The organism is Pseudobutyrivibrio sp. UC1225 (assembly GCF_900115215.1).
GTDB lineage: Bacteria > Bacillota > Clostridia > Lachnospirales > Lachnospiraceae > Pseudobutyrivibrio.
The window spans coordinates 288,358-403,700 of sequence record NZ_FOVQ01000002.1; the positions used below are offsets into that span (position 1 = coordinate 288,358).

Sequence of the window (115,343 nt, forward strand, 5' to 3'; positions counted from 1 at the left end):
TTGATAATACAGAGATTCTTAAGGGGATTTCTTTTTCCATGGAAAAGGGTGAGACTCTGTCCATTCTTGGTAGCTCTGGCTCAGGAAAGACTACCTTGCTTCGCTGCCTGAATTTCCTTGAGACTCCTAACGAGGGTACCATCACTGTAAATGGTAACTGTCTATTTGATGCTAAAAATGGACCACTTAGGGATGGAGATTTAAGAGAGAAGAGACTTCACTTTGGAATGGTTTTTCAGCAGTTTAATCTGTTTCCACAGTATACAGCCTTAGAGAATGTTACTCTGGCTCCAAAGCTCGAGGGCAGGGGAAAGTCTCAGGAGGAGATTATAGAAAACGGCAAACGTCTTCTTGAAAAGATGGGGCTTGGGGATAGAATGAACAATTACCCACACCAACTTTCAGGCGGACAGCAGCAGCGTGTGGCTATTGCAAGAGCACTGGCACTTCGCCCAGATATTCTTTGCTTTGACGAGCCTACAAGTGCTCTTGACCCAGAGCTTACAGGTGAGGTACTCAAGGTTATTAAGGAGCTTGCAGAGCAGCACACAACAATGATTATTGTTACCCATGAAATCGGATTTGCCAGGGATGTTTCTGACAAAATCATCTTTATGGATGATGGCGTTATCGCTGATGAAGGCACCCCTGATCAGGTCATAGATAATCCTTCGAATGAAAGGACGAGACAGTTTTTGGCTAATTATTTAAAGTAGTTTAAGAAGGGAGAATTGTATGGCAACATTAGGTATCGTAATTGCGATAGTGATTTATCTGGCAGCGCTTTTGATTATGGGAGCTACATTTGCAAAGGAAAATCACACAGTCGGAGATTATTATTTAGGCGGACGTAAGCTTGGCCCCTTTGTAACAGCCATGAGTGCGGAGGCATCGGACATGTCTTCATGGCTTCTGATGGGACTTCCAGGTGTAGCCTATGCCACTGGTATCTGCGATGTTTTCTGGACAGCACTTGGACTCGGAATTGGAACCTACGTAAACTGGCTGCTTGTGGCTAAGAGACTTCGTAAGTATTCTGAGAAGAATAATTCAGTTACAATACCGGATTTCTTTGAGAATCGTTTCAGAGATAAGAGTCATACACTGATGCTTATTTCTTCTTTAATCATAGTTGTTTTCTTCGTGCCATATGTAGGCTCAGGCTTTGCAGCATGTGGAAAGCTTTTCTCATCATTGTTTGGTCTTGATTATACAATCGCCATGATAGCATCAGCAGCTGTAATCATTGGCTACACAGCTACAGGCGGATTTATGGCTGCATCTGTAACAGATTTCATCCAGTCAATCATCATGACAATAGCTCTTATCGCAGTTGTCTGCTTTGGTCTTTCAACAGTTGATGGAATCGGAACAGTAAGCACATATTCAAACTCTTTAGACGGATATATCAGCCTTACAGCAATGCATGATTTTACAGCTGGAAGTCGAGTTTCCTACGGTGGTATCATCACAATCATTTCCACAATGGCATGGGGGCTTGGATATTTTGGAATGCCTCACATCTTACTTAGATTCATGGCTATCGAAGATCCAGAGAAGATTAAGCTCAGCCGTCGCATTTCTACCGTTTGGGTATTCATCGCCATGGGAGTAGCTATCTTCATCGGTGTAATGACAAGAACAATGGTGCATGAGGGAGCAATCGGAGACCTTGCTGATTCTGAGAGAGCTATTGTTATTATTGCACAGACGCTGGCGGAGCATAGCTTTATAGCATCTCTTTTAGCTGGTGTTATCTTAGCTGGAATCCTTGCATGTACAATGTCTACCTGCGATTCACAGATGCTTGCAGCCTCATCATCTGTATCTGAGAACATTCTTCACGAGACATTTGGAATTAACCTTTCTGAGCATATGCAGATGGTTATGGCCAGGGTGGTATTGGTTATTATTGCAACCATAGGCGTGATTATAGCAAGAGATCCAAACAGTTCAGTATTTGGTATTGTATCCTTTGCCTGGGCAGGCTTTGGTGCAGCCTTTGGACCAATTATGCTTCTTGCGTTGTTCTGGAAGAGGGCAAATAAATACGGTGCTATTGCAGGTATGATTGGCGGTGGTGTAATGATATTTGTATGGAAGTTTGGTATAAAGCCAATGGGTGGAATCTTTGGTATTTACGAGCTTTTGCCAGCATTCATCATAGCTTTAATCCTTTGCGTGGTAGTAAGCCTTCTTACACCAGCTCCAGAAAAGGAGATAGTAGAAGAGTTCGAATCAATCAAGTAAAAAGGCATAATAAAAGAGCCAGTTAAGTATCTTTTAAAATGATACTCAGCTGGCTCTTATTTTTGTTCATTTACGTATTTTATAAAATCATCAAATGGTATAGGCTTTGAGTAATAGAAGCCTTGCAGATAATCACAGCCTATATCACGCATTTTTATGGCCATCTCTGCATTTTCGATTCCCTCCGCTGTGATTTCAAATCCACTCTTTTTAAAGGCTGTTATTTCATTTGGAAGAATTTCGCCAGGCTTTTTGCAGTAATCCCACACAAGAGTTTTATCCAGCTTAATATTTATAAATGGTGTTTTGCGTAGGCGATACATGTTTGAATAGCCTGTGCCATAATCATCTAAAACAAATCTAAAACCGCCTTTATTAAGTAAGGCAATTTGTTTTTCAATCATGTATTCATCTACAAATGCCTCCTCTGTGATTTCTAGATGAATGAATTCAGCATCCAGATTATGATCTCTGACAATTGTGGAAAGACTTTGCTCCAAATCATTTTTCATTAGTTGTATAGGTGACAGATTTACATTTATAAATGAAAGACCAAGTGTCCTGAATTCTGGAAGGTTTGCGTATTCACAGCACATTCTGAATACCTGCCTTCCAAGCTGATTGATTTTACCGTTTCTTTCAGCGATAGGAATGAATTCTCCAGGATAAAGTAAATCACCTGATGAATTTCTGATTCTAGAAAGAGCTTCAGCGCCTACCACCTTACCTGTTTTGCTGTTTACGATTGGCTGGAGGAATACTTCCACTTCATTGTTATCAATAGCAAATTCCAAAGAATGCTTCATGTCGTTTTGGGCAACGATATTATTGACATCAGCATTTTCTATAGTTATAAGCTCGTTATCAATAATTTTGTTTGGATTAGAATATGCGATGTTAAAAATACGAAGCAGGATATCCACAGGTAAGTTCTTTTCGGTCAGAGTAATGGCAGTTCCACCTATATCCCAGTATATTTCTGTATTCATGGAAATCCATGGCTGCTGGAATCTGTATAGTAGCTTTGAGTAAATCTGTGGCCATTCAGAAGGCTTGGAGCCAAAGATTATAAAACTACCTGCATCATTGTAGAATATCAGATTAGAAGGAAATTCCTTCCTGAGGTAGTTTTGTATCAAATACAGACCCTGATTTGTTTGGGCAAGACCATAGAGCTCCAGCTTATCTGTAAAATTTTTAATACCAAACACTAATGCATTAATAGATTTTTTATTATAAAGCTCTGTTATGTAATCCCTTAAGCCAACCCTGTTGAAAATAAATGTTCTTTCAATTAGGTATAAATCAGGATTTTCAAATCCTAAAAAGAGTACTATAAACGATGTAAGGGTAAAGATATTCATCAAAAGCAGGCTTGGGAAAGCATATCTGACAAAAAGCCCAATAGAAAGCATCGTATTACAGCCAACAAGAATTTCCCATTCCCTGCGCCTAATTAGTAGATGTCGCTGCTTGATAATAAGAAGGAACGACAAGAGGATATATATAGCATAGATAAAATAAAGAACATTGTATAATACACTGGAGTGATAGCCCTCATCATCTATGTAATAAAACCAATGTGTCCAGAAACTGGTCACTACAATGATATCACCAAAAATCATTGGCAATGTAATCAGGTAGCGTTTAAATCCGTGTTCATATAAAGTTACATTTAAAACATTGGCTGTAAATATATGAAAAAGGAAGGCACATGCAAAGAAGGCAACAAAATAGGCACTATTCAAGACATAAAGAAAAGCATCATGATAGAACTCATCATGCATATCTGCCCAGGAAGAAATAATGTCTAAGGACATACATAGACATATTGCAGATGTAAGGTATACAAATATGAGATTTTTCTTTACTGGCAATCTTGGTAGTGAAACGTAATGACCGATTAATACTGCCATTATCATTAAGCTAGGGATTGCATAACTAAAAGTCCAAACCATAGGGGGTCCTTCCAAATACTAAGCATACTATCAGCCACTATCACCACTAATCTGATGATACACTTTATTTGTGAACAAAACGTAGTATTATTATGCCCATATAAAGAAAAGAATCGTAAGAGTTTTACATAATTATCAAAAATTGAACACGATTAAATCAAATATTAAATAGATTTATTTTGTACCATCTAATAATATGTTCAAAGATAAAGAAGAGAAGGATGATATAAGGTATGAAGAGTTCTACAATTTCAAAGAGTAAGACCATTGATTTCACTGATGGAAAGCCAGCAGGCTTGATTTTACGGTTTTTCTGGCCATTGCTTATGACCAGTATGTGTCAGCAGCTTTACAACTTCGTGGATTCTATGATTGTAGGAAGGGGTATAAGTGATAATGCTCTTGCAGCAGTTGGTAATATGGGTTCGTTGTTTTTCCTAATAGTTGGTTTTTCCTTTGGCTTGGCAAACGGCTTTGGTATTATGATAGCTCAGAGCTTTGGCGCAAAGGATTTTGATGAGCTACATCACAGATTAGCAGGCACTATTCAATTGGGAGTGATTTTGGCAGTAGGTCTTACAATATTCAGTGTATTGTTTTTGCCTAATGCATTAACTTATTTACGTACTGATCCTATTATTTTTCAGGACAGTCTCAAGTATGGATATATACTGTTTGGTGGTTTGTTTGTAGGTATTACCTACAATATTTCAGCAGCTGTGCTTCGTTCCCTTGGAGACAGTCAGACACCACTACATTCCATTATTGTTTCATCAGTCACAAACCTTTGTCTGGACAGCTTATTCATTTTTGTATTCAAGATGGGGGTTGAGGGGGCAGCAATCGCTACTATTATTGCTCAGATTGTTTCGGTATGTATTTGTCTTAGAAAGCTGTTTTCTATTGAGATGATTAGGTTATCAAGAGCAGATTTTGCAAACAACCAGAGAGTATGGTTACTGCTTATCTCAAACGGTCTTCCAATGGCACTTATGAACTCCATTACAGCTATTGGATGCATGGTTGTTCAGTATTTTGTAAATGGATACGGAGTAGTGTACACTGCAGCGTATGCGGCTTGTAGTAAATACCTGAATCTCTTTATGAATCCAGCAGGTACAATGGCAAATGCTATCAGCGCTTATACAAGCCAGAACTATGGTGCAAAGAAATATGAGCGAATAGTCGATGGTATCAAGTTTGGCCTAAAGATTGTAACAGTATTCTATGTGGTTTTAGGCGGTGTAATGATATTATTCCCAGCCAATTTGGCCAGAGTGCTTCTTTCAGGTAAGGAACAGATTGACCTTGTGTGTATCTTCCTTCCAACCTGTGGAATAATGCTTATTTTCCTGAATTTTTTGTTTATAGTAAGAGCAGCAGTTCAGGGAATGGGAAAACCAATGCTTCCTATGGTTTCTGGAATTATGGAGATGGTTTTAAGAACTGCAGTGATTTCATTACTTATGAGCCGTATCGGTTTCAGAGCTACCGCTTATGCGGAAATCAGTGCATGGATAGGCGCACTTGTTATTAACGCATATGCGATGTTTAAATATTTGTTACCATCAATAAAAATGAAAAGAGTTTTGGAGGTTTCATAACCTCCAAAACTCTTTTTTTTATGCATATACTAAAAGATCTTTGTCACTGTAATCTGCAAATGGTCCTGGAACTGGTGGGATAATACGGTGATTTCCGAAGTAATCCTTGCCAAATGTGATTGGTGTTCCATCAGGTCTTTCAAATGCCTGCTCTGGCTCAAATGCAAGTCCAAGAGACTGTGTAGTGATGATGTTTACACTGAAATCCTCAAGCACATTTGCAAGCTCACTCTTTAAATACCATTTTCCATCCTTTTCTGTTAAAAGAATCTTAGGATTATAAGACTGCTTTTCTAAGCGATGAATTTCGTTCTTATAAATGTTGGCACCGTTAAGATATACATTTCCGTCAATCCATACTGGAAGATGTCCGAAGTGTGCCTCGGCAAGACCACCCATATCAGGATCTGTATCTGGAGCAAATGGCTCATACCAGTCATCATATGTAGGGAAAATATCAAATGGTGCAGTGCCTACTGCCTGATAATCTGCATCAGCTGCAGTCTTTGTGCTATCTGTAATAGGATAATGCTGTACAAAAATATTATTGTATATACGGTCATCTCCGTGAAGAATTGTCATGAAGCCTGCAACCTCTGTCCTGTGTTGGATGTGGTATGGAGTGTAGCGAGGCTCACGCTGTCCGTTTATAATGCTATCTACTCCTGAGTTGATTAAGCTAAAGCTTCCAAGAATAAGGTTGTGTACACATGCAATACCCTCACTAGGGATTGTGATAGCTACAGGAGAGAGAAGCAGGTTGTTGTCGATAAGTGTAGGACCATGACCTACCTCTACGAACACATCAGTGTTGAACATGGCACCATCTGCCTGCTTGATTCCATCAGGACGGCAGTTGTCGTGCATAAGGTTTCTTGTGACTCTTGCACCCTGTGCCTCCCAATCAAGCCAAACACCCATGATGTTGTTGTGTATGTGGTTTCTTCTAATAGTTACGTCGATGGCAGCGTGTAATTTGATACCAGCTGTCTCTGCGCCACCAAGCTGCTGTGAGTTGCAGATGTGGTGGATGTGACAGTCCTCAATTGTAGAGAATACTCCACCCATTCTACCAACGATACCCGTCTGCTCGCAGTGGTGAATGTGACATCTTCTGATGATATGATGTCCAATATTTTCCTTGAGCCAGCCATGATACTGACCACGGCAAACAGCGTCGCGCTCCATCTGTGTAGGGCTCTTTACCTTTTTAACAGTAAAGTACATGTCGTTTTCTGGGTCGAGATATTTACCCAAAGAAATACCGCAGCAACGGCTTCCGTAAATCTCACAGTCCTCGATAATCCATCCCTTGCTCCAGTGTGGTCCAATCATACCATCCTGATATGCAGCAGGTGGAGCCCATGTGGTAGCAGCCTTATTGATGTTAAAGCCACTGACTGTGATGTAGTTTATGCCGTTTTCGTCTGGCATGAAGCAGTTACGGCGGACAAGAATTTCAACATTTTCTTTATTAGGATCAAGACCCTGAAAGTTAGCATAAAGGATAGTCTCGTCTTTTTCAGAATCCTGCTCTGTGAACCAAAGATAAGATGCTTCCTCTTTGTTCCATGCAAATGGATTTGCCTCTCCCTTTTTGCAGTCATCAAGGGAATCGCACTCGTACATCATTTTGTCGTTGAGGAAAACTGCACCAGTGTGTCTGATGGCAGGAGAGAAGTACCAGTCTCCGTATACACGTGTGGTATATGGATTGTAATCAGCGAACACACCGTTATTTACGCGTACTGTCCATACATTTCCTTCCAATTTATTCCAGCCTGAAAGCTCCTCAGCGCCTGTGATAACAGCGCCCAGCTTTTCCTCTGAGCGGTATACGATAGGCGCATCCTCTGTACCGGCATTTCTTGGAGTAACCTTTTCGCGGTAAACACCGCTGGCAACAATAATCTCGTCACCTGCTACAGCGATATTTGCAGCATCTCCAATATTCTTAAAAGGTCTTTCCTTGGAGCAGTCTCCATCGCGGAAAGCCTTGGCATCAACATAGTATTTCATAATCTAGTAAAGCTCCTTTCGGTCAATTCGATAATATAATTATCAACTATATTGATGCCTGAAAATACCTAGAAAGTTTTGATTTTTAGGGGGTAAACTAAATTAATTCCTCGAAATCTATGACACTCATTGGTTTGTGGAAGTAGTAGCCCTGCATTTCAAGACAATCCTTGCTCTTAAGGAACATGGCCTGATCCAGAGTTTCCACACCTTCAGCCAAAAGGTCCATGCCAAGCAACTGGATCATCTGAATCAGATAGGTCAAAATAATCTGTCCTTTTTCTTCAAATCCTTCTGATGACAGGAAACGTAAATCCAGTTTTACACGGTCAACTGGAAGCTCCTTTAACATGTTTAGAGAAGAATAACCGCTGCCAAAATCATCCATTTCAACAAGGAATCCGTTTGAGCGAAGATTTTCCGTTGTTAGGATGAGTAGTTTTGAGTCTTTTACATAGGCGGATTCTGTAATTTCTATATGTAGCTGGTCAGGAGTTAATTCGTATTTGCGAATCAAATCCATGAACAGTAGATGGATATCTGGATTCTCTGAAATATCACTTCGTGATACGTTCACAGAAACAGTCATGCGCTTTCCTAAATTGTTCCAGCGATGAAGATCTTTGCATACTTTTTCCCATACATAGCAGTCCAGCTCATAGATTTTTCCGGAGTTTTCCAGAGCAGGGATAAATTCTCCAGGACTAATCCAACCCAGATTGCCGTGAGCCCAGCGACAAAGTGCTTCAGCACCAATGATGGTGTTGCTTTCGAAATTTACCTGTGGCTGGTACCAAACCTGAATTTCTTCTGCTTCAATTGCAGAGGATAGATGGCCAACAATATCTACCGTACGCTTTTTGGTTTCCCATTGATTCAGGTTGTAGAATTCAAATCCCGTTTTACCTGATTCACGAAGTTTGCGCTCAGCTATTCTTGCAAAATCTATCATGTGGTCGACATCTATATTTTGGAGGTCATCTGGAGTAAGTACATAAATACCACTGCAGAGTTGTACCTTGAAATTTTTACCCTGACTAATAAGGAAATTGTTTACTGGCTCTACTACATCCTGTTCATCCTCATAAATCTTTTCATTACCTTCGATTCTGCGAAGAACTACAAACTGGTCAGCAGTAACTCGTCCAATTGCCTCATCCTCAGATAATATATTCTTTGAAATCTTAACCCAGTATTTCAGTAGCTTATCGCCCGTTTCTTTTCCAAAGCTGTCGTTTATAAATTTAAAATCTACTATATTGTTGTAGGAAATAAAGTATGGAACAGAAGGATTTTCTCTCAGAATTTCCTCTACACGTTTTCTGAATCCATTCATACTGTAAGCACCTGTAAGCTCATCGTGATCTATCAGAAGGCGTAGTCTTTCCTCCTGCATAAGAGTGATAGAACGTTGTCTGAAAACCATGGTTCCTATTACTGCCGCAAAAAGAAGGATGCCAAGAATAATAAAGGCACCATATTGGTACATATAATCCCAAAGATCATAATGATATAGGCGACGTGTGGTGTAATCTAAGATAATGGCTTCAGTCTTGGTTTCCTCCAAACGAGATATTCCCATATTCAGTCTGTCTATTATTTCTTGTCCTCTAGGAGTATCCAAAGTGCCTGCCTTAAATCCCATAGAAAACATAGCAGAAGGCTGAACGTGTAAATTGACATAAGATGGCTTCTGAAGAACATAGCTCCATACGTAGGAGTTGTTAAGAAGAGCATCCACCTCACCCTTTTGAAGACCTTTAACACCGCCCCTTATATCATCATAAAATACAATCTTCATTCCGGGATAAAGCTCATGAACAGTTTCAGCTACACCCTTTAGAGATGCTGGCATACCTACTCTTACAGTATTCAGAGTAGGAAGAGAAGAGTTCTTAGTAGTTACAAGAGTAAACGGAATTTCCATCAGATTTTCAGTAACGATGGCGTTCATTCCGGAAGTGCTGGTAATAGCACTGCCAAAAGGCATAATAACATCGTATTCAGCGCTATCAAGAGCGTCTTTCATGTTACCTTCGGTGATATTCTTTATGATTATGTCATAGCCAGCTTCTTTGGCTACTTCTCGAATTAAATCTACACCTATACCTACAGTTTCCTCGGATACATTATCTATATAGAACATAGGACAGCGGTCTGTAGGCACACCTACAATTAGCGTATCCTTTGAAGATGCAGCCTCAGAGCTGACAAAGAGCACAGCAAAACAAAGCACAGTTACTGTGCTTAAAATAGCTTTTTGTATTACTTTTCTAAACTTTAGCCCACCCAAGGAAGCTCCTCCATTTGTTTGTAATACACAGTCTTACAATATTCCAAATCTAATATAACAAACGATTGAGAAAAATCTGTGATTGCAAGAAAAGTTATATCTTGCTATAATACTTCCTACGAGTTTTTAGCAGTTTAAAGTGCTAAGCAGATAAAGATGTGGAGGTAATATTTTGGAACAGGAAAATCGCGGTAGCTTTTCAGGAAAAATAGGTTTTGTGCTCTCGGCCGCGGGAGCGTCAGTAGGTTTAGGAAATATTTGGAGATTTCCTTATTTATGTGCTAAGTATGGTGGAGGAATTTTCCTTATTGTATATGTGCTTTTGGCTCTTACATTTGGTTATACAATGATAGTTGCTGAGACAGCTATTGGTAGAGCTACAAATAAAAGTCCCGTTGGTGCATTCAACGGATTGAGTCACAATAATAGGCTTATGAAGATTGGTGGCTGGATTAATGCCATCATCCCAATCTTAATCGTGCCTTATTATTCAGTTATTGGTGGATGGGTTTGCAAATACCTTTTTGAGTATATTCGCGGAGATGTGAATGCTATTGCAGGGGACAATTTCTTTGTAAACTTCATCACAGATGGTAAAGAGACTGAGATTTGGTTTATCGTATTTACGTTTTTAGTTTTACTTGTAATATATCTTGGCGTTGAAAATGGTATTGAGAGAGTATCCAAGATTGTAATGCCAATTCTTGTAGTGCTTGCAGTGGTTATCTGTATTTACTCAGTTACAAGACCAGGTGCTTTAAGTGGTGTGAAGTATCTTTTCATTCCTAACTTTGAGCATTTTTCAATTATGACCGTCGTTACTGCCATGGGCCAGATGTTTTATTCCCTTTCGATTGCTATGGGTATTCTTATTACATTTGGCTCTTATGTTAAAAAAGAAGTCAGCATCGAGGAATCAACAAAGCAGGTAGAGATTTTTGATACAGCAATCGCTGTTATTGCCAGCCTTATGATTATCCCAGCTGTTTTTGCATTCTCACATGGAGATGAGAGCATGCTTAAGGCAGGCCCATCACTTATGTTCATCACTATGCCTAAGATTTTCGCAAGCATGGGATTTGGAAGAGTAATCGGAATCGCATTCTTCGCATTGGTACTTTTTGCAGCAGTAACAAGTGCCATCGCTCTTACAGAGAGTGCTGTTTCTACATTTGCAGATGAGTTTAAGTGGGACAGACACCGTGGTGTTAATATTATGGCTGTTATCATGTTTGTACTTGGCAGCCTTTCATCACTTGGCTATGGACCACTTGCTGATGTTACAATCATTGGAATGCAGTTTTTGGATTTCTTTGATTTCCTTACAAACTCAGTAATGATGCCAATCGCAGCTCTTGCTACATGTGTTCTTATCACTAGATTCATGACAGTAGAGAAGCTGGAGGCAGAGGTGGAGCAGGAGAATCATCCATTTAAGAGAAAAGGTATTTTCAGATTTATGATTAAGTGCCTTTGCCCAATTTTTGTATTGATTATCCTTGTAAGTGCCGTGTTAAATGTTTTTGGAATCATTAGCATGTAATTTATTTGATAGTTTAGTCGTCGATGTTTTAGTCATCGGCGACTTTTTCACTTTATTAGGCTCCATTTAATTGTTGCCAATTTATTTTATTTCGCTATACTTAGAGGAAAAGAAATATATTTAGAGGTATGATTAAATGGTTTTATTAGATAAATATGAAGCATTAAAGAACTACTTCAAAAAGCTGGGGTCAGTGGCAGTTGCCTTTTCCAGTGGAGTAGATTCTACATTTTTGCTTTTTACAGCTCGCGAGGCACTTGGAGATAACGTAATTGCGGTAACAGCTTCATCATGCTCATTTCCAAAGCGTGAATTGAATGAGGCCAAGGATTACTGCAAGGCTATTGGTGTGAGACATTTTATTGTTGAATCAGAGGAGCTTGAGATAGAAGGCTTTTCTCAAAATCCGCCAAATAGATGTTATCTGTGCAAACGCGAGCTTTTTTCGAAGATTTTTGATTTAGCTAAGGCTGAGGGCATAGCTTATGTAGTGGAAGGTTCCAATCTTGATGATGATGGAGACTACAGACCAGGCCTTCAGGCAGTGGCAGAGCTTGGTGCAAAGAGCCCACTGAGAGAAATCGGATTTACGAAGCAGGAAATCAGAGAGCTTTCAGCACATTTTGGACTTCCAACAGCAAATAAGCAGTCTTTTGCATGTCTTTCCAGCCGATTCCCTTATGGTGAGGCTATTACAGAAAAGAAGCTTGGTATGGTTGATAAGGCGGAGCAGCTACTTTTGGATATGGGATTCAATCAGTTCAGAGTTCGTATTCACGGAGAGAACGTTGCCCGCATTGAGTTGCAGCCTGCGGACTTTGGCAGAATGCTTGATGAGGACTTGAGATTACGTATTTACGATGCATTCAAGGAATACGGATTTGCCTATGTTGCACTTGATTTACGTGGCTATCGTACTGGTAGTATGAACGAAACGCTTGATTTATGATATTTACAGGTAGGTATATACATAGGAGGGTTTATGGATTACAGTCAGTACGTTAAAAAAGACTTTGAAAGTATAAGTGCATTTAATTTATCTATGGGTACAAAGGGGCGAAGCTACAAACAACATTGGCATTCTCATGGAGAAATAATACTTGTTGCGCCAGGGGAAAGTAATGTATTTAAGGTAAATCAGGATACATATCATCTGGCTCCGGGGGATTTTGTACTGGTGTGGCCTCGAGAAATGCACGAAGTGATTGATGCTGATTTGGAAAATACATTGATTATCAGATTCAGTAATGCCTTTGTAAATTCATTGTTTGATCTTCAGAGAATCATGCACTTTTATAGGAATTTGCATGTAATTTGTATCAATACACATCGTGAACTGGTGGCAAATCTTACAGCTATAGCTTATAGAATGAAGGAGTATTTCATGTCAGATGTTCCCGATAAGGAGCTTAGATGCTGCATGCTTCTAATGCAGTTTATGCTTACCCTCGACGAGCACAAGAATGAGTTTGTCCCAGAATTAAAGCAATTAGATGAAATCAGTGGCTATGGCGATATATATCGCAGGATGGTATTAGTTACAGATTATATAAAGAATAATCTTACTGCTGATGATTTGTCACAAGCTAATATGGCTAAGATGGCTGGAATTAGTAAAGATTATTTTTCAAGAGTTTTTAAAGATGCTACGGGAATGAATTACAGTAAATGGCTAAATATGATAAGGCTTGAGAAGGCCACGGAACTTTTGGCTACAGAGGACAAACCTCTAACTGAGATTGCCATGCTTTCGGGCTTTCAGAGTATCCCTAGTTTTAACAGGGTATTCAGGGCAGAGAAGGGAATGTCCCCAGGGGAGTATCGAACTCTGTTCGAAAAAAGTAATCCATATTTAGCAAAATATGATAATTTACATGTCAAAAATCGATAAGTATATTTTTATATTTCGCTATATACTTTAGTAGACGACATAAAGATTGCATGTAATCTTTATTCTGAATATTTATCACCACATTACGCGGAAGAAGCTTGGTTCAGCCCCGAGCTTCTTCTGTATTTATAGGACAATAAATGAGAGGTTTGGGTTAGCCCCAAACCTCTTCTGCTATTTCTTTGACTAATTTCAGCTTAGCCCACTGTTCATCTTCAGTAAGCTTGTTTCCGATTTCACATGAAGCGAAGCCACACTGAGGGCTTAAGTATAATCTATCAAGCGGGATATATTTTGCTGCTTCGTGAATACGTTTTATGATTGTTTCCTTGTCCTCTAGCTTTGGTGTCTTAGTGGTAATAAGACCAAGAACTACCTTCTTGTCAGGTGAAACCTTTGCAAGTGGAGCAAATCCACCTGAGCGGGCATCATCATACTCCAAGAAAAGAGCATCTACATTTTCCTTCGCAAATACGTAGTCGGCAACTGAATCATAAGGACCACTGGTGAAGAAAGTAGAGTGGTAGTTGCCTCGGCAAATATGAGATGTGATTATCATATCAGCTGGCTTGTTTTCAAGAGCAAGATTATTTACCTGGAGGAGTTGTTTCTTAACTTCCTCAATATCAATTCCAAGAGATGCATAGCGCTGCTTTGCCGCATCACCTACGATGGCGCCCCATGTACAGTCATCAAACTGAAGATTTCTGCAGCCTGCCTCATAGAACTGCTTGATAACATCCTGGTAAGCAACACCAATATCCTGAATAAGCTCTTCATTTGTTGGATAAAACTTTCTTGTGGTCTCGTAGTTTGCTGGAATAATCATCTGCTGGAATGTCTGAGCAGGTGCTGGGATTGTGTATTTTGCAACTGTGTTCTCATCCTCAAACTGCTTTAGGAACTTGAAATATTCCACGAAAGGATGAGCTTTCGCTTTGATTTTGCCCACAAGATAAGTATCATCCAAAAGTGCAAGCTCGCCGTTAAAGCTAACTCCGCCACCAGTATTTTCATGGGCAACTCCATCAAGTCCCCACATGAAATCAAGGTGCCAGAATGTTCTTCTGAATTCACCATCTGTGATGATATGATATCCAAGCTCTTTCTGCTTGGCTACAACCTTTTCAATTTCTCTGTTCACTACATGATCATAGGCTGATTCAGCAATTTTTCCAGCAAGGAAATTTGCCTTTGCCTCCTTTAATGCCTGTGGTCTTAAGAAGCTTCCTACGAAGTCATATCTGTAAGGTGTCTGTATTGTACTCATTATTATGTCTCCCTTCGCTGTAATTGTCGCGTGTTTGTTGAAATGGATTATATGCCTAGTGAGTATATAGGTAAAATATTAAAAATGAGTGGATAACCATAGATAAAATCTATGATAATGGCTATAATTAAAAAAAATCTATGTTATCAGGAGAATGATAATGACTCTAAAGCAGCTTAGATATGCGGTTACTGTGGCAGATACAGGGAATATTACCGAAGCGGCAAAGAAGCTTTTTATAGCTCAGCCCAGTCTTACATCTGCCATCAGAGAACTGGAAAGTGAATATAATATTACGATTTTCAACCGTTCTAATAAGGGAATAGAAGTGACTCCCGAGGGGGATGAGTTCTTAGGATATGCCCGCCAGGTATTGGAGCAGACTAATCTTATAGATGAAAGATACACTGGGAAAAGTACAGGTAAACAGCGTTTTTGTGTTTCAGCCCAGCATTATTCCTTTGCAGTGGAAGCCTTTGTTGAACTTTTGAAAAGATATGGTGGGGATAAGTACGAATTTCACATGAGAGAGACACAGACCTACGACATTATAGATGACGTGGCTCACCTCAGAAGTGAGATAGGAATCCTGTATCTGAATAAGTTTAACGAGACGGTAATCAGAAAGACTCTTAGGGATAATGGTCTCACCTTCCACAGCCTCTTTAAGGCAAAGCCCCATGTGTTTATTGGAAAAGACAGCCCGCTGGCTAAGAAGAAGTCACTTACACTTGATGATTTGAAGGAATACCCACGACTTTCCTATGAGCAGGGCAGCCACAATTCCTTTTATTTTTCCGAGGAGATTCTCAGTACTGTGGATTGCGACAAGGAGATTATTGTAAGGGACCGTGCTACACTTTTCAACATGCTAATTGGTCTCAATGGATATACAATCTGTAGCGGTGTTATCAGTGAGGAACTGAATGGGCCAAGCATTATAGCAAAGCCTTTGAAGGTGGATGATTATATGGAAATCGGGTATATTCTGCCTTCTGGAATAACTCATTCAAAGCTGACAGGAAATTATATTGAGATGCTGAAGGCCAGCTGTAGGTGATGTTATTTGACAAAAGGAAGGAAAGCAAATATTATATAGCTACCTAGTTAGTCGATAGGAGAATAAAGCAGATGCTAGCCATCTGCTTTTGCTATGTATAAGAGGAACGTTTAATGAAAGAAATAACATATAAAGAATTAACAGAGCTTCAGGAAGGTAGCTACATTCTAGTAGATATCCGCAATGAAGGTAGTCTAAAATATGGCATGATTCCTGGTGCTGTAAGCATTACACATGAGTTATTTGATACTGATTTGGATGGTGTTGTGTCTCGCCTAGATAAATCAAAGCAGATTGTTTTATATTGCACCAGAGGACAGGTTTCAATAGAGGATGCGGAGCTTCTTTGCGACAATGGTTTTGATGCAGTAAGTCTCAAGGGTGGCTATAACAGCTATCTTTCCGCACTTATGGAGCAGCAGGATGCAGAAGGCGAAGCTGAGCTTCACGCTCAGACTGCTGAAATAGAGAAGAGTATTAGAAAGAAATTTCATAAGACATTGTTTTCTCCTTTTGCCAGAGCTTGTAAGGAATACGAACTTATCAAAGAGGGAGATCACATCTGTGTTTGTATTTCCGGTGGTAAGGATTCCATGCTTATGGCAAAGCTGTTTCAGGAAATACAGCGTCATCAGAAGGTAAACTTCGAGCTTACATTCCTTGTTATGGATCCTGGCTACAGCGCTGTAAACCGCCAGCTTATTGAGAGCAACGCAAAGCTTATGGGAATTCCTATTGTGATTTACGAGAGTGATATCTTTGATGCTGTTGATACAGTGGATAAGAATCCTTGCTATCTCTGTGCAAGAATGAGACGTGGTCATTTGTATTCAAAGGCAAAGGAGCTTGGATGTAACAAGATTGCATTGGGACACCACTATGATGATGTTATAGAGACTATCCTCATGGGCATGCTTTATGGTGCACAGGTTCAGACTATGATGCCGAAACTTCATTCAACAAACTTCGAAGGTATGGAATTGATTCGTCCTCTTTATCTGGTTCGACAGGATGATATTATTGCATGGCAGCGTTACAATGGACTTCACTTCTTACAGTGTGCATGTCACTTTACAGAGACCTGTGACAGCTGTTCGGTGGATGGCACCAGCGCTTCAAAGCGTCTTGAGACAAGAAATCTCATTGCTGAGCTTAAAAAGACTAATCCTTATGTGGAGTCAAATATCTTCCGCAGCGTGGAAAATGTAAATCTGGCTACAGTAATAGCATACAAGCAGGATGGCGTGAAGCATCATTTCCTTGATACCTATGATGAGTAAAAAAATAAATATCTAAGAAAAAGATTAATTAAGGTCTGGCTTTTTGGCTAGGCCTTTATTTTTTCATAACCTTTTGAAAAAGAATAGAGCAAAATAGATAAAAATTAGCAATAAAAATTAAAATATTTTAACAAATATCATATAACAAGGCATATTTTTAACAAGCAATGTTGAAAAATTGTATAAAATGGGTTATAAAATTGACTTAGGAAATATAATATTGAAATAGTTTAGTAAATGCTAAACTAAAAGGAGAAGGGGGAACAAATGAAGAAAATGAAAAAAGCCGTGGCATTGGGATTATCCATTGTTATGGCTACTTCAGGCGCGCAGCTAACTGGCCTAGGGGCAATGAAGGCAGAGGCTGCTTCAAACATTTCAAGAGTGTCAGTACATGATCCATCTATTTTTGCAGAAGATGGCAAATACTATGTATTTGGCTCACATATTGCCACAGCGTCTTCGGATGATTTAGTCAACTGGACACAGGTTTCGAGAGATTATCAGGATGTTAGCGGCAATGTAATTTATGGAAATTTAAGAGAAAATCTTGCAGAGTCATTTAAGTGGGCAGGATATGACGACGGCGACTGTGCCGGTGGAAATTATGCAGTTTGGGCTCCAGATGTAATCTACAATCCAGATTATGTTTGGGAAGATGGAAGCAAGGGAGCGTACATGCTTTATTACAGTGCTTCATCTACATGGCGCCGTTCTTGCATTGGCTATATGGTATCGAAGAGCTATGATGGTGGATACCAGTATGGTGGAACAGTAGTATATTCAGGCTTCACAAACACAGGAAGCGTAAATTACGATGGCAATAGCAAGAGAGATACAACCTATACTAATGACTATTTACCTTTTAATGATTTAATTGCAGATGGTGTAATTGATGGGGATGTATCCACATGGAAATGCTTTAATAAGGACGGTAGCTGGAACAATAATTATGCTCCAAATGCTATTGACCCAACTCTTTTCTTTGATGCCACAGGTGAGCATTTATATATGGTATATGGCTCATGGTCAGGTGGATTATTTATTTTAGAGCTTGATAAGACAACAGGTGAAGCAATCTATCCTGGAACAGATGGAGTAGAGGAAACAAGTGGTAATTATGTGGATAGATATTTTGGTGTTCATATTGCAGGTGGAAATCACCAGTCTGGCGAGGGTCCATACATTGAATATGATAAGAATACCGGTTATTACTACATGTACGAAACATATGGTGGACTTACAACAACTGGCGGATATAACATGCGTCTCTTCCGCTCAAAAAATGTCTATGGTCCATATGTTGATCCAGCTGGAAATGAGGCCGGTGGAAGTGGTGTAAATTGCTATAAATATGGCGTAAAGCTGATTGGTAATTATCAGTTCTATGGACAGCCTGGATATAGAGCAGCTGGTCATAACTCAGCAATGATTACCGACGATGGAAAGTATTATCTTTTCTATCATCAGAGATTTTTGGATTCTTCTCGTGGTGAAGGCCATGAGGTTAGAGTTAGACAGCAGTTTTTAAATGAAGATGACTGGCTTGTAACAGCAGTATACGAAAATCGTAATGAGCAGATTCAGAAGTATACAAAGGACGATGTAGTTGGAAGCTATGAGTTTGTAAATCATGGAAATGCTGAAAAGGATGGCAGCATGATTTCTACTGAATCAGTTACTTTGAATGAAGATGGTACTATTTCAGGTGACAAAACAGGCTCTTGGACAATGGCAGATGCTGCTGATTATACATATGTAACATTAAATATAGGTGATGCTACTTATAAGGGCGTTTTCTTTGAGCAGTCAAATGATAATGATGAAAAGACAATGACCTTTACAGCTATTGGAAATAACAATCTGGCCGTGTGGGGAAGTAAATTTGAAGAGTCAGAAGATCTTGTGGTTGGAAAGGTTATCGATCAGCTGGCAGGGATGCTTCCAGATACAACAAGAGAGAACATTTCTCTTCCAAAGACTCTTTCAGGTGCAACTATCACCTGGAGCTCAGATACACCAGCTGTACTATCAAACGAGGGTGTAGTATCAGTTCCATCAGTAGATACAAAGGTAAAGCTTACAGCAACAATTACTTGCGGTGCCGAGTCTAGGACTGCAGAGTATGAGATAATGGTATACGATGGCCCACATATTATTGCAGGATATGATTTTGAAAATGTAGATGGGACAAGTGTTTCAGCTACTGGTGCCTCAGTAGTAGGTGGAAATGCAACATTAATGGGAACAGCTTCTGTAATCAATGATGAGACTAGAGGGGAGGTCCTGAAAGTTGAGAATAGTGAAGGGAATAAGCAGGTTAATTATTTATCTTTGCCAAACGAACTATTCAAGGATATTGATAAGTCTGGCTACACTGTAAGCATGTGGGTAAATATTGATGCTTCTACCTGGGAGCACAGTGCTCTTTTTGAAGCAGATATGGTTTCAGGTGGTGCAGTTACAGGCAATTATCCTATGACAAGAATCGGTGCTAATCTGATAGGAAGAATCAATGCAAATGATTATTCTGACGCGGTTCCAGGAATTGCCTATGGAGAATTAACAGGTAAATGGCAGCTGGTAACATATACAGTGGATACAAAGGGTATCAAGGTTTATTTAAATGGTAACCAGATTGTATACGACAAGAAGGATATCTCTAATTGCTTCAGTGGCAAAAATGCAGCAATTCAGAATGCTAATCATATAATGGTTGGTGCAGGTGATATTTGGTCAGATGAGGATTGTAGAAATGCTTTATTTGATGATGTTCGTATATACGATACTGCACTGACAGCATCTGAGATAAGTAGTCTTTATGATGCAACATATATGGATAATAAAGAAGATGAGCCAAAAGAGCCAGAGCATAAGGTTAAGCCTATAGCAGAGGAGGAGCCTGATGCAGAGGGAATGACAAAGGTTTACATTAGACTAGAGGACGATGAGTTCTATGAGGAAGCAAATGTTTATGCTGTAGATGCTGATGGAAATCCAGTAGGTTTTGGTGAGGAACCAGGAAAAGCAATGGTTCACATAGGAAACGGCTGGTATTCAGTAAACGTTCCAAATGAGCTTTTAGCCTCAGAGGCTGATGAAGAAAAAATAGAGCAAATCGAAATTTCGGAAACTGAAGAAGATTTAGAGGAAGAAATCAAAGAAGAAAACAAGGAAGATTCTGAAGATGCTGAGCAGGAAATATTAGATGCTGAGAGTGAGGAAACAAAGTCTGAGGAAATTCCAACAGAGGAAACACTTCTTGATAAAGTGGAAGAGGTTATTGAGGAATTAGTAGATGAAATAAAATCAGCATTTTCTCCAATGGAGGTAAAAGCAGCTGAGTCTAATATTTTTGCAGATGGAGTGACATTAAGTGTCAATAATGGTAAGGGCTACAGTATAGCAGGTGCAAATTCATTATTTACTATGGTAAGACCAAGTGCTGAAGAGCTTATGCAGGAGGAGTCAGAGGAACCTGCAGAAGTACCAGTGGAGGAACCTGCACATTCTGAGCCAGCTCCAACACCACAGCCAGCGCCATCTAATCAGAGCAGCTCATCTAATCAGAGCAGCTCATCAAGCTCAAATAGCGCATCTACCGCAGTGTCAGCTCAGCCTGCAGCTAATAATACAGTTACAACAGTTGCAGAAGCTCAGGTGCCATTAGCAGGTGACACTAAGATTGCTAGTAACAAGGCAAACAAGGTAACTAAGACTAAAGCAACAAAGTCAACAACAGATACAACCGAAGAAAAACTCTCAGAAGAAGCAAACACAGAAGAGACAGAAGAAAATGATACTGCTGAAAACACAGAGGAAGCTTCAGTGGCTTCCGGGGAGTCAGAAAAGTCAGTAACAGAGGAAGCTATTGAGGATGAGGAGGTAGCAAAAGCTGCCCTTGAAGAGGAGATAAACTCAAATGGTTTTGGAATTGTCCCTATAGTAATAATAATCTTAATAGCCTTCGGTGGTGCTACAACAGCTTACTTACTTAGAAAAAATAAATAATCCCTCATGGAATAAGGCACAGGTCGTTTGACCTGTGCCATTCCTGCTTTATTTCACTAATTCTCTAATAGTTTTCCAGTCTATACATCTGTGATAGTTATCATTTGGAAGTTCTGCATTGTGATTCCATGGGCGGTCAAATACCATTACCTTTAAAGCTGGTAAATGATCAAAAAATTTGAAGGCGAGTGGAGAATCCTCTATAGCATAATCAAAGTGCATCTTATAATACTCTTCCAGCTTTAAGCTAAATTCACTGTCTTTAATAAAGCTGTCACGTCCATATTTATCGAGACAGTAGAGCTTTACTCGTTGAAGGTTATGTTCGTCAAGCCACTGACGTGAAGCCTCATAGGCGCTGTATGGCCTGCCTGTGATTATAGATACATTATGGCCTTCATCCAGCCACCTATTAATTGTTTCAGAAGCACCAGGTGTCTCCTCATAAGTTAATAGTACTTCAGGAGTATGAGCCTTTATCATCATTTCCTGATACTGCTCCTCAGTCAATGAAAAGGACTTCTGTAAGTTGAAAAACTGTATATTCTCGTAAGGTACATCCTTATCAAACATTTCCTTCACAAGCCCTGAAAAGTGAAGGGCTGTTTCGCAAAGACAATCGTCAAAATCTACGTAAATATTCATGTGCGTTCTCCATTTGTCAGTTTAATAGCATCACAATGATACCATAACAGGCCTTAGCTATAAACTCATTTTATAGCCGGCTCTAATTTTCTTTAGTAACCAGGAGTATTGACTTATATAGGGGGTGTCGCATATAATCCTATCAACCTAGTAAGTGAGTAGGAAATAAAAATACTTACAAAAATAATTTGAAAGGAACAGACTAAATGAGAACAACAATTTCTACAGCTATGATGAATACTTGTATGTGTAAGGCCTGCTGTCAGACTTCTATTTGTTGTACTTGTATAACAGTCTGTATGAATAAAACTAAAAAAAGATATAGGCAAAAGCAATAGGTTTTAAAATATCGTATATACGAATTGATTCTTTTAAGAAGACTTAAGACCAAAGCTTTTAGCTAAGGACCTTAAGTCTTTTTTGGTGTCATAGCCGCTGGAAAGGCATAGGCGAGGCATCGCTGAAGTTGGTGGTTCGAATCCATCTGGCACCAGTGAGGGTGAAAGGAGAGAAAATGGCAGAAGTAAAAGAAGTAACTGAAAATCAACTGGCAAAAATCAAAGATTACATCGAGTCCATAAAATATGGCTCCGTAAACATCATCATTCAGGATGGCAAAATCATCCAGATAGACAAAAGTGAAAAAATAAGGCTATAAAGAAAAGATTTAGAACTGACTAGACAACTAGAGGTTCAGGAACACGGTTTCATTCGCTGTGCTCTTGAGCCTCTTTTTTTCTATAAAAAACAAAAAAGAAACAAAAGGAGAAAAAAAGAACATGGGAAAGTTATTCACATCAGAATCAGTAACAGAGGGACATCCAGACAAAATTGCAGACCAAATTTCTGATGCAATCCTTGATGAGCTACTTGCTCAGGATCCATATTCTAGAGTCGCTGCTGAGACAACAGTGGCAACAGGACTAGCTCTTGTTGTAGGAGAGATTACAACAAAGGCTTACGTGGACATTGCAAAGGTTGCTAAGGAAACAATCAGAGAGATTGGTTATGTAAATAACGTTGATGGATATAATGCAGATTCAATTGCAGTACTTACATCAATTGATGAGCAGTCAGCAGATATTGCACTTGGAGTTGATAAGGCATTTGAATCAAAACAGGAAGGAGTGACGGAAGATTTTGGAACAGGAGCAGGTGACCAGGGAATCATTTTTGGATACGCAACAAACGAAACACCAGAGTATTTACCACCAGCTATTTCGTTTGCTCATCGTCTTACTAGACAGCTTACAAAGGTTCGAAAGGATGGAACACTTCCATACCTTAGACCAGATGGAAAATCTCAGGTAACAGTAGAGTTTGCAGAAGATGGACAGACTGTAAAGAGAGTACATACCATTGTTATTTCAACACAGCATTCTGAGGATGTAACTCTTGAGCAGATTCGTAAAGACGTAATTGAATACGTCATAAAGCCGGTAATTCCAGAAGAACTCCTAGACGAAAACACCATATATTATGTAAATCCAACTGGAAGATTTGTTATCGGCGGTCCACAGGGAGATGCAGGACTGACAGGACGCAAGATTATCGTGGATACCTATGGTGGCACAGGTCGTCACGGCGGCGGTGCTTTCTCAGGAAAGGATCCAACAAAGGTTGATCGTTCTGCAGCCTACGCAGCTCGCTGGGTAGCAAAGAATCTTGTTGCTGCAGGAGTCGCAAAGAGACTCGAAGTTGAGCTTGCATACGCAATCGGCGTAGCTAAGCCAGTATCAATTGCAGTAGACACATTTGGAACAGGAGTGATTGATGATGAACAGATTGTTGAAATTATTGAAAGAGTATTTGATCTCAGACCAGCAGCAATCATCGATGCCCTTAATCTTCGTAGGCCAATCTACAAGCAGACTGCTGCTTATGGACATTTTGGCAGGACCGATGTGGATTTACCTTGGGAGCATTTAGACAAGGTGGATGAGATTAAGAAGATTTTTGAAGATATAAGAGTTGACCTGGCTGTTCAGCATATTTCTGAAGCCAGAGATGCAGTAGCAGTATAGGTAGAAAGGTAAAAAGAACAATGGCAGAGAAAATTGGTAAGCACATAGCAATATATGGAAAAGGCGGAATTGGAAAATCAACAACTACATCAAATATTAGCGCAGCCCTTGCAGAAGCAGGATATCGAGTAATTCAGATTGGATGTGATCCAAAGAGTGATTCAACAAACACACTTCGAGGAAATAATTATCTTCCAACAGTTCTTGATAGCTTAAGAGAAGGTAACAAGATTCATTTGGATGATATTTCCGTAAAAGGATTCGGTGGAGTTCTTTGTATTGAATCTGGTGGTCCAGTTCCTGGGGTAGGATGTGCAGGACGAGGAATCAACGCAGCAGTAAATCTTCTTCAGGAACTAAATCTTTTCGAAGAATTTAAGCCTGATTATGTTCTTTATGACGTACTTGGAGATGTAGTTTGTGGTGGCTTTGCAGTTCCTATCAGAGATGGAATTACAGACAGGGCATACGTTGTAAGTTCATCAGATTTTATGGCTTTATATGCTGCCAATAACCTTTTCAAGGCGATTAACAAATATGCTCCTACAGGTGGTGCAAAGCTTGGTGGTGTTATTGCCAACAGCATGAAGCCAGGTTATCACAGAGAAATCGTAGAGGACTTTGTGGCAAAGACTGGTACAAGCATTGCAGGATACGTAAATCGTTCAATTGATGTTCAGCAGAGCGAGCTTTATGGAAAGACTGTTATTGAGGCTAAGCCTAATAGTGCACAGGCTGATATTTATAGAAATCTTGCCAAGTACATTGCGGAAAATGAGAATCTTGTGGTTCCTAATCCGCTTGGTTCTGCAGAGCTTAGAGATTGGGCTAGAAACTGGGGAGACCGTATTTACGATATTGAAAGCGGAGTAGTTGGAGTAGCGGAGGCGATTTAAATGAGTTTTTTAGATGATAGAAAAGCATTAACAAGAGAAAAACGACTCAGTGCTCTTAGTCACTTTCATGGGACTCTAGAAGGCCTTATTGATGAATCCGCTGGAGCGGAAATCAGACAGCGAATCAGAACTTTTTCGCAGGTTCATGTCGACGAGACAATCTATGCTTTTGATGTCCTATCAAAGATAAAAGATGCGGTGATTATTGTGAATGGTTCTATCGGATGCTCGGCTCTTGGAATTGCACAGGATGAAGAAGAAGGCTTCACATGGTTTTCTACAAATCTTGTGGAAAGGGACACCATCCTCGGTGGAGATGACAAGCTTCGTGAGGCAATCCTCAGAGCAAATGAAGAGAAGCATCCAAAGGCAATCTTCATTCTTGGAACTCCAGTAGTCGCCATTAATAATGATGATATAAATTCAGTAATTCTCGAGCTGGAGGACGAGATTGGTATTCCAATTATCAGTATCTATACAGACGGATTTAAATCAAAAACACCAGTAACTGGGTACGATATTGTGACACACAGTTTGTTGAAGTATCTGGTAGATAAAAATGTAGATCTGAAGGAAGACTTCATAAATGTAATCTCCTTCTCGGAGAACATTGAGGATGTAGCTTCAATAGCAGGCATACTTCATGAGCTAAACATTAAGTTCCAGGTGCTTCCAAGATTTTCAAGCATTGAGGAAATCAGAAAAGCATCAAAGGCCAGGGCCACTGTCGTTTTAAATCCAGAAGAGGGAGATTATCTGGCGAAGGAACTTGAGGAGGTATTTGGGGTTCCTTACATAGAAAGCGAAGCCCCTATAGGTTTCAGGGGAACAAAGAATTTCCTGTTGAAGCTTGGAAGCTTCTTGAATATTGAAGAGCAGGTAGTAGCTTACATTGACGAGGCGGAGGCAAAAATCTCTGAGCAGTTTGTAGGTAACATTCTGGAAGACAAGCGAGTATTTGTAGATGCATCCCTAAGTAAGGTATATGGCTATGGAAGATTGCTGACAAACCTTGGTGGACAAGTGCTAGGTTTCTCTTCACCATTTGTGGATTTGGATAACAGAAAGCAGCTTAAGAGATTTGATTTCTTACAGAAGAATGCTATAGCCATAATTGGAAATGGACAGCAGTTTGAAAAAGCAAACGAGCTGGAGAAAAACCATATCGATATTTTCTTTAGCGAGAATGTGGGTAATTCATACGTGACAGATGAGGGAGCAGTAGTTGTTTCCACAAAGAACAGAGTTACATACGGATTTGAAGGTGTAGATGTAATCATTGCTTCAATTCGAAGAGCGTTGAGACTTCAGGGAAAGAACGGAAACGTCAGCAGCTATAAAGATAGTTTTAAACGTCGCAGTGGAAACTGGTATGTAAAGCAGGAGGTAAGCTAATGTCAAACGTAATTAAAAATCCAAGAAATGGATGCGCACTCCACGGTGCTTTACAGACAGTACATGAAATCGAAGGAGTGGTACCAGTTGTTCATGCAAATGCAGGTTGTGGAGTTATAAACTACCTTGCAAATAAATCGGTGGGAAACGGAGTAGGCAGATACAGCGGATTTGCTACTCCAGGCACCGCCGCACAGGAGAGACACGTTATTTTTGGTGGAGCATCAAGACTTCGTGAACAGATTAAAAACACAATCAAGGTTGTAAACGGAGATTTATATGTCATCTTAAACAGCTGCGAATCGGCGATGGTAGGCGACGATGTAGATGCCATGACAAGGGAGATTGTAGAGCAGGGAGAGCCTGTTGTAGACACTCTTATAGCAGGCTTTAATGGCGGTAGTCACTATGGTTATGAGCATGTTTTAAATGACATATTAAAGACTATTGATGGAGTTAAAAAGAATGAGAAAAATACAGATTCAAAGCTTATCAATATATTTGGAATAGTTCCACAGAAGGACCCATATTGGCAGGGCAATCTGGAGGAGATTAGAAGAATTTTTACAGGGGTAGGTTTAAAGGTGAATCTTTTCTTTGGAGTATATGGCGGTGTAGATGATTTGGTAAATGCTAAAAATGCTGCAGCTTCAATTGTTTTTAGCAGATGGGGTGAGCTTCCAGCAAAGCTTTTAAAGGAGAGATTTGATATTCCATATATAAATCAAAGCGCATTGCCTGCTAATGTAAGTGATGAGCAGGAACTTTTAGATAAGGTTTCGGAGTATGTAGAGATTGATCAGGAGGTTAGGGAGAGCTTCCTGAACAGTGAAGAAAAATACGAGAAGAATTATCTTTCAAGAATCAGGGATGACATCTTTGAATATGATTTGGGAAAGAGAACTCTTATCGTAGGTGATGAGGAACAGGTAATCCGCTATGGAAAACTCTTTCGGGAAGTCCTTGGAGCAAGAGTGGTAGGAGCAGTTCTTACAGACGCATTAAAGAAGGATGAAGAACACGATAGAGATAACACAGAGCTGCTTGAATCCATTGCGGAAAACATCTACATCACATCAGATGCAAAAGATATTGAGGATATTATTAAGCGAAGCAGAGCAGAAGTTGTAATCGGAAGCTCACTTGAGAAAAAGATTGCCGAGAAAAACAATGTTTCATTGCTTGAGTTTAGCTATCCAATTTATCATAGAGCAATTTTAAACCAGACTACAGCGGGAGTCAGAGGACAGATTGAATTGCTACAGAGCTACATTTCAATTGTTAAAGAAAAGCAGTTGGAGAAAAAGGAAGAGCTTATAAGATTCGTACAGAGTGTAAAAGGAGGAGAATCATGGCACGAGCTATCACATGGGAAGTCTGTTGTTAGAAACTCTGAAAGAACAGCAAAATTAGTTAATTACGGAGGATGACAACATGAAGAAAAAGAATCAGTTATTGGCATTTGGAGTTATGGCAGCTTTATTGGCGGGGGTATTTACTGGATGCGGAAGCACAGCAAGTGAAAATATTAAAACAGAGGAAGAAAACATCACTGCATCCAATGGAGAATTAAAAGAGATAAATATTGGTTTTGTAGATACATCAGGAGCAAATATTCTTTTAGGAACAGAAGGTGTTGCAAGAGATCAGGGATACTTTGAGGAGGAGTTTGCAAAAATAGGTTTTAAAGCGAATCTGGTACCAATGGCGGGAGCAGGACCAGCTATTAATGAAGCATTGGCTGCTGGAAGTTTGGATATTGGAATCCTAGGAGATGTTCCGGCAGTAAATGGAAAGTCAAATGGAATTGAAACTACTGTAATTTCCTTCAGCGGTCTGAATAATACAGTAGTAGTACTTGGCAATCCAGATTCAAATATCAAAACAGTTGCAGATTTAAAAGGGAAAAAGGTAGCAACACAAAAGGGTGCTTTTATGCACAGAATATTAACATACATCCTTGAATCAGAAGGTTTAACAATTGATGATATCGAGTTTGTAAATCTTCCAGCGCAAGATGCACTGGCAGCTCTTGAAACGGGAAGTGTCGATGCTACAGTTACGCAGCCAAGTGATGTTACTTACAGATTAGTTCAGGAAAATGGATATGATGAGGTTATCTTTAGTAGAGACCATGAAGGCTGGTCATCAGGGGGAATGTCAGAAATCAGAAATGATTTTCTTGAACAGTATCCTGAAACAGCAGTGGCGTTCCTAACAGCCTTTGTGAGAGCTAATGAATATATCGAAAATAATCCAGATGCTTTAAAGGAACAATGGGTTGCTGCAGGTTATAAGGCTGAAAGCTATGATTACTCTTATCCTAATCATGATAATTACGCAACAATTGAGGCTACAGAAGATGTTGTGGAAAATGCGAAAAACACACTGAAATTCTTACAGGAAAACGACCTTACAGATGGAGATTTCGATGTAGATGAATGGTATGACCTTTCATATTATGAGAGAGCAAAAGCGGAATATAAAGGAGAATAAAAATGAGTGATATCAAGACAGAATTATTAAATGAATTAAAGTTTAAAGCTAAGGTTAACGTAGATGGAATAAAAGTGGATCCAAAGATTTTCAAGAATTTGGATTTAGGTGGAGAATATCAGGAACAGATTCATGCATTGTTTGAAATGGATCATGTAATTCATCCAGAGGTATTGTTCCCTTGCAATTTCACATCGCCAAGTGGAATCAGATATTCATTCTCCTGGGATCCAAGATCAAGTGTAGAGATTAAGTATATCGATGGAGAATTTTACTTGTACGACAATGGTCAGGAAAAATTCCGTATCGAATTTGATAAGAGACCAGCCTATTACAATAAAAAGACTTCTGACGGCACTTATATGTCACATGTAGGAACATTCTCAAATGGAGTGGTAGGTATTGCATACAGTAATGAATGCTCACTAAAGGAAAAAGGTTTGGATTGCTTATTCTGCAATGCTAATGCCACAAAGGATACATATGCTGAAAAGGAAAATATTCAGTGGAAGAATCCTCGTCAGATAGGTGAGACAGTTGCGGAAGCTTTCCGTACCAGTGGGGCAAGACACGTAAATCTTACAGGTGGATTCGTACCTGAAAGACGCGAGGTAGATTACTATATCGATGTTGCTGAGGCCATTCAGGATGAGACTGGTTTAGAAGATTTCAATGGTACTGCAGTAATTGGTGCACCTGCTGATTTGGATGTTATCGAAAAATATAAGGAGGCAGGATTTAGAACAATTGCTATTCAGCTTGAAGTATGGGATGAAAACTTCTTTAAGGTTATATGCCCAGGAAAAGATAAGGAGTGCGGTGGACGTCAGCATTGGCTTGATTCTCTTGAAAAGGCTGTCAGTGTATTTGGTCCAGGAAGAGTTCGTACTGGTTTCGTAGCAGGTATTGAACCAAAAGAGAGAACTCTTGAAGGTGTTGAGTATCTAACAAAGAAAGGTATTATCTGCCTTACAAATGCATGGTGCCCAAATCCAGGCTCAAAACTTGAAGGACATAGAACACCTACTCCAGAGTGGCATTTTGACTTAGCACAGAAGACATATCTACTCCATAAGCAGGCTGGTATCACATACGAGCAGTACCTCGATGTGGCACCATCACCGGATTTCCTTGTACTTGATTTCTATAGAATTGAAGAGGGCAGATTACCAATTCTATCAAGTGATGAAGTGGAGCATGAGGAGGCTCTTGCCAGTTAGTGGAATCTGGAGGAAGTAATATGGTTAGAACAAAAGATTTTCTAGTAAGTATTATATTTCCTTTGACTATTGTGGTGGCATGGTTTTATGCCACCACTGTGAAAGGAATTTCAGGAGCAATACTTCCTGAGATATCTGAGGTAATAGCTACTTTTAAAAGCTTGGCGGAAAAGGGAAGTATTCAACAGGATGTTATTGCAAGTTTGATTAGAGTTTTAAAAGGATATTTTCTTGCTGTAAGTATCGGAGTTATTGTTGGGGCTTTATCAGGAATGAACAAATTCGTAAAGACGTTAATTATTCCTGTAGCAACTGCAATTAGACAGGTGCCAATCATAGCTTGGATTCCACTTATTATTTTATGGTGTGGTATTGGAGAAGAATCAAAAGTGGTGGTAATAGTAGTTGCTGCTACATTTCCAATAATGGTAAATACCATGAGTGGTGTTGCTTCTACACCTGACTCTTTGCTAGAGGTAGCTCATTTATACAAGCTCAGCAAATGGGAAGCATTTTTAAAGGTATATATGCCAAACGCACTTCCAAATATTCTAGTAGGATTAAAGCTTGGAATGGGTGCTTCATGGATGGCAGTTGTGGCAGCTGAAATGTTAGGAGCTACTTCAGGAATTGGCTATAGATTAAATGATGCGAGAAGCATGTTAAAGTCAGATCAGGTTATTCTTTGTATCATCATAATTGGAGCAATAGGCATACTTAGTGATTTGATTTTATCTTATATATTTAAAAAGATTACACCTTGGGAGAATAAACGATGAAGAAGGTTGCAATAGTAAGTGCAATGGATGAGGAAACAGAGTATATACATCAATATATTACAGATAGACCAGGTTGGAATAAAACTGAGGAAAATACTTATACAAATGACGAAAAGCAGTTGCAGTTATTTGTAAAGGTACTTGGAGTAGGAAAGGTTAACGCAGCATTTCAAACAGCTGATGTTGTTAATCAGTATCATCCGGATTTGCTTGTAAACATTGGAGTGTCAGGTGGATTGGCCCAAAATGTAAAAAGAGGAACAGTCGCTATAGGTAAGAGCTATGTTCAAACAGATTTTAAACCATTTATCAAGGATAATTTACCGGTTATTAAAGATACTTCTGAATGGATTGTAAGTGGTCTTGAAAAGGCAGCACAGGAAAAGAACTATGATTATCTGACGGGGAAGCTGGCTACTGGTGATTTCTTTTTGCATGATGAAAATGAGCGTGCGAGCATAATAAAAGATTTTAATCCAATTTCATTTGATATGGAAACAGCTGCAATTGCCCAAGTGGCTACAGCAAAGGATACGGAGTTTGCGGCTATTAGAATATTCTCTGATCTTGCAAATGAAGATGCGACAATCATAGCTAAGCATGAGATTGATACTGAAGAAGAAAAAGAAATACGACATAAGTTAAACACAAAGCCTACAGAATTATTGGTTTCATTTCTGGAGGCAATATAGAAGTAAGTGTGACAACTAAGTGATTTGGAGAAAAATTATGGCAGAACTGGATAACACAATTATTAAGGTAGAACATTTAAACAAAGAATTCTTCATAGATAAAAAGCCGATGAAGGTTCTCAACGATATTAATCTAAACATACAAAAAGGAGAATTTATTACAATAGTAGGTCATTCAGGTTGTGGTAAAAGCACTTTGCTGAAGATGATGTGTGGTCTGGTTTCCTATGAGGATGGTACGGTAGAGAGAAATGGACATGCTGTTGTGGGACCAGGTCCAAACTGCGGAATGGTTTTTCAGGATCACAGGTTGTTGCCTTGGCTTAAGATTAAAAGTAATGTAGGTTTTGGATTGAAAAATCTCAGCAAGGAAGAGAAGAATGAGAAGGTTCAAAAATATATAGATTTAGTAGGTCTTCACGGGTTTGAAAACAGTTATCCAAGCCAATTATCAGGAGGTATGAGCCAGAGAGCAGCCATAGCCAGAGGACTTGTAAACAATCCCACCATTTTGCTTTTAGATGAACCATTTGGGGCGCTTGACGCGCTTACACGTATTCAGATGCAAAAGGAGATTCTTAGAATTCAAAAGGAAGAAGGCACTACAATGGTTATGGTAACCCATGACATAGAAGAAGCTATTGTTTTGGGGAACAGAATTGTTGTTATGAGTGCCCGTCCAGGTGAGGTAAAGGATGTAATCAAGGTGGATTTGGCAGCCAGAAAGAGAAATAGTCCAGATTTCAACCTGGTTAAAAAGAAGATTTATGATTATCTATTTGAGGATTCGGATGAAGAAACTTTGGATGTTGAATATGTAATTTGATTATGAAAAAGTAGAAAAGTATATACAGAGCAAATAGAGAGAGCCAGCTATAAAACTATTTTATAGCTGGCTCTCATTTTCTTTAGGAGCTAGAAGTATTGATTTTACAAGGGTTTATAGCATATAATCCTACCAACCTAGTAGTTGAGTAGTTAATAATAATTTAGACGGAGGTAATGACTATGAAAAAGAAACTTTTATCGTTGATTGTAATTGCAACACTTGGAGCTTCGGTTGTAGGTTGTGGAAGCACAAGTAGTGCTTCAGGCATAGATAGTGAAGAAGTTCCAAAGAGTGCTGGGGAGACAATCGAGCTTACAAACGTTTCTTATGATCCAACAAGAGAGCTTTACGCAGCTTACAACGAGCTTTTTGCAAAGCACTATGAAGAAGAGTTTGGTCAGAAGGTTGAAATCACACAGTCACACGGTGGTTCTGGTAAGCAGGCACTTGAGGTTGCCAACGGACTTGAGGCAGATGTGGTAACACTTGCACTTGAGGGTGATGTGCAGGTTGTTGCAGATGCAGGTCTTATTGATGATGGATTTACATCAGAGTACGAATTAGATAGCTCACCATACACATCAACAATCGTATTTTTAGTTCGTTCAGGAAATCCAAAAAAGATTTATGACTGGAACGATTTAATCAGAGAAGATGTGGGAGTAATCACACCAAACCCTAAGACATCAGGTGGTGCTATGTGGAACTATCTTGCAGCTTGGTATTACTTCGAGCAGCAGGGACAGAATGATTCAGAAATTCTTGATTCAATCAAGCAGCTTTATGCAAACGTAGTTGTACTTGATTCTGGTGCAAGAGGAGCTACAACATCATTTGTTGAAAACAAGCAGGGTGATGTACTTATTGCTTGGGAGAATGAAGCATTCCTTTCACTTAAGGAATACCCAGGAGAGTATGAAATTGTAGTTCCTTCAGTATCAATTCTTTGCCAGCCAACAGTAGCTGTAGTAGATGAGGTTGCTAAAAAGCACGGTACAGCAGATGTAGCTAAGGAATACTTAGGATATTTGTATTCAGATGAAGCTCAGGAAATAGAGGCACAGAACTTCTATAGACCTAGCACAAAGTCAATCTATGACAAGTATGTATTTACAGCTGATTCAAACACAATCACAGAGATTCCAGCTGATGGAAAGTGGATTAACGATAATATCAATTTAACAGATATCAATCATTTCGGTGGCTGGGCACAGGCCAGAGCAGATCACTTCGCTGATGGTGCAAACTTTGACAGTATTTACGAGCAATAAGATTATTTCTTGGAATGGGGCAACCCATTCCAAGGTTTTTCAGAGAGGATTATGACTATGAATAAAAGAAGAAGTATAATACCAGGCTTTGGAATTTCAATGGGAATAACAATTACGATACTAAGTATCATTGTGTTGATTCCCCTTTGTTCTCTTGTAGTCTTTTCTGCAAAATTAAGTTTTTCAGAATTCGTATATACGGTGACTAGACCAAGAATTCTTTCAGGATATTTTGTATCTATCTCCACAGCCTTTGTTGCTTCACTTATCAATGTGGTAATGGGTCTTATCCTGGCTTGGATATTAGTAAGATATGACTTCAAAGGAAAGAGATTTATAGATGGAATCATAGAGCTTCCATTTGCTCTGCCAACAGCAGTTGCAGGTATTTCACTTACACATCTGACCACTACAAACGGATGGGTGGGACAGATTTTCTACAATCTTTTTGGAATCAGAATCGCTTACACAAGAATTGGTATTACAGTAGCCCTTGTCTTTATTGGCATCCCATTCGTAGTACGAAGCGTGCAGCCAGTTTTGGAAAAAATAGATATTCAGTACGAGGAGGCTGCTTTTATTTTAGGCGCTGATGCCAAGACTACATTTAGAAAAGTAATCTTTCCGGAAATATTACCGGCGATTATTTCAGGTTTTACTTTAGCATTTGCCAGATCAATCGGTGAGTATGGAAGCGTAGTTTTCATCGCCGGAAATACTCCATATGAAACAGAGATTGCACCACTACTTATCATGTCAGAGCTTCAGGAATACGATTACTCAGCGGCAACCTCCATCGCTCTTGTAATGCTTGGTATAGCCATTGTGATTTTGTCAGTAAATGCACTGGCACAAAGCATTGTTTCAAAGAGAGTTAATGGAAAGGCATAGGAGAAGAGATTATGAATCTAAGAAGAGAGAATAAGGTTTTAAAATATGTTCTAATCACAATCAGTTTTATTTTCCTGGGAGTGTTTCTTATACTTCCTCTCATTTATATCGTAATTACGGCATTAAAAGATGGTATTTCCGGATATATAAATGCAGTTACAGATGAATATGCTATCAAGGCAGCTCTTTTGACAATTGAGGCAACCGTATTTGCGGTTATTGTAAATACGATATTTGGAATTGCTGCAGCATGGCTAATTACAAAGTATGCATTTAAGGGCAAGAAGCTATTATCTACTTTTATAGATTTGCCAGTTACAGTTTCACCAATTATAGCAGGTCTTATATATGTACTTACCTTTGGACGACAGAGCAGTCTATATCCAATTTTAGATTCCTATGGAATTCAAATTATATTTGCTGTTCCGGGAATCGTTTTAGCTACAATCTTTGTCACATTTCCATTTATTTCAAGAGAGCTTATACCAGTGCTTACAGCTCAGGGAACGGATGAAGAAGAGGCAGCAGCCATCATGGGAGCAGGTACAGCCACTATTTTTAGAAAGGTAACCTTTCCACATATCAAATGGGCTTTGCTTTATGGAATAGTGCTTTGTACAGCAAGAGCCATGGGAGAATTTGGCGCAGTATCAGTTTTATCAGGACATCTTAGAGGCAAGACAAACACATTGCCACTTTATATAGAGCTTTTGTATCAGGGCTATGATTTCACTGGGGCATTTGCAGCATCTTCTATTTTGGTAGTGCTGGCAATTGTTGTTTTGATACTGAGACTGGTAATTGAAAAACGCGGACAAAAGGAACTTGATTTAAATAAGTAAAAGGGGTGAATAATATGGCTTACGTTGAGCTTCATGATATTAATAAGCATTTCAAAAAATTCCACGCATCAAAGGACATCAATATTTCTATTGAGAAGGGCAAACTGGTGGCTCTTCTTGGACCATCGGGAAGTGGAAAGACCACTATTCTTCGAATGATTGCAGGCTTAGAGCAGCCTGATTCCGGAGAGATTATTATCGATGGAAAGGTGGTTAACAATATCCCGGGAAGTGAGCGAGGAATAGGATTCGTATTTCAGAATTATGCATTATTTAGATACATGACTGTGTACGACAATATTGCATTTGGTCTTCGTGTGAAGAAGGTGCCAGAGGACAAGATTAAGGCACGTGTTACAGAGCTGCTTTCACTTATCAACTGCGAGGGACTAGAGAAGAGATATCCGAGCCAGTTGTCAGGAGGACAAAGGCAAAGAGTAGCCTTTGCAAGAGCTCTTGCTCCAAATCCACAGATTCTTCTTTTGGATGAGCCTTTTGCGGCTATCGATGCAAAGGTGCGCTTAGAGCTTAGAACCTGGCTTAGACAGATGATTACAAAGCTAAATATCACAAGTATCTTTGTAACTCACGATCAGGATGAGGCCATCGAGGTGGCAGACGAAATCATTGTCACTAATCAGGGAAAGGTGGAGCAGTCCGGCACTCCTCAGGAGCTTTATAAGAACCCGGCCACACCATTTGTGGCACAGTTTATTGGAAATTCTGTAGCTGTAGAAAACTATCAGGAGTTTAGATATTTCAACAGAAAGGGAGAGGGTACAAAGGCATATATTCGTCCTGAGTTTGTAAGCGTATTTAAGAAGGGCGAAAGCGTTCAGTTTGCAAATTCTGCTGAGGAAGCTGTTGTTGAAGACATTATCTTTAGAGGCAGCAGTCTTGAAATAAAGGCGAGACTTCACGGAAATCTTATCTCTGCAAGCAGAAGTATAAACGAGCCTGAAATCAAGGTTGGAGAGACTGTTGATTTGTTTATTTACCGACTTTATATCGTGTCAGAGGATGAAGTATTCCTGGCAACTAACAGCTCACTTGCAGAAGAAGATGTTGTAATTTAAGGATGTTTGAATGAAAAAATTGATACAGGTAGAAAAATTAAATACAGATATTTTGATAATTGGCGGCGGTACAGCAGGCTGTTACGCTGCATATACATTTGGTCAAAGCGGAAAGCACAAGGTCCTTGTGGCTGAAAAGGCAAACATTAAAAGAAGCGGATGCCTTGCTGCCGGTGTAAACGCCATAAATGCATATATTACAGAGGGCAGAGTTCCTCAGGATTATGTGGATTATTGCAAGAAGGATGCAAAGGGAATCGTAAGAGAGGATTTGCTTTTATCCATATCTGAAAATCTAAATGAGGTAACACATAAGCTTGAAGAAAACGGGCTGGTTATCTTAAAGGATGAAAATGGTAAATATGTTACCAGAGGAAACAGAAATATAAAGATAAATGGAGAAAACATAAAGCCTATTTTAGCGAAGATGGCAGAGGCTCAGGACAATGTTTCAATCATTAATCATATTAATATTACAGATCTTATGGTGAAGGAAAACAAAGTTTTCGGAGCTGTAGGATTTGATGTAAATAGTCAAAAGGCCTACGTGATAATAGCAAAGGCGGTGCTTATTGCAACAGGCGGAGCAGCAGGTCTATATCGACCAAATAACCCGGGTTTTTCCAGACATAAAATGTGGTATCCACCTTTTAATACCGGAGCAGGCTATGCTATGGGAATCAACGCGGGAGCAGAGATGACCACTTTTGAAATGCGATTTATCGCCCTTAGATGTAAGGATACAATTGCTCCTACAGGAACCATAGCTCAGGGTGTGAGAGCAAAGCAGATGAATGGCAAAGGGGAAATTTATGAGACAAAGTACGGCGTTGCCACCTGCGAAAGAGTTTATGGCACTACTGAGGAAAACAGACTAGGAAATGGGCCTTGTTATCTAAAGACAGATGAGATTTCAAAGGAGCAGGAGGACGAGCTTTACAAAGCCTATCTGAACATGGCACCATCCCAGACACTAAAGTGGCTAGAGGGCGGTCAGGGACCAGCTAAACAGAATGTGGAGATAGAAGGCACAGAGCCATATATAGTAGGCGGTCACACAGCTAGTGGATTCTGGGTGGACAACAACAGAGCCACTACAGTAAAAGGCTTGTATGCTGCCGGAGATGTGGCAGGAGGTGCCCCACAGAAATACGTAACGGGAGCTCTAGTAGAGGGAAAGCTTGCCGCACTTGGAATTGAAGAATTTTTGGCAGAAGGTCAGGAGGCATATTCTGATGATAGCTGGGAAATCATAGTTTCTCAGTATGAAAAATTCTTAAATAATGAGGAAGGAAATATCACCATAGAGCAGCTTGAAGAGAGCATGCAAAAAATAATGGATGAGTATGCCGGTGGAATCAGCAAGGCTTATCAGTTTAATGAGACAGGACTAAAGCTTGCAAAAGAAAAAATCTCTGGCTTGTTTGACGTTCTTGAGACCTTGAAGGCTTCCGACACAGATGAGCTATTACAAATCTACGAAATCAAAGAAAGATTAACAGTGTGCCTTTCTCTTATAGAGCATTTAAAGGCCAGAAAAGAAACACGTTGGCACAGCTTTGCAGAAAACAAAAATTATCCGGACGAGGATAAGGATTTTGAGGTCTATATTAATTCAATCAAAGAGGACAACCAGATAAAAATAATAAAAAGACCACTTGTTGTGAATGATTACAAACCAGTGATTTTTGCCTTTGATGGCAATAAACTGGTAGATGCAGGAGGTGAGGTTTAATGAGTATTAGAATTAACGCCTTGTCCTGCATAGGTTGTAAAAGATGCGCAGAGGTATGTCCAGGAAATCTTATAAAGATAGTAAATACGAAAGCTGTAATCAAAAGAGAAAAGGACTGCTGGGGATGTACTTCCTGTCTAAAGGAATGCAAGACTGGTGCTATCGAGTTTTTCCTAGGAGCTGATATAGGAGGAAAGGGTTCCATTCTTTCTGTTGAAGAAAAAGGAGATTTGAGAACCTGGACTGTTAAACGATTAGATGGCAGCAGTGAAACAATTACCGTAAATACGAAGGAATCTAACAAATACTAGAGAGGAATGTTATGAGCAAATTGACACATCTTGATGAGCTGGAGGCTGAGGCAATATACATAATCCGTGAGGTTGCCGCAGAGTGCGAAAAGCCGGTAATGCTTTATTCTATTGGAAAGGATAGCTCGGTAATGCTTCACCTTGCATTAAAGGCATTTTACCCTGAAAAGCCACCATTTCCATTTTTACATGTAAATACCACATGGAAGTTTAGAGAAATGATTGAGTTTCGTGACGCAGTTGCAGAAAAGTATGGTCTTACCATGCTTGAATACATTAATGAAGAAGGTGTTGCTCAGGGAATCAATCCATTTGATCACGGCAGTGCCTATACAGATATTATGAAGACTCAGGCACTAAAGCAGGCACTTGATAAGTACGGTTTTACAGCTGCCTTTGGTGGAGGCCGACGAGATGAGGAAAAATCCAGAGCAAAAGAGAGAATCTTTTCATTTAGAAATTCTGCCCATGCCTGGGATCCAAAGAATCAGCGCCCAGAGATGTGGAAGCTCTTTAACACAAAGCTTTTCAAGGGTGAGGAGGTGCGTGTATTTCCTCTTTCAAACTGGACTGAAAAGGATATCTGGCAGTACATCAAAAGAGAAAATATCGAAATTCCATCTCTTTATTTTGCAAAGGAAAGACCTGTTGTTTACAGGGATGGAAATATCATCATGGTGGATGATGAAAGAATGGAAAAGAGACTTCTTCCGGGAGAAGAGGTTGTAAATAAAAAGGTGCGTTTTAGAACTCTGGGCTGCTATCCACTTACAGGTGGCGTTGAGTCGGATGCTGACACTTTGGATGAAATCATAGAGGAGACACTAAGTGCCGTTTCCAGCGAGCGAACAACACGAGTTATCGATAATGAGGCAGCAGGCTCGATGGAACGTAGAAAAAGGGAGGGATATTTCTAATGCAGTTACTTAAATTTATTACATGCGGAAGTGTGGACGACGGAAAATCTACTCTCATTGGACACATCCTTTATGATTCAAAGCTTCTTTATGCAGATCAGGAAAAGGCACTGGAGCTTGATTCAAAGGTAGGTAGTAGAGGCGGTGCTATTGATTATTCCTTACTTTTAGATGGACTTATGGCAGAACGAGAGCAGGGAATCACCATCGACGTGGCTTACAGATATTTTACTACTGACAATCGTAGTTTTATCGTTGCAGATACACCAGGCCACGAAGAATACACTAGAAACATGGCTGTAGGAGCATCCTTTGCAGATCTTGCAGTTATTCTTATAGATGCAAAGCAGGGTGTACTGGTGCAGACAAGAAGACACGCAAGAATCTGCTCTCTTATGGGAATTAAGTATTTCGTATTTGCGATAAATAAAATGGATCTTGTGCGTTATAGCAGGGAACGTTTTGATGAAATTACTGAACAGATTGAAGAGCTGGTAAATGAATTAAAGCTTGAAAACCATGTAGTTATTCCTGTATCAGCCACAGAAGGCGATAATGTTACAAAGCGTTCAGAAAACATCACCTGGTATGAGGGTCCAGTTTTGCTTGAATACCTTGAGCAGGTGGACGTGGCATCTGAAAAGGAAGAGAAGGGATTTTACATGCCAGTACAGCGTGTTTGCCGTCCAAATCATACCTTCAGAGGATTTCAGGGGCAGATTGAAGCCGGTAGTGTTCATGTGGGAGATGAGCTTACCATTCTTCCAAGTGGAGAAAAGGCAAATGTAAAGAGTATCCATGTGCTTGATAAAGAAGTGGAAGAGGCATCTATTGGAAGACCTGTTACGATTCAGCTCAATCGAGAGGTGGATGTATCAAGAGGCTGTGTCCTTTCTTCCAATGTGGAAATCGGAGTCACTTCATCTATTGAGGCTACACTTCTTTGGATGGATGATGAGAAGCTTGAGACAGGAAAGAATTTCTTTGTAAAGCTTGGCACAAAGCTTATCCCAGGTGTTGTTACAAATATCAGAAATACAATTGATGTAAATACCGGTGAGAAGAAGGAAGCTACCTCATTAGATAAAAATGAGATTGCCGTATGTGAGTTGCAGCTTGCAGACAGCATCGTGGTAGACACCTTTGCAAAGCACAAAACACTTGGTGAGCTTATTCTTATTGATAGAATTACAAATATGACTTCTGCCTGTGGTGTAGTAAATCAGGTATATAAGGAAGAGGCGGGAATATCTGCCACAGTTATAGATAGAGAAGTGAGAAGCAATTGGAAGGGACAAAGAGCCATTACAGTAGAGCTTAGCGAAAGCAGACTAGTTAATCTTGAGTTTGTACAGAAGCTGGAAAAAGAGCTTAGCAACAGAGGACGACATACATATCTTTACGCACCGGAAAGCAACCATGGAATAAAGGGTGTTGTAAAGCATCTTAATGATGCAGGTATTGTGGTGCTGCTTTTTGCAAAAAAAGATTTGGATACCTCTGTATTTAAATCTACAAGAGGATACATAAGCGATTGGATCACAGATGAAATCACTTCAGTGACAGATGCAACAGATTATATTTACAAAGCATCAGCAATAAGTGGTGAAACAGCTACAGTTGGAGATTATATTTAAAATTAACATAATTTAGAATGCCTAATTTTTTAACAATTAGAGCCAGCTATCAATTGAGTTGATAGCTGGCTCTAATTATCTTTAGGAACTAGAAGTATTGATTTTACGGGCTCTAGAGCCTATAATCCTATCAACCTAGTGGATAGATAGGAAATAAAAGAAAGGGGATTGCCTATGAGTGGAACATTTGTAATTGAAGATGATGCGTATAACAAATTAGCAGAACATATCGAAAATACGTATCCAAATGAAGCCTGTGGGATTCTTATTGGAAACCTCCATGATAATCGTATATACGATATCAAAGAAGCAACCAACAGAGAAAATGACAAAAGGGAGTCCTTTTTCTCTATGAATCCGTTGGAAATTTACAGGGTTGAGAAGGAGCAAAAAGAGATTATTGGATTTTATCACTCACATCCTAACAAGACAGCAACTCTTTCAACTTCAGACAAAGAGTATATGGTGCCAGGAGTTTTAAATCTTATATTTGCTGTTACTAAAAACGGAGTTGTAGATATGAGAGCTTATAGAAGAGAAAAGCCAGAGACTACAGACGTAAAGGAAGAGAGAGTATTGGTTCATATATAAAGACTTGGAGGGAAGAATAATGCTAGTTTACATTTCGGCTACACTTAGAAATTTTTTTGATAAAAACGTACAGCTTGATGTAGAAGCTGACAACATAAAGGATGCTTTACGGTTTCTTACCGACGAGTATCCAGATTCTAAAAAAGTATTGTTTGATGAAGAAGGAAAGCTCAGAAGCTTTGTTCAAATATATGTAGGTGATGAAAATTATAGCCATAGAGATAATTGGAACAAAGCTATTGATGCGTCAAAAGAGGTTCTTCTTCTTCCTGCAATTGCAGGTGGAGCACCAGAGGACAGCATAATCTCAGATGCAAGAAGAAAAGAGGTCGCTTTTGATGATTCGGAGGTGGAGCGCTTCAGCAAACATTTGATGCTTCGTGAGATTGGTGTTAAAGGTCAGAAGAGAATCAAGGCGGCAAGAGTGGTTGTGGCAGGCGCTGGTGCACTTGGCTCACCAGTAATCCAGTATCTTGCGGCAGCTGGTGTGGGCACTATAAAGGTGGTGGATTTTGACGAGGTATCCATGGAAAATCTTCAGAATCAGGTGCTTCATACAAATCGTGATTTAAAAAGACCAAAGGTGGCATCTGCCAGAGACAAGGTCAGAAATATAAATAGAAATATTAAGTTCGAGGATGAGAATGTTCAGCTTGATGCGGACAATATCGTCTCAGTGATAGATGGCTATGATTTGGTAATCGATTGTACTGATAATTACAAAGCCAGATATCTGATAAATGATGCCTGCGTGCTTACAGGTATACCTTTTGTGTTTGGCGCTATTTTCCAGTTTGAAGGTCAGGTGGGAGTCTTTAATTATAAAGGCGGTCCATGTCTAAGATGTCTGTATCCTGCTCCACCAGAGCCGGGACTTGTTCCTACCTGTTCTGAAGGAGGTTCTATAAGTCCGTTAGGTGGAATAATAGGAAGTATTCAGGCAAACGAAGCCTTAAAGCTGATAATTGGAATTGGAGAGCACTTGGATGGAAAGCTACTTGTTATAGATAGTCTGTATCTTCATTCAAGAATACTGCATGTAGATAAAAATCACGATTGCCCACTGTGTGGCTACTCACCAACAATCACTGACGTGGAGGACTTTGATTATGAAGAATTCTGCGGTTTAAAGGTTGATGAGGATGAGGAGCCAATCGAAAGCATTGAACCAGAGGAGCTTGCTAGAAGAATTGAGGAAGAGGAACCAATTACATTTGTTGATGTAAGAGAGCCTCATGAAAGAGCAGTGCTTAGATTTCCTAATGCAGTAGTAATTCCAATTGGACAGCTTGCAAGAAGGAAGAATGAACTAAATCCTGATGTTGACACCATATTTATTTGTAAACAAGGCAAGCGAAGTGAGCTTGCAATCAGAACCCTTAGGGAAGCTGGCTATGAAGGACCTATGTACAATCTTAAGGGAGGATTAGATGCAATGAAAGATATTATATTCTCTCATGAAGGTGCGTGGTTATAAGGATAGAAACCGCCAAATGGCGTTTCTATATAAACCCCATATTATTTTTTTTAAGGAGGATAAGAAAAATGGCAAAAGAAGCAGTAGAAAAGACTGAAGGCATCAATGCTCTTGGTGCCCAGGCTGCCTACAATCTTGCGAATGTCACAAAGACTAAGCCTCAGTTTGGTGCTATCACACCTAAGTGGCTTACAAAGTTTTTGGAATTCAAGGGATTGGAGACAGGTATCTACAGAGTTAACAAGGTAGTGGAAGGTGAGACCCCACTTGATGTTCTCTGCAGTCAGACAAAGAAATCTGACATTATCCCTGATGGTTATGTTGAGTATGAGACTTCACCAAGAGAGTACAGATTAAATTCAATCTCAACAATCATTAACGTAAACACTGTAATCGAAGATGTTTACAGCGCACCTTATGATCAGGTTCAGGAGCAGCTTTCACTTGCAATCGAGTCTTTAAGAGAGCGTCAGGAAAGCCAGTTAATCAACAACGATGATTATGGTCTTCTTAAGAATGTTCCAGATTCTCAGAGAATCCAGACAAGAAACGGTGCTCCAACACCAGATGATCTTGATGAGCTTATCACAAAGGTTTGGAAGGAGCCTTCATTCTTCCTTGCACATCCACGCGCAATTGCAGCTTTCGAGAGAGAGTGCACAAAGAGAGGAGTTCCACCTGTAACAGTAAACCTTGCTGGAGGAACATTCTTAGCATGGAGAGGTATTCCAATTATCCCAACCGACAAGCTTTTGGTTGATGGTCTTAAGAATCCAAAGTCTCAGAGCGGTAAGACAAACATCTTATTAATTCGTACAGGTGAGGCAAAGCGTGGTGTAGTTGGATTATTCCAGGCTGGTCTTAAGAATGAGCACTCAAGAGGCTTATCTGTTCGTTTTAGAGGAATCGATGATAAGGGTGTAGCATCATATCTCTTGTCTTTATACTGCTCAGCAGCAATTCTTGCAGATGACGCTATTGCAGTATTGGAAGATGTAGAGGTAGGTGAGTATTATGACTACGATTGAGAATCTTGCAGGGGTTCCAAGTGCAGCGGAACTGACAGCACTTGCTAATCAATTGTTTCCTGATTTGACAGGCAGCATAGCAGAGCCTGAGGCACCAGAGGTTCCAGAACAGACAATCTATGGCGGAAGTCAGGATATCATTTTGCCTTATGCAAATGTCCCTGAGATTCCAGCTATCCCAGAAGTGTCTGCTATTCCAGAAGTGCCTACAGCAACTCTAGCAACTTCCGGATATGCTCCACAGGTACTGTCTCAGACTCAGGCTGACGAGCAAAGCAGGGCTATTGATGTGCCTACATCACTTGGCGGTGATCAGGTGGAAAAGGAAAGTGAGGAATATATTTCTTATACTTCAAGAGATGAGTCCATAAGAATTGGCTCTAAGACTCTTGCCCAGATAAGAAGTGATTTCCCTATTCTTTCAGAGCAGATAAACGGTCATCAACTGGTATGGCTTGACAATGGTGCTACAACACAAAGACCAAAACAGGTAATCGACAGAATCTCATATTATTATCAGCATGAGAATTCAAATGTGCACAGAGGAGCACACACACTTGCAGCTCGCTCCACAGATGCATATGAGAATGCCAGAGATATTGTAAGAGATTTTATCGGTGCCGGTTCATCTGATGAAATCGTTTTTGTCAGAGGAACCACAGAGGCTATTAATCTTGTGGCGAACGCATATGTAAAGCCAACACTAGAGCCAGGAGATGAGATTATCGTTTCTATCCTTGAGCATCATGCAAATATTGTTCCATGGCAGCTTATTGCCCAAGAGACAGGTGCAGTACTTAAGGTCATTCCTGTTGATGAATCAGGTCAGCTAAAGCTTGATGAATATGAGAAGCTGTTTACAAAGAAGACCAAGTTTGTCTCAGTAGCTCATGTATCAAATGTACTTGGTACAGTTACACCAGTTGCAGAGCTTATTGCCATTGCTCACAGACACGGTGTAAGAATCCTTATAGATGGAGCTCAGTCTATAGCACATATTCCAGTCAGCGTCACAGCTCTTGATGCAGATTTCTTTGTGTTCTCAGGACACAAGGTATTTGCACCTACAGGAATTGGTGTTGTATACGGAAAGAAAGAACTTTTAGATGCAGCCAGACCATATCACGGCGGTGGCAATATGATTAAGGATGTTACCTTTGAGCGCACCATCTACAATCCAGCACCAAACAAGTTTGAGGCTGGAACAGGAAGTATTGCCGATGCTGTAGGACTTGGGGCGGCACTCACATATCTTTCTGAGATAGGAATGCCATGTGTCTACAGATGGGAGCACGAGCTTCTTCAGTATGCTATGAAGGAAATGAAAAATGTAAAGGGACTTCACTTTATTGGAACAGCCCTTAACAAAGCATCAGTTCTTTCATTTAAATTAGATGGCTACTCAGACGAAGAGGTAGGAAACAGACTTAACAGCTATGGTATTGCAGTAAGAACAGGACATCACTGTGCACAGCCAGTGCTTAGACATTTTGGATATGAGAGTTCAGTTCGTCCTACATTAGCACTTTATAATTCACCAGATGATATTGATGCTCTTGTAAGAGTATTAAAAACATTTGCTTAAAATGTAGAAAGGGGACATAGTGAGCACACTAGTTAAAGAACAACAGGAAATAGATGTGATTGTAAAAGATATCCTTGCGGATTTTGACGGTCGAAAAAATATTGATGCTGTTGATATCTTTAATAAGCCGGATAAAAGGGAAGTGCAGGAATTGGTGAAAAACCTTTTCAAAATAGTTTATCCTGGCTATTTCAGAGATAAGTCATTCAAAATATACAATCCTAGCAATAGCTATGCTGTCATTATCGAGGATACTTTTTATCATATGAACAAGCAGGTCTTTCTGGCACTGGATTTCTGTAAAAAACGAGGCACTATGACAGAAGATGACAGAAGAAAGGAAAGCTACAGAATCTGTAAAGCCTTTTTTGGTAGAATACCAAAGATTCGCGAATACATAGAAAGCGATTTGCTGGCTGCTTACGACGGCGACCCTGCTGCAGGTTGTTTTGAGGAAATTATTCTTGCTTATCCTGGTCTGATAGCTAGTACAGTTTATAGAATTGCCCACGAGCTTTATGTTGAGCAGGTGCCAGTATTGCCACGTATGATGACAGAGCTTGCTCATTCAAAAACTGGTATTGATATTCATCCTGGTGCCACTATTGATAAAAATTTCTTTATAGATCACGGAACAGGCATTGTTATTGGTGAGACGGCGATTATAGGAAAAAATGTAAAGATCTATCAGGGAGTTACCATAGGAGCTCTTTCTACCAGAGGTGGTCAAAAGCTTTCTGGAAAGAAGAGACATCCTACCATTTGTGACAATGTTACTATATATGCAGGAGCTTCCATATTAGGAGGTAATACTATAATAGGAGAGAATGCTGTAATAGGTGGTAACACATTTATTACCAGCTCAATCAATCCTAATACTATTGTGAGCATGAAAAATTTGGAGATGGAATATCGGACATCCGAAAATACGATAGCGACGGAAGAGTTGCATCAATCAGAGGAGTGGTATTACATCATATAATTAAGGAGCCAACTATAAGTCAATTTATAGTTGGCTCTGTTATAGAGATAATATATAATGATGGGCAATGAAAGGGCGATTATGTTATGTTCGTAGTTTCGGTAAATCATAAAATTTCATCTACTGATTTTAGACAAAGCTTTGCCTTCGATGAAGACAAAACAAAGGAGTTTTTTCGTAGACTTTCTGAGGTATGCATAAAAGAATGCGTTTATGTAAATACCTGCAACAGATGTGAGGTCTATGGAGTGGGAAAAGCCACAAAGCTGCTTCCTGTTTGGGCTGAGCTTGCAGGCGTTTCTGTGGAAGAATTAAAACAAAATGTTTTGTTCTTTGATGGAAATGGTGCGGTGAATCATCTGTTTCATGTCGCAGCAGGCTTCGAGTCTATGGTTTTAGGTGAAGATGAAATTCTTAGACAGATAAAGAATGCCTATTTCTATTCTATGGATGAGGGCTTCACTGGCTTTGAATTAAACACTGTTTTTCAGAGCGCTATCGCATGTGCAAAAAGAATTAAAACAGAGACAAAGCTATCAAAATCATCTGTTTCAGTTGCATCCCTTGCCGCCACAAAAATTCATAATTTTGCCCATGATAATAAAAAGGTCATGATTATCGGTGCCACAGGAGACACAGGTAACAAGGTTTTTAAAAATCTTTTGTCCTACGGGGATTGTGAGATTTATGTAACTAAGCATATTCATCAGCTAAATGCTTTAAATGTAATTACCATCCCTTACGAGGACAGATACAAATATATTAATGAAATGGATGTTGTAGTTTCAGCTACAAAGAGTCCGCATTACACCATTACTTACGGAAAACTTGTGGATATTCACATGGAAGAAAGGGACAGACTGTTTATAGATTTGGCTGTTCCAAAGGATATTGACGAAGACATATTAAAGCTTGGCAAAAGCCAGCTTATTACAATAGACGATTTTGAAGCTATCGCAAAGGAAAATAATTCCATAAAGCTTCAGGAAAAAGAAAGCGGAGAGCTTATTATTGAGGAAGAGATTAATGATTTGCTTAAGGATTTGATCTTCCACGATAACAGGGAAAAGCTAAAAGCTATAAAGAACTCTCCAAGTGGAGATTTTCAGCATTTCCTTTTTAAATACAAGGAAATTGCCACGGCAGAAGAATTTTCAAGCTTCGTAAATGTGGTAACACAGATGACAGGAGCTTAATAAAAAGATTAGAGAGAAGGATTATGAGAAGATTTAGAAGATTAAGACAGACACCCCAGATGAGAAGCTTTGTCAGGGAAAATGAAGTATCAGTAAAGGATTTGATTTATCCATTATTTGTAATTGAAGGAAGCAATATTAAAAATGTAGTTCCTTCAATGCCAAACATCTATCAGTATTCCCTTGATAGAATAGATGAAGAATTGGATAAAGTTGTGGCAGCAAAGATTCCTGCCATCCTTCTTTTTGGAATTCCAGAGCATAAGGATGAAAAGGGAAGCGGCGCTTATGACGACAATGGAATTACACAGCAGTGTGTAAGACACATTAAGGAAAACTATCCTGGTCTTATCGTAATTGCGGATGTTTGTCTTTGCGAATATACAAGCCATGGTCACTGTGGTCTTGTCTGCGAAGGGCATATTTTAAATGATGAGACACTTCCACTTCTGGCAAAGATGGCAGTATCTATGGCAAAGGCAGGAGCAGATATCGTGGCACCATCGGATATGATGGATGGAAGAGTGGCAGCTCTCAGAGAGGCTTTGGATGAGGCGGGCTTTATCGACACTCCAATCCTTAGCTACAGTGCAAAATTTGCATCAGGCTACTATGGACCATTTAGAGATGCAGCAGGTTCTGCACCTCATTTTGGTGACAGAAAATCTTATCAGATGGACCCTGCAAATGGCAGAGAAGCCATGAGAGAAATAGAGGATGATTTAGAAGAAGGTGCAGATATGATTATCGTAAAGCCGGCTCTTGCTTATCTTGATATTATGAAGGAAGCAAGAGCGTGCTTTGATGTGCCTTTCATCACATATAATGTCAGCGGCGAATATTCTATGGTAAAGGCCGCAGCTGCCAATGGCTGGATAGATGAAAAGAGAATTGTTCTTGAAAATATGATTGCTATGAAGCGAGCTGGTGCAGACAGAATCATCACCTATCATGCACTTGATGTAGCCAGATTTATAGAGGAAGAGGACGTTTAATAATGAGTGTGTCACATGATTTTTTTGAGGATGCAAAGCAACATATTCCTGGTGGAGTAAATTCTCCTGTAAGAGCTTTTAGAGCAGTGGGACAGGATCCACTTTTTATAGACCATGCAAAGGGTAGTCACATATTTGATGTGGATGGAAATGAATATGTAGATTATGTATGTTCATGGGGACCTATGATTTTAGGTCATGCCTATCAGCCTGTTATCGACGCTGTAAAAGCAGCCTGCGATAATGGACTTTCTTACGGAGCGCCTACTCAGAAGGAAACAGTACTTGCAAAGCTTATATTAGAGGCTGTTCCCTTTATGGATAAGGTCCGTCTTGTAAATTCTGGAACAGAGGCTGTCATGAGTGCCATCAGAGTTGCAAGAGGCTACACAGGCAAGGATAAGATTATAAAATTCAGAGGAAACTATCACGGACATAGTGATGGACTCCTTGTTACAGCAGGCTCAGGTCTTCTCACTGAGTCCACACCTGATTCTGCAGGAGTGCCAAAGGGATATACTCAGACTACACTTTTGGCTAATTACAATGATGAGGCTTCTGTGGAGGCTTTGTTTAAGGCCAATAAGGGCGAGATTGCAGCAGTTATTGTGGAGCCTGTCAGCGCAAATATGGGCGTTGTTCCACCAAAGGAAGGCTTTTTAGAGTTCCTTCGAAAGATTACAAAGGATAATGAAGCACTTCTTATTTTTGATGAGGTTATCACAGGCTTTAGATTAGCCTTTGGTGGTGCATCAGAGTACTTTGGAATCCAGCCGGATATGATTACCTTTGGAAAAATTGTAGGTGGAGGAATGCCACTTGCAGCCTATGTTGGTAAGAAGGATATCATGGATATGGTGGCACCTGTTGGAGCTGTATATCAGGCAGGTACTCTTTCAGGAAATCCTATTGCAGTTACAGCTGGAATCGAAAGTCTTAAGGTACTAAAAGCCGACAAGGATATTTATAAGAGAATAGATGCATTTGCTTCAAAGCTTGAAGAGGCTTATAAGAAAAAGGGCATTAGTGTCAATCGTGTAGGTTCACTGCTTTCTCCATTCTTTACAGATGGTTCAGTGGAAAGCTACGCTGATGTACTTAAATGTGACACAGAAAAATTCGCCCAGTATTTTAGAGGCATGGTGGCTGAGGGAATTTATGTGGCACCTAGTCAGTTTGAGGCAATGTTCATCTCTGATGCTCACACTGAAGAAGATTTGGAAAAAACATTGTCAGCGATTGACAAAGTCTTATAAACCAAATAAAATAAAACCTAGTGAGTTAGTAGGAGAATAAGCAGATGGTGAATATCATCTGCTTTATTCATATGTTTAGAGGTATTTATGTTAAATCAGTTTTCGAGAACAGAATTGCTTCTTGGTAAGGATGCCATGGAGCAGTTACAGAATAAGAGAGTTGCCATCTTTGGTATAGGTGGAGTTGGCGGATATGTGTGTGAGGCCTTGGTTCGTACAGGCGTTGGCCATTTTGATTTGATTGATGATGATAAGGTTTGTCTCACAAACCTCAATCGTCAGATTATAGCTACCCGTTCTACAGTAGGAAAGCATAAGGTTGATGTTATGAAGGAGCGTATGCTTGATATCAACCCAAAGGCTGATATCACTGTTCACAAGTGCTTCTTCCTTCCTGAGAATGCTGATGATTTTGATTTTAAATCATATGATTATGTTGTAGATGCTGTTGATACTGTCACAGCAAAGATTGAGATTATTATGAGATGTAAGCAGGATGATGTTCCTGTTATCAGTTGCATGGGCGCAGGTAATAAGCTTGATCCTAGCCGTTTCAAGGTGGCTGATATTTACAAGACTACCATGTGTCCTCTGGCAAAGGTTATGCGTCGTGAGATGAAAAAGCGCGGTGTTAAGAATCTCAAGGTTGTATTCTCAGACGAGAAGCCTACACGTCCAATAGAGGATATGGCTATCAGCTGTAGGACAAATTGTATCTGTCCACCAGGTGCAGAGCATAAATGTACAGAGCGCAGGGACATTCCAGGTTCTATTGCATTTACACCTGCTGTGGCAGGGCTTGTGCTTGCCAGCGAGGTTATAAAAGATTTATCTGACGGTTTTGGTAGAGGTTTATAAATTTAGAAGTAAAGGGAGAAGAAAATGACACTTCAGCAGGTTTTATATGCACTAACAATTCAGGAATGCGGTTCAATGAATAAGGCAGCTGAAAAGCTTTATATTGTTCAGCCTACACTTACAAGCGCCATTCAGGAGCTTGAAAATGAGGTCGGAATTACCATTTTCATGCGAACAAACAAGGGCGTAATTGTCACCCCAGAGGGAGCAGAGTTTCTTGAGGATATCAGGGGCTTTTATCGTCAATACGATATTGTTATGCAGAAGTACAGCGGAGAAGGAAATTACAAGAGAAAGTTCGGTGTTTCCACACAGCATTACACCTTTGCCGTACGTGCTTTTGTTGATATGGCAAAGCAATATGATATGAACGAGTTCGATTTCGCTCTTCGCGAGACTACCACCATGGACATCATTAAGGATGTCAGCACACTTAAGAGTGAGATAGGAGTCCTTTATATCAACGAGCTCAACCGCAAGGCTATGAATAGACTATTCACTGAGCATGCCCTGGAGTTCCATCCCCTTATAAAATGTAAGGCTTTTGTTTACCTGTGGAAGGATCATCCTCTTGCAAATCAAGAATATATTACCATGGAGGATTTGGAAGATTACCCATGTATGTTCTTCGAGCAGGGTGACAACAGTGAGTTCCTTGCAGAGGAAATCCTTAGCGAGAATTTCTATCCTAAGACACTTCGTGTTACAGACCGTTCTACCATGCTTAATCTTGTTAAGGCTCTTAACGGATATACGTTATGCTCTGGTATCATTTACGGTGATTACAATGGTGATGGCTATATTGTTGTTCCATTCCGTGGAGATGAAGAGAATCCAAACAGTGTTATGGAAATCGGATATATCACAAAGAAAAATGCTGTTATGAGTAAGATAGGGGAGCAGTATCTGGAGGAGATGGAGAAAGCTCTTGATCAGATAGATAAATCGGTAATTTATGAGGAATAATATCGTAAATACGTTGCTATAAATTTCATTAATAACTAGCTATAAGATTAATGTTGAACCAGGTTTATTGACCTGGTTCTTTTTATTTGATAATATCCTATCAACCTAGTAGGTAATTGGTTATTAGAGTAATAAAAGGGAGAACGCCTGTATGAGATTTAATACTAGATTACTCCATGAAGGAGTAACAAGAGAGACAAACGGAGCAACACTTCCTCCTATATATCAAAGTAGTGCCTTTGATCAGGAAACTGCAGAGGATTTGGCAGGAATCTTCGAGAATAAGAAGATGGGCTATTGTTACACCAGAGTTGCAAATCCTACTATCACAGCTTTTGAAAACAGGATTACAAAGCTTGAGGGGGGAATAGGATCAGTTGCCTGTTCTTCAGGGATGGCAGCTTTATCAAATGCTTTGCTGAATATTTTACAGGCTGGAGATGAAATAATTTCAAGTGCCAGTCTTTATGGCGGAACAATTGATTTGTTCCGTGACATAGAAGCATTTGGAATAAAAACAAATTATGTGCGAAACAACGACCTAGAGCAAATAGAAGCTGCTTTCAATGAACGTACCAAGGTGGTATTTGCAGAGACCATCGGCAATCCCTGTTTGGACGTAACAGACATCAAAAAACTTGCAGAAATCGCTCACTCACACGGAGTTCCACTTATTGTTGATAATACAACAGCTACTCCTTATTTAATAAAAGCAATTGAGCTTGGTGCTGACATAGTAGTGAATTCTTCTTCAAAATATATAAATGGAAGCAGCAATTCAATCAGCGGTGTATTAACAGACAGCGGGCATTTCAAATGGACAAGGGAAAAATATCCAGTACTTGGAGAATATGTAAAGTTTGGCCCTATGGCATATATAGCAAAGATGCGTAGCGGTTTATTCAGAAATATGGGTACATGCCTGTCACCATTCAACGCATATCTGAATGTGATTGGACTGGAGACACTTGGTCTTAGAATGGATAGACAATGCAGCAATGCCTTAGCTCTTGCAACATGGCTTGAGGAAACATATCCAGACATCACAGTAAATTACCCGGGACTAAAGTCCAGCAAATGGCATGATATAGCAGAAGGACAATTGAAGAATGGATATGGAGCGATTCTTACTATTAGAGTGGGGTCAAAGGAAAGAGCCTTTGAGGTAATGAACAAGCTCACCATTCCATACATCCTTTCCAATATAGGAGATACAAAAACATTGGTGGTTCATCCTATGTCAACGATTTCACTTCACAGTACTCCACAGGAGCTGGAAGATGCAGGTGTGTACGATGATTTAATTCGTATATCCGTAGGAATCGAAGACGTTGATGATTTGATAGAAGATTTTAGAAATGCATTAAAAGGAGAATAATGATGGCAGAAGCAATTGATTACAAAGCTCTGAAGGCTGGCGGCTTCATGAAGCAGGTACAAAAGGGATATGGTTCCCTCAGATTACAGGTTATCGGAGGCAACCTTGATGCAAAGGCAATCAAGACTGTTGCTGAGGTAGCAGAGAAATATGGTCATGGATATGTTCATATGACATCTCGTCAGGGAATTGAGATTCCATTTATCCATGTAAATGATCTTCAGAAGGTAAAGGATGAACTTAAGGAAGGCGGAGTTGGTACCGGTGTATGCGGACCTAGAGTACGTACTATCACAGCTTGTCAGGGTTCAGAGATTTGTCCTAGTGGATGTATTGATACATACACTCTTGCAAAGGAACTTGACGCAAGATATTTCGGTAGAGAGCTTCCACACAAGTTTAAGTTTGGTGTAACTGGATGTCAGAACAACTGCCTTAAGGCGGAGGAAAACGATGTCGGAATTAAGGGCGGTATGACAGTTGAGTATAAAGAGGATGCATGTATTTCATGCGGTGTCTGCGTAAAGGCTTGTAGAGAAAAAGCTCTTACAATGACAGATGGCAAGGTAGAAATTGACAGAACAAAGTGTAACAACTGTGCACGATGTGTAAAGAGCTGTCCTACTGATGCATGGGAAGGCACCCCAGGATATATCGTATCCTTCGGTGGAACCTTTGGAAATAAGATTTACAAAGCCGAGGAGCTTGTCCCAATCATCCGTGATAAGGAGACACTTTTTAGAGTAACAGATGCAGCTATCGAATACTTCGAGGCTAACGCAAATCCAAGTGAGCGCTTCCGCGCAACACTTCAGAGACTTGGAGATGAGGGATTAAGAAAAGTTGTAAATAAAGCATACGAAGGAGGTAACTAAAATGGCAGATGTAATTGAATTTGATGAGAAGATTGATATCACTGATAAGGTTTGCCCTTTGACTTTTGTAACTGCAAAAGTTGCAATCGAAGAGCTTGATGATGGTGAGGTTTTGGCAATTCGCCTTAATGATGGTGAGCCAGTACAGAACGTACCTCGTTCATTTAAAGAGGATGGCCATCAGGTACTTAAGCTTGATGACAATGGCGATGGCACATATACACTTTATGTGAGAAAGGTAGAGGAATAATGGCAGAGAGAATTTACGCTGATGATTTTCAGGCAAAGGTTTTAGATAGTCCTGTTCCAGTGCTAGTAGATTTTTACTCTGATTCATGCATTGCCTGCAAAAAGCTTGCTCCTACACTTTGTGATTTGGAGGAAGATTACGAGGGCAAGGTAAGTGTATTCAAGGTAAATACAGGCTATGACACAAAGCTTGTTCAGGAATATGAGATTTTAAGTAATCCTACATTGATTTTTTTTAAGAATGGCGAAGCTGTTGATCGACAGATTGGTGCCAAGGATTATGACGAGTTAACTGACTGGATTGATGGTCTAATTTAGTAGTAAAGGAGAATGGAAAAATGACAATTACAGTAGCAGGAGAGAAAAAGGAATACAAGGATGGACTTACACTTCCTGAGCTTATTGAAGCAGAGAATGTAGAGACACCAGAGTATGTAACAGTATCTATTAATGATGAGTTTATTCTTACAGAGAATAAAGCTACAACAGTTTTAAATGAAGGTGATTCAGTGGAGTTCCTTTACTTCATGGGAGGTGGACAGTAATGGCTATGACAGATCAGCAGATTGAACGCTATAGCCGTCACATCATTCTTAAGGAGGTAGGAGCTAAGGGACAGAAGAAGCTTCTTAATGCAAAGGTCCTTATCATTGGTGCTGGCGGACTTGGTGCTCCAGCAGCTATGTATTTGGCAGCAGCAGGCGTTGGTACAATTGGTATCGTAGATGCGGATGAGGTTGATTTATCAAATCTTCAGCGTCAAATAATTCATGCTACAGCGGACATTGGAAAACCTAAGGTTAAGTCTGCTAAAGAGACAATGAATGCAATGAATCCAGATGTGGAGGTAAAGACTTACCACAAGTTTGTGGATTCTACAAATATAAGAGAGATAATTCGTGAATACGATTTTGTAATTGATGGAACAGATAATTTCCCAGCTAAGTTCCTTATTAATGATGCATGCGTAATGGAGAAGAAACCATTTTCTCACGCTGGTATCATTCGCTTCAAGGGACAGCTTATGACTTATGTTCCTGGGGAAGGTCCATGTTACAGATGCGTATTTAAGAACCCACCACCAAAGGATGCAGTGCCTACATGTAAGCAGGCTGGTGTAATCGGTGCAATGGGTGGTGTTATCGGTTCACTTCAGGCAATGGAGGCTATTAAGTACATTGTAGGAGTTGGTGAGCTTCTCACAGGAAAGCTTCTTACATATGATGCAGTAAATCAGGAATTCAGAAAAATTAAGCTTCCACACGACACCAGCACATGTCCAGTATGTGGCAAGAATCCTACAATCACAGAGCTTATTGATTATGAGCAGGAGGTTTGTGAGGAAACTGCAGGACGCTTTGAGGCAGCAAGATGATAATAAGAATTGACTACAAATTATACGATGAGCTGGCAGCCTATGCCAGAGAACATCTTCCAGAGGAGGCCTGCGGTCTTATCGCAGGCACCGAGGAGGATGGTGAAAGACTAATCAAAAAAGTATATTTTTTGGAAAATATTGATCATGCTAATGATCACTTTACTCTTGATCCAAGAGAGCAGATGGAGGCAATAAAGGACATGCGCTCATTAGGTTTAAAGCCTCTAGGAAACTGGCATTCTCATCCTGAGTCGCCATCAAGACCATCTGTTGAAGACATCAAATTAGCTTTTGATTCAAAGGCAAGTTATATGATATTATCATTGATGTCTAAAGAAGCTGTTTTTAACAGCTTTCACATTGAAAATGGCGAAGTGACAAAAGAGGATTTGAGAATCATTTCGGAAGAATATTATTATTAATTGCCATAGGAGATTTCATGAAAATTAGAGTAGGAACCCGAGGTTCAAAGCTTGCTTTAGCGCAGACAAATTATGTAGTGGACAGGCTTAAGGCAGCTTTCCCTGAAAATGAATATGAAATAGAGGTTATTACTACTAAAGGCGACATCGATTTATCAAAGCCCTTGGATGCAATTGGTTCCAAGGGACTTTTTGTAGATGAGATAGAAAATGCTTTATTAGCTGGTGATATACAGATGGCGGTTCATTCCATGAAGGACATGCCTGACACTCCAAAGGAGGGACTGGTATTTGCTGATTCCTGGAAAAGAGAGGATGCCAGAGATGTATTGATTCTTAGAACGGCTTCATCTTTGGAGGAGCTTCCACTTGGGGCAAATATTGCCACAGGAAGTAAGAGACGCTCATACCAGCTGTTAAAGCTTAGACCAGATATTAATATTTGTCCTATCAGAGGAAATATAGATTCCAGAATTAGAAAGCTTTATGAGGAAAATCCCTGTAAGGAGAGACTTGATGGAATTATCCTTGCTGCAGCCGGCGTGAGAAGACTCGGATTGGAAGGAAACATTTCTCAGTATTTAGATGTGGAGGATATGCTTCCAGCTCCTGCACAGGGTACACTTGCTATTGAGATAGCAGAGGAAAATACTGAGCTTTTAAATATCGTAAATACGTTGGCAGATGAAGAGACAAAAGAGATTACATTTTTGGAGAGAGGCTTTTTAAAAGCTATTGGTGGAGATTGTCATTTGCCGGTGGGAGCATATGCTTCAAAGAACGAAGAAGGTTATACCTTAAGAGCTTTATTTGGTGATGAATCGGGAAGCAAGCTTGCTACTACAGTGGTAAGGGGCAAAGATGCCAACCAGGAATTGATAGATAAAGCTGTTGCTGAAATAAAGGCACAGCTAGGTGAATAATGTAATGAATAAATACGGAAGAGTAGCATTAATTGGAGCAGGTCCAGGAGATTTGGATCTGCTCACTTTAAAAGGAAAAGAATATTTAAGAAAAGCTGATTGCATCATATATGACAGACTTTGCAATAAAAAGATGCTAGAGCTTGCCAGCTCAAAGTGCGAAATGATTTTTGTGGGTAAAGCCAATCATCATCATACTTTGCCACAGGATAAAATCAACGAGCTTTTATATGAAAAGGCTAAGGAGTATGACTTTGTAGTTCGACTAAAGGGTGGTGATCCTTATGTATTTGGTCGAGGTGGAGAAGAGGCTCTTTATTTAAAGGAAAGAGATATTCCTGTGGAGATAGTGCCAGGAGTCAGTTCATCTATTGCTGCACTTGCAGATGCTGGTATTCCTATTACACATAGAGGATTGGCTAAGGGATTTCAGGTTATCACAGCCCACAGTCGAAAGGATGAGCCTACTAACATCGATTTTACCCAGCTTATGGATGAAGATGTCACACTTGTTTTCCTTATGGGACTTGCTCATGTGGGAGAGATAGCAAGGGGCTTGATTAACGCTGGAAGAGCAGCTGATACAAAGGTTGCTGTTGTTTCAAATGGAACCACAAATCATCAGCGCAAGGTGGTAGGAACACTTTCAAATATAGATAGTTTTGTTAATGAAGCAGGTCTTGAATCACCATCAATTATTGTGGTTGGAAAAGTAGTAGGGCTTGCAGATGAATTAGACTTCTTTGAGAAACGTCCTTTCTTTGGTAAGAGATTTTTCCTTCCAAAGATTCAAAGCTTTAATTATAAACTTGAAACAGGGATTACAGAGATTTTATACAACGAGCTTGAAGAAAGACTTGAGAAAGATGGTGCTGAGGTTGTTACAGTTGTCACAGGTAAGATTAAGCCAGTTGAGTGTGATTTAGGATTTTTGGAATCAGCCACCACGGGAGACTATATCGTATTTACCAGTGGTAATGGAGTCCGCTCTTTCTTCTGGAATCTTTTTGAAAAGCAGGGAAGAGATATTAGGGCGGTATCAAACTTTAGATTTGCTGTTGTAGGAGAAAAGACAGCAGCTATATTACGAGAGTTTGGCATTGTAGCTGATTTAATTCCTGAAAAGCAGACAGGTGCAGAACTTGCAGAATTACTTAAGAAAAATGTTAGCGAAGGTGTTGCTATAAACTGGCTTTGTGGAAAAGTCCAGTCACCAGAATTTGAAAAGACTTTGGGTGATGATTATTTATTGAACAAGATAATCTGCTACGAGAATGTACAAAATGAGCTTACAATTTCTGATGAGCTTAAGGATGAAATTCGTAAATGCGATGGTGCTATTTTTACAAGCGGAAGCAACGCAAAGGCAGTGGCAGGGATAACTTTACCTGACAAGGTATTCTCTATCGGACCAAGCTGTACAGCTGTTTTAAAAGGTCAGGGCGTGAATGATGTGACGGAGGCTGTGGATGCTTCTTATGATGGAATAATAAATATATTGAGGTACTAATATGGCATATTTTCCAATGTTTATAGACTTAACAGACAGCGACTGCCTAATCATCGGCGGCGGACAGGTGGCATACAGAAAGGTGAAAGTCCTTTTGGATTTTGATGCCAGAGTCACTGTTATTGCCAGGGAAGTATCTTCAAAGATTAGAGAAATCGCTGGTAAGAATAATAATTTACAAATAGAAGAGCGTCAGTTTGAAGACTCTGATTTAAAGGGGAGAAAGCTTGTTGTAGTCGCTACAGATGACAATGATTTTAACAGTTTTGTATCTGAAAAATGCAATGAGGCCAACATCCCAGTAAACGTTGTTGACGATCAGGAAAAATGTTCCTTTATTTTTTCATCATATGTGAAAGAGGGGGACCTTGTAGGAGCATTTTCCAGTAGTGGAAAGAGTCCAGTGCTCACCCAGTTTCTACGAGATAAAGAGAAGGAGGTCCTTACGCCTAAGCTTGGAAAAATAAATGAGCTTATGGGGCAGTGGAGAGCACAGGTAATAGACGTACTTCCTAATGAAGCTGAAAGAAAAGAAGTTTTTCAAAGCATCCTTAAATATTCTTTGGATAATGATAATTTACCTACAGAAGAAGAGATAAAAGTAATTATAAAGGAAAGAGTTTGACTGAAAGGTCAAACTCTTTTTATAAAAATGGCTTTTAGAGCAGTGCATATGAATTGAAAATCCGCCACCACTGCCACTGGGACAGTGCAAACGAAATAAAAAACCGCCGCCACTGCTTGTAGAGCAGTGGAAATCAATCGAGAATCTTCCACCACTGCTTCTGGGGCAGTGCAAATGAAATAAAAACCCGCCAATACTGCCTCTGGGGCAGTGCAAATGAAATAAAATCCCACCGTCACTGCCTCAAAGGCAGTGCAACTCAATTAATATACAGCCAATACTGCTCCTAGGATAGTGTTTATCAATTATTCCCCAAATTTTGATAAGAAAAGAGCTGTGCTATTCTAGAACGGAATGGCAAAACTCTTTTTATGAATGTCCAAAGGTCATATTTTACTTCCAAATATACTAGCCTTCTTGTTATACTTCTAATTGGAGTTTTAAATATTAAGGAGGTACAGACATGGCTTGTTTTACAGTGCCAGCTGGCGAGGCTGTAGTTACAACTATAGTTAAGAAAGTAATTGATAAAAAGGAGATTAAGGAAGGAACAGCTACACCTAAGAATGGTATTCCATTTTCGCGTAAGTTAAAGTGGCTTACAAACCTTCTTTGGGGTGGTTCAGTTCTTTTAGCATACGAGCATGTATGGCATGGAGAGGTAAAGCCTTTCTTCCCATTCCTTACAGCTATGGAAAACCCAGCAGACAAGGCAGAGATGCTTCATGAGATGGGTACAGTAGGTGTTGGTATGGCAGTATTAGTTACTGCGGTTTGGGTTGGAATTTGCGTAGCTGCTGACGTTATCGTTAAGCGTCCAGTATCAAGCGCAAAGGCTTCAAACTAGGAGGTGCGCCATGACATTATTGTTGACAGTATTCGCTGCAATTGTAACAACTATTCTCTGGTACAACAGAAAGAATAATGACATGCAGCTTCATGTTTTGATGTTTATGTTCTGGGGAGCATCACTTATGTGGTTTGTAGATGCTATTGCAGAGTACACAGAGCTTGGTGCAGATTATTTTGCACCTGCAGTAGAGGATATGATTAATGATAGCTTCCTCGGATTTTCTGTTATTGCATTTGCACTTATCATTTGGGTAGTGTATTTGCTTATCAAGGACCCAAAGGGTGTAGTTAGAAAGTCTATTTCATAGTATAAATTGGCTCAGGGTATTTAGCTCTGAGCTTTTAATTTGTGTTTAAAATGTGAAGTTTTTGTGAAACATATACAAAATAGCCAAACTTAAATTAACGAAAACGTCGAAATTGTATATGAGGTATTTACAAAAACAGGAATTAACTGTAAAGTATTTCTTGTAAACAAAACAAGTTCGGATTGTTACTGCAAGGCAGGCAAGACTGAATCGCCCAATTTATTTATAATCATTCGTGATTATGGTATTATCTTATTCGAGATGATACATGTGTGAGGGGCTGATTCGGTCATTTTTTTTATTTTAAAATTGTAGAGAGAACCATCAGGAATGAAGATTAAAAAGATTTTAAATAATAATGCGGCCTTGGCGATTGATGACAAGGGAAACGAAATAGTTTATACAGGCTGTGGTCTTTGCTTTCAAAAGAAGAGCGGAGATCAGTTGGACGAAAGTAAAATAGAAAAAACTTTCGTTATGGAAAAGTCAAGTGAGCAGTTTATGAAGCTGGTATCTGAAATGCCATATGAGCAGATTCAGGTGGCTGATGAAATTATCACCTATGCTTCTAATAACCTTGGTAAGCGACTTTGCAATAATATATATATCACTCTTACAGATCACCTTGGCTTTGCTATTGAGCGAAGCAAAACAGGGACAGTTCTTAAGAATAAGCTTCTTTGGGAGATTAAGAACTACTACAAGACAGAGTATTGCATGGGCTTACATGCACTTGATATTATCAAGGATAAGCTGGGAGTTGTTCTTCCAGAGGATGAGGCAGGGTTCTTTGCGCTGCACATCGTAAATGCGGAGTTAGATGGTAACATGCATCACACCATGGAAGCTCCAGAAATTATTGATGATATAGTTAGCATCGTTAAATTCACATATAACTCAGAGTTAGATGAAGGAACTTTCTCATATGAAAGATTCATCACTCATCTGAAATACTTTTTACAGAGAGCAGAGCGTAGTGCTTACTACGAGCCTCAGGACGAAGAGTTATATGAAAGTATAAAAAGAAGATTTCCAGATGCTTACAAATGCGCACAGCGCATTAAAAGCTATATGGAAGCAAAATATCCACAGGAGATTACAGACGAAGAGATGTTATATCTCACAGTTCATATCTCTAGAATAACAGAAAGAGCAAAAGCTTAGGATAGTTACGGCGTTAGAGTCGGCTAAACCTGTACGTTAGTTATAGAAGTACGTCTATACGTAGATACTATAACTAGGTGCAGGTTTTTTTATTGGAATTTGACAGACCAGTGCGCAGGGTCTGAAGAAGATAAATATATTATAGGGATAAAAAGAGAGGAAAATTAAAATGGCAAGCAAGTATGATGGCTTAGCTCGCATTATCATCCAGAATGTTGGTGGTAAGAGCAATATTAAAAGTATTACACATTGTATAACAAGACTTAGATTTAAGCTTAAGGATGAAAGCAAAGCAAACACAGATATCCTTAAGAACACAGACGGAATCGTAACAGTTATCCAGTCTGGTGGACAGTATCAGGTAGTTATTGGAAATCATGTGCCTGATGTATACGACGTAGTGTGTGAGCACGCAGGAATTTCTGGTGCAGCATCAGTAGATGATGATGGTCCAAAGGAAAAGATGAGCCCTGGTGCAGCTCTTATTGATATTATTTCTGGTGTATTCCAGCCACTTCTTTCAGTATTATGTGCAGCTGGTATCATCAAAGGTTTACTTGCAGTTTGGTCATTCGTGGCTAGCAGCTCATTCGGTATTGATGTAACAACAAGCGGTGCTTATGAAATCTGGAACGCAGTTGGTGATGGTTTCTTCTATTTCTTACCAATCATCTTAGGTTACACAGCAGCTAAGAAATTCAAGTGTAGCGAATTCATTGGTATGGCACTTGGTGTAGGTCTTACATATCCAAACATGGTTGCTCTTAAGAGCGCTGAGGTTCTTGGAACAGTATTTGCTGGAACATCATTCAGCATGGATTACATGACAGACTGGTTTGGAATTCCAGTAATCATGCCAGCTTCTGGTTATACACAGTCAGTTGTACCAGTTGTTTTAGCTGTTTACATTGCAGCAAAGCTTGAGAAGTTCTTCAAGAAGCACATTCCAGATGTAATCAAGACATTCATCGTTCCACTTTGCGTTCTTGGAATTATGATGCCACTTACATATCTTGTAATTGGACCAGTTGCTACAGTAGTTTGTAATTTACTTACACTTATCTTCGGCGGATTATATAACATTCCAGTTATTGGTGGAATTATCGCTGGTGCACTTATTGGTGCTATGTGGCAGGTACTTGTTATCTTCGGTTTACATTGGGGTCTTGTTCCACTTGCAATGATTAACTATGGTTCACTTGGTTATGACTTCATTCTTTCACCATACTTCTGCGTATCATTTGCACAGTCAGCAGTAGTACTTGGTATGATTCTTAAGACAAAGGATCAGAAGCTTAAGGATATCGCTATCCCAGCATTTATTTCAGGATTATTCGGTGTAACTGAGCCATGTATCTATGGTATTACACTTCCAAAGAAGACACCATTCGTTATCTCATGTATCGGTGGTGCAGCAGGTGGTATCATCACAGCAGTAGCAGGTGTTAAGTCTTACACAATGGGTGGTCTTGGTTTATTCGGACTTCCATGCTACATTGATCCAAACACAAACAGCCTTTACAGCATGATTTGGGTAATCATCTCAATTCTTGTTGCAGTAGCAGTTTCATTTACACTTACAATGATTATGTACAAGGACGAGGCTCCAGCAGCTAAGAAGACAGTAGTTTCTGATGCTTCAGGAAACGGTGAAGTTCTTGTAGCTCCAGTAAAGGGCGAGGTTAAGCCTTTAACAGAAGTTTCTGATGCAGCATTTTCTTCAGAGGCAATGGGCAAGGGTATTGCAATCGTTCCAGTAGAAGGCAAGGTATATGCTCCAGCTGATGGAACAATCACAGCTTTCTTCGCAACAGGTCACGCTATCGGTATTACTACAGACAAGGGTGCAGAAGTTATTATCCACGTTGGTATGGACACAGTTCAGCTTGAGGGCAAGGGATTCAATCCTGTAGCTAAGCAGGGTGACAAGGTTAAGAGAGGAGATCTTCTTCTTGAGTTCGATCTCGACTTCATCAAGGAGGCTGGTTACTCTACAGAGACACCTATCGTAATCACAAACTCAGGTAAGTATGCAGATATCATTCCTACAGATTCAGTATCAGTAGAGAGTGGTAATGAGTTAATCACATTACTTTAATATAATCAGGTGGGGCTTTAGGGCCCCACTAATAAATAAGATATACGCAATGAAAGAGAGGCAATAATAATGGGAACATTTAGAGAAGATTTCTTATGGGGAGGCGCAGTTGCCGCAAACCAGTTTGAGGGAGCATGGAATGTAGATGGTAAGGGTGCATCAGTATCAGATATGTGCACAAATGGTAGTCATACAACCCCAAAGAGAATTACAACTACTATTGAGCCAGATACACTTTATCCTTCACACGAGGCAATTGATTTCTATCATCACTATGAGGAAGATATCGCACTCTTTGCAGAGATGGGATTTAAGGTATTCCGTACATCTATCAACTGGACAAGAATCTTCCCTACAGGAATGGAGTCTGAGCCAAACGAGGCAGGTCTTGCATTCTATGACAAGGTGTTTGATTGCTGCAAGAAGCACGGTATTGAGCCACTTGTTACAATTTCACATTATGAGCTTCCATATGCCCTTGTAGAAAAATATAATGGTTGGGAAGGCCGCGAGCTTATCGAGTACTTTATGAATTACTGCAAGGCAATCTTTGCAAGATATCAGGGCAAAGTAAAATATTGGCTCACATTCAACGAAATCAACGCTGGTACAATGCCAATGGGAGCTGTTTTATCTACAGGAACAGTAAAGGGCTACACAGGACCTGTAACAGAGGTTCCAAATAAGCCACAGGAGAGATTCCAGGCTCTTCATCATCAGTTCGTTGCTTCAGCACTTGCTGTAAAATATGCTCATGACAATTACCCAGAGTACAAGATGGGAAATATGATTTGCTTTGTAACTTCATATCCAGCTACTTGTAACCCAGCAGATATTATTGCAAATCAGGAGCATATGCGTGAGGTTAACTGGTATTGTTCAGACGTTCAGGTTCGCGGTGAATACCCATCATACTCTAAGAGTCTTTGGGATAGACTTGGTGTTACTATCAAGATGGAGCCAGGGGATGAGGAGATTTTAAGACAGGGAACTGTTGATTTCTATACTTTCAGCTACTACATGTCTAACACAATTAGTGGAAATCCTGATGCCAACGAGGGTGAAGGAAACCTTATCATGGGTGGAAAGAATCCATACCTTGAGTCATCTGACTGGGGATGGCAGATTGATCCACAGGGACTTAGATATGTACTTAATGAGATTTATGACAGATATCGTATTCCACTTATGGTTGTTGAGAATGGACTTGGCGCAAGAGACGAAATCGAAGCTGATGGTTCAATCAATGACGATTACAGAATCGACTATCTTAGAAAGCACATCTCAGAGATGAGAGAAGCTGTAAAGGATGGTGTAGATCTTATGGGTTATACACCATGGGGATGCATTGACCTTGTTAGTGCATCAACAGGTGAGATGGCAAAACGTTATGGTTTCATCTATGTAGAGAAGTATGATGATGGAACAGGAACACTTGCTAGAAGAAAGAAGAAATCTTTCGATTGGTATAAGCAGGTTATCGCTTCAAATGGTGAGAATTTATAATATATAAAATTAGGACTGGCACATAGGTGTCAGTCCTTTTTGTGTTAGGGATATTTATCTTTTTATCTTACCGCTACTGGTTTTCTCAAGAGGCTGATTTAAAAGATTTTTCTTATAGATTCTTTTATATATAGGAAGCTTAGTATTTAATTCAGCTATATATTCTAAGATAGCCTCTGAATTAGATTCGTCTGCAAATATATCAACGGCGATTCTGTCGTTTTCCGCATATACTTTACATTCAGTAATGAAATCGCATTTATAAAGCTCTTTTTCAAGCTCCTCAGGGCTGACATTTTCTCCACCTGAAAGGATAATAAGATTTTTCTTACGTCCGGTGATATAGATGTAGCCATCCTCATCCACATAGCCAAGATCTCCAGTGTGAAGAACGCCATTGATTAATGTAGCTGCGGTTTCTGACGGATTTTTGTGATATCCTTGCATGATTCCAGGACCCTCAGCACAAATCTCATCATCAATGATAGAAATCTTTACATTAGGGTCTGCCATACCTACTGATTTTAGATGATTCTTACAATCAAAGTTACATGAAATATTACCGCAGGATTCGGACATGCCATAGTATTGTCCATAACCTATTCCATTTTTCATTAGAAGCTCCACAGTATTAATATCCACAGGGGCACCTGCTGATACAAGAAGCTTTGCACCACCAAGTCGCTCAAGATGACCTCGGGCAACAGACTTTTTGAAAAGATTTAAGGTGGCTGGTGTTACGACAGCACTGTCTATCTGTTCGTTTTCTAAATCCATAAGAATATTACCAGGATTTATGCTGAGATATGTAGCGCAGCCCTTTTCAAAATGTGTAATCCATCCGTTTATTCCACCGATGTGAAAATAAGGGAAGTTGGTATAAACCTTTAGTCCTTCCAAATTATCAAAAGGTGCATTATCGTCATACATAGCCTTTTCAAAGCCGAAAAGATTTGCGACTGAAAGAACAACACCCTTTGGTCGTCCGGTAGTTCCAGAAGTGTAAACGATAAGAGCAGTAGCTTCTTTTTCCTCCTCAGTGAAATCCGTTAAAGCTACAGCTCCACCCTTGTCTTTGAGAAGCTCATCCTTATTGATAAGCTTAATATTTGTAAGACCTGATAATACATCATTATCTACTACCACATAGTCTACTTCTGAATTTTCTATTTCATATTGAAGGTTATCAAGGCTTTCGCGGATATTGAGTGGAACAGCAACAGCTCTGCTGAACATGATTGCTGTAAGAAGCAAGGTGTATTCATAGGAAGAATTGCAGTAGATACCTATCTTTTTATGGGCTAAATCTGTAACTAAATTATTTAGATTATAAGCACAGCTGCTTAATTTTTTATAATAATCCTCGAAGGTGATATTGAAAGATTTGTCACCATCTAAAATTCGAAAAGCAGTATCGCTTCCATACTTTTTGATTTCATTTAAAAACTTAACCATATTAATTATGTCTCCTCATGTATTGCTTAAAATAAAAATGGTATAAAAAGTCAAACCAACTTTTTATACCATAAAGATAGTTCAAATTCAATTGCAAAAGGCCTAAGAAACCACTAAATCACTAAGTTTTTTGCCATAGAAGAAATCTCTTTCAAGCATGTAGAACTCAGTCCACATAGGAAGTGTTTTGCAGATGCTTTCTCTAGGGCATGAATAGTTTTCATCTGAGAGGCAGGCTACAGGAGAGAGGCTTCCTTCCATAAGCTCGATTATTTCGCCTACAGAGTACTCATTTGCAGGGCGAGTGAGCTGATAGCCGCCGCCTTTTCCGCTGACGCCTTTGACAAAACCGCCGTGGACAAGCTCTTTAACAATAATCTCCAAATACTTCTTTGAAATATCCTGACGCTCTGCAATGTCCTTAAGAGGAATGTATTCTTCCTGATTCTGCTGAGCTAAATCTATCATAACTCGAAGTGCGTATCTTCCTTTTGTACTAAACATTTACGTACCTCCTAATCGCTTTTTATTTACACTATTATAACGTAGGTAAATAGGTGAATCAAGAGTTAGGTTTAAATACAAAGATTATGATTTTCGATTGGGATTCTTTCTGCAGCTTGTTCGTAAGCTTTATAAAGTAACTCAAGTTTGTCGGTAGTTATATCAGGCTCGTAGCATACGTTATACTTTTTTGGAACAAAATCCAATAAAACTTCACTGGAAACAAGTAGGTTATCACAGGATAGCTTATCAAAATCAGAGGGATTATCAATGTAGATAACACTATCAAAAGTGTTATTGGTAAATTCCTTCTTTTCTGTATTAGGTGTTTCTAGCATCACATATTGATAAGGTGCACCCTTAAATTTCTTTTCAGCGGCAGCTTTAAGTCGGTTCAGGTTAGTATTTATCTGGAAAAATAGTGAGTCATTAATGTAGCAGTCAAAAGCTAAAAGTGGTGCAAAGTTACAATCGCCTAAAGAGGCAAAGGTCTTTTTATCTAAGTCGTAGCAAATAAGTGCATCTGCCTGACCATAGTTTTCAAAGCGTGATGGGGGAATTAAAAATACATCGTAATTCTTATCTCCCATGAAGGCTGCAATTGTTTTCATGACATGCATCTGATCTGCAATCTTTAAGATGGAACTACTATCAGAAATGGCAAACCCAACCTGGCTTTTTCTCTTTGAGGCAAGAGCCTTTGCTGCCTGATTAGGAGAGTAGTTTAGAAGATTAATAACCTGTAAAACTCTTTTTCTAGTCTCATCAGATATCTTCAAATCTGTCCTTCCATTTACCACGTATGATACTGTTGCTACAGACACACCAGCTTCCCTTGCAACATCTTTTATGGTGACTTTTTTGCCTGCCATTTTTCTCCTCCGAAGAATTTTTTATTCTCTATTGACATCTAAAAATAAAAATTATACTATGAAGTTAGTTTAAACGATTAAACAAGCTATATCAAGAGCTTGTTTATATTTTTAAAATTTAATTTAAACGGTTAAATGAAACGGAGGGTTTTGCTATGAAGAAAAGAATTGTAAGTTATTTATTATTAGCATGTGTAATCGTAAATGCGGTTTCAATGACAGGTTGCGGAAGTAGCGAGGATATGACTTCAGCTGAGATAAATGCTGAGTCGCAGGTGCAGGCGGATGAACACACAGTTACCTTTTATGATTCCGATGGTACTACAGTACTTGATACAGCCACAGTAGCTCATAAAGAAAAGGTAGAAAGCTTTATTCCTGAAAAAGATGGATATACCTTTGTTGGCTGGTTTGCAACACCAAAGCTTACCAGAGAGTTTGATTTTGACAGAGCTATTACTGAGGATACTCCTTTGTATGCAGGTTTTGTCAGCTATACTGAGGACACCAGAGAGTTTTATATTGTAGGTTCTGGTACTTCGGATGTCTTAAGTGAATCAGACTGGGGAAAGGTTATTGGAGAATCCCAGAAGTTCACAAAAGAAGATGTGAAAAATGAAAACGTATATACGATAACCCTTGAGCTTAATGAAGGTGATCAGTTCCAGTTTGCTACAGATTCCAGCTGGTCAAATCAGAGAGGCTATGGTTATCTTGAGTCAGGAATGTTTGATGGCGCTACATATTTCAAGAATTCGGGAGGCTTGGGAGATACACCTGCTGAGAAGTCGAATATCGAGGTTGCTGTTGCAGGTACATATACCTTTGTACTTACAACTTATCCTGGTGAAGATGTGTACGACGAGGAAGATCCATACTATACAGAGGAAACAAGAGAGAATTTTAACTCAAACCCATATGACAAGATTACCTGGAATTTCGTAGAATAAGGAGTTTTTAGATGAATAAGCACGCACTGTTACATATACCAGAATCGAGATATTGTTTTCCATTATCAAAGGAGGAGGTGGTCATCAGACTTAGAACTGCAAAAGAAGATGCAGAGGCTGGTCTGAAAGTAAAAATCATTTACGGCGTTAAATATGATTACCAAAAGGAAAGATTTACTGTAGAAGTTCCTCTCAAGTATGAGGATGAGCTTTACGCTTTTTATGAGGTGAAGCTTAATATTAACGACGTAAGATTAGTATATATTTTTGAGCTTGAAGAAAAGGGAAAGAAATATTACTTCAGTGAGGACGGTCTCACTAAGGATTACAACTACGAAGAGTGCTTTTATAATTTCTTCCAGCTGCCATACATTAATGAGAATGATGTTATGCCTATGGTGGACTGGATGCCAGAGACAGTATTCTATCAAATCTTTGTTGATAGATTCTGTGTAGGTGATGAGAACAAAGACATGTCTTACATAGATATGAAATGGGGTGATAAGCCTACACCAAAGAATCATGCAGGCGGAGATTTAAAGGGTATTATTAAGCGCCTAGATTATCTTAAGGATTTAGGAATATCAGGCATTTATCTTACACCTATATTTGAGTCAGAATCCAACCATAAATACAACATCATCAATTACAAGAAAATCGACCCACAGTTTGGTACTACAGAAGATTTGGTGAAGCTTGTAGAAGAAGCTCACAAGCGTGGAATCAAGATTGTTTTAGATGCGGTATTCAATCATTGCAGCGATAAGATGAATGAGTTTGCGGACGTGGTAAAGAAGGGAAAAGCCTCTGAGTTCTATGATTGGTTCATCATAGATGGTGACAAGCTTGATATGAAAAAGCGTAACTTTGAGTGCTTTGCCCATTGTGAGTATATGCCTAAGCTGAACACAGCGGTTCCAGCAGTGCAGCAGTTCCTTTTAGATATTGCAACATACTGGATTGATGTAGCTGATATTGATGGATGGCGACTTGATGTGGCAGATGAGGTCTCTCATGATTTCTGGCGTCAGTTTAGGAAGGCTGTTAAGGCAAAAAAGAAGGATGCAGTAATTATTGGCGAAAATTGGCATGATGCATATCCTGCACTTATGGGAGAGCAACAGGACAGCATTATGAATTACGCATATACGAAGGTATGTCTAGATTACTTTGCAAAAGGAAGATGCGATGAGAAGAAGACAGTTCAGCATTTGAATTCTATTCTTATGCGAAACATGGAGCAGGTAAATTACATGATGCTTAATTTGCTGGATAGCCACGACACATTGCGTTTCTTTACAGAAATCGGAAAAGATAAGAAAAAGCTTGAGACAGCCATAGCGTTAACCATGTTTTTCCCTGGAACACCTTGTATCTACTATGGAACGGAGATTGCTATGGAGGGTGGATATGATCCTGATTGCAGACGTTGTTTTGACTGGGATAAGAACCATTGGGATATAGAGCTTATGGATAAAATCAAGGGCTTATTGGCGCTAAAGAAAAATCCTGTTTTACAATGGGGAGATGTTTCTATAAAACATGAAGATGGTGCGATAAAGCTTGTAAGAAGTTACAATGGAAAAAATGCAATACTTACAATAAAAAGTCCTACCGTATATACGATACAGATGGATGTATAGGGGAAATAGAAAATGAAACGAAAAATAGCAATGATGCTTGTAGCGATTATGTCGCTTGGCCTGTTAAATGGATGTGGTAGTGAAGCTGAAAATTCTAGTGCAGCCAGTGAAGGTTCAACGGCAAACGGTATTTTCAGCGGAGAACTTGAAGAAAATGTTACTATTCAGGTTTTGGAAAATGACACTGCCATTTCAAAGGGATATTTTAGTCAGCTTATAGAGGCTTTTAACAAGGAATATGAGCAGTATGGAATAACAGCTGTTGATGCCAATATGGATCAGTATTTGGATTTGGCAAATGATGGCCCTTATGGTTATGGCCCAGATGTTTTGTATCAGGCAAATGACGTGATTATGCAGTATGCGCAAGGCAAACATATTTTGCCACTTCCAGTGGAGGAGTTGGATTGTTATTCTCAGATTCCAGAAACAGCATGGCAGGCCTATAAGGTTGATGTTGATGGAAGTACTTATACCTGTGGAGTACCAGTAAATGTGCAGGCTCCTATGCTTTACTACAGAAAGGATTTACTGCCTGAGGACTGGAAAGAAAATTGGGATGCAAATTCCAATGATGTGCCAGATATGATAGAGGACTGGAAGAATATGTATGATTTTTCTGTCCAGCGTCATCAGGAAAATTCAGAACAGTATGGATATATGAAGTCCTTATATGATGTGTATTTTTCTAGTGGCTTCCTGTTTTCTTATGGTGGATATATCTTTGGTGATAACAATACAAATCCAGAGGATATTGGATTTGCAGCAGGAGATTCAGAAAAGGGCGCATGGGTATTAAGCCAGCTTGCCAGCACAATGAATGAAGATTGTATTGATGATACTATAACTACTAACGCTTACAGCAAGCTTGCTGATGGTACATATTTTGCAACACTTTCTACTCCTGATACATACTCAACCTTTTATGATGAATTGGTAAATGAATATGTAGGTCAGGGATTAGCTCAGGCAGAAGCAGAGGAGAAGGCTAAGGAGAATCTTGTTATGACAGGGCTTCCTAAGCTTCCTGAAAGTGGAAATCTTACAGAGGAAAACCCTAAGCTTGTGGATAGTAAAACAATGGGAGGCGTTAATGGATATGCCATTAGCTCTTATACAAAGTACCCAAATGCATGCCTTGCTTTCGTAAATTTTGCCACCAGCTATGAGATGATTATGCTGAGAAACGAGACTCTTGGAATAGCTCCAGCCAGAGAGGACGCAGCCTCAGAATTAGGTGGTCTTTCAAAGGATATGTTTGAAGAGCTTGATAAGGGCAATATTGTACTTATGCCATCTATCAAGGAAGTTAGCCAGATTTGGACTCCAGGTCAGACCTTCTTTACTGATTTGGCAAAGGATGCCTTTAGAAGTGAAGCTGAGAAGAAATATAAGGACTTGGATTCTATGAAAGCAGGTCTTGAGGATATGTGCAATCAGATTCATGATGCGATTTATACCTTGGAATAGAGGAAGAAATAATGTTAGAAGGATTTAAGAATTACATAGGAGTTTTCAAAAATAGTTCGTGGCGTGTAAAGCTTTCAGCTCTTCTCATGGGCAGCGGCCAGATTTTATATGGGTGCATTGCCAAGGGAATCATATTTTTGCTTTTGGAAATTGGGTTTATTTCTTACATGCTTGTCAGAGGCGGTAAGGATATCGAGGGCTTCTTTACCTTAGGAACTCAGAAGGCAGATGCCTGGCTTGGAATAGCAGGCGATAATTCAGTAGTAATGCTACTGATGGGTATTTTTGCCTGGATAGTGATGGCGCTTTTTATTGGAGTTTATATCTCGAATTTAAAGGATGTTATTAATATCGAAAATACGATAATTTCAGGAAAGCGACCAAAAGGTTTTAAAGAAGAGCTAAAGGAATTAATAGATAGAAAATTCTATGTAACGGTATTGGTGTTACCTGTGATTGGAATATGTGTTTTTAATATTCTTCCAATTATATTCATGATACTTATTTCATTCACTAATTATGGTGGGAGCACTGTTCCGCCTGAGCTTGTAGATTGGGTGGGCTTCGATAACTTTAAAAAGATACTTACACTCTCAAAGTTTGCTCCTACCTTTATTAGAATACTGGGCTGGAATATTTTATGGGCAGTGGTTTCTACAACACTTAATTATTTTGCAGGAATAGGTCTGGCCCTTTTATTAAATAAAGACTGTGTAAAAGGAAAAGCATTTTTTAGAGCTTTCCCAATTCTGGCTTATGCCATCCCAGGATTTATTACTCTTTTAGCTTTTAAATTTATGTTTTCATATGGTGGTCCTGTTAATCAGCTTATTCGCTCTGTAGGAGGAGTACCAATTGGATTCTTAGATTTGGATGCAAAGTGGATAGCAAGACTGATTGGTCTTTTAGTTAATTGTTGGATAAGTGTTCCAGCTATTATGCTACTGGCAACAGGACATTTATCAAACAGAGATATGTCTTTATATGAGGCAGCCAGAATAGATGGAGCTACTTCTTTACAGCAGTTTAAGAAGCTGACCTTACCATTTATGCTCTTTGCCACTATGCCAGTGCTTTTAGGACAGTTTATAGGAAATTTCAATAATTTTGGTATTTTCTATTTCTTGAGAGGTGGATTATATCTTGATGGATATTTCCTTGCCAGCGATACAGATTTGCTAATCAACTGGCTATACAATCTTTCAATCGACAATAATTATTACTGCATAGGAGCAGCAATAAGTTTGATAATATTCATTATCACTTCAGTGATTTCACTTGCAGTTTATGTGAACTCACCATCCTTTAAAGAGGAGGATACATTCCAATGATGAAAAAGCAGAGCTTTGGGAAGGTCTTTGATGCAGTATGGACCTATGCCCTTCTTATAGTGGTTGGATTTATATTTTTCTTTCCTTGTCTTTGGATAGTGCTGGCTTCCTTTTCAAAATCAGGAAGTATTTATTCCTTTGAAGGATTTTTCCCGACCACCTATAGCATAGATACTTTTAAGAAATTATTTACTGATACCACCATGTACAATTACCCAAGATGGTTTTTTAATACTTTATTTGTGGCAGCAGGAAGCTGTATTTTGGGCACCTTTCTTACAATACTTACAGCTTATACCATGTCCAGATTTGAGTTTAGGGCAAGAAAACCAATGATGAAAACTACCATGGTTCTTGGTATGTTTCCATCCTTTATGGGAATGACTGCGGTATACATTCTGATGACACAGTTTGGCTTAATCAATCAGATTTGGGGATTGATTTTAATCTACGCTGCTGGAGCGCCTATGGGGTATCTCACACAAAAAGGATTTTTCGATACTATTCCCAAGGCAATAGATGAGGCAGCCAAAATAGATGGAGCAAATTCAGCCCAGATATTTTGGAAGATTAATCTACCATTGTCAAAACCGATTATCGTATATACGGCATTAACTTCCTTTACCTGGCCATGGTCGGATTTTATCTTGCCTAAGCTTTTACTTAAAGAAAAGGATTTATACACCGTTGCCGTTGGTTTAATGAGTCTTGACGAAACAGAATTTTCAAGATTTGCAGCAGGAAGTGTGTTTATTGCTGTTCCTATCGTAATTTTGTATTTTGCCCTTGTTAAAAACATGGTTAATGGTATAGCAGAGGGTGCTGTTAAGGGATAGACGAGGACACGGGGGATGATTATGAAACCAGTTGTGAAAAATGAAATTATAGATGCATTGAAAACAGTAGGTCTGACTAGAGGTGATGCTGTCATGGTTCACACCTCTCTTGGTCAGATTGGCTATGTATGTGGTGGCGCCCAAACTGTTATTGAGGCACTGATAGAAGTAGTTGGACAGGAAGGCACAATCATGATGCCTACCCAGTCCTGGAAAAATTTAGATCCTGATACTGGAGTCCACTGGGATGTGGACGAACAGTATTGGAATATAATACGAGAGAACTGGCCAGCCTATGACAAAAAAATAACCCCAACAAACACCATGGGTGCCACGGCGGAAATGTTCCGTCAGTGGCCAGGAGCTCTTCGTAGTGACCATCCTGCCAGGTCTGTAGCTGCCTGGGGAAAGCATGCCAGCTATCTCACAGAAAATCACGACCTGTGTGATATTTTTGGAGAGGAATCTCCAGTGGGAAAGCTATATAAACTGGATGGAAAAGTGTTGCTAATAGGTGTGGATTACGATAAAAACACCTCAATTCATCTGGCAGATGTGAGAGCTGATTATAAGAGCAAGCATAATACAATCGAGCATAGTGCTGTTATGGAGGATGGCAAGCGTCAATGGAAATCCTACGAGACACTATTTGTGGATGGAGAGGATTTTGTTAATATAGGTGCCGCCTTCGAGGAGAAGAATACTGTAAAAAAGGCAGAGCTTGGAGGCACTGTTATCCGCTGTATGAGCCAAAGGACACTAGTAGATTTTGCTGTCAAATGGATAGAAGAGAATAGGGAATAAATAGTTTCATCAACACGTCACATTTCTTAAATATATTCTTGGTAAAATGCTACCATGAGCAGTGTGTGTTTGGTCATGGAGGCATTTTATGACGATTCAGTTGGAGACACAGATAAAACCTTTCATATTATTGATTCTTGCGGTATGCCTTATATCCTTGAATGTAATTTTTGCAAAAACTAATGAAAGCATAGGTAGCAAACGAGAGGTTATGTCCTTTAAGGGAATGCTTGTATCCTTTATGATATATGCTCTTGTTGATATAAGATTACTTATTGGAGATGGATTTTACACAATGTTCCCAAGAACAATTGTCCTTTTTATAGTGGCACTTGGTTTTGGGGTTATGTCCCTAGCCTGTTATTTTTGGTTTATTCATGTATCTTCAAATATTAATCCTAAGATAAAAAAGAAGCAGATTAAATCCTTTAATTTATGGGATACATTGGCGATAATACCACTTGCAATTGTTGTAAGCTTACTTTTTACGCCGCTTCATGTTTTTGTGTACGACATAGTAGATGGTATGCTGGTGTTTACTCCGATGCTGTCCTTTATTTTGTTTTTGGATTATGTGTATCTGGTGTCTGCAACTATTATTTCTATTAGGAATAGGAGACGAGCCAAGAATAGACTTGAAAAGAAGAAATATGGTAGTCAGATTCTGTTTATTGTGTTCTTTACCGTCAGCGGAATGCTTATAGGATTTTTATTGAATCTTCCTGCAATAGAGCTTTGTGTAATTCCTATTGTTATAAAGTTGTTTGTAGAGCTTCAGGATTCTCAGATTTACACAGATGCTTTGACAAAGCTTAATAACAGGAGACGTATTACGGAATATATAAATAATGAATTGGCAAACTGTGATGAGGAAAATCCTCTTACAGTTATCTTGTTGGATATTGATTATTTTAAGAGCATTAATGATGTCTTTGGACATGATGAGGGAGATAGAGCGTTAATTGTCTTTTCAGATGCTCTGAAAGAAATTTTTAGGGGATATGATGCTATCGTTGCAAGATGGGGCGGAGATGAATTTGTAGTGGCCAGCAAAAATGAAATAGCTGCTACGGATGTAAGAGCAAGGCTTGAGGAAGTGCTACATAATAATAATGAACTGACCTATGCACTTTCCTTTAGTGTAGGTGCATATAAGTGTTCAACATCAAGCATGACATATGAGCAGGTATTTAACGAAGCAGATGAATTATTATATAAGGATAAGGAAGCTCAACATAGAAGACGAGCAGATTTTAATGATACGCTAAATAATTTAAAAGCATCAGGTAGATAGCAGATTTTTTATTAGTAGCGCAACCGGGGGTTGCGCTATTTTTGCGTTTAAGATAGTAGAATTTGCACGAAATATCGTGGGAACTATGCGGTTTGGAAAACAGCCTTTGCTAAAATAAAAATAGATGACAAATAAATAACAGGAGGTAAGGGAGTAAAACTATGGGAAGATTGAAAAAAGGGTTTTTTGCAAAGCATGCAAGTGTAGGGCTTGCAGCAGCAACTGTCTTGTGCCAGGTTGGTGTGGCTATTCCTGCAAAAGCGGAGGAAGAGAAAAGCTGGAAGGAAACCAGCCTTATTGAAAATGGTGATTTTGAAACAGGTGATTTATCGGGATGGACTGTTGAAATGCCAGAAGATGATGGAGACAGTGCAGGCTGTAAAATCAAAGTTGATCAGTGGGCAAGCAACAACAAAACAAACATTTTCAATTACTGGAACAACAATGAAGATGCAGCTGAGCTTGAGCTTTCACAGACAGTTGATGCAGTTCCAGCAGGTACCTACAAGCTTTCTTTTGAAGCAGATGGTGCTGAGAGCGAAGCAGGTGTCTCAGTATCTATTAATGGTGAGAGTGTTTCAATTAAGACCACCGGCTGGGATAGCTGGTCCACTTTTACAACAGAAGAGTTTACTTTGGAAGAAGAGGAGGATTTAACTGTTGCTCTAAGTGGAGATGTAGCTGCAGGTTATTGGGGAGATGTTGATAACTTCGTACTCTATTCCTTAAAGGAATCATCAGATGACGACGAAAAGGATGATGATAATAAAGATGAGGAAGAGGATAACAAGATAGAAGCTGATATTAACGTAGAGAAGGTACCAGGCTGTGATGCAAACTTTATCACAGGTGTCGATGTGAGCTCATATCTTTCTGAGAAAAACAGTGGTGTTAAATTCTACGATTTCGATGGAAATGAGCTTAGTAATCAAGGGTTCTTTGAGTTTTTAAAGGATTGCGGAGTTAACTACGTCAGACTCAGAGTATGGAACGACCCAACAGATGAAAATGGTAATGGCTATGGCGGTGGAAACTGCGATATCGATTCAGCGGTAAAAATGGGAAGATGGATTTCTAATGCTGGAATGAAGGTACTCATTGATTTCCATTACTCTGATTTTTGGGCTGACCCTGGAAAACAGACTGCACCAAAGGCGTGGGCTGGAATGACTGTAGAGGAGAAGGCAAAGGCTTGCCAAAAATTCACATCAGAAAGTCTACAGAAGCTTTTAGATGCAGGTGTTGATGTAGGAATGGTTCAGATTGGTAATGAGACCAATAATGGTGTGGCAGGAGAAAAGTCATGGGCTAATATGGCTAAAATCTTTTCTGCAGGAAGTAAAGTTGTTAGAACTGTAGCAGAGAAGAATGATAAGGATATCTTAGTAGCCGTTCATTTTACAAACCCAGAGACAAGCGGCAGATATGAAGGCTATGCAGCTAATCTTGAGAAATATGAAGTAGATTATGATGTTTTCGCATCTTCATACTATCCATATTGGCATGGAACACTTACAAATCTGAAAAATGTTCTATCTAATATAGCAGATAAATACAATAAGAAAGTAATGGTTGCAGAAACTTCTTATGTACATACCTTAGAGGATGGCGATGGTCATACCAATACTGAATATGAGGGAAAAAGCGGAGATGCTTTAAATTATGACATCTCAGTTCAGGGACAGGCAGATTCTGTTCGCAGTGTCATTAGCACTGTAGCTTCAATTGATAATGGTATTGGTGTTTTCTATTGGGAGCCAGCATGGATTCCAGTAAATGTATATGACAAGGATGCTGATAATGCAGAGGAAGTCCTTGCTTCAAATAAGGAAGCATGGGAGAAATATGGTTCAGGCTGGGCATCATCTTATTCCGGAAAATACGATAAGGATGCCAGCGACTGGTTTGGTGGTTCTGCAGTAGATAACGAAGCATGGTTTGATTTCGAGGGACACGCCCTTCCATCAGCTAAGATTTACAGTTATGTAAGAACAGGTGCATCTGCGCCATTATCGGTTTTACGAATTGATGTTGAGGATGTTACCTTCGAGCTTGGAGATGAAGTAAAGCTTCCAGAGAATGCCAAGGTAGTATATAACGATGGTTCTGAAATAGAAGAAGCCATTACTTGGGATACTGAAGCCCTTACAGCAGCAGTAAATAGCGGAGCAGGTGAATATACAATTAAAGGAACAGTAACAGTCCTTGATAAAGAGGAAGAAGTTGCCTGCAAGCTTACAATCAATCCTAGAAATCTTCTTGCTAACCCAGGTTTTGAGGATGGCAACACAGTATGGACCATTAAGGATGATGGAAATACTGATGGAAAAAACGGCGTAGCAATTCAGGCTGATTCATCTAATGTCAGAACTGGAACAATGAGTTTGAAGTTCTGGGATAATGAAAGCATCGATTACACAGTCGAGCAGGAGGTTACCTTAGATAAAGGTATCTATAAGCTTGGTGCTTATGTAGAAGGTGGAGACTGCGGAGATGATGCAGACTTTAAGCTTTATGCTAAGGTTGGAGAGGATAGCTTTGAGACTCCAACAGGTGTAACAGGATGGCAGAATTGGGCTAATCCACAGGTAGAGGAAATAAAGGTTAATGCAGATGGCACTACAGTAAAAGTCGGTGTTTCAGTAAAGGCTGTAGCTGGTGGCTGGGGCGCATGGGATGATTTCTATCTTTATCGCACAGGAGATGTTATTGAGGAAGTTGAACCAGGAAAGGATGATGACAATGGCGAGGTAGATAATCCTGGAGAGAATAATGAGCCAACTCCTACAGTTACACCAACTCCTGAGGATAAACCTAAGGAGGACGAAAAGGTTGATCCAGCTAAAGAGGCGCAGGTTGTAATTGAACAGGTTGTAAAATGTGTTAAGAAGGTAGTAGAGGTAATAAAGCCAGTAATCAAGCCTATAATAAAGGCTGTGACAAACATCTTTAAGAAGATTTTTGGCTGGTGGTAAAAGTATTATTGGGGGCTTCCAGTGATGGAGTCCCCTTTTTGGTAAAGTTTACAGAAAATTAACTATTTATACATAAATTTGTCGTATAATTCTCTTGTAGTGTGCAGTGGGGCTGCTTTTCAGTAAAGGAGAGGGAACATGGCAAAGAAACCAAAAACTAAGAGTGCCAAGACTCAGTCAGGCATTAATCCTAAGGATAGTGTAAAGACCAAACTTATAGTTATTATGGCTTTACTTGTGGCAGTTCCTTTGATTGTCGCCATCTTTATTAGTTATTTGTCATCATCTAATAAGGCAAAAAACGATGCTTTGGAATTGCTTGAGACAACATCTAAGTATGTTGAAAAGGAATATGAACAGATTATAAGAGAAAATGTTGATTCTCTACAGATGTTCGCCACATCTCCTAGTACTATGAATTTTATGGAATATTATGGAACTGATGGAACCAATAATCCAGATTCTGTAATTCAGGCACATATGGCTAAGATTAATACGATAATTGATGATGGAAATACTAGTGTTGTATTAACTTTAGCTTCTGGTCAGCAGATTCTTAGAACTGATGGTGGTGACTGTGTTAATATAGCTGATCGTGAATTTTTCCAAAGAGCAATATCTACAGGAAAGCCTGCAGTTTCAGGTGTAATAGTTAGTAAATCTTCAGGAGCAAGAGTAGCCATTATAGCTGTACCTATTTTTAGTGAGAGTGGCGAGGTTATTGGTGAGTGCCAGAGGAGTATAGATTTATCAGTTCTTCATGAGTTTTTGGCAGCCAATATAAGTGACGGTTATATTGTCGATCAAAACGGTATCATGGCGGCTCATGCTCAGTTTGATATTGGCCCTGATGAAGAGTATGATATGAGCTCTGGCGAGTTTGTAACATCTTCTGAATCAAGTGGTTTGTTTGAACAGGCTTTCAGTGGTGTTAATACCTACAATGCATGGGTAAAAGAGCCTATAACAGGATATTCAGTGATAATCGCCCAGCAGGAAAAGGAGATTACGTCTTCAGCTAATAAGGCTGCAATATCTGTAGTGATTATAGGTGTAATCCTGCTGATAATAGCAATTATTATTTCCCTTGTTATGGCAACAAGTTTTACAAATCCAATCCTTGCTGTTACAAATACAATTACTGAATTGGCAGATGGTCGATTTAAGAAAATAGATGGATATTCAAACCGTAAAGACGAATTTGGTGAGATTGTCCGTAGCACCAATTCCGTTATTGATAAATTAGGTGCTATTGTTTCTGCTATTAAGCATTCAGCTGCTACAGTTACAACCTCTTCAGAAGATTTGGCAGATATGGCAAATCAGATTGCTTCTACCACAGATACAGTAGCAACAGCAGTTCAGGAGATTGCTACTGGAGCTGTACAGCAGGCTGAGGAGATTCAGGAAGCTGCTGAGAATGTTGGTAAGATTACAGATGCTGTAACAGGAGTACAAAGCTCTACAGAAAATATGGAAAGCCTTGCAGGCAAGATGAAGGAGGCTTCACAGACCTCAAGTAAGTCACTTCTTAATCTTCAGGATTCAAGTAGTGACATGACAGAAAAGATTGAAGAAATTGCAAGAACAATTTCTGCTACAAAGGATGCTGTTACAAGTATCAATGAAAGCGTAGAAGGTATTTCAGGAATTGCTTCTCAGACAAACCTTCTTTCACTTAATGCTAGTATTGAGGCAGCCCGTGCTGGTGAAGCTGGTAAGGGCTTCGCAGTCGTTGCTGAGGAAATCAGAAAGCTTGCAGATGATTCTGACAGCATGGCTCAGGATATCAGAACACAGATGGATATTCTTTTGAAGCAGTCTGAGGCAGCCGTAGCAGCAGCTAATCTTGTAAAGCAGGGTAATCTGGAGCAGCAGGAAGCTATTGGTGGAACCCTTGAATCTGTTAATGGTATGCTTGAGGATATCAATGGTACTGTTGATGGGGTTAAGGAGATTGCAGGTGGAGCAGAAACCTGTGTATCTTCTAATGACATCGTATCTGATGCAATGTCATCTCTTTCAGCTATTTCAGAAGAGAACGCTGCATCTTCAGAGACGACAGGTGCATCTGTTCAGGAGCTTTCAGCTACAGTTTCGAGTCTTGCAAATTCTGCTGATGACTTGAAGGAGATTGCTGTTAAGCTTAGCGAAGAGATTTCCTTCTTTAAGGATGATACAGAGTAAATAAATTACGAAAAATGAGGTAGCTAGGGCAAAATGCCCTAGCTATTTTTTGTTATAAATCTAATTGATAACGAACTATAAATTTTCCCGATTATTAAACCTATTGACGCAGTAGGTAAATAGGTTTAACATACCAACATGTAAAGGATATGAGGCACAAAACAATGGGAGAGAGGAGGCCAGCATGAAAAGTGTACTTTGTTTTGGGGATTCAAACACATACGGATTAAAGCCAGATGGCAGTGGACGATATGAGAAGAATGAAAGATGGACAGGTATTCTTTCACAGATGCTTGATTATAACGAATACGAAGTGATTGAGGAAGGACTTGTTGGTCGAACCACAGTGTTTGAGGACAGCACAAGAATTGGTCGCAACGGTTCAAAACTTCTTCCGGTTTTACTAGAGAGTCACGGTCCTGTTGATACAGTAGTGTTGATGCTTGGCACAAATGATTGTAAGACAGTTTATAACGCATCACCTGCTCTTATTGCCAGAGGCACAGAAATCCTTCTTAAACAGATAAAGGCTAATAATAGAAATGCAAAAATCCTGTTATTGTCTCCAATTTTCCTGGGGGAACAGGTTTGGAAACAGGAGTTTGACCCAGAATTTGATGAGAAATCAGTGGTTACTTCTAAAGAACTTAAGGCAGTATTTGCAAAGTTGGCAGAGGAATTTGATTGTATGTTTTTGGCAGCATCTGATGTGGCGAAGCCTTCAGAAACGGATCAGGAGCATATGGACGTAGAAAGTCACAGGTTCCTTGCAGAAGCTGTTTATAAAAAATTGATAGCAGCATAAAAATCAAAATAAAAAATGAAAAGAGGAAGATTGAAATGAAAAAGAATTTTGTAAAAAGATTAACAGGTGGACTTTTAGTAGCAGGACTTGTAGGAGCTGCACTTACTGGTTGCGGCTCTAGCGCATCAACAAATGAGGTGGCAGCAACAGGCGAGGATACAGTAGAGGCTGACTCAAACGCAGGCTTTAGAACCTTAGATGAAATTAAGGAAAGTGGAACAATTAACATCGGTGTTTTTTCAGATAAGAGCCCATTTGGTTTTGTGGATGAGAATGGCGAGTATGCTGGATATGATGTTTACTTTGCAGAGCGTATCGGCAAGGACCTTGGTGTAGAAATCAATTACGTATCTACAGAGGCAGCAAACAGAATTGAGTACCTTCAGACAGGAAAGGTAGATATCATCCTTGCAAACTTCACAGTTACAGAAGAGAGAGCACAGGAGGTTGATTTTGCACTTCCATATATGAACGTAGCCCTTGGTGTAGTTTCACCTGATTCAGCAGTAGTGGAAAGCCTTGATGACCTTGGAGCAGATGATCAGATTATCGTAATTTCTGGTACAACTGCTGAGACCTATCTTACAAAGAATTATCCAGATATCAAGCTTCAGAAGTACGATGCTTACGCAGAGGCAAAGACAGCCTTTGAAAATGGCAACGGCGTAGCATGGGCAAATGACAACACAGAGGTTATCGCCTTCTCACTTGAGAACGAGGGCTATACAGTAGGTATCCCATCACTTGGTGATCAGGATACAATCGCACCAGCTGTAACAAAGGGTAATGAGACACTTCTTAATTGGCTCAATGAGGAGATTGAATCACTTGGTTCAGAGAACTTCTTCCACGCTGATTATGAGGCAACTCTTCTTGATACATACGGTGCTGATTATGAAGACACACTTGTTTTAGAGGGTGGCAAGTAAAAAAATCGTAATTACGATATGAAAGGAACAGTTAACCTGAAGTAATGGATAAGGATATTCTTATTGAATATCTCCCACTATATAAGGATGCACTTATATTAACACTTAAAATTGGATGGCAGGGCATAATACTAGCTTTCGTGATAGGACTAATCGGCTCTGCCATCTTACATTTTAAGGTGAAGGTGCTCAAAACAATTGTGGGAGTATATATTGAAATTTTCAGAAACACACCACTTTTGGTGCAGCTATTTTTTATTTATTTTGCTTTGCCAAAGGTGGGCATACAAGTTACAGCAGAAGCCTGCGGTGTACTTGGACTTGGTCTCTTAGGCGGAGCCTACATGATTGAGACTTTTAGAAGTGGAGTGGAGGCAATACCTGTAATTCAGACTGAGAGTGCAGCAAGCCTTGGAATGAGTAAGCTTCAGATTTTGTGGCATGTAATATTGCCACAGGCTATTACTATAAGTATTCCTGGACTTCTTGCAAACGTAATATTCTTATTAAAGGAGACCTCAGTATTCTCCACAATCAGTCTTATGGACCTGATGTTTACAGCAAAGGATCTGATTGGAATGTATGCAAAAACAATAGAATGCCTTTTCCTTTTGGTGGTGTTCTATCTGATAATGCTTCTTCCTATATCTATCATAGGGGCAGTAGTAGAAAGGAGGATGCGTTATGGCCAGTTTGGGGATTGATGTTTTATTTAAAGGAACCAATTTCCTTAGACTTCTTCAGGGACTTTGGGTATCAATAGAAATCAGTTTGATTTCAGTAGTTCTTAGCATCCTGCTTGGATTATTAGTAGGTGTTTTGATGACAGTAAATAACAAGGTATTACATGCAATTCTTAAGGTCTATCTTGAGACAGTAAGAATCATGCCTCAGATGGTACTTTTATTTATTGTTTACTTTGGAACCACAAGAGTTTTTGGCTGGGATATGTCGGCTGAGACATCAGCTATATTCGTATTTACGTTTTGGGGAACAGCAGAGATGGGAGATTTGGTTAGAGGTTCAATAAAAAGTATTCCAGCTATCCAATTTGAATCTGCATGGGCTCTTGGAATGGATAAGGTACAGACATATTTTTACATTATTCTTCCGCAGACAGTCAGACGTCTGATTCCACTTTCAATTAATCTTATTACAAGAATGATTAAGACCACATCACTAGTTATGATGATTGGTATTGTAGAGGTTTTGAAGGTGGCTCAGCAGATTATTGAGGCAAATAGAAAGACTTCACCTAATGCAGCATTTGGAGTCTTCCTGGTGGTGTTTTTACTATATTTCATAGTGTGCTGGCCTATAAGCAGGCTTGCCACTTACTTGGAAAAAAGGTGGGCATAGATGAGTGAATTATTAAAGGTTACACATTTACATAAGGAATTCGGACCGAATGTAGTTTTAAAGGACATTAATTTGTCGGTAAAAAAGGGAGAGGTAGTTGTTATCATTGGTCCTTCCGGTTGCGGCAAAAGTACATTCCTTCGATGTTTGAACGGATTGGAGGAGATTCAGAGCGGAGTAATCACAGTAGATGGACTTCCTGTAGAAGCAGGCAAGCGCGATATTACAAAGCTTCGACAGAAGATTGGAATGGTGTTCCAGTCCTACGAGCTTTTCCCTCATATGACTGTTTTGGAAAACATTATCTTAGCGCCAACTAAGGTGCAAAAGCGTACAAGGGAGGATGCTACAAGAGAAGCCTTAGAGCTTTTAGACAAGGTAGGTCTTGTAGATAAAAAGGATTATTATCCACGTCAGCTTTCAGGAGGACAGAAGCAGAGAGTGGCAATCGTAAGAGCGCTTCTTATGCATCCAGAGGTGATTTTATTTGATGAGGTCACAGCAGCCCTTGATCCGGAAATGGTTCACGAGGTGTTAGAGACAATGATTGCACTTGCAAAAAGCGGTTCGACAATGTTGATTGTCACTCATGAAATGGCGTTTGCCAAGGCGGTGGCAGACAGAATTATCTTCTTAGACAAGGGAGATATTGTTGAAGAGACAAGTGATGTGATAGATTTCTTTATCCAGCCTAAGACGGAGAGAGCTCAGAAATTCCTGAAGACGTTTGCATATGAATAAGCTCCAGCTATAAATTATATTGATAACCAGCTATTATTTTTATCTATTTCACATATTTAAGAAAACAGTGGTATAGTTAAGTCATCTTTTAGGAAAGGAGCAAGACATATGAAAAAGCTTATGAGACATACAATGATGTACATGTGCATGCGTCGAATGCTTATCTCCCAGGCAGCTAATGATGGTTCTGGTGCGATGGCTTTATGTCTTGCGCCTGTTACGGAGTAAATCACTGAGAGTTGATTGAACCATTGCCTGGGAGTCAAAAACCTGGCAATGGTTTTTTTATTGCCATTTTAGATATGAGGAGAGATAGAAATGCACGAGATAGAAATTAAAAATCTTTCAAAAAGCTTCGTAGACAAAGATACAAAGGTAGATGCCTTAAGAGACATCAACATCACAGTTGATAAGGGTGATATCTTTGGAATCATAGGAATGTCTGGAGCAGGAAAAAGTACTTTGATTCGATGTATAAACTATTTGGAGAAGCCTACAAGTGGTCAGGTTATCGTGGAAGGAAAAGAGCTGGGACAGCTTAATGAAAAGGAGCTTAGAGAACAGCGCCAGGATATCGCCATGATATTCCAGCACTTCAATTTACTTCAGCAGAAGAACGTTATTGATAACATCATTTTTCCACTTGTTCTTCAGGGAGTTAAGAAGAAGGAAGCCAGAGAAAAAGCCTTTGAATTACTTTCAAAGGTAGGACTTGAGGATAAGGCAAAGTCTTATCCATCGCAGCTTTCAGGTGGACAACAGCAGAGAGTTGCTATCGCAAGAGCCCTTGCAGCAGATCCAAAGATTCTTCTTTGTGACGAGGCAACAAGCGCACTTGACCCACAGACAACAGCATCGATTCTTACACTTCTTAAGGAGATTAATAAGGAATACGGAATTACGATAGTTCTTATTACGCATCAGATGTCAGTAGTAAAGGCTATTTGTAATAAGGTGGCAGTCCTTGAAGAGGGACAGCTCATTGAAAGCGGAAGACTTGAGGATGTCAATCTTCCAGAGGACAAGTTTTTTTGGCTGAATAAAGAAAATGAGCTGAAGAATAAAGAGTTCGAGAAAGCTGGCATTAAGGAGGTAAGAAACTATGTGGGATAGCACAACAATTAACATGATATTAGAGGGAATTGTTGGAACAGTATACATGAGTATAGTTTCTACATTCTTTGGATATATATTGGGACTTCCAATGGGAGTACTACTTACAATTTCAGACAAGAATGGCTTAAAGCCAAATCCAGTGCTTTATAAGATTTTAGATGCGATTTCAAACGTTGTACGATCTGTACCATTTTTAATTCTTCTCATTCTGTTAATACCATTTACAAGACTTGTAGTTGGAAAGTCTTACGGCACCACAGCTACAATCGTTCCACTTGTAATCAGTGCAGCACCATACATTGCAAGAATGGTGGAGTCTTCACTTAAGGAAGTGGATGAGGGTGTTATTGAAGCAGCAAAGGCAATGGGAGCTTCAAACACTCAGATAGTTTTTAAGGTTTTATTAGTAGAGGCCAGAACCTCACTTATCACCAACGCGACAATAGCCCTTGGTACTGTCCTTGGATATTCAGCAATGGCAGGCACCATAGGCGGTGGCGGACTTGGCGACATCGCAATCCGCTACGGATACTATCGATATCAGGCAGATATCATGATTGTTACAGTTATCTTGCTTATTGCATTGTTCCAGATTTTCCAGAACACTGGAATGTTTATAGCAAGAAAGCTTAACCATAAAATTTAAATGAAACAGGACACAATTAACATTACACAATAAAGGAGAAAGAACTATGAAAAAGAAATTATTGGCAGGACTTTTAACAACAACATTTGCAGTAGCAGCACTTACAGGCTGCGGTAGCGCAAACAAAGAGGAGACAGCTGCAGAGCCAGCAGAGGCTACAACAGAAGAAGCTGCAGATAAAGCAACTGGTGAGCTTACAACAATCAAGGTAGCTGCATCAGCTACACCTCATTCAGAGATTTTAGAGTTTGCAGCTCCACTTCTTGAGGAGAAGGGATACAAGCTTGATGTTACAGTATTTGATGATTATGTACAGCCAAACCTTGTAGTAGAGTCTGGTGAGTTTGATGCAAACTATTTCCAGCATGTACCTTATCTTGACAGCTTCAACGAGGAGCAGGGAACACATCTCGTAGATGCAGGCGATATTCACTATGAGCCATTTGGAATTTACCCAGGTACAAAGGCATCTCTCGATGATGTTGCTGATGGTGATGTAATCGCTATCCCAAATGATACAACAAACGAGGCTAGAGCACTTCTTCTTCTTCAGGACAACGGACTTCTTACACTTAAGGAAGGTGCAGGTCTTACAGCTACAATCAACGACATTACAGAGAATCCTAAGAACATCGAGTTCCAGGAGCTTGAGGCAGCTCAGGTTGCACGTGTAAAGGATGAGGTTGCATACGTAGTTCTTAACGGTAACTATGCTCTTGAGGCAGGCTTCTCAGTAGCTAAGGATTCTATCGCATATGAGGCTTCTGATTCAGAGGCGGCAAAGACATACGTTAATATCATTGCAGTTGCTGAGGGCAACGAGAACAATGACGGAATTAAGGCTTTAGTAGAAGTTCTTAAGTCTGATGACGTTCAGAAGTTTATTAACGATACATACGATGGAGCAGTAGTTCCATTCTAATGTGAATAACGACATTTTTAATTAATCCTCCGAGGGTCAGCTTAGCTGGCCCTTTTTTCATCTATTTATAGAGGATTCGTTTGACAATTGTGAAAATTTATGGTATTTAACTGAATTTTCATATTTCTGCCCTATAATTCACTTAGTCATCAATAGTAACCTGTTGATTTTGTATGAGGAGTGTACTATGGGAAAGAAAAAAGAAAAGCCAACAAATCCAGCAAAGTCTGGTATAGCTGCCAAAGATAGTATTAAGACTAAGCTTATACTTATCATGGCTTTACTTGTAGCTGTTCCATTACTTATTTCTATAGCGATTAGCTATAGTAATTCAAGAACTAAGGATAAAAATGATGCTTTAGAATTATTGAATATGACCGCAAGAATGGTAGAGACAGAGTTTGCAGAAATTGTTGTGCAAAATACTGCAGCTCTTCAAACTTTTGCCACTGCACCTAGTACGATAAATTACCTTGAAAATTATCATACTGAGAATCAGCCAGTGCCAGATGATGTAATGCTTGCCCATATGGATGCCATCAATGAGTTTATCAATGATGGTAATACCAGTATGATTTTTACTCAGCTCAATGGTGATCAGATGCTGAGAACTGATAGAAAAGAGCTTGCAAATATTTCTGATAGAGAATATTTCCAGGAGGCTGTTTCAACTGGAAAGCCTGCAATCTCTAATGTTCAGGTAAGTAAGAAGGCTGGAAACCGTATCATGATTATCTGTGTTCCCGTATATAACGAGGCAAAAACTCAGGTTATAGGTACTATTCAGCGAAGCTATGATTTGAATAGATTACATGAATTCCTTGCAGAGAATATCTCTGATGGTTTTATTGCTGATCGTGCTGGTATGATGGTAGCTCATGCTCAGTTCGAAATTAGTCCAGAGGAAGAATACGATTTAAGTTCTTTTGGATTTGTAGGTTCTAGTGAAAGTAGTGGTGTTATTGAATCAGAATTTGACTCAGGGCTTACATATATGTCTTGGGCAAAAGAGCCAATGACAGGATACGTTGTAGCGGCCTCAAAGACTCATTCAGATATTATGGCATCAGCTAATAGATCAGCAATGACAACTGTATTTGTAGGACTTATATTGCTTGTAATATCTATCGTTATCTCACTTATTATTGCAACAAGCTTTACAAGACCTATTCTTGCTGTTACAGCATCTATCACTCAGTTGGCAGACGGTCGTTTCAAAAAGATTGATGGCCATGAAAAGCGTAAGGATGAATTTGGCGAAATAGTTCGTAGTACAAACTCCGTTATTGATAGATTAGGCGATATAGTAAATTCAATTAAACATTCAGCAGCTACTGTTACAACATCTTCTGAGGATTTGGCAGATATGGCAAATCAGATTGCTGCCACAACAGACACTGTTGCAAATGCCGTTCAGGAAATTGCTACAGGTGCTGTTCAGCAGGCTGAGGAAATTCAGGAAGCAGCAGAAAATGTTGGTAAGATTACAGATGCTGTAGCTGGCGTACAGAATTCTACCGACAATATGGAAACTCTTGCAGGCAAGATGAAGGATGCTTCACAGGCTTCAAGCAAGTCACTTCTTAATCTCCAGGATTCAAGTAGTGACATGACAGAGAAGATTGAAGAGATTGCTAAAACAATTTCCGCTACAAAAGATGCTGTTACAAGCATTAACGAGAGCGTAGAGGGTATTTCAGGAATCGCTTCTCAGACAAACCTTCTTTCACTTAATGCAAGTATCGAGGCAGCACGTGCCGGCGAGGCTGGTAAGGGATTCGCGGTTGTTGCTGAGGAAATTAGAAAGCTTGCTGATGATTCAGACAGCATGGCTCAGGATATTAGAACTCAGATGGATATCCTTCTGAAGCAGTCTGAGGCAGCCGTTGCAGCAGCTAACCTTGTTAAGCAGGGCAACTTAGAGCAACAGGAAGCTATAGGAGGAACCCTCGAATCTGTTAACGGAATGCTTGAGGATATCAATGGAACTGTTGATGGTGTTAAGGAGATTGCAGGTGGAGCTGAGACTTGCGTATCTTCTAATGACATCGTATCTGATGCAATGTCATCTCTTTCAGCTATTTCAGAAGAGAATGCAGCGTCTTCAGAGACAACAGGTGCTTCTGTTCAAGAGCTTTCAGCAACAGTTTCTACACTTGCAGCTTCTGCAGATGATTTGAAGGATATTGCTGTTAAGCTGAATGAAGAGATTTCATTCTTCAAGGATGATGCGGAAGTATAAGGAAGATAACAAAAAGCTTAGGATGAGAGAATCATCCTAAGCTTTTGTAAGTTTAGTGATTGGAAATTTGAGTTCCAGTGTAAAGTGGTCTCTTGAGGTGCGAGTCTTGCTGGCACCACTTTGACGTTTCATAAGACTTGAAATACTTATAAGACCAATTTTTGCACTTTCGTTTTTACGTGGCTCTTTTCTGATTTTATTAGTAATAGAAAGTACAGCGTTTTCATTATCATGGAAAATGCGAATTCTAACTGGCTCAGCTTCATCAGCATATTTATCAATATTCGTAAATACGTTATTAAAGATTCTTAATATATCATTCATATTCACATGAATATTAAAGGTATCTTTAGGTTCTTCAAATTCAAAGCTAAAACCCTGAGCCTCAAGTGGAAGAGAAAGCTCAGAAATCAGCTGCATAAAAAGAGCGACGCCATCATATTCTTCCAAAGCTTCTGCCGGACGTTCAGGATGAGGATCAAAGGCAAGGAAGTATTCGAAAAGTCGGTCAGACATTTCCTTAATCTGATGACAGGTATCTAATGCGGTGTTAATGTATTTATCCATTTCTTCCGGAGAATTGTAATGATGCTCCTTAAGAATCTCCAAATATCCCATCTGTGTCGTAAGAGGGGTTCGCAAATCATGAGAAAGGGCAGTAACAAGACTATTATTTGCCTGAAGAGCCTGCTTCTCATTTTTCATTTGCTGATCCAAGGCTATACGCATAGAATTAAGGCTTTCAGCCACCTGTGATATTTCGTCATTTCCTTTTACGGGAACCTGATAATCAAGATTGCCCCCTTCTAAGATTCTAATTCCCTGTGTGACATCATTGATGTAATGGATTTTATTTCTAACAAATAAAACAAGCACAATTAGGCTAATCAGAGCTGATATTGCAATACTCAATCGTAATAAATTAGAGTAGAAGGAATACTGAACGTCAGTGAATAAACAGAGTGATACCTTACAATCAGTAAGATTAAGTGTATGTGTGGTTTGCTCTGGAAAGTAGTCGCTATAAATATCGACGTTTTCCTTAAACTCGGCATCGTCCGCATCAATGGTTGTTTCAGCATAGCCTGGATTGTAAAAGGAGGAATATATTATCGAATTATCCTTCTTTAGGTAAAAGAAAGCTCTGGGATTGGAATCATACCAATCATTAAGCGGTGAAGTATCTCCCGAGTCTACACTTTCCTCGTAGATGAAGGTTTGTAAATTATCTATTAGAGAATTGATTTTATATTCTTTGTAGGTCTTATCAAACCATTTTGAGGAAGAGACATCTGCTGAAAACCTAGAAAGGAAAAAATAGCAGATTGCGCCCAGCAATACAGAAATACATACTGCAATGGCCAACTCTATATATAATGATTTGGATAATAATTTCCTTACTTTTATCATTGTAATTTATAGCCCTTTCCCCAAACTGTTAGCAGATGTCGTGGGTTAGAAGGATCCTCTTCGATTTTGGTACGAAGATTTCTAATATGAACCATAATTGTAGCATTTGAGCTGTATAGGTATGGCTCATTCCAAATAGTTTCATATATCAGCTGGGCAGGAAAGATTCTGCCAGGACTACTAATAAGAAGCTTAAAAATCTGGTATTCCAGTTCAGATAAATCTAATTGAACTTCATTTCCCTTTGAATCGGTAGTGAATACTTCATTTCTATCTTTGGCAACCTTGAATATATCAAAGAAAATTAGATTATCATCGACAGGTGCCTCTTTTCCTTTATATACATAATAGCGGCGCAGAAGTGATTTTACTCTGGCGGTAAGCTCTGCATGGGAAAATGGCTTTGCCAGATAATCGTCACCGCCTATTAAGAGTCCTAACGATTTATCAGAATCAGTTCCTTTTGCAGTTAAAAATAGAATTGGCATTTGATACTTTTCACGGATTATCTTGCAAACATCCAGACCTGATTTGCCAGGCATCATAATGTCAAGAATTATAAGGTCAATGGAATTATCCACAAGAGAAAGGGCAGTTTCACCATCAGGTGCTTCTATAACTTCATAGCCCTCACTTTCTAATAATATCTTTATGATGTTACGGATTTCTTCATTATCATCTACTGTTAATATCTTTTGTTTACTCATAAATTTTTCCTTAACTAAACAAAAATACTTTGTTCCTAAATGTATACTAGCATAAAAAAAGTGTTTAATCTTTGAAAAAAGGTTATTTTAGATTTCTTAAGAATTACCATAGGCATTTCTTAAGAATCTATCTGTATGATGTCCTCTGTAAGTTAAAAATGTGCTTCGGAGGAAATAATAAAATGAAGTTAAAAGAAATATTAGCTGCTCAGAAAAATGAAGGCGAAATGTCAGAGCAGGATAAAAGCTTTTTTAAGAGATTAAATAAAAAAGTAGTTGCAGCCATGGTTATTGCTGCGGTACTTCTAACAACTATTATTGGAGCGACTGTAATAAAAAATGTTAAGGCAGGCAATACAGAGTTACCTGAGATTCTTACAGTGCAGGCGGCTAAGCAGGATATTCAAAAAACAATTTCTGCAACTGGAACAATCATCTCATCTGAAGAGTCATCAGAGAACGCTTCCATTACAGGTAGTTACCCTGTGGCTGAAGTATATGTAAAAGTTGGAGATGTTGTAAAAAAGGGAGATCCACTATATAAGCTTGATATGAATTCTATGAAAGAGCAGTTGTCTTATCAGCAGCAGGCACTTAGCATCCAGAATCAGCTTTACGATATCTCAAGGCAGAACGCTGAAAGAGGTATGCAAAGTACCAAGGATAGCGGTGCTATTGCAGTTATAGATGCTGATAGAGATATAGCAAGAAAGCAGCAGGCAGTTGTTGAGGCAGAAAGAAATGTAAAGAAAGCAAAGGAGGCCATTGATAGGGCCTATGATTCTGTTAGACATGCAGAAGAAGGAGACTCGGAGGAAGAAAAACGTAGTGCTCATGCGGAGCGAATAGAAGCAGAAAATGCTTTACAGCCAGCTAAGGATGCCTTAGAGGAAGCAAAAAGGGATTTAGAGTTAGAGATTATAAAAACAGATAAGGCAAAGAAAGATGCTAACGATGCAATCATTGATAAGTACATGGCATCCAAAGTGGACGAGCTTAATGCAAAACAGAGTAGTCTTTCAGCAAAGCAGGAGATGAGCAAGGCAAAGGAAGAGCTTTCGAAAGAAATAGTGTATGCCTCTCAGGATGGAACGGTTACTAATGTAAATATTAAGGCGGGGCAGCCTTTTAGTGGGGGAGATGCTGTAGTAATAGATAATGTTACAAATCTAAAAGCTACTGCTGACATAGATGAGGCACAAATCCCAAATGTTAAAGAAGGCCAGAAGGTTCAGATTAAGACAGATGCAACAGGCGATGAAATTTTAAAGGGTACTGTAGTTTTTGTTTCACCCACAGCGACAAAAAATAGTAACAAGAACACAGATAATCAATCATCAACAGCATCAGTTTCTAAGACCCGCGCTACTTATAGAGTGGATGTTGATATAGAAGGTTCAAATGAAGCGTTAAGACTAGGAATGACTGCCAAAATGACCTTTATTATTGCAGATAAACAAAACGCTCTTGCAGTACCTTCGGCTGACATTCAGACAGATGCAGATGGAAGCAAGTATGTTGTAGTGCAGCAGGCAGACGGAACTACTACCAATGTTAAGGTTGAAACAGGTATATCTGATGAATTCTATACAGAGATTACAGGTGGTCAGCTTAAAGAGGGACAGGAAATTGTAGAAGCTTCAATGGACGGTGGAGCAGATGCAGTTCTTGATGCAATGGGAGCAGATGGAGGTATTTACGATGAGTAATAATAATGATGTCTTGTTATCTGCAAGAAATATTAGAAAAAGCTACTACATAGGAACTCCCAACGAACTCGAGATATTACATGGGATAGATTTGGATATTCGTAAAGGCGAATTTGTTTCTATAGTAGGTCAGTCTGGTTCTGGTAAAAGTACCTTGATGAATATCCTTGGAATTTTAGATAGGCAGACAGCTGGCGAGTATGTGTTAAATGGTGTAAACATTTCAACAGCTCCAGCAAAACAGCTTGCAAAGCTTAGAAACAAACATATTGGATTTGTATTTCAAACTTACAATCTGATTGCTCGAACAGATTCAATTTCAAATGTGGAAATGCCAATGCTTTATGCAGGAATTTCACCAAAAGAAAGAAGAGAAAGAGCTGAAGAATTGTTAGAGATGGTGGGCATGAAAGAACGAATGCATCATACACCAGATGAGCTTTCAGGTGGACAGAAACAAAGAGTTGCCATCGCTAGAGCCATGGCTAATAACCCTGATATTATTTTAGCTGATGAGCCAACAGGAGCATTGGATTCTGGAACAGGCCGAATGGTTATGGATATTTTCCACGAGCTTCACGAAAAGCAGGGAAAGACTATTGTATTAATCACTCATTCAAATGAGCTTGCTGCAGAGACACCAAGGATAATTACAATTAGTGATGGAAATATTATTAATGAAAAGATAAATGAAGTTGAAGGATTGATGAACAATCCTGAAAGGAAAATCGTATGTTAGTTGAAAATTGCAAGCTTGCAATTAAAAGTATCAAGGCCAATAAAAAAAGAGCATTTCTAACAATGCTAGGAATTATTATTGGTGTTGCGGCTGTAATTGCAATTATGACAGTGGGAAACTCCATGACTAAGGGCGTACAAAAACAGCTTGAAAGCTATGGCGTTCAAAATATTGAAGTGTATATTTCAACAATAGATTATTCACAGGAACTGTCCGAAGAAGAGCAGGAGAATCTTAAATTTAAGCCAGAAGATATTCACTCTCTTTCAGAACATTTTGGCAAAAAAATAGCAGCTATATCCATGGATTCTAGTCTTGGAAACGGAACAGTTCTTGTTAATAATAAAAAAGCAAAGGTTGATGTTACCGGAGTTAGTGCCGGATATTTCAAAGCAAATAATCTTAAGCTAAAGTCAGGAAGTTATTTTAATGAGTATGCATATAGACAGGGTACTAATGTGGCTCTTGTTTCAGAAAAATATGCCAAGCAAATAGCTGGAGAAAATTATAAGAATGAGGATGTAATTGGTAAGACTTATGAGGTTAATCTAAATGATGAATACATTAATCTTACAGTTGTAGGAATCTATGAGGAGCAAAAGTCTCAGGGAATGGGAGGCAGCGCAGCAGGTGTCCAAACAACAACTATGTATATACCGCTCTTTACAGCCTGGAACTTTAACCATAATAAAGATATGTATTCTCCGACTGTAGTTGCGGCAGAAGGAGTGGATACCATTGCTCTGTCTAATGATATAAAAGCTTACCTTAATCAGAAAATGGCAAATCAATTGGGGGATAAACTTCAGATTGATGCATACAGCAATCAGTCCATGATTCAGGAAAACAATAAGATGATGAATCAGCTTACTATGGCAATTTCGCTTATAGCAGCAATTGCGCTTATTGTAGGTGGAATAGGTGTTATGAACATAATGACCGTTTCTATCACAGAGCGTACCAGAGAAATTGGAACCAGAAAAGCACTTGGTGCGGAGGATTCCATGATTATGCTTCAGTTTATCAGTGAAGCAGTTATACTTTGCCTTATCGGTGGACTTATAGGAATGGTAATTGGTGTTGTTATTGGAGATGTGGCATCTAAGCTTATGGGATACGCTCCAACAATTTCACTTGCAAGCATTTATATTTCTGTAGGCTTTTCTACAGCCATAGGTATGTTCTTTGGCTACTCACCAGCAAAACATGCTGCCAAAATGAATCCTATAGATGCATTGAGATATGAGTAATTGATAAAAACTCGCAATAAGCATATTTTTGAGAATCACCTATTGACTCGATAGGTGATTTCTTTTATATTAATCGCAGACTAAAATACTAGGCAAGTAGGTAATATAAAAAGAAAGGGTAAAAGGATATGTTCGTATACGCAGATAACGCAGCAACAACTGCTGTTTCACCTAAAGTAGTTGAAGCAATGCTTCCATATTTTACAGAGGTTTATGGTAATCCATCCAGCCTCTATTCAGTAGGCCAGAAGGCTAAGGAGGTTCTTGAGGAATCAAGAGAGCGAGTGGCAAAAGTTCTTGGTGCTTCACCTAGAGAGATTTATTTCACATCAGGCGGTAGCGAGGCTGATAATCAGGCCATCATCTCAGCAGCCAGAATTGGAGAGAAGAAGGGAAAGAAGCACATCATTTCTACAAAGTTTGAGCATCACGCAGTGCTTCATACTTTACAGGCACTTGAGAAGGAAGGCTTCGAAATCGAGCTTCTTGATGTACATTCGAATGGTGTCGTTACAGCACAGCAGGTAGCAGATGCAATCCGTGAGGATACAGCTCTTGTAACTATTATGTATGCTAACAACGAGATTGGAACAATTCAGCCAATCGCTGAAATTGGTGCTGTATGTAAGGAAAGAGGAGTTCTTTTCCATACAGATGCTGTTCAGGCAGTTAGCCATGTTCACATCGATGTAAAGGAGCAGAACATTGATATGCTTTCAATTTCAGCGCATAAGTTCCACGGTCCTAAGGGCGTTGGTGTGCTTTATGCCAGAGGCGGAATTGTTCTTACAAACGTAATTAACGGTGGTGCTCAGGAGAGAGGCAAGCGGGCCGGCACAGAAAACCTTGCAGGTATAGTCGGACTTACAGTAGCCCTTGAGGATGTGGTTGCTCACATTGATGAGACAAATGAGAAGCTTGAAAAGCTTCAGGACAGATTAATCGAAGGTCTTTCAAAGATTCCTTATTCAGAGCTTAACGGTGACAGAAATTTAAGAGTAAAGTCAAACGTAAACTTCTGTTTTGAAGGAATCGAAGGAGAATCACTTCTTTTATTATTAGATGACAAGGGAGTGGCAGTTTCATCAGGTTCTGCCTGCACATCAGGTTCACTTGACCCAAGCCATGTGCTTCTTGCAATTGGCAGACCACATGAGGTTGCACACGGTTCACTTAGAGTTTCACTTGGTGAGGATGCAACAGAGGAGCAGGTTGATTACATCATCAAGTCTGTTTCAGAAGTAGTTGAATACCTTCGTGGATTTTCACCATTCTGGGGTGATTTAGTAAGTGGCAAGCGTCCACACGTATTTGCAGAGCACACAGTGGCTTAATTAATAGACAGAAGTAATTGGAGGAAAAACAATGGCATTATATAGCGAAAAGGTCATGGACCATTTTAGAAACCCAAGAAATGTAGGAGTAATTGAAAATGCAGATGGTGTAGGCGAAGTTGGTAACCCAGTCTGTGGCGACATCATGAAAATCTATCTTAAGATAAATGATGAGCAGATTATTGAGGATGTAAAGTTTGAGACTTTCGGATGCGGCAGCGCTATTGCTTCATCTTCAATGGCAACAGAGCTTATTATGGGAAAGCCTGTATCTGAGGCACTTCAGCTTACAAACAAGGCTGTTACAGAGGCACTTGATGGACTGCCAGCTCACAAGCTTCACTGTTCAGTTCTTGCAGAGGAGGCAATCAAGTCTGCAGTAAAGAATTACTATGATAATAATGGCATTGAATATGATCCAAAGGATTTCCCTGACCCTGAGGTAGAGGCTTGTCATATGCATTAATTAGCGGAGGCTTTTATTTGCCAAAAACCGCTTACATAAGTTAAAATAGTTCCTAAAGAAATATTGAAGGGAAGCTATTTAATGAGTAATACAAATAATCAACCAAAAGCAAATGCTAAGGCATTACTGCCTATAGCATTGTTTTTGGTTTTATATCTTGGTAATGGAATCTATTTCCAATACATTTCACCAATTGAAGGGCAGATGGGATTTTATGTAGTCTCGGTAGTTCTGTCCTTTACTTTTGCGCTTATTCTTGCTTTTACTCAAAACAGAAGTAAGAGCTTTGAAGAGAAGATTCATATTTGCGCAGAGGGCATTGGGGACGACAATATCGTAACAATGCTTTTTATTTTCATATTGGCAGGTGCTTTCAGTGGTGTAGCGGGAGAGGCTGGTGGAGCTTCATCTACAGCTAACCTTTTGCTTAGTGTCATCCCAGGCAGGTTTGCAGTGCCAGGGCTATTTATCATTGCATGCCTTATTTCTATGGCAATGGGCACCAGCGTAGGTACTATTTCTGTCCTTGCACCAATAGCCTGTGCTGTTGCTAAAAACGGTCATATTAGTTTGGCTTTTTGTGTAGGTGTAGTTGTCGGTGGAGCTATGTTTGGAGATAATCTTTCATTTATTTCGGACACTACCATTGCAGCCACTAAGACACAGGGAATAGAGATGAAGGATAAGTTTGAAGCAAATTTAAAGCTTGCACTTCCTTCAGCTATTGTTACACTTGCAATCCTTATCGCATGTTCCTTCAAAACAGAGGTAAGTGCAATTGGAAACTTTGATTACAATTTATGGCAGGCACTTCCATATTTCATCGTGCTTGTGCTTTCCGTTCTTAGTGTAAATGTTTTTAAAGTACTTCTACTTGGATGCTTCATGTTTATTGTAGTAGGAATCTTCACAGGTTCCCTTACCTACGTTTCTGGTCTTTCTTCAATGGGAACAGGAATCGCTGGAATGTTTGAGACAATGATTGTAACTATCCTTGTTGCATCTGTTGCCTCACTTATCAGAGAGCACGGCGGCTTTGAAGCTATATTGGAGCTTATCAGAAGAAAAGCTGGAAACAAAAAGGGCGGAATGCTAGGCATCGCTTTCCTTACTATGTTTATGGATCTTGCCACAGCAAACAATACAGTTGCCATCGTAATAGCAGCACCAATCGCAAAGCATATCAGCGAGGAGTACGGTGTGGAGCCTAAGAAGACCGCATCACTTCTTGATACCTGCTCTTGCATTATGCAGGGAATCATTCCTTATGGAGCGCAGCTTCTTGTGGCAGCAAACATTGCAAAGATTGCCAGTTTTTCACTTATTCCATGGTTGATTTATCCATTTGTGTTGATTGTTTTTGTAGCAATCTCAATTATTAAAGAAAAATAATTAAAGAGTACGAGCGTAGAGGAAAAATGACAGATTACAAATTACTTTCAGAACAATTAAAAGCTTTGGCAGAGGATGAGCCAAACTACCTTCCTGTGCTTTCAAATGCTTCTGCACTTATAAATGAAAATTTAGATGATTTAAACTGGGCAGGTTTTTATTTGATGAATAACGGTTCTTTATTACTTGGACCATTTCAGGGAAAGGTTGCCTGCATAAGAATTGCTCTTGGAATGGGCGTATGTGGAACAGCAGCTGAAAAGGATGAAACACTTGTAGTTCCAAACGTCCACGAATTCCCGGGACATATTGCATGTGACTGTGCATCCAATTCTGAGATAGTAGTTCCTATTCATAAGGACGGCAAAGTTGTAGGTGTCTTGGATATTGATAGTCCAAGTCTCAATAGATTTTCAGATGAAGATAAGGCTGGTCTTGAGGAGTTTGTAAGAACTCTTGAGGCGGTGATTCAGTTTAACTGATAAATGTTATCAATATTAAAGTTGCAAATGCAACTCATAGCTATTGCCTCTTAGGTTAAGATGTAGGAGAATAAAGAAAAACATAGGAGGTAAAATCATGAGTAAGTTAAATGAAAGAAAAGTTGCAGTTGTAGGTTGTGGATTTGTTGGTTCAGCGTCAGCCTTTGCACTGATGGAAAGCGGATTGTTTTCTGAGATGGTTCTCATTGATGTGAACAAGGACAAGGCAGAGGGCGAGGCACTTGATATCAGTCATGGTTTACCTTTTGCAAAGCCAATGTCTATATATGCAGGAGATTACAAGGATGCTGGGGACGCAGCAGTTGTAGTTGTTACTGCCGGTGCAGGACAGAAGCCTGGTGAGACAAGACTTGATCTTGTAAAGAAGAATGTAGGAATCTTTAAATCAATTATTCCTGAGATAACAAAATATAATAAGGATGGAATCCTTCTTATTGTTGCCAATCCTGTTGATATCCTTACATCGGTAGCTGCAAAGCTCAGCGGTTTCCCAGAGAACAGAGTATTTGGCTCAGGTACAGTTCTTGATACAGCCAGATTTAAATACTTATTAGGCGAGCATCTTGATGTAGACAGCCGTTCTGTTCACGCCTTTATTATTGGAGAGCACGGTGACAGCGAGATAGCAGCATGGTCATCAGCAAATGTATCTGGAATTCCTATCAATGATTTCTGTGAGATGAGAGGACATTTCGAGCATGAGAAATCAATGAAGAGAATTGCAGAGGATGTTAAGAATAGTGCTTACGGCATTATTGAAAAGAAGGGAGCTACTTATTACGGAATCGCAATGAGTGTTCGCAGAATCTGCGAGGCAATTATACGTGATGAGAAATCAATCCTCCCTATTTCAAGCATCCAGCATGGAGACTTTGGAATTGATGGCGTGGCACTTAGTATGCCAGCAATAGTTGGTAGAAATGGAGTGGAGGGTTCTGTTCCAATCAGACTAAGTGATGAAGAGAAGGCTGCGCTTAAGGCTTCAGGTGATACTTTGAAGCAGGTTTTAGAGGAAGCCTTCTAATCGATAAAAATAATCAATAAAAACTAAATAGATTTCTTGAGTAATCAAAGAAGTTCTGCTATTCTACTCTTGGTTAGAAACATCTAACCGTGTGGATCATTGCAGAACTCCTTTTTTATTTCACAGAGTTGCTACCTCTTAAAAAAGGAGTTCTAAACTTTTTGAAAGGATGGTAGTTTTATGGATTATTTAGAAATTGAAAAGGTTATTGGAAGAGAGATTCTTGATTCAAGAGGAAATCCTACTGTAGAATGCGAGGTTACTCTTGTGGATGGAACAGTGGGACGCGGAATGGCTCCATCAGGTGCATCAACAGGCGAGTTTGAGGCACTTGAGCTTAGAGATGGAGATAAGAATAGATATTTAGGTAAAGGAGTACTTAAGGCAGTTGAGAATATCAATGGGTCGATAGCAGATGCAATTTGTGGTATGGATGCTTCGGATATCTATGCCATTGATGCAGCAATGATTAAGGCAGATGGTACAAAGGATAAGTCAAAGTTTGGTGCCAATGCAATTCTCGCAACCTCCATTGCTTGCTGTAGAGCAGCTGCAACAGCTCTTGATATTCCTCTTTATAGATTTTTAGGTGGTGTTCAGGGGACAAAGCTTCCAGTTCCTATGATGAACATTTTAAATGGTGGTGCTCATGCTGATAGCGCTGTTGACACTCAGGAGTTTATGATTATGCCTGTAGGTGCTTCTTCATTTAGCGAGTGCTTACGTTGGTGTGCTGAGGTATTCCACGCACTCAAGGCTATCCTTAAGGATATGGGAGACGTAACAGCCGTAGGTGATGAAGGTGGTTTCGCGCCTAATTCTCTTAAGAATGACGATGATGCTATCGAGACTATTCTAAAGGCTATCAAGGCAGCTGGTTTTGAGCCAGGCAAGGATTTTATGATTGCTATGGATGCTGCCTCTAGCGAATGGAAGTCAGAGAAAGGCAAGGGCTTCTATCATCAGCCAAAGTCAGGCAAGGACTTTACAACAGATGAGCTTATAGATCATTGGGCAGCTCTTGTTGACAAGTACCCAATCATCTCTATTGAGGATGGTCTTGATGAGGAAGATTGGGAAGGCTGGCAGAAGATGACAGCTAAGATTGGTGACAAAGTACAGCTTGTAGGTGACGATTTATTCGTTACAAACACAGAGCGTCTTTCAAAGGGAATCGCAAATGGATGTGGAAATTCTATTCTTATTAAGCTTAACCAGATTGGTTCAGTATCAGAGACTCTTGAAGCTATTAAGATGGCTCATAAGGCAGGCTATACAGCAATCTCTTCACATCGTTCTGGTGAGACAGAGGATACAACAATTGCGGATCTTGCAGTAGCTCTTAACACATGCCAGATTAAGACTGGTGCTCCATCTAGAACAGAGCGTGTTGCAAAGTACAATCAGCTTCTTAGAATCGAGGAACAGCTTGGTGCTGCAGCTGATTATCCAGGAATGGGAGCTTTTAATGTAAAGTAATTTAACTAATTGTGTAACATTAAATATTCACAAAGGAAGGATATAATACCCCTATATTGTTGGGAGACAGTGTAGGGGGATTTTTGTTATGGATTATAAGAAAACTATTCTAACTTCAATTCTTGCCGGCTTTTCTATTGGTCTTGGAGGAATGATTTTCCTCTCCGTGGACAATAAAATTGTGGGCTCAGCACTTTTCAGCATCGGATTATTTTTAGTTTTAACAATGAACTTCAGTTTATTTACAGGTAAAGTTTGCTACGTGCTGGAAGGTAAGGTGAAAAATAATCTTATTAATATTGTACTGATTTGGTGCGGTAATTTTATTGGTTCATTTATTCTTACCTTTATTATTAAAAATACCAGAGTCTATGGAGGACTATATGAGAAGGCGGTAGGCCTGTGCCAAATTAAAAATCAGGATTCTTACCTGAGTTTGTTTATGCTTGGCATTATTTGTAATATTTTCATTTTCATTGGAGTGGATGAGTATAAGAAGAATGAACATGTACTTGGAAAATACGTGGCAATTATTCTTTCTGTGATGGGATTTATACTTGTGGGTTCAGAACACTGTGTTGCAGATATGTTCTACTACAACATGGCAGGAAATTATTCTAAAGATATGTTTATCAGATTATTGATTATCACTATCGGAAATGCGGTAGGAGGAATTGCAGCTAATCATTTTGTAAAGAAATGTTGATGTAATATGGAGTCCCTTAAGGACTCCTTTTTTAATATTCAGCTTATGGATAATTAATATACTAGTGTGGTATAATATACACACTGGGAGTTATGATAAAAATAATAAGGGGAGAGAAAGGGAGAAATAATTGAAAAAAAGAGGGGGCTTGATTGGGTTGCTTGCGGCAGCTCTTGTTTTGACTGGTCTAAATCCAGCAGTGGCAAAAGCTGACAATCCAATCGTACAAACAATCTACTCCACAGATCCAGCACCTATGGTCTATGGAGACACTCTTTATGTCTACACAGGACATGATGAGGACGGCGCCAGCTATTACGACATGAGAGACTGGCACTGCTATTCTACTAAAGACATGGTTAACTGGACTGACCATGGCGTGGTATGCTCACTTAACACATTCAGCTGGGCAAAGTCTGATGCCTGGGCTGGACAGGTAGTAGAGCGAAACGGAAAGTTCTATTACTATTGCCCTGTAGTTGCAAAGCAGGGTGGAAATTCTATTGGTGTGGCTGTATCTGACAGCCCAACTGGTCCATTCAAGGATGCTATCGGCAGACCTTTGTGTCAGGGCTATGGCTTTATTGATCCAACAGTTTATGTTGATTCAAATGGTCAGGCATATCTTTATTTTGGAAATCCAAACTTATGCTATGTAAAACTTAATCCTAATATGACCTCTTATTCAGGAGGAATCAATAAGGTTAATCTCACAGCTAATTCATTTGGCTATTATGCTGGAAGAAGCAGCTCTTATGAGGAAGGACCTTGGTTCTATAAGAGAGGAAATCTTTACTACATGGTATTCTCTGGCGGTGGAATTCCAGAGCACATTGCATACTCTACAAGTACATCACCAACAGGTCCTTGGACATATCGCGGTGTAATCATGCCTACAGAGGGCAGGAGCTTTACAAATCACTCTGGTATTGTAGATTTCAAGGGACATTCATATTTCTTCTACCATAATGGAGCCCTGCCAGGTGGTAGTGGATTTGCCCGTTCAGTAGCAGTAGAAGAGTTTAAGTACAATCCAGATGGCAGCATTCCTACTATAAAGATGTCTACATCAGGCCCAAGTGCTATCGCTACACTTAACCCATACCTCAAGACAGAGGCTGAGACAATCTGCTACTCATCAGGTGTTAAGACAGAAGCCTGCGGCGAGGGAACACAGAATGTTTCATACATCGAGAACGGTGATTGGATTAAGGTTAAGAATGTAGATTTTGGAAATGGAGCAAAATCCTTCTCAGCACGCGTTGCTTCAGCCTATGGCGGTGGAAGAATCGAACTTCGTCTTGATTCAACAAGCGGAAGAATAATTGGTACAGTTGACGTTGCAAAGACAGCTGGATGGCAGTCATATGTTACAAAGACCTGTGACATAAGCGGTGCAACAGGTAAGCATGACCTTTACTTTGTATTTAAGGGCGGCAGCGGTTCACTTATGAACTTCAATTACTGGCAGTTCACTCCTGCAAGTGGCACAACAGTACAGCCTACACCTACACCAGCGCCAACAGAGACACCAAGTGCTAACGTAAATACGAATTCAACAGCAAGCATTTCAAATGGATGGTACTACTTAAAGAATACAAATTCTCAGAAGTATCTTACAGTTGAAGGCAACAAGGCAGCAGCTGCAACTAATGTATGTATCAGCACAGGTACAGGTGCAGATGGACAGAAGTGGTATGTTACAAACACATCTGATGGATATATCACATTAACATCTGGCCTTGGCAGCTTTATGCTTGACGTTGCTAACGCAGAAAATGTTGATGGCGCAAACATTGGTATCTATCATGGTTACTCAGGTGATGCTCAGAAGTTTGTTGTAAAGAATACAAAGAAATCAGGTGTTTATACACTTGGCACAAAGGTTTCTAGTGCAACCAAGTATGTGGATGTATATGAGCACAAGAAGAACGATGGAGCAAATGTATGTCAGTGGTTATATTATGGAAATCCAAATCAGGAGTGGATTTTTGAGCCAGTAGATAACAGCACTGCTCAGCCAACACCAACACCTACTCCAACACCAGTGCCTACACAGCAGCCAACACCTACACCTTCAGCTGCAGCTTCAGGTCTTGAGGCATCTATAAGAATTAATAGCTGGGGCTCAGGTTACACAGCTACTGTTAAGGTTTCAAATACTACAGGAAAGACTGTAAATGGTTGGACAATCAAACTTAAGAAGAGTGAAGTAAAGATTGATTCAATCTGGAGTGTAAACATGAAGGAATCAGGAGATTATTATGTAATTACTCCTGCAGAATGGAATTCAAGCCTTTCTAATGGCGCTAGCACAGAGTTTGGTTTCAATGGAACCGGAAGTGTGGGAAGTGTAACTTTAGACATACAATAGGATATGATTATTGTGAAGTCAGTCATGGAAGCCATGGCTGGCTTTTCCTGTAGACTATGATGATTATTATCCTAAGAAAGTATCCAGAGATATGGGTGCCAGAGAAAGCTTTATGGATTGTCACAGAGTGAATTAGCCAGGGAAGCAGGGATTAATCTGAGAACCTTGCAGCAGTATGAAATAGGTGCTAAGGATATAAATAAGGCGGCCGCAGCTACAGTTTTATCATTAAGTAAAGTATTGAAATGCAGACCAGAGGATTTGTGTGGGGAGTAGAATATGTACTTAATATCAGCATATTTTGATGAAAAAACAAATAAGACTTTATCTGGATATGTGGATGGGGTGGCAAAAGCTTGCGGAAATAACTTTATGCCAGATAATAATGTACCACCACATCTTACTGTTCTTAGTATAGAGGCCAGGGATGAGGATGCGGTAGTGGAGAAGGCTTCTGCTGTGATGAAAACACTATTGGCAGGAGAAATTCTGATTCCTACTTTAGGGCAGATTCTTCCTGGGGTAATCTATGCATCCCCTGTTATAAATGAATATCTAATGGATATGCAGACAAAGTTATATGCTGCATTGAAAGATGTAGAGGGGATATCATTTAGTAAATATTATCAGCCATATTCCTGGATGCCACACATCACTCTTGGCAAGACCCTTGAACCAGAGCAGATGCGGGAGGCATTTTCATATTTGCAGAAATCCTTTGTGCCTATGGAGGCGAAGATAGAAGAAATAGGTGTTGCTAAGACTAATCCACATAGGGATATTCTGAGAATTAGTGTATGTAACGAGTAAGAAAGGTTGCTAGTAATAATTTGCAATAAGAGATGAACAAGAACCATCAGCTATTTTGCTGATGGTTCTTGTTTTTTATTCAAATACGCTGGCGCAATCCTGAAGTCTTTCAATAATATTTATGTGCTGAGGACAAACGCTTTCACACTGTCCACACTGAACACATGCGCTAGCAATGCCACGATCTTTAGTTGCCTTTTCGTAATCCTGTTTACCGGCTTCAATTTGTTCCCAAATAAGCTGTTTGTTTCTGGCAGAGAAAATCTCTGGAATAGGAATCTGCATTGGGCAGCCGTCTGTACAGTAGTGACATGATGTACAAGGAATAGAATCAATGCTATCAAGTATATCCTGCGCTTTTGAAATAACCTGCTGTTCTTCATCGGATAGAGGCTTAAAGCTACTCATATATGAAAGGTTATCAGCCATCTGCTCCACATTAGACATTCCAGAAAGTACAGTGATAATACCATCTAAGGATGCAACGAAGCGGATTGCCCATGATGCAATACTTGTGTTAGGATTTGCTCCCTTTAAAAGCTCACGGACTGCAGCTGGAGGATTTGCCAGTGTACCACCTTTGATTGGTTCCATAACCACGATAGATTTTCCGTGCTTTCTAGCTACTTCGTAGCAGCCTCTGGACTGTACATTAGGATTGTTCCAGTCAGCATAGTTAATCTGAAGCTGAACGAATTCTGCATCTGGATGAGCTGTAAGAATTTCATCTAAACGCTCAGGTGTATCGTGGAAAGAAAAGCCATAGTGCTTGATAAGCCCTTTTTCTTTCATCTCTTTTACGTAGTCCCAAAGGTGCCATTCTTCGTATTTTTTTAAGTTCCCTTCTGAGAGAGCATGGAGCAGATAGTAATCAATGTAGCCTGCACCAGTACGCTCCAAGCTGGTAAGAAGCTCCTGTTTTGCGCTTTCTTCATCATGAGCTGCAAATGCTCCAAGCTTTGTGGCAAGAGTGTAGCTTTCTCTAGGATATCTGTCCACGAGAGCTATCTTTGCGGCCTTCTCAGATTCGCCACCATCGTATACAAAAGCGGTATCAAAATAAGTTAGTCCAGCCTCCATAAACATATCTACCATTTTCTTGGTCTGTTCGATATCAATCTTTGAAGGATTGCCAGCTTCCTTTGGTAATCGCATTAGTCCAAACCCCAGCTTAGGTGTGTTTTCACCAAAATATTTTTCGCCCATACATAATCTCCTTTTACAAATTATTAATCTAAATATATCACATATATTTTTTGAACGACTAGTTGTTTGTTGATTTATGTATTACTATTTTTTGTTATTCTACGTGGTGAGTAAGAAAGGTTGCTAATAAAAATGTACTTGACTTGGAGTTAGTTCCATGGTGTATAGTGAATATATAAGAAGCACAATGAGATTGCTTGCAATACTTTTGATTTGCTTAGTGGAGAAGTGACATGACTATTGATGAAATATTAAGTGGATTTGAAAACGGACAGTTTTCTAAAGAAGATGTAAAGAAACTGCTTACACCTGATGGCACCGAGGATATGGGATTTGCAAGGCTTGATATTGGACGCCAGCAAAGACAGGGATTTCCTGAGGTTGTCTTTTGTAGTGGAAAAAAGGATGAATATCTTCTTGAGATTTTAAAAAAGCTATATGAGTTAAATGGGGAAGTCCTTGGAACCAGAGCATCAAAGGAACAGTATGAATTCTTAAAAAAAGAACTTCCTATGCTACAGTTTGACGAAGAATCAGGTATTTTAAAAATTGAAAAAGAAGATAAAAAACACATAGGAAAAGTGGTTGTATGTACAGCAGGAACTGCGGATATTCCAGTAGCTAAAGAGGCTGTGGAAGTAGCATCTTTTATGGGAGCAAACGTGGTTAGTCTTTTTGATGTAGGTGTCAGTGGTATTCACAGGCTGTTTAATAATATGGGCGTGTTTGATGATGCCAGCTGCGTGATTACTGTTGCGGGAATGGAAGGTGCACTTGCAAGTATCGTTGCAGGTCTTGTGAAATGTCCTGTGATTGCCACACCAACTTCAATTGGTTACGGCGCTAGCTTTAATGGACTTTCTGCACTATTGACTATGTTAAATTCTTGCGCAAACGGTATTGCAACAGTAAATATCGATAATGGATATGGTGCCGGAGTTCTGGCAAGTCAAATTAACCGACAGACCTATGAAAACAAACCACTACAATAAGGTGGAGTGGAGATAAAATATAGTTATTAATATAATTGATACCCAGCTATCATAAATTGTGGGAACCAGGTTTATTGACCTGGTTCTTTTATTTTGGTATTATCCTACTAACCTAGTAGGTGATAGGAATTTATTGAGATAAAGTGGAGGATAAGAACATGAAAAAATACATACTATTAACTACATTACTAATCATTTCATCATTTGCTCTTGTGGGCTGCGGTAGCGCCAAAGCAAGTGAATCAGCAGAAACTGTGAAGATTGCTTATCTTCCAATCACTCATTCTCTTGCAGCATTGGAGGAAGCTGAGGAGCTTGCAAACAATGATCAAGTAAGAGTTGAGCTTGTTAAATATGGTTCTTGGCCAGAGCTTTTAGATGCACTCAATTCAGGACAGGTAGATGGTGCATCAGTACTCATCGAGCTTGCCATGAAATCAAAGGCAGAGGGAGTTGGCATCAAGGCAGTAGCCCTTGGTCATAAAGATGGAAATGTAATCATAGTTTCAAATGATGTGAAGGATGGAGCTGATTTAAAGGGCAGAACAATTGCCATTCCACACCGCCAGTCATCACATAACATTTTAGTAAATGATGCTCTTGCAAAGAATGGACTTACAATTGATGACATTAATGTAGTAGAGCTTGCACCTACAGAGATGCCATCAGCTCTTGCTGCTGGAACAATCGATGGCTACTGTGTGGCTGAGCCATTTGGTGCTATGGGTGTTTCAATTGGAGCAGGAAAGGTTCTTTATACATCAGAGGAGCTTTGGGAGGATTCAGTATGCTGCGCCTTAGTTCTTACAGATGATTTCATCGACAACCATGCAGATACAGCAAAGGCTTTTGTAGATGGTTATAAGACAGCAGGAAACAATCTTGATGCAGATACAGCAAAGGCAGTTGCACAGAAATATTTAAATCAGAAGGATGATGTTCTTGATATTTCTCTCAAGTGGATTTCTTATGATGATTTGACAATCACAGAGGAGCAGTACAACGAGCTTGCTGAGAAGGTAAAGTCTTATGGTCTTTCAGACAATCCACCAGCATATGCTGATTTCGTAAAAAGTGACTTTTAATGGGGGCTAAAAGGGGAAGCATGAAAAGATTAATCTCTTTAAAGTATGTAATCGTTTCAATACTAATATTAATTGCTATATGGCAATTCGCATTTACGATAAGTGATTATAGTGAGGCTCTGTTTCCATCACCAATAATGGCACTTCAGGCCTTGGTGGAAATGATAGTCGATGGAACACTTATTGCATCAATTGGAGCCAGTATGTACAGATTTGTAATAGGCTATGGCTTATCTGTTATTATCGCAGTGTTCTTAGGATTGATTTTGGGAAGCCTGCCAAAGGTATTTAACTATGTAAATCCAACCTTGCAGTTGCTACGACCAATTTCGCCAACAGCGTGGATGCCCTTTGTAGTTCTTCTTTTTGGTATTGGAGATTTGCCAGCCATTGTAATTATTTTCATTGCTGCATTTTTCCCAGTTTTGCTATCTACAGTATCTGCTGTTTCAAAGATTGATGACATCTATTTCAGGGTATCTGACAACTTTGGAATCAAGCAGCCTGCACTTATGTGGAAGGTGATTTTACCAGCGGCATTTCCTGGGATAGCAAATGCGATACATCTTGCTCTTGGAAGCGCATGGATTTTCCTTGTGGCAGGTGAAATGGTAGGCGCACAGTCTGGACTTGGATATCAGATTATTGATGCCAGAAATAACATCAGAGCAGATATTCTTCTTGCTACAATCCTGGTGATTGGCTTGATTGGATTATTACTTGATTTCTTAATTGGACTTGCAGAAAAGAGAATTCTTAAAGCATGGGGAGGTGAAAGCTAATGTCATACATTCATATAGAAAATGCAGGAAAGACTTTTGTGGAAAATGGCATAGAATTCACAGCCCTGTCAGAGGTAAATCTTGATATAGAAAAGGGAGAATTCATTTGTCTGCTTGGCCCGTCAGGATGTGGAAAGAGTACATTACTTAATGCTATAGCAGGTTTTGATCTGGCGAATCATGGAAGTGTTCAAATTGATGGAAAAGAGGTTAAAGCTCCAAGTACAAAGAATGTAACTATCTTTCAAAACTACGGGCTTTTACCATGGCGCACAGTTGTGAAAAATGTAGAGCTTGGACTTGAAGCTCAAGGGATTGAAAAGAAGACCAGAAGAGAAAAAGCTTTAGAGTACCTTAAACTTGTAAAGCTTGAGGATTTTGCAAACAGCTTCCCTAGACAGCTTTCAGGTGGTATGAAGCAAAGAGTGGCAATAGCAAGAGCCCTTGCTGTGGAGCCAGATATCATCTTCATGGATGAGCCATTTGGTGCTCTTGATGCTATCACCAGAATGAAGCTTCAGGATGATATTTTAGATATTTGTAAAAATGAAAAGAAGACGATTATCTTCGTCACTCACGATATAGATGAAGCGGTTTATTTAGCTGACAGAATTGTTGTAATGACACCAAATCCTGGCAAAGTAAAGGGTGTTATTACAGTTCCACTTCATCATTTTAGAGATAGAACTAGCGGTGATTTCTTATTAGTAAGAGATAAGATATTTGACTTACTGAACATGAAGACGGAAGAAAATATTGAGTACAACATTTAGTAAAGGGAGAATTGGTAAGCATGAGTCACACACACAATATAACAGAAGAACACTGTCACAGCCATTCACATTCTCACGGTAAACATGGCCTTGAACATATACATTCACACAGAAATCTTATAGGTTTTGATGAGCATGGAATTCCTACTGTCACTTTAAAAGCCAGCGACCATGGTGGAGAAAGCAGTCCAGAGGATTTTACAAGAGACTACATGAATGCGGTACAGGAATATAGAAAGACATTTCCTTCAAAGCAGGATGTAATCGACCAGACTCCAGACCCAGCAGTAAGAGATATGCTTCTTAGAATGGAACAGCTTGGAATTGATACAGCCTTTGATAGATTTGATGCTCAGAAGCCTCAGTGTAACTTTGGTCTCTGTGGTACCTGCTGTAAAATTTGTAACATGGGACCATGTCGTATTACAGCAAAAGCTCAGAGGGGTGTGTGCGGCGCAGATGCAGATTTGATTGTTGCAAGAAATCTTCTTCGCTCAGCAGCTGCTGGTGCAGCTCAGCACGGTATGCATGCCCGTGAGGTTATGCTTACTCTTAAAAAAGTAGCAGAAGGTGAGCTTGATATTCCACTTCTTGGTGAACAGAAAATCAGAAGCACAGCCAAGGCATTTGGAATCAGAGAAAAGAACAGACAGCTTAAAAATGTAGCAAAGGATTTGGCAGATGTTCTTTTAGAGGATTTATCAAGAACAGTTCCAGATGACTATAAAACTATTAGAGCCTGTGCACTTCCAGAGCGTCAGAAGGTGTGGGAGGAATTAGATATCCTACCAATCAGTGCTTACCATGAAGTATTTGAGGCTTATCATAAATCAGGCTGTGCTACAGATGGAGATTGGAAGAGCGTTATGCAACAGTTCTTACGCTGCGGTCTTGCCTTTACATTTTCAGGTGTAGTAGGTGCCAGCCTCGCAACAGATTCATTATTTGGTGTTGGTGACAGAGTTACATCAAAGGTAAATATTGGAGCTCTTGAAAAGGGTTATGTAAATATTGCAGTTCACGGACATCTTCCAACGCTTGTTAGCCAGATAGTGACAGCTGGTAAGAGAGAGGATTTAGTTGCTCTTGCAAAGGAAAAGGGGGCAAAGGGAATTCGTTTTTACGGTATTTGCTGCTCTGGACTTTCAGCTATGTACAGAGACAGCGGAGTTATTCCACTTTCAAATGCTGTTTCAGCAGAGCTTGTACTTGGCACAGGCGCACTTGATCTTTGGGTGGCAGATGTGCAGGATGTATTTCCATCAATTATGGATGTGGCAAAGTGCTTTAAAACAGTTGTTGTTACTACAAGTGATTCAGCACGACTTCCAGGTGCGGAAAGATATGAATACGACCATCATCACAGCAATATTGGTCAGACAAAGGAGCTTGCGGAAAAGATTGTTAGACGTGCCATCGAAAGCTTTGAAGATAGAAAGGGAATCCCTGTATACATCCCACCATATGAGGTGGAAGCAGAGGTGGGATTTTCAGTGGAGTATATTCACAAGAGATTTGGAAGCATGAAGCCACTTGCAGAGGCTATTAAGTCAGGTCAGATTCTTGGTGTTGTAAATATGGTTGGCTGCAATAATCCAAAGGTACTTTATGAGAAGTGTATCATTGATGTGGCAGATGAGCTCCTTAAGAATAACGTACTTATCATTACTAATGGATGTGCATCCTTCCCACTAATGAAGCTTGGCTACTGTGCGGTTTCAGGAAAGGAAAAGGCTGGAGAATCATTAAAAGAATTCTTAGAACCAGATCTTCCACCAGTATGGCACGTGGGAGAGTGTATCGATAATACCCGTTCTACAGGAATCTTTGCAGGAATTGCAGGTGAGCTTGGAAAGAATCTTTACGAGCTTCCATTTGCATTCTCATCACCTGAGTGGGGAAATGAGAAGGGTATTGATGCTGCCCTTGGCTTCAGACTTAATGGAATCAGCTCGTACCATTGCGTGGAGGCCCCTATCTATGGCTCTAAGAATGTCATCGAGTTCTTAAAGTATGGAACAAAGGATTTGCTTGGTTCTACAATGAACGTAAATATAGACCCAGTAGAGCTTGCGAAGCAGATTGTAAATGACATGAAGGAAAAGAGAAAAGCTTTGGGCTGGGATAATTAATTGAATCTATAGGTTTTTGATTTTCCTCAGAAAATCAAGAATAGGCTGGATTTTATCGCAAGAAGTCCGGAAAGCCGCATGTTGTCGTTGGTTTGCGACAAATGAGATAGAGTAGCGTGGTGCTAAAAATGGGAAAAGTTATAAAAGCTTGACAAGAATGCAGGTGGGGGCTATTATATAACAAATTTATTGAGCAAAATTTTGTGGGTGGCATATTAGTCCACAAGAAGTCCTATTAATTTGTTTCTTATTAGGAGGATGTAAAAAAATAATGAGAAAGAATTTAGCCCTAGCAGCACTTACTGCAACAGTAACATTATCAACAATCGCAGGTACAGGCATTACAGCTAATGCAGCAGAAACTCCTGCAACACAGGCTCAGTCACAGGTTGTGAAGCAGCAGCTTAATGCAAAGGTTATTGCAAAGGTATTCGATGCGAAGTATTACGCTGAAAAGAATCCTGACGTAGTAGCAGCACTTGGAAATGATCCAGCAGTTTTATTTGCCCACTACATGAGCAACGGTATTTATGAGGGCAGAGATGCATCAGCTACATTTAATGCTACAATCTACGCCATTGCTAACACTGATCTTGCTACAATTTATGGCGAAAATATTGAAGGTTTAGTAGAGCATTATCTTGCGTTTGGTATTAATGAAGGAAGAATCGCTTCAGGAGAAGCTCTTATTAATGCTGACGTTACTACACAGAGAGCATTTGTTGCTACAATGAACTCTTCTGCAAGCGCTGGTTCCAATGTTTCTGGCTCAACAGGTGCTACTTCGTTTGCTTCAAGCATTACAAGTTCTCCAGCTATTGCACATATGTCATCTGAACTTGACAATATGCTTGCAAATTACGCTGCTACACATAATGGTGCACAGCCACAGGTTACATATGGCCCAAATGGTTCTGTTGACGTTGATTATGGTCATGGACACCATTCATCATATTTTTATGGCCAGTGGATGGGTAACACATATAATGACATGGAAGCAGGTGGACCATCTGTAGAACAGCAGCTTATTGATGCGTCTGCATCTGATCCAAATATGGTTGTATATCAGAGCGATGGAGTAACAAATACTGTGATACAGAACGGTGAAGTTCATGAATCAGATGTGGATCCATTAGAAGCTTTTAATGCTCCATGGTAATTTTTTTGAGAGTCTTGAAATATAGGCTCTCTTTTTTTAATGTAAAAAAATCTAAATTCATACATTGATAAAGATATTTAGAAAAGAGACCTTTATGAATAAAAAATTATATTGTTATTTAAGAGATTTCTTCAATATTGATATCATTTCATTTCTTTAGATTTGTATTTATGCTTTTGGGATTGAAAGCTTTTGATATAGGATTCTTTGATTGGTTTTTGTTATGTAATAAAGGGTTAAATTTCTTTCCACATTTTTATCCGGAAACTAAAGAAGTTTTAGGACATTATTTATTTGGATATAACTGGAAAACTCATCTTTTGCATATGTTAGTAGGAGTCCCTGTTATGGCGTTACTAGCTATGGTTTGTACCTTCTTAGAATGAATGAGCAGAGCTTAGGTATGATGAAATATACCAGTAGGTATTAAAATTTGCAAAAAAAGAGACTTATTACCGGGGAGAGAAAGACACACATCCAAGGTCCTCAGTAATAAGTCTTTTTTACGATATTATAAATCTACAGAACCAACACAGTCGGTATTAGCAACAAAATAAATCTTGTTTTCTTCAGGCTTGATATAGATATTAATAGATTCAAGCTCCTGTCCTTTGAACTGTTTTTTGAAGCCAGACTGTGCTTTCTTTAAACAAGCTTCTTCACTGAATTCAATGTTGCCATATTGAACTACTGCCGAAGATTTAAAAGCTTTTTTGCTGCCAACATTTTTTTGATTGTACTAGTTTTTTTAGTTGCCATAATAAACCTCCCCAAGCTTAATAAGTGGTTAACAGTTACTATTTACTTATGAATAATTATATGCAAATTCAAGAGATTTGCAACTTTAATACACATTGTTGCAATTATAGGGCATATATCTTTATAATATATAAATATGGGGCAGTATTGGTTTTCAAAGAGAAGGGGGAATTTTGCTTATGAATTCATCAGCTATTGCGTTATTTATCGTATTGGGGGCTATTGTTTTAGTGCCGATTATTTTCAAATCAGTTCTTAAAACAATTCAAGACATTGATTACAAAAGACAGGTTGAAGGAAAAATTCCAGAAAGAACATTTCATGGGAAGATTCCTCCAGCGGACAGTGCGTCAGACCATTCTTTTGATGTAAATGTACAGACAGGATACAAGGAATCTTGTGACGCTGAATTAA

Annotated in this window: 100 protein-coding genes, 1 tRNA gene and 2 pseudogenes (2 of these 103 only partly in view); 91 read left to right on the forward strand and 12 right to left on the reverse strand. The window is 39.5% G+C overall.

Features of this window, described 5'->3' with window-relative positions; genetic code table 11:
- Together BMZ41_RS04200 and BMZ41_RS04205 are read left to right on the forward strand one after the other, a co-directional pair.
- Positions 1–716 carry the 3' portion of an amino acid ABC transporter ATP-binding protein gene (locus tag BMZ41_RS04200; protein WP_090527103.1) on the forward strand. It extends 37 nt beyond the left edge of the window, so the window shows 716 of its 753 coding nt (coding positions 38–753); its start codon lies beyond the left edge, outside the window; the stop codon is at positions 714–716.
- Positions 717–735: 19 nt separating this feature from the next.
- On the forward strand, positions 736–2,250 hold the full coding sequence (locus BMZ41_RS04205) for a sodium/proline symporter (RefSeq protein ID WP_090527106.1): 1,515 nt from the start codon (positions 736–738) through the stop codon (positions 2,248–2,250).
- A gap of 56 nt (positions 2,251–2,306) precedes the next feature.
- Here BMZ41_RS04205 and BMZ41_RS04210 read toward each other — a convergent pair whose 3' ends face one another.
- Complete coding sequence (locus BMZ41_RS04210; RefSeq protein WP_090527108.1) at positions 2,307–4,208, reverse strand: EAL domain-containing protein; 1,902 nt, start codon at positions 4,206–4,208, stop codon at positions 2,307–2,309.
- 233 nt (positions 4,209–4,441) lie between these two features.
- Between BMZ41_RS04210 and BMZ41_RS04215 the strand changes: the two genes are divergently transcribed.
- The gene (locus BMZ41_RS04215) at positions 4,442–5,812 is read left to right on the forward strand and encodes an MATE family efflux transporter (protein WP_090527110.1); all 1,371 of its coding nucleotides are present in this window, start codon (positions 4,442–4,444) and stop codon (positions 5,810–5,812) included.
- Between the two features lie 18 nt (positions 5,813–5,830).
- Here BMZ41_RS04215 and BMZ41_RS04220 read toward each other — a convergent pair whose 3' ends face one another.
- Positions 5,831–7,831: a right-handed parallel beta-helix repeat-containing protein gene (locus tag BMZ41_RS04220; RefSeq protein ID WP_090527112.1), complete on the reverse strand. Its 2,001-nt coding sequence runs from the start codon at positions 7,829–7,831 to the stop codon at positions 5,831–5,833.
- A gap of 97 nt (positions 7,832–7,928) precedes the next feature.
- Positions 7,929–10,124: an EAL domain-containing protein gene (locus BMZ41_RS04225; protein ID WP_090527114.1), complete on the reverse strand. Its 2,196-nt coding sequence runs from the start codon at positions 10,122–10,124 to the stop codon at positions 7,929–7,931.
- A gap of 169 nt (positions 10,125–10,293) precedes the next feature.
- On the opposite strand from BMZ41_RS04225, the gene BMZ41_RS04230 reads away from it, so the two are divergent.
- The 3 genes from BMZ41_RS04230 (at position 10,294) to BMZ41_RS04240 (ending at position 13,558) form a co-directional block, all read left to right on the forward strand.
- On the forward strand, positions 10,294–11,667 hold the full coding sequence (locus BMZ41_RS04230; protein ID WP_090527116.1) for a sodium-dependent transporter: 1,374 nt from the start codon (positions 10,294–10,296) through the stop codon (positions 11,665–11,667).
- 136 nt (positions 11,668–11,803) lie between these two features.
- On the forward strand, positions 11,804–12,616 hold the full coding sequence (gene larE, locus BMZ41_RS04235) for an ATP-dependent sacrificial sulfur transferase LarE (protein WP_090171337.1): 813 nt from the start codon (positions 11,804–11,806) through the stop codon (positions 12,614–12,616).
- Between the two features lie 33 nt (positions 12,617–12,649).
- A complete protein-coding gene (locus BMZ41_RS04240; protein WP_090527118.1) occupies positions 12,650–13,558 on the forward strand; it encodes an AraC family transcriptional regulator in 909 nt (302 codons plus the stop codon).
- A 154-nt stretch (positions 13,559–13,712) separates the two neighbouring features.
- On the opposite strand, the gene BMZ41_RS04245 is transcribed toward BMZ41_RS04240, so the two are convergent.
- Complete coding sequence (locus tag BMZ41_RS04245; protein ID WP_090527120.1) at positions 13,713–14,828, reverse strand: 5-methyltetrahydropteroyltriglutamate--homocysteine S-methyltransferase; 1,116 nt, start codon at positions 14,826–14,828, stop codon at positions 13,713–13,715.
- A 160-nt stretch (positions 14,829–14,988) separates the two neighbouring features.
- On the opposite strand from BMZ41_RS04245, the gene BMZ41_RS04250 reads away from it, so the two are divergent.
- The 3 genes from BMZ41_RS04250 (at position 14,989) to BMZ41_RS04260 (ending at position 21,179) form a co-directional block, all read left to right on the forward strand.
- Positions 14,989–15,888 (forward strand): LysR family transcriptional regulator, encoded by a 900-nt coding sequence (locus BMZ41_RS04250; protein ID WP_090527121.1) that lies wholly within the window; start codon positions 14,989–14,991, stop codon positions 15,886–15,888.
- 113 nt (positions 15,889–16,001) lie between these two features.
- Positions 16,002–17,168 carry a PP-loop family protein gene (locus tag BMZ41_RS04255; protein WP_090527123.1) on the forward strand — a complete coding sequence of 389 codons (1,167 nt, stop codon included), beginning with the start codon at positions 16,002–16,004 and terminating at the stop codon, positions 17,166–17,168.
- A 267-nt stretch (positions 17,169–17,435) separates the two neighbouring features.
- Positions 17,436–21,179, forward strand: coding sequence for a lipocalin-like domain-containing protein (locus tag BMZ41_RS04260; protein ID WP_090527125.1), 3,744 nt, complete (start codon positions 17,436–17,438; stop codon positions 21,177–21,179).
- 48 nt (positions 21,180–21,227) lie between these two features.
- Here BMZ41_RS04260 and BMZ41_RS04265 read toward each other — a convergent pair whose 3' ends face one another.
- A complete protein-coding gene (locus BMZ41_RS04265; RefSeq protein ID WP_090527127.1) occupies positions 21,228–21,824 on the reverse strand; it encodes a 5' nucleotidase, NT5C type in 597 nt (198 codons plus the stop codon).
- Positions 21,825–22,246: 422 nt separating this feature from the next.
- Between BMZ41_RS04265 and BMZ41_RS04270 the strand changes: the two genes are divergently transcribed.
- From BMZ41_RS04270 to BMZ41_RS04490, 44 genes are all read left to right on the forward strand, one after another.
- Positions 22,247–22,317 (forward strand) — tRNA-OTHER (locus tag BMZ41_RS04270).
- Positions 22,318–22,338: 21 nt separating this feature from the next.
- On the forward strand, positions 22,339–22,482 hold the full coding sequence (locus tag BMZ41_RS04275; protein WP_036951617.1) for a YezD family protein: 144 nt from the start codon (positions 22,339–22,341) through the stop codon (positions 22,480–22,482).
- A 121-nt stretch (positions 22,483–22,603) separates the two neighbouring features.
- Complete coding sequence (gene metK / locus BMZ41_RS04280; protein WP_090527129.1) at positions 22,604–23,848, forward strand: methionine adenosyltransferase; 1,245 nt, start codon at positions 22,604–22,606, stop codon at positions 23,846–23,848.
- A 20-nt stretch (positions 23,849–23,868) separates the two neighbouring features.
- Positions 23,869–24,744, forward strand: coding sequence for a nucleotide-binding protein (locus tag BMZ41_RS04285; protein ID WP_028246431.1), 876 nt, complete (start codon positions 23,869–23,871; stop codon positions 24,742–24,744).
- Positions 24,745–26,139 (forward strand): nitrogenase component 1, encoded by a 1,395-nt coding sequence (locus tag BMZ41_RS04290; protein WP_090527131.1) that lies wholly within the window; start codon positions 24,745–24,747, stop codon positions 26,137–26,139.
- Positions 26,139–27,569, forward strand: a complete 1,431-nt coding sequence (locus BMZ41_RS04295) for a nitrogenase component 1 (protein WP_090527133.1) — start codon at positions 26,139–26,141, stop codon at positions 27,567–27,569. The genes BMZ41_RS04290 and BMZ41_RS04295 overlap by 1 nt, the downstream gene beginning before the upstream one ends.
- Before the next feature lie 4 nt (positions 27,570–27,573).
- Positions 27,574–28,635: an ABC transporter substrate-binding protein gene (locus tag BMZ41_RS04300; protein WP_090161101.1), complete on the forward strand. Its 1,062-nt coding sequence runs from the start codon at positions 27,574–27,576 to the stop codon at positions 28,633–28,635.
- A gap of 2 nt (positions 28,636–28,637) precedes the next feature.
- Positions 28,638–29,855, forward strand: a complete 1,218-nt coding sequence (locus tag BMZ41_RS04305) for a radical SAM protein (protein WP_090161103.1) — start codon at positions 28,638–28,640, stop codon at positions 29,853–29,855.
- Positions 29,856–29,875: 20 nt separating this feature from the next.
- Positions 29,876–30,634: an ABC transporter permease gene (locus BMZ41_RS04310; RefSeq protein ID WP_090161105.1), complete on the forward strand. Its 759-nt coding sequence runs from the start codon at positions 29,876–29,878 to the stop codon at positions 30,632–30,634.
- Complete coding sequence (gene mtnN / locus BMZ41_RS04315; RefSeq protein WP_090168931.1) at positions 30,631–31,326, forward strand: 5'-methylthioadenosine/S-adenosylhomocysteine nucleosidase; 696 nt, start codon at positions 30,631–30,633, stop codon at positions 31,324–31,326. Before BMZ41_RS04310 ends, mtnN begins: the two co-directional genes overlap by 4 nt.
- A gap of 37 nt (positions 31,327–31,363) precedes the next feature.
- Entirely contained in the window at positions 31,364–32,152 is a 789-nt protein-coding gene (locus BMZ41_RS04320; RefSeq protein ID WP_090161109.1) for an ABC transporter ATP-binding protein, read from the forward strand.
- A 182-nt stretch (positions 32,153–32,334) separates the two neighbouring features.
- Positions 32,335–33,426 (forward strand): sulfate ABC transporter substrate-binding protein, encoded by a 1,092-nt coding sequence (locus tag BMZ41_RS04325; protein WP_090527136.1) that lies wholly within the window; start codon positions 32,335–32,337, stop codon positions 33,424–33,426.
- A 57-nt stretch (positions 33,427–33,483) separates the two neighbouring features.
- Positions 33,484–34,317 carry a sulfate ABC transporter permease subunit CysT gene (cysT, locus tag BMZ41_RS04330; protein WP_200798832.1) on the forward strand — a complete coding sequence of 278 codons (834 nt, stop codon included), beginning with the start codon at positions 33,484–33,486 and terminating at the stop codon, positions 34,315–34,317.
- Between the two features lie 11 nt (positions 34,318–34,328).
- Positions 34,329–35,159, forward strand: a complete 831-nt coding sequence (gene cysW, locus BMZ41_RS04335; RefSeq protein ID WP_090527138.1) for a sulfate ABC transporter permease subunit CysW — start codon at positions 34,329–34,331, stop codon at positions 35,157–35,159.
- Positions 35,160–35,173: 14 nt separating this feature from the next.
- Positions 35,174–36,235: a sulfate/molybdate ABC transporter ATP-binding protein gene (locus BMZ41_RS04340; RefSeq protein WP_090527140.1), complete on the forward strand. Its 1,062-nt coding sequence runs from the start codon at positions 35,174–35,176 to the stop codon at positions 36,233–36,235.
- A gap of 10 nt (positions 36,236–36,245) precedes the next feature.
- Positions 36,246–37,970: an adenylyl-sulfate reductase subunit alpha gene (locus tag BMZ41_RS04345; RefSeq protein WP_090527142.1), complete on the forward strand. Its 1,725-nt coding sequence runs from the start codon at positions 36,246–36,248 to the stop codon at positions 37,968–37,970.
- Positions 37,970–38,281, forward strand: a complete 312-nt coding sequence (locus BMZ41_RS04350) for a 4Fe-4S dicluster domain-containing protein (protein WP_090527144.1) — start codon at positions 37,970–37,972, stop codon at positions 38,279–38,281. Before BMZ41_RS04345 ends, BMZ41_RS04350 begins: the two co-directional genes overlap by 1 nt.
- Positions 38,282–38,292: 11 nt before the next feature.
- Complete coding sequence (gene cysD / locus BMZ41_RS04355; RefSeq protein WP_028246447.1) at positions 38,293–39,198, forward strand: sulfate adenylyltransferase subunit CysD; 906 nt, start codon at positions 38,293–38,295, stop codon at positions 39,196–39,198.
- Complete coding sequence (locus tag BMZ41_RS04360) at positions 39,198–40,835, forward strand: sulfate adenylyltransferase subunit 1 (protein WP_090527146.1); 1,638 nt, start codon at positions 39,198–39,200, stop codon at positions 40,833–40,835. Before cysD ends, BMZ41_RS04360 begins: the two co-directional genes overlap by 1 nt.
- Positions 40,836–41,009: 174 nt before the next feature.
- The gene (locus BMZ41_RS04365; RefSeq protein WP_051194727.1) at positions 41,010–41,426 is read left to right on the forward strand and encodes a M67 family metallopeptidase; all 417 of its coding nucleotides are present in this window, start codon (positions 41,010–41,012) and stop codon (positions 41,424–41,426) included.
- A gap of 19 nt (positions 41,427–41,445) precedes the next feature.
- Entirely contained in the window at positions 41,446–42,903 is a 1,458-nt protein-coding gene (moeB, locus tag BMZ41_RS04370; protein WP_090527148.1) for a molybdopterin-synthase adenylyltransferase MoeB, read from the forward strand.
- A gap of 68 nt (positions 42,904–42,971) precedes the next feature.
- Positions 42,972–43,931 carry a family 2A encapsulin nanocompartment shell protein gene (locus BMZ41_RS04375; protein ID WP_028246449.1) on the forward strand — a complete coding sequence of 320 codons (960 nt, stop codon included), beginning with the start codon at positions 42,972–42,974 and terminating at the stop codon, positions 43,929–43,931.
- Complete coding sequence (locus BMZ41_RS04380) at positions 43,918–45,516, forward strand: cysteine desulfurase (RefSeq protein ID WP_090161117.1); 1,599 nt, start codon at positions 43,918–43,920, stop codon at positions 45,514–45,516. Before BMZ41_RS04375 ends, BMZ41_RS04380 begins: the two co-directional genes overlap by 14 nt.
- Positions 45,517–45,535: 19 nt before the next feature.
- Positions 45,536–46,498, forward strand: a complete 963-nt coding sequence (gene epsC / locus BMZ41_RS04385; protein WP_072911260.1) for a serine O-acetyltransferase EpsC — start codon at positions 45,536–45,538, stop codon at positions 46,496–46,498.
- Between the two features lie 86 nt (positions 46,499–46,584).
- Entirely contained in the window at positions 46,585–47,694 is a 1,110-nt protein-coding gene (gene hemA / locus BMZ41_RS04390) for a glutamyl-tRNA reductase (protein ID WP_090527150.1), read from the forward strand.
- Positions 47,695–47,717: 23 nt separating this feature from the next.
- The gene (gene hemB, locus BMZ41_RS04395) at positions 47,718–48,689 is read left to right on the forward strand and encodes a porphobilinogen synthase (RefSeq protein WP_090527153.1); all 972 of its coding nucleotides are present in this window, start codon (positions 47,718–47,720) and stop codon (positions 48,687–48,689) included.
- Positions 48,690–48,691: 2 nt separating this feature from the next.
- Complete coding sequence (gene hemL, locus BMZ41_RS04400; protein WP_090161123.1) at positions 48,692–49,945, forward strand: glutamate-1-semialdehyde 2,1-aminomutase; 1,254 nt, start codon at positions 48,692–48,694, stop codon at positions 49,943–49,945.
- Positions 49,946–50,032: 87 nt separating this feature from the next.
- Positions 50,033–50,803 (forward strand): tRNA threonylcarbamoyladenosine dehydratase, encoded by a 771-nt coding sequence (locus BMZ41_RS04405; RefSeq protein ID WP_090527154.1) that lies wholly within the window; start codon positions 50,033–50,035, stop codon positions 50,801–50,803.
- 24 nt (positions 50,804–50,827) lie between these two features.
- Positions 50,828–51,769, forward strand: a complete 942-nt coding sequence (locus BMZ41_RS04410; protein WP_090168918.1) for a LysR family transcriptional regulator — start codon at positions 50,828–50,830, stop codon at positions 51,767–51,769.
- Between the two features lie 151 nt (positions 51,770–51,920).
- On the forward strand, positions 51,921–53,147 hold the full coding sequence (locus BMZ41_RS04415; RefSeq protein ID WP_090527156.1) for an O-acetylhomoserine aminocarboxypropyltransferase/cysteine synthase family protein: 1,227 nt from the start codon (positions 51,921–51,923) through the stop codon (positions 53,145–53,147).
- 2 nt (positions 53,148–53,149) lie between these two features.
- Positions 53,150–54,022 (forward strand): 4Fe-4S binding protein, encoded by an 873-nt coding sequence (locus BMZ41_RS04420; RefSeq protein ID WP_090527159.1) that lies wholly within the window; start codon positions 53,150–53,152, stop codon positions 54,020–54,022.
- A 1-nt stretch (position 54,023) separates the two neighbouring features.
- Positions 54,024–54,272: a sulfurtransferase TusA family protein gene (locus BMZ41_RS04425; RefSeq protein WP_028246459.1), complete on the forward strand. Its 249-nt coding sequence runs from the start codon at positions 54,024–54,026 to the stop codon at positions 54,270–54,272.
- Complete coding sequence (locus tag BMZ41_RS04430; protein ID WP_090527162.1) at positions 54,272–54,589, forward strand: thioredoxin family protein; 318 nt, start codon at positions 54,272–54,274, stop codon at positions 54,587–54,589. Before BMZ41_RS04425 ends, BMZ41_RS04430 begins: the two co-directional genes overlap by 1 nt.
- A 20-nt stretch (positions 54,590–54,609) precedes the next feature.
- Positions 54,610–54,816 carry a sulfur carrier protein ThiS gene (gene thiS, locus BMZ41_RS04435; protein ID WP_028246461.1) on the forward strand — a complete coding sequence of 69 codons (207 nt, stop codon included), beginning with the start codon at positions 54,610–54,612 and terminating at the stop codon, positions 54,814–54,816.
- On the forward strand, positions 54,816–55,646 hold the full coding sequence (thiF, locus tag BMZ41_RS04440; protein WP_090168912.1) for a thiazole biosynthesis adenylyltransferase ThiF: 831 nt from the start codon (positions 54,816–54,818) through the stop codon (positions 55,644–55,646). Before thiS ends, thiF begins: the two co-directional genes overlap by 1 nt.
- Positions 55,643–56,071, forward strand: coding sequence for a M67 family metallopeptidase (locus tag BMZ41_RS04445; protein WP_036951630.1), 429 nt, complete (start codon positions 55,643–55,645; stop codon positions 56,069–56,071). Before thiF ends, BMZ41_RS04445 begins: the two co-directional genes overlap by 4 nt.
- Positions 56,072–56,088: 17 nt before the next feature.
- Positions 56,089–56,994 (forward strand): hydroxymethylbilane synthase, encoded by a 906-nt coding sequence (gene hemC / locus BMZ41_RS04450; protein WP_090527165.1) that lies wholly within the window; start codon positions 56,089–56,091, stop codon positions 56,992–56,994.
- A gap of 4 nt (positions 56,995–56,998) precedes the next feature.
- A complete protein-coding gene (gene cobA, locus BMZ41_RS04455) occupies positions 56,999–58,504 on the forward strand; it encodes a uroporphyrinogen-III C-methyltransferase (RefSeq protein WP_090527167.1) in 1,506 nt (501 codons plus the stop codon).
- A gap of 1 nt (position 58,505) precedes the next feature.
- Entirely contained in the window at positions 58,506–59,129 is a 624-nt protein-coding gene (locus tag BMZ41_RS04460; RefSeq protein ID WP_090527170.1) for a precorrin-2 dehydrogenase/sirohydrochlorin ferrochelatase family protein, read from the forward strand.
- A 463-nt stretch (positions 59,130–59,592) separates the two neighbouring features.
- Entirely contained in the window at positions 59,593–59,976 is a 384-nt protein-coding gene (locus BMZ41_RS04470; RefSeq protein ID WP_090527176.1) for a hypothetical protein, read from the forward strand.
- A gap of 10 nt (positions 59,977–59,986) precedes the next feature.
- Positions 59,987–60,289 carry a hypothetical protein gene (locus BMZ41_RS04475; RefSeq protein WP_028246473.1) on the forward strand — a complete coding sequence of 101 codons (303 nt, stop codon included), beginning with the start codon at positions 59,987–59,989 and terminating at the stop codon, positions 60,287–60,289.
- A gap of 330 nt (positions 60,290–60,619) precedes the next feature.
- On the forward strand, positions 60,620–61,453 hold the full coding sequence (gene licT, locus BMZ41_RS04480) for a BglG family transcription antiterminator LicT (RefSeq protein WP_090168901.1): 834 nt from the start codon (positions 60,620–60,622) through the stop codon (positions 61,451–61,453).
- A gap of 169 nt (positions 61,454–61,622) precedes the next feature.
- On the forward strand, positions 61,623–63,551 hold the full coding sequence (locus BMZ41_RS04485; protein WP_090527180.1) for a beta-glucoside-specific PTS transporter subunit IIABC: 1,929 nt from the start codon (positions 61,623–61,625) through the stop codon (positions 63,549–63,551).
- Between the two features lie 69 nt (positions 63,552–63,620).
- On the forward strand, positions 63,621–65,057 hold the full coding sequence (locus BMZ41_RS04490; protein ID WP_090168898.1) for a glycoside hydrolase family 1 protein: 1,437 nt from the start codon (positions 63,621–63,623) through the stop codon (positions 65,055–65,057).
- A 54-nt stretch (positions 65,058–65,111) separates the two neighbouring features.
- Here BMZ41_RS04490 and BMZ41_RS04495 read toward each other — a convergent pair whose 3' ends face one another.
- The 3 genes from BMZ41_RS04495 to BMZ41_RS15805 form a co-directional block, all read right to left on the reverse strand.
- The gene (locus BMZ41_RS04495) at positions 65,112–66,512 is read right to left on the reverse strand and encodes a class I adenylate-forming enzyme family protein (RefSeq protein WP_090527183.1); all 1,401 of its coding nucleotides are present in this window, start codon (positions 66,510–66,512) and stop codon (positions 65,112–65,114) included.
- Positions 66,513–66,614: 102 nt separating this feature from the next.
- Positions 66,615–67,016, reverse strand: coding sequence for an RrF2 family transcriptional regulator (locus BMZ41_RS04500; RefSeq protein ID WP_090168895.1), 402 nt, complete (start codon positions 67,014–67,016; stop codon positions 66,615–66,617).
- Positions 67,017–67,087: 71 nt separating this feature from the next.
- Positions 67,088–67,888 carry a LacI family DNA-binding transcriptional regulator gene (locus BMZ41_RS15805; protein WP_090168893.1) on the reverse strand — a complete coding sequence of 267 codons (801 nt, stop codon included), beginning with the start codon at positions 67,886–67,888 and terminating at the stop codon, positions 67,088–67,090.
- A gap of 155 nt (positions 67,889–68,043) precedes the next feature.
- On the opposite strand from BMZ41_RS15805, the gene BMZ41_RS04510 reads away from it, so the two are divergent.
- From BMZ41_RS04510 to BMZ41_RS04595, 18 genes and pseudogenes are all read left to right on the forward strand, one after another.
- Entirely contained in the window at positions 68,044–68,838 is a 795-nt protein-coding gene (locus tag BMZ41_RS04510; protein WP_090527186.1) for an InlB B-repeat-containing protein, read from the forward strand.
- 11 nt (positions 68,839–68,849) lie between these two features.
- Positions 68,850–70,481, forward strand: a complete 1,632-nt coding sequence (locus BMZ41_RS04515) for a glycoside hydrolase family 13 protein (RefSeq protein ID WP_090527189.1) — start codon at positions 68,850–68,852, stop codon at positions 70,479–70,481.
- 12 nt (positions 70,482–70,493) lie between these two features.
- Positions 70,494–71,951 (forward strand): sugar ABC transporter substrate-binding protein, encoded by a 1,458-nt coding sequence (locus tag BMZ41_RS04520; RefSeq protein WP_090527192.1) that lies wholly within the window; start codon positions 70,494–70,496, stop codon positions 71,949–71,951.
- 11 nt (positions 71,952–71,962) lie between these two features.
- On the forward strand, positions 71,963–73,282 hold the full coding sequence (locus BMZ41_RS04525; RefSeq protein WP_090527195.1) for a carbohydrate ABC transporter permease: 1,320 nt from the start codon (positions 71,963–71,965) through the stop codon (positions 73,280–73,282).
- The gene (locus BMZ41_RS04530; RefSeq protein ID WP_090168881.1) at positions 73,279–74,118 is read left to right on the forward strand and encodes a sugar ABC transporter permease; all 840 of its coding nucleotides are present in this window, start codon (positions 73,279–73,281) and stop codon (positions 74,116–74,118) included. Before BMZ41_RS04525 ends, BMZ41_RS04530 begins: the two co-directional genes overlap by 4 nt.
- 21 nt (positions 74,119–74,139) lie before the next feature.
- Positions 74,140–74,922, forward strand: coding sequence for an AAC(3) family N-acetyltransferase (locus BMZ41_RS04535; RefSeq protein ID WP_090527375.1), 783 nt, complete (start codon positions 74,140–74,142; stop codon positions 74,920–74,922).
- Between the two features lie 88 nt (positions 74,923–75,010).
- Positions 75,011–76,216: a GGDEF domain-containing protein gene (locus BMZ41_RS04540; RefSeq protein WP_090527199.1), complete on the forward strand. Its 1,206-nt coding sequence runs from the start codon at positions 75,011–75,013 to the stop codon at positions 76,214–76,216.
- A 161-nt stretch (positions 76,217–76,377) separates the two neighbouring features.
- Positions 76,378–79,191: a glycosyl hydrolase 53 family protein gene (locus tag BMZ41_RS04545; RefSeq protein ID WP_090527201.1), complete on the forward strand. Its 2,814-nt coding sequence runs from the start codon at positions 76,378–76,380 to the stop codon at positions 79,189–79,191.
- A gap of 138 nt (positions 79,192–79,329) precedes the next feature.
- A complete protein-coding gene (locus tag BMZ41_RS04550) occupies positions 79,330–81,378 on the forward strand; it encodes a methyl-accepting chemotaxis protein (protein WP_090527204.1) in 2,049 nt (682 codons plus the stop codon).
- Positions 81,379–81,562: 184 nt separating this feature from the next.
- The gene (locus BMZ41_RS04555) at positions 81,563–82,183 is read left to right on the forward strand and encodes a GDSL-type esterase/lipase family protein (RefSeq protein ID WP_090527207.1); all 621 of its coding nucleotides are present in this window, start codon (positions 81,563–81,565) and stop codon (positions 82,181–82,183) included.
- 35 nt (positions 82,184–82,218) lie between these two features.
- A complete protein-coding gene (locus BMZ41_RS04560) occupies positions 82,219–83,112 on the forward strand; it encodes a transporter substrate-binding domain-containing protein (RefSeq protein WP_090168870.1) in 894 nt (297 codons plus the stop codon).
- Between the two features lie 44 nt (positions 83,113–83,156).
- Positions 83,157–83,816 (forward strand): amino acid ABC transporter permease, encoded by a 660-nt coding sequence (locus tag BMZ41_RS04565; protein ID WP_090168868.1) that lies wholly within the window; start codon positions 83,157–83,159, stop codon positions 83,814–83,816.
- Positions 83,797–84,471, forward strand: a complete 675-nt coding sequence (locus BMZ41_RS04570; RefSeq protein ID WP_090168865.1) for an amino acid ABC transporter permease — start codon at positions 83,797–83,799, stop codon at positions 84,469–84,471. The genes BMZ41_RS04565 and BMZ41_RS04570 overlap by 20 nt, the downstream gene beginning before the upstream one ends.
- Complete coding sequence (locus tag BMZ41_RS04575) at positions 84,472–85,212, forward strand: amino acid ABC transporter ATP-binding protein (protein WP_090168863.1); 741 nt, start codon at positions 84,472–84,474, stop codon at positions 85,210–85,212.
- A 318-nt stretch (positions 85,213–85,530) separates the two neighbouring features.
- Positions 85,531–86,220: pseudogene (locus BMZ41_RS04580) on the forward strand (methionine ABC transporter ATP-binding protein); the annotation flags it as partial.
- Positions 86,221–86,314: 94 nt separating this feature from the next.
- Positions 86,315–86,974, forward strand: a complete 660-nt coding sequence (locus BMZ41_RS04585) for a methionine ABC transporter permease (RefSeq protein ID WP_072911362.1) — start codon at positions 86,315–86,317, stop codon at positions 86,972–86,974.
- Between the two features lie 46 nt (positions 86,975–87,020).
- Positions 87,021–87,896: a MetQ/NlpA family ABC transporter substrate-binding protein gene (locus BMZ41_RS04590; protein ID WP_090168859.1), complete on the forward strand. Its 876-nt coding sequence runs from the start codon at positions 87,021–87,023 to the stop codon at positions 87,894–87,896.
- Between the two features lie 187 nt (positions 87,897–88,083).
- Positions 88,084–90,138, forward strand: a complete 2,055-nt coding sequence (locus BMZ41_RS04595; RefSeq protein WP_090527210.1) for a methyl-accepting chemotaxis protein — start codon at positions 88,084–88,086, stop codon at positions 90,136–90,138.
- 36 nt (positions 90,139–90,174) lie between these two features.
- On the opposite strand, the gene BMZ41_RS04600 is transcribed toward BMZ41_RS04595, so the two are convergent.
- Positions 90,175–91,548, reverse strand: coding sequence for a histidine kinase dimerization/phospho-acceptor domain-containing protein (locus BMZ41_RS04600; protein ID WP_090527213.1), 1,374 nt, complete (start codon positions 91,546–91,548; stop codon positions 90,175–90,177).
- Positions 91,545–92,255 (reverse strand): response regulator transcription factor, encoded by a 711-nt coding sequence (locus tag BMZ41_RS04605; protein WP_090527215.1) that lies wholly within the window; start codon positions 92,253–92,255, stop codon positions 91,545–91,547. The genes BMZ41_RS04600 and BMZ41_RS04605 overlap by 4 nt, the downstream gene beginning before the upstream one ends.
- A 182-nt stretch (positions 92,256–92,437) precedes the next feature.
- Here BMZ41_RS04605 and BMZ41_RS04610 point away from each other — a divergent pair, with 182 nt between their 5' ends.
- From BMZ41_RS04610 to BMZ41_RS04670, 13 genes are all read left to right on the forward strand, one after another.
- On the forward strand, positions 92,438–93,964 hold the full coding sequence (locus BMZ41_RS04610) for an efflux RND transporter periplasmic adaptor subunit (RefSeq protein ID WP_177184151.1): 1,527 nt from the start codon (positions 92,438–92,440) through the stop codon (positions 93,962–93,964).
- A complete protein-coding gene (locus BMZ41_RS04615) occupies positions 93,957–94,703 on the forward strand; it encodes an ABC transporter ATP-binding protein (protein ID WP_072911394.1) in 747 nt (248 codons plus the stop codon). Before BMZ41_RS04610 ends, BMZ41_RS04615 begins: the two co-directional genes overlap by 8 nt.
- Entirely contained in the window at positions 94,697–95,953 is a 1,257-nt protein-coding gene (locus BMZ41_RS15755; RefSeq protein ID WP_090527221.1) for an ABC transporter permease, read from the forward strand. Before BMZ41_RS04615 ends, BMZ41_RS15755 begins: the two co-directional genes overlap by 7 nt.
- 128 nt (positions 95,954–96,081) lie before the next feature.
- On the forward strand, positions 96,082–97,287 hold the full coding sequence (nifS, locus tag BMZ41_RS04625; protein WP_090527224.1) for a cysteine desulfurase NifS: 1,206 nt from the start codon (positions 96,082–96,084) through the stop codon (positions 97,285–97,287).
- Between the two features lie 31 nt (positions 97,288–97,318).
- Complete coding sequence (nifU, locus tag BMZ41_RS04630; RefSeq protein ID WP_090168844.1) at positions 97,319–97,753, forward strand: Fe-S cluster assembly scaffold protein NifU; 435 nt, start codon at positions 97,319–97,321, stop codon at positions 97,751–97,753.
- Between the two features lie 81 nt (positions 97,754–97,834).
- Entirely contained in the window at positions 97,835–99,145 is a 1,311-nt protein-coding gene (locus BMZ41_RS04635) for a Na+/H+ antiporter NhaC family protein (protein WP_090168842.1), read from the forward strand.
- 26 nt (positions 99,146–99,171) lie between these two features.
- Positions 99,172–99,627 carry a GAF domain-containing protein gene (locus BMZ41_RS04640; protein ID WP_090527227.1) on the forward strand — a complete coding sequence of 152 codons (456 nt, stop codon included), beginning with the start codon at positions 99,172–99,174 and terminating at the stop codon, positions 99,625–99,627.
- 97 nt (positions 99,628–99,724) lie between these two features.
- Positions 99,725–100,672, forward strand: coding sequence for an L-lactate dehydrogenase (locus BMZ41_RS04645; RefSeq protein ID WP_090168838.1), 948 nt, complete (start codon positions 99,725–99,727; stop codon positions 100,670–100,672).
- A 180-nt stretch (positions 100,673–100,852) separates the two neighbouring features.
- The gene (gene eno, locus BMZ41_RS04650) at positions 100,853–102,151 is read left to right on the forward strand and encodes a phosphopyruvate hydratase (protein WP_090527230.1); all 1,299 of its coding nucleotides are present in this window, start codon (positions 100,853–100,855) and stop codon (positions 102,149–102,151) included.
- Positions 102,152–102,239: 88 nt separating this feature from the next.
- The gene (locus BMZ41_RS04655) at positions 102,240–102,857 is read left to right on the forward strand and encodes a formate/nitrite transporter family protein (protein WP_090168834.1); all 618 of its coding nucleotides are present in this window, start codon (positions 102,240–102,242) and stop codon (positions 102,855–102,857) included.
- Positions 102,858–102,987: 130 nt separating this feature from the next.
- Positions 102,988–105,231 (forward strand): family 43 glycosylhydrolase, encoded by a 2,244-nt coding sequence (locus BMZ41_RS04660; protein ID WP_090527233.1) that lies wholly within the window; start codon positions 102,988–102,990, stop codon positions 105,229–105,231.
- An 81-nt stretch (positions 105,232–105,312) separates the two neighbouring features.
- Positions 105,313–105,507 (forward strand): helix-turn-helix domain-containing protein, encoded by a 195-nt coding sequence (locus BMZ41_RS04665; RefSeq protein ID WP_090527236.1) that lies wholly within the window; start codon positions 105,313–105,315, stop codon positions 105,505–105,507.
- A gap of 3 nt (positions 105,508–105,510) precedes the next feature.
- Positions 105,511–106,041, forward strand: coding sequence for a 2'-5' RNA ligase family protein (locus tag BMZ41_RS04670; RefSeq protein ID WP_090168828.1), 531 nt, complete (start codon positions 105,511–105,513; stop codon positions 106,039–106,041).
- A gap of 75 nt (positions 106,042–106,116) precedes the next feature.
- Here BMZ41_RS04670 and BMZ41_RS04675 read toward each other — a convergent pair whose 3' ends face one another.
- Positions 106,117–107,247, reverse strand: a complete 1,131-nt coding sequence (locus tag BMZ41_RS04675) for an aldo/keto reductase (RefSeq protein ID WP_090527239.1) — start codon at positions 107,245–107,247, stop codon at positions 106,117–106,119.
- Between the two features lie 233 nt (positions 107,248–107,480).
- Here BMZ41_RS04675 and larB point away from each other — a divergent pair, with 233 nt between their 5' ends.
- The 6 genes from larB to BMZ41_RS04705 all read left to right on the forward strand — a co-directional run bounded on the left by larB (position 107,481) and on the right by BMZ41_RS04705 (position 114,170).
- Entirely contained in the window at positions 107,481–108,239 is a 759-nt protein-coding gene (gene larB / locus BMZ41_RS04680) for a nickel pincer cofactor biosynthesis protein LarB (RefSeq protein WP_090527242.1), read from the forward strand.
- A gap of 158 nt (positions 108,240–108,397) precedes the next feature.
- Positions 108,398–109,324 (forward strand): ABC transporter substrate-binding protein, encoded by a 927-nt coding sequence (locus BMZ41_RS04685; RefSeq protein WP_090168822.1) that lies wholly within the window; start codon positions 108,398–108,400, stop codon positions 109,322–109,324.
- A 20-nt stretch (positions 109,325–109,344) separates the two neighbouring features.
- A complete protein-coding gene (locus tag BMZ41_RS04690; protein WP_090527245.1) occupies positions 109,345–110,106 on the forward strand; it encodes an ABC transporter permease in 762 nt (253 codons plus the stop codon).
- The gene (locus BMZ41_RS04695) at positions 110,106–110,879 is read left to right on the forward strand and encodes an ABC transporter ATP-binding protein (protein ID WP_090168818.1); all 774 of its coding nucleotides are present in this window, start codon (positions 110,106–110,108) and stop codon (positions 110,877–110,879) included. The genes BMZ41_RS04690 and BMZ41_RS04695 overlap by 1 nt, the downstream gene beginning before the upstream one ends.
- Before the next feature lie 20 nt (positions 110,880–110,899).
- Positions 110,900–113,011: an anaerobic carbon-monoxide dehydrogenase catalytic subunit gene (gene cooS, locus BMZ41_RS04700; RefSeq protein ID WP_090527248.1), complete on the forward strand. Its 2,112-nt coding sequence runs from the start codon at positions 110,900–110,902 to the stop codon at positions 113,009–113,011.
- A gap of 271 nt (positions 113,012–113,282) precedes the next feature.
- Complete coding sequence (locus BMZ41_RS04705) at positions 113,283–114,170, forward strand: hypothetical protein (protein ID WP_090527250.1); 888 nt, start codon at positions 113,283–113,285, stop codon at positions 114,168–114,170.
- Between the two features lie 511 nt (positions 114,171–114,681).
- Here the strand turns inward: BMZ41_RS04705 and BMZ41_RS16120 are convergent.
- A pseudogene (locus BMZ41_RS16120) lies at positions 114,682–114,876 on the reverse strand (DUF6465 family protein); the annotation flags it as partial.
- 232 nt (positions 114,877–115,108) lie between these two features.
- Between BMZ41_RS16120 and BMZ41_RS04715 the strand changes: the two are divergent.
- A protein-coding gene (locus BMZ41_RS04715) for a hypothetical protein (protein ID WP_090527256.1) crosses the window boundary here: on the forward strand, positions 115,109–115,343 show its 5' portion. It continues 38 nt past the right edge of the window; the window shows 235 of its 273 coding nt (coding positions 1–235); its start codon is at positions 115,109–115,111; its stop codon lies beyond the right edge, outside the window.

Bases quoted from the DNA above. Each gene is read 5' to 3' on its own strand.
- BMZ41_RS04670 (WP_090168828.1), top strand. From the start codon at position 105,511: ATGTACTTAATATCAGCATATTTTGATGAAAAAACAAATAAGACTTTA.
- cobA (WP_090527167.1), top strand. From the start codon at position 56,999: ATGAATAAATACGGAAGAGTAGCATTAATTGGAGCAGGTCCAGGAGAT.
- BMZ41_RS04380 (WP_090161117.1), top strand. From the start codon at position 43,918: ATGACTACGATTGAGAATCTTGCAGGGGTTCCAAGTGCAGCGGAACTG.
- BMZ41_RS04260 (WP_090527125.1), top strand. From the start codon at position 17,436: ATGAAGAAAATGAAAAAAGCCGTGGCATTGGGATTATCCATTGTTATG.
- BMZ41_RS04585 (WP_072911362.1), top strand. From the start codon at position 86,315: ATGTGGGATAGCACAACAATTAACATGATATTAGAGGGAATTGTTGGA.
- BMZ41_RS04475 (WP_028246473.1), top strand. From the start codon at position 59,987: ATGACATTATTGTTGACAGTATTCGCTGCAATTGTAACAACTATTCTC.
- BMZ41_RS04250 (WP_090527121.1), top strand. From the start codon at position 14,989: ATGACTCTAAAGCAGCTTAGATATGCGGTTACTGTGGCAGATACAGGG.
- BMZ41_RS04565 (WP_090168868.1), top strand. From the start codon at position 83,157: ATGGATAAGGATATTCTTATTGAATATCTCCCACTATATAAGGATGCA.
- BMZ41_RS04285 (WP_028246431.1), top strand. From the start codon at position 23,869: ATGGCAGAGAAAATTGGTAAGCACATAGCAATATATGGAAAAGGCGGA.
- BMZ41_RS04695 (WP_090168818.1), top strand. From the start codon at position 110,106: ATGTCATACATTCATATAGAAAATGCAGGAAAGACTTTTGTGGAAAAT.
- BMZ41_RS04215 (WP_090527110.1), top strand. From the start codon at position 4,442: ATGAAGAGTTCTACAATTTCAAAGAGTAAGACCATTGATTTCACTGAT.
- cysT (WP_200798832.1), top strand. From the start codon at position 33,484: ATGAATAAAAGAAGAAGTATAATACCAGGCTTTGGAATTTCAATGGGA.
- BMZ41_RS04425 (WP_028246459.1), top strand. From the start codon at position 54,024: ATGGCAGATGTAATTGAATTTGATGAGAAGATTGATATCACTGATAAG.
- BMZ41_RS04470 (WP_090527176.1), top strand. From the start codon at position 59,593: ATGGCTTGTTTTACAGTGCCAGCTGGCGAGGCTGTAGTTACAACTATA.
- BMZ41_RS04550 (WP_090527204.1), top strand. From the start codon at position 79,330: ATGGCAAAGAAACCAAAAACTAAGAGTGCCAAGACTCAGTCAGGCATT.
- BMZ41_RS04595 (WP_090527210.1), top strand. From the start codon at position 88,084: ATGGGAAAGAAAAAAGAAAAGCCAACAAATCCAGCAAAGTCTGGTATA.
- BMZ41_RS04705 (WP_090527250.1), top strand. From the start codon at position 113,283: ATGAGAAAGAATTTAGCCCTAGCAGCACTTACTGCAACAGTAACATTA.
- BMZ41_RS04495 (WP_090527183.1), bottom strand. From the start codon at position 66,512: ATGGTTAAGTTTTTAAATGAAATCAAAAAGTATGGAAGCGATACTGCT.
- hemC (WP_090527165.1), top strand. From the start codon at position 56,089: ATGAAAATTAGAGTAGGAACCCGAGGTTCAAAGCTTGCTTTAGCGCAG.
- metK (WP_090527129.1), top strand. From the start codon at position 22,604: ATGGGAAAGTTATTCACATCAGAATCAGTAACAGAGGGACATCCAGAC.
- BMZ41_RS04485 (WP_090527180.1), top strand. From the start codon at position 61,623: ATGGCAAGCAAGTATGATGGCTTAGCTCGCATTATCATCCAGAATGTT.
- BMZ41_RS04310 (WP_090161105.1), top strand. From the start codon at position 29,876: ATGGTTAGAACAAAAGATTTTCTAGTAAGTATTATATTTCCTTTGACT.
- cysW (WP_090527138.1), top strand. From the start codon at position 34,329: ATGAATCTAAGAAGAGAGAATAAGGTTTTAAAATATGTTCTAATCACA.
- BMZ41_RS04375 (WP_028246449.1), top strand. From the start codon at position 42,972: ATGGCAAAAGAAGCAGTAGAAAAGACTGAAGGCATCAATGCTCTTGGT.
- BMZ41_RS04410 (WP_090168918.1), top strand. From the start codon at position 50,828: ATGACACTTCAGCAGGTTTTATATGCACTAACAATTCAGGAATGCGGT.
- BMZ41_RS04690 (WP_090527245.1), top strand. From the start codon at position 109,345: ATGAAAAGATTAATCTCTTTAAAGTATGTAATCGTTTCAATACTAATA.
- eno (WP_090527230.1), top strand. From the start codon at position 100,853: ATGGATTATTTAGAAATTGAAAAGGTTATTGGAAGAGAGATTCTTGAT.
- thiF (WP_090168912.1), top strand. From the start codon at position 54,816: ATGGCTATGACAGATCAGCAGATTGAACGCTATAGCCGTCACATCATT.
- BMZ41_RS04320 (WP_090161109.1), top strand. From the start codon at position 31,364: ATGGCAGAACTGGATAACACAATTATTAAGGTAGAACATTTAAACAAA.
- BMZ41_RS04655 (WP_090168834.1), top strand. From the start codon at position 102,240: ATGGATTATAAGAAAACTATTCTAACTTCAATTCTTGCCGGCTTTTCT.
- BMZ41_RS04265 (WP_090527127.1), bottom strand. From the start codon at position 21,824: ATGAATATTTACGTAGATTTTGACGATTGTCTTTGCGAAACAGCCCTT.
- BMZ41_RS15805 (WP_090168893.1), bottom strand. From the start codon at position 67,888: ATGGCAGGCAAAAAAGTCACCATAAAAGATGTTGCAAGGGAAGCTGGT.
- hemB (WP_090527153.1), top strand. From the start codon at position 47,718: ATGAGAAGATTTAGAAGATTAAGACAGACACCCCAGATGAGAAGCTTT.
- BMZ41_RS04420 (WP_090527159.1), top strand. From the start codon at position 53,150: ATGGCAGAAGCAATTGATTACAAAGCTCTGAAGGCTGGCGGCTTCATG.
- BMZ41_RS04555 (WP_090527207.1), top strand. From the start codon at position 81,563: ATGAAAAGTGTACTTTGTTTTGGGGATTCAAACACATACGGATTAAAG.
- larE (WP_090171337.1), top strand. From the start codon at position 11,804: ATGGTTTTATTAGATAAATATGAAGCATTAAAGAACTACTTCAAAAAG.
- BMZ41_RS04220 (WP_090527112.1), bottom strand. From the start codon at position 7,831: ATGAAATACTATGTTGATGCCAAGGCTTTCCGCGATGGAGACTGCTCC.
- BMZ41_RS04610 (WP_177184151.1), top strand. From the start codon at position 92,438: ATGAAGTTAAAAGAAATATTAGCTGCTCAGAAAAATGAAGGCGAAATG.
- BMZ41_RS04305 (WP_090161103.1), top strand. From the start codon at position 28,638: ATGAGTGATATCAAGACAGAATTATTAAATGAATTAAAGTTTAAAGCT.
- BMZ41_RS04675 (WP_090527239.1), bottom strand. From the start codon at position 107,247: ATGGGCGAAAAATATTTTGGTGAAAACACACCTAAGCTGGGGTTTGGA.
- BMZ41_RS04530 (WP_090168881.1), top strand. From the start codon at position 73,279: ATGATGAAAAAGCAGAGCTTTGGGAAGGTCTTTGATGCAGTATGGACC.
- BMZ41_RS04525 (WP_090527195.1), top strand. From the start codon at position 71,963: ATGTTAGAAGGATTTAAGAATTACATAGGAGTTTTCAAAAATAGTTCG.
- moeB (WP_090527148.1), top strand. From the start codon at position 41,446: ATGCTAGTTTACATTTCGGCTACACTTAGAAATTTTTTTGATAAAAAC.
- BMZ41_RS04325 (WP_090527136.1), top strand. From the start codon at position 32,335: ATGAAAAAGAAACTTTTATCGTTGATTGTAATTGCAACACTTGGAGCT.
- BMZ41_RS04540 (WP_090527199.1), top strand. From the start codon at position 75,011: ATGACGATTCAGTTGGAGACACAGATAAAACCTTTCATATTATTGATT.
- BMZ41_RS04240 (WP_090527118.1), top strand. From the start codon at position 12,650: ATGGATTACAGTCAGTACGTTAAAAAAGACTTTGAAAGTATAAGTGCA.
- BMZ41_RS04405 (WP_090527154.1), top strand. From the start codon at position 50,033: ATGTTAAATCAGTTTTCGAGAACAGAATTGCTTCTTGGTAAGGATGCC.
- BMZ41_RS04635 (WP_090168842.1), top strand. From the start codon at position 97,835: ATGAGTAATACAAATAATCAACCAAAAGCAAATGCTAAGGCATTACTG.
- BMZ41_RS04570 (WP_090168865.1), top strand. From the start codon at position 83,797: ATGGCCAGTTTGGGGATTGATGTTTTATTTAAAGGAACCAATTTCCTT.
- BMZ41_RS04490 (WP_090168898.1), top strand. From the start codon at position 63,621: ATGGGAACATTTAGAGAAGATTTCTTATGGGGAGGCGCAGTTGCCGCA.
- BMZ41_RS04500 (WP_090168895.1), bottom strand. From the start codon at position 67,016: ATGTTTAGTACAAAAGGAAGATACGCACTTCGAGTTATGATAGATTTA.
- BMZ41_RS04430 (WP_090527162.1), top strand. From the start codon at position 54,272: ATGGCAGAGAGAATTTACGCTGATGATTTTCAGGCAAAGGTTTTAGAT.
- BMZ41_RS04575 (WP_090168863.1), top strand. From the start codon at position 84,472: ATGAGTGAATTATTAAAGGTTACACATTTACATAAGGAATTCGGACCG.
- licT (WP_090168901.1), top strand. From the start codon at position 60,620: ATGAAGATTAAAAAGATTTTAAATAATAATGCGGCCTTGGCGATTGAT.
- cysD (WP_028246447.1), top strand. From the start codon at position 38,293: ATGAGCAAATTGACACATCTTGATGAGCTGGAGGCTGAGGCAATATAC.
- larB (WP_090527242.1), top strand. From the start codon at position 107,481: ATGACTATTGATGAAATATTAAGTGGATTTGAAAACGGACAGTTTTCT.
- cooS (WP_090527248.1), top strand. From the start codon at position 110,900: ATGAGTCACACACACAATATAACAGAAGAACACTGTCACAGCCATTCA.
- BMZ41_RS04210 (WP_090527108.1), bottom strand. From the start codon at position 4,208: ATGGTTTGGACTTTTAGTTATGCAATCCCTAGCTTAATGATAATGGCA.
- nifS (WP_090527224.1), top strand. From the start codon at position 96,082: ATGTTCGTATACGCAGATAACGCAGCAACAACTGCTGTTTCACCTAAA.
- BMZ41_RS04685 (WP_090168822.1), top strand. From the start codon at position 108,398: ATGAAAAAATACATACTATTAACTACATTACTAATCATTTCATCATTT.
- BMZ41_RS15755 (WP_090527221.1), top strand. From the start codon at position 94,697: ATGTTAGTTGAAAATTGCAAGCTTGCAATTAAAAGTATCAAGGCCAAT.
- BMZ41_RS04340 (WP_090527140.1), top strand. From the start codon at position 35,174: ATGGCTTACGTTGAGCTTCATGATATTAATAAGCATTTCAAAAAATTC.
- hemL (WP_090161123.1), top strand. From the start codon at position 48,692: ATGAGTGTGTCACATGATTTTTTTGAGGATGCAAAGCAACATATTCCT.
- BMZ41_RS04245 (WP_090527120.1), bottom strand. From the start codon at position 14,828: ATGAGTACAATACAGACACCTTACAGATATGACTTCGTAGGAAGCTTC.
- BMZ41_RS04510 (WP_090527186.1), top strand. From the start codon at position 68,044: ATGAAGAAAAGAATTGTAAGTTATTTATTATTAGCATGTGTAATCGTA.
- BMZ41_RS04535 (WP_090527375.1), top strand. From the start codon at position 74,140: ATGAAACCAGTTGTGAAAAATGAAATTATAGATGCATTGAAAACAGTA.
- BMZ41_RS04300 (WP_090161101.1), top strand. From the start codon at position 27,574: ATGAAGAAAAAGAATCAGTTATTGGCATTTGGAGTTATGGCAGCTTTA.
- BMZ41_RS04290 (WP_090527131.1), top strand. From the start codon at position 24,745: ATGAGTTTTTTAGATGATAGAAAAGCATTAACAAGAGAAAAACGACTC.
- hemA (WP_090527150.1), top strand. From the start codon at position 46,585: ATGTTCGTAGTTTCGGTAAATCATAAAATTTCATCTACTGATTTTAGA.
- nifU (WP_090168844.1), top strand. From the start codon at position 97,319: ATGGCATTATATAGCGAAAAGGTCATGGACCATTTTAGAAACCCAAGA.
- BMZ41_RS04590 (WP_090168859.1), top strand. From the start codon at position 87,021: ATGAAAAAGAAATTATTGGCAGGACTTTTAACAACAACATTTGCAGTA.
- BMZ41_RS04545 (WP_090527201.1), top strand. From the start codon at position 76,378: ATGGGAAGATTGAAAAAAGGGTTTTTTGCAAAGCATGCAAGTGTAGGG.
- BMZ41_RS04460 (WP_090527170.1), top strand. From the start codon at position 58,506: ATGGCATATTTTCCAATGTTTATAGACTTAACAGACAGCGACTGCCTA.
- BMZ41_RS04365 (WP_051194727.1), top strand. From the start codon at position 41,010: ATGAGTGGAACATTTGTAATTGAAGATGATGCGTATAACAAATTAGCA.
- BMZ41_RS04345 (WP_090527142.1), top strand. From the start codon at position 36,246: ATGAAAAAATTGATACAGGTAGAAAAATTAAATACAGATATTTTGATA.
- BMZ41_RS04560 (WP_090168870.1), top strand. From the start codon at position 82,219: ATGAAAAAGAATTTTGTAAAAAGATTAACAGGTGGACTTTTAGTAGCA.
- BMZ41_RS04520 (WP_090527192.1), top strand. From the start codon at position 70,494: ATGAAACGAAAAATAGCAATGATGCTTGTAGCGATTATGTCGCTTGGC.
- BMZ41_RS04255 (WP_090527123.1), top strand. From the start codon at position 16,002: ATGAAAGAAATAACATATAAAGAATTAACAGAGCTTCAGGAAGGTAGC.
- thiS (WP_028246461.1), top strand. From the start codon at position 54,610: ATGACAATTACAGTAGCAGGAGAGAAAAAGGAATACAAGGATGGACTT.
- BMZ41_RS04360 (WP_090527146.1), top strand. From the start codon at position 39,198: ATGCAGTTACTTAAATTTATTACATGCGGAAGTGTGGACGACGGAAAA.
- BMZ41_RS04205 (WP_090527106.1), top strand. From the start codon at position 736: ATGGCAACATTAGGTATCGTAATTGCGATAGTGATTTATCTGGCAGCG.
- BMZ41_RS04275 (WP_036951617.1), top strand. From the start codon at position 22,339: ATGGCAGAAGTAAAAGAAGTAACTGAAAATCAACTGGCAAAAATCAAA.
- BMZ41_RS04605 (WP_090527215.1), bottom strand. From the start codon at position 92,255: ATGAGTAAACAAAAGATATTAACAGTAGATGATAATGAAGAAATCCGT.
- BMZ41_RS04600 (WP_090527213.1), bottom strand. From the start codon at position 91,548: ATGATAAAAGTAAGGAAATTATTATCCAAATCATTATATATAGAGTTG.
- BMZ41_RS04640 (WP_090527227.1), top strand. From the start codon at position 99,172: ATGACAGATTACAAATTACTTTCAGAACAATTAAAAGCTTTGGCAGAG.
- BMZ41_RS04645 (WP_090168838.1), top strand. From the start codon at position 99,725: ATGAGTAAGTTAAATGAAAGAAAAGTTGCAGTTGTAGGTTGTGGATTT.
- BMZ41_RS04295 (WP_090527133.1), top strand. From the start codon at position 26,139: ATGTCAAACGTAATTAAAAATCCAAGAAATGGATGCGCACTCCACGGT.
- BMZ41_RS04615 (WP_072911394.1), top strand. From the start codon at position 93,957: ATGAGTAATAATAATGATGTCTTGTTATCTGCAAGAAATATTAGAAAA.
- BMZ41_RS04415 (WP_090527156.1), top strand. From the start codon at position 51,921: ATGAGATTTAATACTAGATTACTCCATGAAGGAGTAACAAGAGAGACA.
- mtnN (WP_090168931.1), top strand. From the start codon at position 30,631: ATGAAGAAGGTTGCAATAGTAAGTGCAATGGATGAGGAAACAGAGTAT.
- BMZ41_RS04350 (WP_090527144.1), top strand. From the start codon at position 37,970: ATGAGTATTAGAATTAACGCCTTGTCCTGCATAGGTTGTAAAAGATGC.
- BMZ41_RS04445 (WP_036951630.1), top strand. From the start codon at position 55,643: ATGATAATAAGAATTGACTACAAATTATACGATGAGCTGGCAGCCTAT.
- BMZ41_RS04515 (WP_090527189.1), top strand. From the start codon at position 68,850: ATGAATAAGCACGCACTGTTACATATACCAGAATCGAGATATTGTTTT.